The organism is Candidatus Manganitrophaceae bacterium (assembly GCA_016200325.1).
Lineage (GTDB): Bacteria > Nitrospirota > Nitrospiria > SBBL01 > Manganitrophaceae > Manganitrophus.
In genome coordinates this window covers 57,672-173,014 of record JACQEZ010000016.1, presented here as the reverse complement: position 1 = coordinate 173,014, position 115,343 = coordinate 57,672, and the positions used below count along the sequence as shown (strand labels likewise).

Below are 115,343 nucleotides of genomic sequence, written 5' to 3'. Positions count from 1 at the left end.
TTATGGCGTCTACGGCGTCCCGGAGACCTTCGTGATCGATCAGAACGGAGTAATCCGGCACAAACTGATCGGGCCGATTATGGGTGATAACTATACCTTCCTGATTGAGCAAATGGTCGAGCCTTTATTAAATGGAACGGCAACCGCATCATGATAAAGTATTGGATTCTCATTCCCGTTCTCCTTATTCTTTTCTCCTCGTTTTCAACGGCCCAAACGCTTACGGATGATCAACTCCAAGTTCGTGTAAAAGAGGTGGCGAAAACCCTTCGCTGTGCCGTCTGCCAGTCCGAGTCGGTCTGGGAGTCGAATGCGGAGCTGGCCATTCAGATGCGAGACATCATCCGGGAGCGGCTGGTCCAGGGGCAATCGCCCGATGAGATCCGCGCTTATTTTGTCAGCCGTTACGGCGATTTCATTCTGCTGCAGCCGAGGACGTTTGTCGGCATGAACTGGCTCCTCTGGGGCGGGCCGTTTCTGCTGTTGATCCTCGGTGGCACCTTCTTGTTCCGGACCTTGCGGAAGTGGGTGGCGCAAACTGCTCCTCCTCCGCCGGAGGATCTCTCCCCCCTCGATGAGCGCAGCAGAAAGCGTGTCGAGCAGGCGCTTCGCTCTTTCGAATCTGACAAATAACTTGAATTACTAAAGGAGTCGGTTATGTTTCCTTTTTCCGCCGGGTTGATGTTGATGGCGGTGACCTTGGTTCTGCTTTATCCGCTATGGCGCCGATCGCGAGCGGCATTAATCGTCGGTGACGAAGCGGCTTTGGATGAAGAACGGGTCGATCTCCAGATCGAGAAGGAGAGCCTTATGCATACCCTCTCGGATTTAGAAATTGATTTCGCCCGATCAAAAATGGCCGCGGCCGAGTATGGCCGTCTCAAGCTCGGGCATGAACACCGGCTGGCTCAGGTGCTCGATCGTCTCGATGCTTTATCGGGGATTGGTCTGGTCCCACCCAAATTAAAGAAGTCTAAACCGGTTTCGGGTGGCCCGGGGCCCCTCTGGATCGGTGTCCTGGGTGTGGCGGTGGTTGCAGGGGCGGTCGGCATGCATCAGCTCGTTCAGTGGAAATTGGAGCGCCAACAGGTGGCTGCCGCTGGAGAAGCGGCAGCCGGCATGCCTCCGGTCAATCCGGTTGAAATGGTGGCGCGGCTGGAAGAGCGTCTAAAGAAAAACCCAAACGATCTCCAGGGCCAATTGATGGCAGGTCGATCCTATATGGCGCTTGAGCGGTGGCCGGATGCGGAAAAAGCATGGCGCAAAGCGGTTGAATTGGATGAGCGAAGCCATGCCGCCCATTATGGGCTTGCCGAGGTTTTGATCCGGACGGCCGATCCGAACAATCGCGAGGTCTATCAAGAAGCATTGAGCCATCTCGATAAAGCATTGATCAATGTTCCACAAGATGCATCGATCCTCTGGGCAAAGGGGGTGGTGTTGGTTCACTTGGAGCGGTACCAAGAGGCGGATGAAGTATGGACCGAGGCATATAAATATATTCCTCCCGGAACGGAGAGCGCCGATTTCGTTAAACAGGCATTGCAGAGCCTCCGCTCAGGCCGGGCACCTTTATTCTAGTGGGATGCCTGTTCGGCGGAGCGGTGCCCTTTGATTCGATATAATAGAGGGGACGAGGCAAAAAGGGAACGCCCTCTTCAGGCCCGGAATAAGGACATTACATACGAATGATCGGTCCGATCAAGAGAGCGCTGGCGGTCTTCCTCTTTCTCTCCTTATCGATTGCCTGTTCGAGGAAGGAGGGCGGAGAGGGGAAGCGTCCCCTCGCGCTGGAAACCGGTGTCGATGTCGGACTGCTCGCCCCCGATTTTATGACGAAGAATCTCCGTGGAGGATCGGCCTCGCTCTCGCAGTACCGGGGCAAGGTCGTTCTGATTAACTTCTGGGCGACTTGGTGCGGTCCGTGCAAGATGGAGATGCCGTCGATGGAGGCGCTCTATCGAAGCTACCCCCGGAATGATTTTGAAATTTTGGCCGTGTCGATCGACACAATGGGTGAGCCGCCGGTCCGGCTCTTTGTGGAAGATTTCGGTTTTACATTTCCGGTATTAATGGACAATGAGTTTGAGATCAATGATCGATTTCAGGTCCGTGTTGTTCCGACCAGCATCCTCATCGACCGGAAGGGGGTTGTGGCGGATCGGTTCCTCGGCGCGAAAGATTGGAACAGTAAAGAGAGCCGGAGCGTGATCGAAAAGCTTATTCAGGTGAAGAGTTAGTTCTTATGAAGATCCACTGTTAAGGGTATAAAAATGCAGGGAGCGGAGAATATCTCACTCTTTATTGCCTTTTCGGCGGGGCTCCTCTCGTTTGTCTCCCCTTGTGTGTTGCCGGTGATTCCCTCCTACATTTCCTACATCACAGGGCTTTCCCTGGAGGAGCTGACCGCTTCGGAAGGGAAATCGCGGGCACGGGAAGTGGCGATCAAGAATTCCTTGATGTTCATCGGGGGGTTTTCTTTTATCTTCATCCTTCTCGGCGCTTCCGCGACACTCATCGGACGGTTTTTCCTGATCTATCAGTCGGCCATTCGACAGATCGGCGGTCTGCTGATTATTTTCTTCGGACTTTATATTATGGGGCTGATCAAACCGGCCCTTCTGATGCGGGATGCCCGGTTTCACTTCCAAAGCAAACCGGCCGGCTATCTCGGTTCTTTCTTAGTCGGAATGGCTTTCGGCGCCGGCTGGACCCCCTGCGTCGGTCCGATCCTTGGATCGATTCTTCTCTATGCGAGCGCCTCCGGCTCGGTTGCGACCGGGATTCTCTTACTGACGGCCTATTCATTCGGACTCGGTCTTCCGTTGTTTCTCTCTTCCCTCGGTGTTCAATCTTTTCTCGCTTATTTTAAGAAAACAGCCCGGTATATGCGGTGGATCTCCGCAACCAGCGGGGTCTTTCTGGTGGCCGTCGGCTTCCTTATCTTCACGAACTCCTTGACCCGCTTAACCTCATTTTTCTCCCAGATCGGCATCGGCTGGTCGATCGGACAGTAAACGCTCCTCTTTTTCTCTGGAAGGGTCGGTACATGTGGCGCTGTCTTTTTCTCATGTTTCTCTCCCTTTCTTCTTTCTTGGCCTTTTCAGTTTATGCAGAGGAGTCTCCGCGGAACTATACCTTTGCGGAGCTGGTTAAAACCGAGCGGGCGGCGATCGTCAGCATCCGATCGTCTCGTTTTGCGAAAGAAGGGGGGGGGCCGCTCAAAGACTTCTTCTCTCTTCCCGGCAACCGATTGAAGCCCGAGGTTCGAGAGGGAAGCCTCGGAACCGGTTTTCTCATCGATTCCTCAGGTCTCATTCTCACCAATTATCACGTCATTGCTCCTTCGAACCATTTGGCCGAAGGGATCCTGATCCGCACCGCCGATCAGCGCGAATTCCCGGTGCGAATTATCGGAAAAGATCCAAAGATCGATGTGGCGCTGCTTCAGATTGAGGGGAACGCTCCTTTCTTTTCGGTGACCCTGGGCAATTCCGATCAGATGGAAATCGGAGAGTGGGTGGTCGCCCTCGGAAATCCATTCGGTATCGAAGAGATGGTCACAGTCGGGGTGGTGAGCGGAGTCGGCCGCGCGCTCGGTACCGGCCCCTATGACAGCTTTATTCAGACCGACGCAGCAATCAATATCGGAAATTCTGGCGGCCCCCTCTTCAATATCCGGGGAGAGGTGATCGGGATCAACACGGCCTTGAATGCTTCGACACAGGGGATCGGCTTTGCCATTCCGATCAATATGGTCCGAAAAATTCTGCCCGCCCTGCAGAGTGAAGGAGCGGTTACCCGTGGCTGGCTGGGAGTGATGATTCAGCAGCTGACAACCGACCTTGCGAAAGCTTTTAGATTAAAAGATGATCAGGGCGCCTTGGTCTCGGAAGTGATGAAGCAGAGTCCTGCCGAGCAGGCCGGCGTCTTGCGGGGAGATGTCATTACCGAATACGACGGGAAAAAAGTGAGCCAGATGCATGATCTGCCGACCCTTGTTGCGGAAACTCCGGTCGGTAAGACGGTTGCTATGCGGGTGATCCGTGACGGCGCGGCGTTTCAGCTGCGGGTCAAGATTCAGCAGTTGAAAGATGAGTAATCGCTCCTCTTTCCGAGGCGATTTCTGGAGAAAACGCTTTGCAACATTACGATATCATCATCGTTGGTTCCGGTCCGGCCGGTTCCGCGGCTGCAGCTGCCTTGGCACGGTCGGGACGGTCAGTCTTGGTATTGGAGAAAGCAAAACATCCGCGGCACAAATCATGCGGCGGAGGACTCTCCGCACGACTTCTCCGCTATCTCGATGAAGATGTAAAAGAGGTCATTGAGCGAAACATTCTCCACCTCTCCTTCCGCTTCAAGAAAAAAGAAGCTGTCTTTTCATCGGCTACCCCTGTTGCCTACTTGGTGGCGCGTTCCCGGTTTGATGCTTACCTGGTCGACAAGGCGAGAGAGGCGGGGGCGGAAATCCGGGAGAGCTGTCCGATGGAGGATTGGCGCGAGACCCCCGAAGGAGTCGAGGTGCAAAGCCGCGCAGGCCGGGAGACCGCTTCATTTTTAGTCGCCGCCGACGGTGCAGGGAGCCGTGTGGCCCAGAAAGTCTATCCCGCTTGGATCCAACGCCGTGCCTTCTCCCTGGAAGCGGAAATTCCTCTCCGAACCAAAGAAGAGACGGTCTGGATTGATTTAACCGTCCCCAGGGGATATGGCTGGGTTTTTCCAAAAGAGTCGGGTGCGGCCGTGGGCGTTGCCGATTTCCGGGGGAAGGTTCAGAGACCGCATCGCCTCTACCTTGATTTTATTGAAAGGCAAGCACTCCTTTCGGAGGCACAGCAGACTTTCCCTAAAGGCTGCACGATCCCCATTCATCAGCAGCCGGTTCCTTCGCTGGTAAGAGGAAGGGTTCTCCTGGTTGGAGATGCCGCGGGGCTGGTCGATCCCCTCTTTGGAGAGGGCATTTTTTATGCGATCCGGAGTGGACAGATGGCTGCCAAAGCAATCAGTGCATCCTTCACGGGGAGTAAAAAAACCGAATCGTATGATGAAGAATTTCGGGAGGCCTTTTATCCTGATTTTAGGGTGGCCGGTTTTTTGGCGAAGTGGGTTTACACCTTTCCCGCTCTCTTTTTAGAAATGACGCGGCGCCATCCGGCCGCGATGGAACTCTATCTGGACGTCTTACGGGGCAAGCGGACTTATTGCGACTTTTGGAGGGAGGTGAAGTGGGCCTTTCTCCAAAAATGGATTCCGTTCAGGCGTACTGCTGTATAAACCATCCGACCATAAAGATCCCCATACCCAGCAAGGTAAACTTAAAAAGAAACCCCATGCTGCCGTTTTGGAGGGCAGAGACGATTAGGACATTTAAGATTAATAGAAGTCCGGTCGCCTGAATCAATCTTCCAAGATAATAAAAAAATTTTCCCATCGCAGACCTTTCAACCGGCCCGATGCTCGGGCATTCCGGAATCTAACATAGCCCCGCTGAAAAATCAATTTGGCCGCCTTATTCCTCCATTTTCTTGACAAATCATCGATGGCTGTTATAGTTGGCTCGACGTCTGGTTCCATCCTGGATAGGGATTATGCCGCAACCCCAACAAAAACGAAAGATGCTCGGAGAGATGTTGATCGCCGAGGGCCTTCTCTCATCGGAGCAGCTCAAGCGGGCGCTCGCCGAGCAGAAAGCGCACGGCGGCAGAATCGGCATGGTCTTAAAGACGCTCGGCTTGGTCACCGAGGATGACATCATCAAAGTCCTCGGAAGGCAGATGGGAATTCAGTATGTCGGTCTGGCCGGGATCATCATCGAACCCGGGGTGATTCAGCTGGTGCCCGAGATGATTGCCCGGCGTCATCAAGTGGTTCCTTTGCATAAGAAGGGATCGGTCCTCGTCCTTGCCATGTCCGATCCACTGAATGTCTTCGCAATCGATGATGTGAAGCGGATTACCGGTTGCGAAATCGAGCCGGTGATGAGTAAAGAATCGGAGGTGATGAAGGCGATTGAGCGGAACTATTCGGGAACTTCCTCTATGGAGGAAGCCGTCCGCGAAGCCGATCGCCAGGGGTTTGGCGTAGAGGACGGAGAGACTGTTTTGGAACTCTCCAAGCTGGCCGAAGATACGCCGGTTGTCAAATTCGTCAACACCATGATTATGCAGGCAGTAAAAGAAGGGGCAAGCGATATCCATATCGAGCCGGATGCGGATGCACTCCGGATCCGGTTCCGGCGGGACGGCCTGCTGCGGGAGGTGATGACGGCCCCTCGAAACTTGCAACTGGGTATTGCTTCCCGCATCAAGATCATGGCTGATGTTGATATTGCGGAGAAGCGGATTCCCCAAGACGGGCGATTTCAAATAAAGGTGGGAGATCATGACATTGATCTCCGTCTATCGACCCTCCCGACGCTCTTCGGCGAGAAGATCGTTATGCGGTTGCTCGACAAGTCCAATCTGGATCTTTCCCTCCTTGATCTTGGTTTTTCACCCGAAATCCTTCAGACATTCGAGAAGCTGATCCACCGACCATACGGTCTGGTACTGGTCACCGGCCCAACCGGAAGCGGTAAGACGACCACCATTTATTCGGCCTTAAAGCAGCTGAGCTCGGTGGAGAAAAATATCGTGACGATTGAAGATCCGGTGGAGTATCAGATCAAACTAGTGAATCAAATGCAGGTCAACAACAAAATCGGGGTTACTTTTGCAAATGGGCTTCGATCCATTTTAAGACAAGATCCAGACATTATCATGGTCGGTGAGATCCGCGACCGAGAGACGGCGATCATCGCCATTCAAGCGGCGCTTACAGGACACCTGGTTTTGTCGACACTTCATACCAACGACGCCTCCGGTGCCATCGCCCGGCTCATTGACATGGGTGTCGAGCCGTTCTTGGTTGCATCCTCGCTTCTTGGCGTCGTCGCTCAGCGGTTGATCCGCAAGGTCTGCAAACAGTGCAAGAGCGCTTACCCCGCCACCCCTGCCCTCATGGCCGACCTCGGTTTGGCCGATCTCATTAAAGAGAACGGTCCAATCACATTCATCAGGGGAGAAGGGTGCCTGGAGTGCCGGGGGACCGGTTATTCGGGCCGCATCGGTATTCATGAATTGCTGGTGGCCGACGAGGCAATCAGACAGCTAATCGTCAGCCGCGCTTCGTCAAGCGAGATCCGCCGCCATGCTGGAATGAAATTGAAATCACTTCGGAATGAAGGGCTTTTAAAAGCAATCCAAGGGATCACTACAATCGAAGAGGTCCTCCGCGTCACGCAGGAAGTTGACGGTGAACTTACCTGAGAATTCCAGCCTAGTATATCTCCAATGTTCCTCGATTACTCATACTCTCCAAGAGTCTTTCCTGACGAAAAATGGCCCGATATAAGGTGATCTTCTACACAAGAATATTTTTCTGAGGTATGTTTAGTCCAATGGTTCTGCTATAACCAGATGACTTTGCTGGGCTTTTCTCTATTCTCTTATATAATACCGTATAGGCATAAAGCTTGCAAAATTAAGGAGCGGAATATTGAGGGGTTTTGGAAAAATGCCGATTTATCGGTACAAGGCAAGAGATAAATATGGTGCGCTTCTGGACGGGATCTTTGAGTCGAACGGCAAAGAAGCCGTCGCAGGCCACCTCGATGGACTCGGCTATATACCCGTCTTAATCGAAGAAGAAAAAGCGGGTGGTATCAGTTCGGGGCTTTTTTCAAGATTCGAGAAGGTTACCCAGCAGGATTTGATTATTTTCTCCAGACAGTTGGCCACATTAGTGGGTGCCGGTATTCCATTTACTGCGAGCTTTAGTGCCCTGGCAGAGCAGACCGAGAATCCGAAACTGAGAGAGATCATCAATCAAGTGCGCCGAGATGTAGAGGGGGGAAGCGCCTTATCCGATGCTTTTGCGAAGCATCCGAAGATTTTCAGCTCCCTCTATATCGGAATGGTAAAGGCGGGTGAGACAGGGGGAGTTCTGGATGAGATCCTTAACCGGCTGGCGATCTTAGCTGAGCATGAAGCCGAGACGCGCGCCCAGATTAAAACCGCAACGCGCTATCCAAAAATCGTCATCATAACCTTAGCCGTCGCCTTCGGGGTGTTGATGACGTTCGTTGTTCCGAAATTCACCGGTCTTTATTCCAGTTTCAAAGTGGAATTGCCCTGGCCAACCCGACTGTTGCTTGGGATTAATAAGGTGGTTCAACAATATGGTTTCTTCCTATTGGCTCTGATCGCGGCGGCGGTCTTCGGCTTTAGGAAGTATATCAATACCGCGCCTGGAAGGTTTTGGTGGGATGGTCTAAAGCTGAAAATGCCGATCTTCGGGCCGATCTTTAAGAAAACAGCCCTCTCCCGTTTTGCCCGTGTCTTCGGGACGCTCCACCGGGCAGGCCTCCCTATTCTTCAGACGCTGGAGATTGTTTCGGAGACAGTTGGCAATGTCGTGATCGCGAGGGTTATCACTAGCGTCCGAGATTCAGCCCAGCAGGGGCGGGGGATTGTCCAGCCGATGCGGGTCAGCAAGGCCTTTCCTCCAATCGTCATACAGATGGTGGCGATTGGAGAGGAAACCGGCAAGATGGAAGAGATGATGATCAAGGTCTCGGAGTATTACGATCGGGATGTCAATTATGCGATCAAAAATCTCTCGGGTAGCCTAGAGCCGCTGCTTCTGGTAATCATCAGCGGCGCGGTCCTTCTCCTGGCATTGGCGATCTTTCTACCCTGGTGGAGCCTGATCGAGGTGGCCAAAGGGGGGAAATAAAGATAATCAGGGAATGACAATTACGAGATAGTAGATGCTCCCGGTGGGGAGGATCTCATCGAGACCCCGATGATGAAATTGGGTCGGCAAAAAGGCAAAGCAATGAATGGCACTTCATTCACAATAAAGGGAGGAGAGGGTTCATGAGAACGATAAAGAATGAAAAAGGTTTCACGTTGGTTGAGTTGGTCCTGGTGATCGTTGTCCTTGGTATTCTGGCGGCCTTTGCGGTTCCGAAATTCATCGATGTGGCAAAGAATGCCCGGATTGCCAGTATCAACGGGTTTGCGGGCGGGCTCCGCTCTGCGGTGGCCGTGGTGAAGACGCAGTATATGGTGGTCGGAACCAATACTACCCCTGTCACCATGGCGGATGGTTCAACCGTGGCCGTTGGAATTGCCGGTGCTGCGGCGGGTGTTCCGACTGGAGCAGCTGCCGGCATTGGAGCGGCCCTGAATGATACCTCCGGATTTACTGCGGCATTCGGATCCCCGACGACGTACCAACCAACGAACGGCGGGAGTGCAACCTGCCAGGTTTCCTATGATCCGGCAACAGGAGCGGTTACTACGACCACTGGAGGTTGTTAGTCTGATCGGCTGCAAGCGGAGCTAGGAAGTTAAGAAAGTATCGGAGAAGGAAAGGTACTGATAGCATAGGAAAATGATCATGGCTAGGCCAGAGGGAGAAGCGGGTTTCACGCTGGTAGAGGTGGTGATCGTCATCGTTCTGGTTATGATCCTTGCTGCCACGGCAATGACCCGTGCGGGGAACATGACCGGAACGAGGGCGGCCGCTTCCGCCCGCAAGCTCAGATCGGACGTCGCCTATGCACAGCAACTGGCGATGATTAGCAACCAGCGGTATCGGGTCTATTTCAATGCCGCGCCGGCGCCTGCGAGCGGCTACGCCGTGGTCAATGATGCCAACGGGAATGGCACCTGGGGAGAGGCGGGGGAGGTTGCGACCGACCCCGCCGACAGCGCTGGAACCCTCTCGATTACCTTGAACACAGGCAATTATGCCGGCATTACAATCTCCAGCATCGGTTTTGCCGGGTCGTATGTGGAATTTAATAGTCTCGGCGTTCCCTTCGAATCGGCCGGCGGGGCATCGACAACGGCATTGACGGCATCCAGGTCGGTAAGCATTACGGGAGGCGGAGTCACCCAGTCGGTAACGGTGCTGCCGGTAACAGGAAACGTTGGATAGCATCGATGAATGGGAAAGCAACATTGATTGAATGGCGTCTGATGTCGGAGCGGGGTTTCACACTCATTGAGGTCATTCTCTTTATTATTATCCTCGGTCTCGCTGCAGGTGTGCTGGTCCCCCTGACCATCAGTATTCAGGGAAGTCCGCAGCCGGCTACAGCTCAGAGAGGAATTTTCTTGGCACAGGCGGAACTCGAACAGGTGATTGCGCAAAAACGGACGAGCGGCTTTTCCGCCGTTGCGACGGGCACCTGCAGCGGGGCGATGCCGGCCGGGTATACTTGCAGCCGGACCGTCTGCTACGTCTCGGCGGCCAGTCTGAACAATACCGCTGCCTGTGGAACCGCTACCGATTATAAACGGGTCGAGGTGACGATTACGAATGCCTCCATCGGAAGTATTAAGGGCGTGACGCTTTTAACAAACTCTTAGAAATGGATTCGATTGTGTTGAATCGACAGAGCCGGGGAAGGAGCCAAGATAAACAGCAACTCAAGCAGGTCGAATGGAGCAGATCTAGTTTACAGCCGGCTGATCAGCGAGGTTTTACGCTGATTGAGTTCGTCTTGGCGATCACTTTGATTGGTATTGTCGGAGGGATGGGTTCCATGTTTTTTTCTCGGGGACTGAATGCATTCACTGCACAAGGAGCGCGCGCCGACATCTCGAATCAAGGACGTCTTGCTGTAGAGCGAATGGTGCGCGAGATCCGGATGGCTCGATCCAGGACGGTCACCGATCTCCCCGGATGCTGCAGCGCCGCGACGCTCAGCTTCGTCGATGTTACTGGGACTACCGTTACCTTCGCAAAGTCTGGAAACACGATCACTCGGAATGGGACGATCTTAGCGGCGGGCGACGCGATAGCCTTGTCCTTTTCGTATTATCAGACAGACGGGGTGACTGCTGCAACGACGGCGGCGGCAGTCTGGAGTATGGGTATCAGTCTAACAGTGACTAAACAGGGTGAATCGCAGCTATATCAAGTTCGTGTTCACCCGAGGAACTTCGTATGAGTGGGGCCCTCTTAAAGACGGAGAAAGGGATTGTACTCGTCGCCGCGATTTTTTTGATTGTCATTTTCGGTTTCCTCGGGATCACCGCCGTTTCTCTAATCGGCACGCAGGGATTCACCGCTGCGAATGAAGTGAGGTCAGATCAAGCCTTTTTCATTGCAGAAGGGGGGGGAGAGTACGGCCAATTGGAGATGATGAAGAACCTCGACTGGTATCGCAGTACGGTCGATCCAGTCTTAATTCCTGCCATGAATCTGGGGGCAGGCACATTCAATGTCAGTATTAACTTGCCGGCGACCATGCTCCGGACGCGAATTCCGACCGGTACGTCTACCACACCCATCCAGGTCTACACCGCTAGCCGTTTCCCAAGCACCGGATACTTGCAGGTTGATGACAGCATTACGACGGGTGAGTTTATTCAGTATACCGGAATCAGCGGCAATACATTTACAGGAATCACGCGTAATGTCTCTATCGGAGGGACCGGCGGGGCGGCGGGCGACCATGACCGGGGCAACCGGGTCTATCCAGTGACAACCCTGACGACAGCCCTTTCGAATGACTGTAACCCGTTATCGACCCTCTCGCTGGCGGCCCATCCAAAGTTTCTCAGTGCCGGAACGATCGATATCCAGGAAGAGGAGGTCTCCTACACCGGGTCGAGCACATCCGGTGGAACCCTCACCCTCACCGGTATCTCCCGCTGTCAGAATGGAACTACTTCCACTGCGCACGCATCGGGCGTGCCGGTCACACCGATGCTAATTGATGGCTTTGCGCCTGATTTCCAGTCGGAATTGGTTTCCACCGGGTCGGTCAGCCTTGTATCAGGGAGCGCGGCCCGGGTAGTGCTCAAAATGGTGGAGAGATGACGGAGAGAAAGATGAAGAGGGGTGGATTTTGGAAGCCTTCACATTCGTCTTCAGGTAAAGCGGGACATATCGTTCTCACATTTGCGATTGTCTCTCTTCTGATTATTTCTTCCACGCTGGTTTGGGCCCAATTTGGCGGAGGCGGCGGGGGGGGTAGCACGACCGGCTTCACGATTACCCAGATCAGCCCGTCTTTGGGAAGCGATGTGGCTATGGGGAACACTGCCACATTCGTTTTCCAGATTAAAAATACCTCATCGAGTAAGGTTATCAGCCAGGTTCGATTTCAATTGCCGTCGCCGGGGAGTACTTTTTCGTCCGGTACCGCGGCACCGGCCAACTGGTCCCGCACCTCGTTTAGCGCCTCTTCGGTAACGTTTCAGGCCAGCAACTCGTCAAATGGGATTGCACCGAATGCCACATTGAATTTTACCCTCCTCCTGGCCGTACGGTCCACCAGTCAGGATGTAACGGAGACACTTAGCAATGTGAAGGCTACCTATTCCGACTCGGGCTCGGGGCGCTGGCGCTGGTCCGGATCAAATAGTAGTAGTAGCACAATCTATACGCCGGGATCGTGGAAAATAAAGTCGCTACTGGCCTCCTTTCAGATCACCGATACGCTCGGCAATCCAATTACGGCGACCCGAGACGGCGTTCAATTCAGACTGATTATGACTGTTACAAATCGGTCGACTGTGACACAGTCCAGCATTGTTACCTTCCAGAATCCGCCGACTGTGACAGGCACCACACAAGCAGGTGCGAGCCTCAACTCGACCCAATATAATCCAAATCCACTGAATCTGACAGCGGGAGCCTCGGGAACAATTACATTTACTTATACGGGTACATTGGGAGGGACGTCGACGAGTGGAACAGTCACTTTCAGCGCTTATGCCAAAAATAGCAGTGGCAATGCGACGTCTTCGCCGGTTTCTTCGATTACATTTGGGGTGAGCCGCTTTTTTGCGAACCTGGCGGTCAGTCCAACCTGTGCCTATCTTGGACAAGATATTACGGTGACCATGGCGCTGACAAATACCTTCTCGGGGCCACCACCAACAAATAATATTACCAATGTCACGCCGACGCTGACATTGCCGGGAGCGCCAGCTACGCTAGTTTCTGGGCCGACACCGGCTGCGCCGAGTGGGCCGGTTGCCTCTGCGGGAGGAACGTTTGTCTTTAGCTGGACTTATCGTCCTTCCGGAGGAAATCTAGGGGACTCCGTTATCTTCTCCGGCTTTGCCACTGGGACGAAGGGCGGCGCCACAGTAACCACGCCAAACTCCCCAACTCCTTCTGTATCTTCAGTTTTCGGCGGCTATACCATCACGGTCGATCCGACCGATACAAATGCATCGAGCACGAATCAGGCGGTGAGCTGGACTTTCGTCAATCAGGGGTGTGCCGCGGTTAAAAGTGTCTCGATTTCCTATCCGGCCGGCTGGTCGTATGGAGGAGATGCCTACTCTCTCATCGAAAATAGCGCGGGGAATCTTATCGAGACTTGGACCGCGTCGGGCACAAACCCGGTGGTCTTTACGGCACCTTCCGTGGCCGAGCGGTTGATGATAGGAGGAGCCGGAGATTTTAGATTGGTCTTTACCGGCACCCCGGCGACGACTGGGGTTAGCTCTTTTACATCGATTATCACGGATGCAAATGATAGAGCGGATACGGATGTGATACCGATTACGGTGAATCCGTTTAATTCCGATTCGTTAAATGAGTCCGACATCAAAACATACCGCGAAGATTTTCGATGAGGGATAACCTGACAGCCTTTAAATAGGATTATCTTCAATTGAAACGTGGTGAGCAATTTTTGAATCGTCCATCTTTAGAGAAATAGATTTATTACTCACTTAAGTATAACGGTAAATGAAAACATCGGAAATTCTGCAACAGATCAATATCCCGCGACACAAGCTCTACTATCTGGAGCAGAAGGGATATGTCACACCACAGCGGATTCCAATGGGTGATCTGGAGACACGAGAATATAGTCGGGAAGATTTAACTAAGATCAAGTTCATCTGGAAATATTTAATGTTGGGGTTCAAGCATAAAGTGGCCTATGAAATGGCAATGAAAGAACTCGCCTCGATAAATGGGACGAATGGAAAAGGAGCTGCTTCCAACGGAGTGTTGGAGGCTTAGAAGAAGGAGAGGTCGCTTGAGCTGGGAGTGGTTACCGTTTCATAAGCCGTTTTGGGGAGTTGACATCGGGGCGAGCTCGGTGAAGGTGGTCCGGCTTTGCCGAACGCGCCGGAAGGTGAAATTACTTGACATCGGGATCAAGGAGTTACCTCCTGAGCAGGATTTCCGCCAGGAGAGCATCGCGGCGGCTCTCGAAGAGTTGATCAAAGAGAAGAAGCGACCAAAGGCAATCGTCAATTTTTCTGGTCCGGCTCCTTTAATCCGATATTTGACCCTTCCCGAGATGCCGAAAGAAGAGCTCGCGGAAGCGGTGAAGTGGGAGGCAAAAAAATTAATCTCATTCCCGATGGAGGAGATGATCCTTGATTATATCATCGCCGGAGGGCGGAAAGAACGAGAGACGAAGCGGTATGATTTAGTTCTTGTCATTACCGAGAAGAGTCTACTGAGGGGGCAATTGGATTTGATGCAGCGATTGGGTTTGGAGGTTGTGGCGATCGACGTCAACCCGCTCTCTTTATTAAATACGGTTCGACTTAATTATGGGAATGAACTGGCCGGCAATTTCATCTATATCGATATCGGCGCTGTAAAGACCGATATTACCGTCCTCAAAGACGGGGTTCTCCGGTTTACGCGGAGGATTGAAATGGGAGGAGCACAAGTGACTCGTCGGCTGGAGCAGGAACTGAGTCTCTCTAATGAAGAAGCGGAAAAATTAAAGCGGGAAAAAGGATTCGGTGCGGAAGAAGCGGCCCAAACCATCATCAAAAGCGAAATTGATCGTTTCATCGTGGAGATTCAACGGTCGATCGACTATTACCGTGCTCAGTTCCGAGAAGGGGTCTTCAAAAAAATGGTCCTGATGGGAGGGGGGGTGCTTCTGCCTGGGTTTTCCGATTACTTCGGAAGTTATTTCGAGGCCGATATGGAAATTGACGACCCTTTTGCGGAGATCGACAAATCTGAATCGGCCGGCGCTATACGGGCAATCGCGCCAAGGTTCTCAAGCGGAATCGGCTTAGCGCTTCGTTCCCACGCTTGATTAACCAGCATTTCACTCGGCCAGAGAGGTTTAATGAAAGAGCATATCAATCTATTCCAACCGAATCTTCTTGAAGGAAGGGTTCAATCGAAATCTTCTCGCCGCAGGGGGTGGATTGTCGCGTCGATGTCTCTTTCGATTCTTCTATTGATCGCCTTCTATGTTGACGATGAGAAGAAGCAGATATCTCTGAAAAGGGAAGTGGATGCCATTCTACAACAACGTGAGCAACTTCAGCAGAAAATCTCCTCACTCACTTCTTCACTCACTCCTATTGATAACATTCTGGAGGAAACAACCCTAAAAAAAAGTAGAGGGTTGGAGTCACTTTTAAAAGAGAACATCGTCTGGTCCAGGGTCTTGGTCGAAGTCAGCCGGATTGTGCCGGAGGGGGTCTGGGTTACTCAATTTGAGAACAATGCTGCCGAAGGGGTCCGTGTCGATGGATTTACCTTGTCCTATCAAAAGGTCACCGACCTGATCTCCTCAATGGAAGGCTCCCCCTTGTTTCAGGATGTGCTACTCGACTTTTCAAGGCAGAATCCGGCCGAGCGACGGGTTGATTTTTCAATTCATGCCAAATTTAGGAATATAACTTACGGGAAGCATCTGGAGAAAGAATGAGCGTACTGAGCCAGCTTCAATGGTCAAAACTATCCCGAAGAGAGCGGATCCTCTTCGTGACGACCGTCATGGTAGCCCTGTGCATGCTGATCATTTTTGTTCTTCAGCCTCGAGTCGTAGAACGCCGAAAGCTCGACAGTCAGAAAAAGACGCTCCAGCAGGAAATCTCGGCCCTCTCATCTGCTCTTCCCATCCTGCTTCAGAGAGCCGAAGCGGAAAAAGCAAACCCTCCTTCAAAGCCACGGCCCGAACTGGTGGAGGCTTCTCTCTCTTCTATCCTGGATGAGATTGGCCGAAAGGCTCGGATGCGAGAGGTGCAGGTCATCGAGCTCAAACCGAGTTTGCCAGAGACCAAGGAAGGGATTGAAGTGTTACCGATTCAAATGAAAACGCGCTCCCGATTTTTTAGCTTAGGAGATTATATCGCGGCATTGGAAGGGCTTCCGCGTCCGATTGCCATTACACGGCTCAAGATCGAATCAAGAACAGAGACGAGTCCGGAAGTGGCTGCCGAGATGACGCTTTATATTTATAAAAAGAGGGGGATATGAAAAAGAGTCTTCTCACTTTCTTTTTGGCCCCTTTTTTCATGATCTACTTAGTCCAGTTAATCTATGCCGCCGAAGGTGAGATGTCGCTGATTGATCTTAACCGTAATTTCTTGGAGGAAAGACGAGGCACCATTGAGTGGGGACGGGATCCGTTTATCCTTCCGGTGAAGCCGGCTTCAATCGCGCCGATAAATAATACGGAAAGCGACGATGGAAAAGCGCTGTCTCTCAGCGCGGTGATCTATCGCGAAGGGGAAGGGACAGCGATCATTAATCATCGGATCGTCCGTAAAGGCGATCATGTGGAGGGAATGATCGTTGATGAAATTCTTCCAGATCGGATTTTCCTAAAGTCAGGGTCCAAGGTAATTGAACTGAAGGTCGAGAATTTTGTATCAAAATAATTAGGTTTGCTCTGCGGAGGCTTCAATGAGGTTACATTTAGATATTCGATTGAAATCAATTGCACTCATAATCCTCATCTATCTCGTCTGCGGAGAAGCGCCCTCCTTTGGCGCCTCAGACCTAGGGTCTAAGGAAGAGGCCGGCCGGTCGGCGATCTCAGTAAAAAGAAATGCTTCCTCCTTTTCATTGGAGTTTCGAAATGCCGAACTGAAAGATGTTCTTCGTGCCCTCGGCCAGGAGAATCATCTGAATATTATCATCAGTGATGACGTCGATGGAAAGTTGACCCTCAGCTTCCGGGATGTAACATTCGAAGAAGCTTTGGAGGCGATTTTGAAAATTAACAATCTCACCTCTTTCCGTGAGGGAGATATCATCCGGGTAATGAAGTCTCCTTTCGGTGAAGGAGAGGCCGATCTTGCGACGCGGATTATCCCCATCCATTTTGCCAATGCCAAAGAAACCCAAGACAGCGTCAAAGGACTCTTGACCAAAAAAGGAAGCTTGACGGTTGATACCAGAACGAATGCCCTCGTGGTTCGAGATTATACCTGGAACATGGCCAAGATCATGGAAATTGTAAGACAATTGGATGGAAAGACCCCGCAGGTCATGATTGAAGCGCGAATCGTTGAGGTGAATTCCAATTTTACGAGGGAGTTGGGTGTCCAGTGGGGGGGTAAGGCTTATGACGCCGGGGCCTCGGGTTCTATGCGAGTGACAGGGGCCACTGGAAATCCAGTCGGAAGCGGAGGGACCCCGGGTATCCTGACGGGGGGAACCGGTCTTTCGGGAAATAGTCTGGCCGTAAACCTTCCAGCAGCAGTCGGTGTCGGATCGGGCGGTGCGCTCGGTTTTACCTTCGGCAATATCGGATCGACCCTTCAGCTTGATCTCCAACTGTCGGCGATGGAGGATACAGGAAAAGGGAAAATTCTCTCAAATCCTCGCATTTTAACACTGAATAATAAGGAGGCAAAGATTTCGAACGGAACCGAAATACTCATTCCGACCACATCGATTCTGTCGACCGCATCCTCTCCAGGCACGACCAGCGCCGGCGCAAGTGCCACTACAGGGGTGACCGTGATCAATGCGAAATTGGAACTCACCGTAACGCCGCATATCACGCCCGATAATCAAATCCTCATTCATGTAAAAACAGACAAAAAGGATCCCGATTTCAATCGACAGATCCAGAACATCCCTCCTCTGACTACCCGGACGGCAGAGACCGATCTGTTGGTAGGAGATAAGGAGACGGTGGTCATCGGCGGAATCTACACCCGAAATGAATCCCAAGGGGAGAAAGGGGTCCCGTGGCTCTCCAAAATTCCGATCTTGGGTTGGTTATTTAAAAAAGAAACGAAAACCGATATTCAAAATGAACTCTTGATTTTTCTGACGCCGACCGTCTATAAAGGAGAAGGTGAGAGTGTTTCGAAACAAGAGTTGTCGGCCGTTTCGGGCCGGGAATAAAAATATGGTTTTTAGCCGATTTCCTTTTAAGTCATCACTCTGGGTGAGATGGATGAAATAATGGTGCTGGTAACGACTTCTTCTAAAGAAGAAGGAGAGAAGATCGGACGTGCTCTTGTCGAGAGGCGGCTGGCCGCCTGTGCCAATATTGTTCCTTCAATCTCATCGATATTTTCTTGGGAAGGAAAAATAAACCGTGAGCAGGAATCGCTCATGATCCTAAAGAGTAAGAGGGGGTGTCTCGCACAGCTCATAGAGGAAGTGAAACGACAACATTCTTATTCCGTTCCCGAAATCATTGCCCTCCCCATTGTTGACGGCTCTCCTGAATATTTGAAGTGGATCCGAGAGAATACCGAGTCAACCTAACTCCTTCTTCACTTCTCGAGACGCCGTCATGGAGTTTCTTAATGTTCTCTATTTATTTTCAATTTTTTCTAAATTTCTGAATAGTGGAATGGGATTGTGCAAAAGTATGGCCAGGGATGCCGTTTGATCCTTAATAGGATTAATGCATTTTTGTCCTTGACAAGAGATAAAAAGTTGATAAATTAGGGGCAACAGAAGCAGAGGCCGATTGCCTATATTGAAATCGGGAATCATCCCAGTGAATCCTATGGTCGTTTGGTATCTCAAACTTGACAAAAGGGAAAATGCTGTGATACCATCCCGGCCAAATTTTTAGGAGAGACGTAATGGGAAACGATAACGACTCCTATACGATTGTAATTCTTCCAAGTCCCACCGCAGAGCCATATCGTTTTTCGTTGAGCAAAAAGACCTGCAAATACCTGATGGGATTCTCGTCCGTGTTGACGCTTGTCCTCACAGGGTTTTTTGTACAGTATGTCCTCATGCTCGGTCAAATGACCGAGCTAAAAGACCTCCGAAAAGAAGCCAAAACGCAAAAAATTCAGATTCAGAGCTTCCTCACGACGATTGATGATTTGAAGAAACAGATGAACCGCTTAATTGAATTAGATCAAAAATTACGCGTCATCACCGATATTGGACCACGTAAGGAAGTAGGCATTATAGGACAGGGAGGGCCTGAAGAAGTGGGCCCTGCTCATTCGGACGCCTCCCGGTTAATGGGATCGATTCAGTTGGACCTCGGCGATCTTCGAGCGAAAGCCGTTGCACAAGAAAAAAGTTTTCAAGAATTAACGGAAGCAGTTCAAAGCCGCCAATCTTTATGGGCTTCCACCCCCTCCATCTGGCCGACCACTGGATGGCTCACCTCCGGTTTTGGGAATCGTATTTCTCCTTTTACGGGAAGAGTCAGCATGCATAATGGTGTTGATATTGCCTCCCGCCAAGATACCCCTGTTATTGCGCCGGCCGCTGGGATCGTGAGTTACACCGGCTTTGACAGCGGACTTGGGAAGCTTGTCAAGCTCAATCATGGATATGGACTTGCAACCTATTACGGCCATCTCGCGAAGGCCGCAGTTAAAGTTGGACAGAAAGTGAAGCGGGGAGATGTCATCGCTTATGTTGGAAGCACCGGCCTCTCCACCGGACCCCACCTCCATTATGAAGTTTACGTGAATGAAGTGCCCGTCAATCCGATGAGATATATCTTGAATTAAGGAGATTCAGGAGAAGGGAGGTCTCCTTCTCTTTGAAAGGGGGGAGGGACTGCGCGGGTCTCTCTCTGAATTATCAACACCCCATCCTGATTTAGGCCGGACAGGCTGGTTAAGATGGGCAGGAGGAGGGTTCGAGGTCAGATGGCGGTGAAAGGGAAAGTGAAGTGGTTTAACGAGAAAAAGGGGTATGGGTTTATTGAACGGGAAGAGGGGGGAGATGTATTCGTCCACTTCTCGGCAATCAAGGGGGAGGGGTTCAAGACTTTAGCTGAGGGACAGACGGTTGAGTTTGAGATTATCCAAGGCGAGAAGGGTCCTCAAGCGGCCAACGTTAGCAAAGAATAGAATAAAGAATTCCCGACCCCGACAAGAACGACTTGTCGGGGTTTTTTTTTGAACGCGTAGTAACTGCAACCGTTCTATGTTATAATCAGAGCATTTTCAAACCGTTTATCTGGAATTAGGGATCAGAATGTTAGAACTAATAAGAAAAGTGATCGGCAGCAGGAATGATCGGGAACTCAAGCGGATGTGGCCGATCGTTGCAAAAGTCAATGCGCTTGAGCCGTCGATCATCCCTCTTTCGGATGAAGGCTTGCGGGAGAAGACCGTCGGTTTTCGGAGTTTTCTCGCGGAAGGCTCACCTTCGGATGAGGAATTATTAGCGCGGCTCAATACCATTTTGCCGGAGGCCTTCGCCGTGGTTCGGGAAGCCTCCAAACGGGTCCTGGGTATGCGCCATTTCGACGTCCAAATCTTGGGAGGAATCACCCTGCATGAGGGTAAAATCGCCGAGATGAAGACCGGAGAAGGGAAAACGTTGGTCGCCACCCTTCCGGTTTATCTCAATGCGCTCACCGGACGGGGGGTTCATGTCGTCACAGTGAACGACTATTTGGCAAAAAGAGACTCCCAATGGATGGGCGAGATCTATCGATTCCTCGGATTGTCGGTCGGGATCATTCAGCACGATTCAACCGATCAAGAACGGCAGAGCGCTTATGGATCCGATGTCACCTACGGAACCAACAATGAATTTGGATTTGACTATCTTCGCGACAATATGAAGTTCGATCCCCAAAGCTTTGTCCAGCGCGAGTTGAATTTTGCGATTGTCGATGAGGTCGATAGCATTTTAATCGATGAAGCAAGAACGCCGCTGATTATTTCAGGTCCTTCCGAGGAATCAACCGAGCTCTACTACCGGATCAACCAAATCATCCCTGCGCTGAAGCATGAAAAAGATTACACCATTGAAGAGAAAACGAAGACGGCGACCCTAACCGAAGAGGGAAACGCCAAGGTTGAACAGCTGCTTGGGGTAGACAACCTCTATGACATCACGAATATCTCTTTGGTTCATCATGTTCTTCAGGCGCTCAAGGCGCATACCCTCTTTAAGAGAGATGTCGATTATGTAGTCAATGACGGTGAGGTGATCATCGTCGATGAATTCACCGGCCGGCTGATGCCGGGGCGGCGTTGGAGCGACGGCCTCCATCAGGCGGTGGAGGCGAAAGAGGGGGTCAAGATCGCCAATGAAAACCAGACCCTCGCCACCATCACTTTTCAGAACTATTTTCGTCTTTACAAGAAGTTGGGGGGAATGACCGGGACTGCCGATACCGAAGCGGCGGAGTTTTCTAAAATTTACAACCTAGAGGTCTTGGTCATTCCGCCGAATCGTCCCATGGTCCGGAAAGACCTCTCCGATGTCATTTATCGAACCGAAAAGGAAAAGTTTGACGCGATCGTCGAAGAGATCATTGAGTTAAATAAAACGGGCCATCCCGTTCTGGTCGGAACGATCTCGATTGAGAAGTCGGAGCATCTGGCGACCTTCCTGAAGCGGAAGGGGATTCCGCATGCCGTTCTCAATGCAAAATATCATGAGAAAGAGGCGGAGATCGTCGCCCAGGCAGGGCGCAAAGGGGCGGTCACCATTGCCACCAACATGGCGGGCCGCGGCACCGATATCCTGTTGGGCGGGAATCCCGAATTTCTCTTCAAGCAATACCGCTTGCAACATCCCGACGCGGAGCCGGATGCCCTCGGCGCCGCAAAGGAAAAGATCAAGTCGACGTGCGAGAGCGAAAAGCAGGAGGTGATTGCCGTCGGGGGCCTGCATATCATTGGAACCGAGCGGCATGAATCCCGGCGTGTCGACAACCAGCTGCGCGGCCGGTCTGGCCGACAGGGCGACCCCGGCTCTTCTCGCTTTTATCTCTCCCTTGAAGACGATCTTCTTCGGATCTTCGGCTCGGAGCGGATCTCAAATCTGATGGGCCGCCTCGGGATGGAAGAGGGGGTGCCGATCGAGCATCGGATGGTGACCCGGGCGATCGAAAACGCGCAGAAGCGGGTCGAGGCGCACAACTTCGATATTCGAAAACAGCTGATTGAATATGACGACGTCATGAACAAGCAGCGGACCGTCATCTACAATCGCCGCCACGAGGTTTTCTCGGGGGGGAATATTCAAGAAGACACACAGGAGATGATTGTAGAGCAGGTCGATGACATTTTGGAGACCTACTGCTCGGAAGAGATCCATCCGGAAGAATGGGACGCGGACGGCCTGCTGGAGGCGCTCTCTCATCGGTTCTCCCTCTCCCTCTCTAAGGAAACGTTTGGCTTCCCTAACATCGGAAGAGAGGCTCTGAAAGAGGAGATCCTCAAACAGGTTCATGAAACCTACCGGAAGAAGGAAGCGGAAATCAGCGCCGAACTGCTCCGCCACCTCGAGCGGCAGATCTTCCTACGGATGATCGATACCCATTGGAAAGACCATCTCCTCGCGATGGATTCTCTAAAAGAGGGAATCGGTCTTCGCGGATACGGACAGAAGGACCCGCTCAGCGAATACAAACGCGAAGGGTTCGAGATGTTCTCGGAAATGATCGGTCGAATCAAGCGGGATACCGTCGAGCATCTCTTCCGCGTGCAGGTGATGCGGGAAGAAAGGATGCCGGTCGCCCCCGTCTTCCCTCAACCCCAGGAAATGCAGCTCAACCGGGGAGAGCCGGAGACGGCCCAAACCACCCAACGGTCCGGAAAAAAGATCGGAAGGAATGATCTCTGCAGCTGCGGAAGCGGAAAGAAATATAAGAAGTGCCACGGAAAATAGATGTAAAGAAAAGGAGCGATAAAAAACCGCCTTCCCCGCGCGGCTCGCTCCGCCCAACCCCTGAAGCTCAAAATCGTCTTCTGACCGAAGAGAACACCCGCCTTAAACGAGAGCTCCGTCAAAAAACACGGGAGTTGACCTACTTCATCAACGTCGGCAAGGCCCTTACCTCGACCCTTGAGCTGAATAAGGTGCTTCGCGTCATCATGGGAACGGCACAGAAAATGGTTCGCTGTGATGCCTGGTCGCTCCTCTTAAGCGATGGGGTGCGTAATGAGCTCTATTTCGAGCTGGCAAAAGGGATCAACCCGAAATCACTCAAAAGCGCTCGCTATAAACTCGGTGAAGGACCGATGGGATGGGTCGCTCAGCAAGAGAGCCCCCTGCTGATCGCCGATTTTACAAAGGAGGCGATGTTTCAGCGGAGTGAGTTTTATCCTCATACCCGGGTGAAATCGGTTCTCGCCGTTCCAATCGTCAGCAAAAGAAAGGTCATCGGGGTGATCCAGATGGTAAACCGCTCGGATCGGAAGCCATTCGATGAAACCGACCTTCACCTTTTGCTCAAGTTGGTCGATCAGGCGGCGCTGGCGATCGAGCGATCGTCACTCTATCAGCGGATGTCCGACCTGGCGATCACGGACGACCTGACGCAGCTCTACAACTTCCGGTTTCTTGATCAGACATTGGATATCGAGATTAAGCGGGGGCAGCGATACGGCTCTTCCATTTCGCTGATCTTTCTCGACATGGACCATTTCAAAATGGTGAACGATCACCATGGCCACTTGATGGGAAGCCAAGTGCTGGTGGAGGTCGCTCAGCTTCTGCGGAAGAGCCTCCGGGAGGTCGATATCATCGCGCGGTATGGAGGAGACGAATTCGTCGTCGTCCTGCCGGAAACGAACGTCGAGACCTGTTCCCGAATCGCCCACCGGGTGCGGAATGCCATCCGCTCGCATGAATTTCTCAAAAAAGCAGGACTGTCGATCCACCTCTCGGCCAGCTTCGGGATTGCCGGATTTCCCGAGCATGCTAAAAACAAGACCGACCTGATTCGCCTGGCCGACCAGGCGATGTACAAGGCGAAGGTGATGGGCCGCGATCGAATCTTCTTGGCTTAGATTCCCCGTTTCCAAATCCTCTCGAAGATTTCTACCGACGACTTAGAACGGAAACCCTCCTGCAACGTAATAATGGATCTTCTTCTCGGATTCAATGACGGGGCCGACCGGAATGGCGACATCCAGCCGGACAATTGTTGGATAAAAGCCGAGCGCATCGATATACCATCGAATCCCCATCCCGATATCTTTTTTATAGTCGGACGGTTGAAAGACGTTTCTGGAATCGGTGACCGTTCCGAGATCAGCGAAAAGCGCTCCCAGCAGGGTATGGGTGTGCGCCATCCCAATCAGGTTGATGTCGCTCTCATAAAATAGGGGAAAGCGATACTCCGCAGAGAGGAGAACGATATTGTCTCCTTCGTATCGCAGCGGGGTAAAACCGCGCATTCCCTGATCGCCTCCCAGGAAAAATCGGCTGTTTTGGAAAAGGTTCCCAAAAGATTGTCCAATCATCGCATGGGTGCCGATCTCATGATAATTCGCAAAGGAGAACGTCCGGTGCATATCGACCACGGCGGTGAAGAGATGTTCATATTTCCCCCCCGTGAACCGCTGATCGTATCCAAAACCGATGCTGAATCTGGGATATCGTCCGGTTAGCCGTTGAATCGAACTGACCAAAAGGGTGTTATTGGGATAACTCAGCGAGTAGCCGAGGTGAGCGACACCCGCCGGGTCTTCCTTCGGTTTGTCTTTGGGTGTCTGGGGACCTTGATAGGAGAGTCCGACGCTGATGGTATGGCTGTTCTTAAAGATATGGCTGAAATCGAGTTGGGTTCCGCTTCCGACATCCGAATGGGAGAAACCGAAACCGATCCGATTCTTATTATCATAGACCGGCTGAAAAAGCAGCCCCGCTTCGTAACTGAGGACATGGGTGTTGATGTTATAACTGCCGCCGAAGCGATTAAGAAGAATTTTCCAGAGTCGGGGAACGCGGTTGTTTAGACGGTTCGGATCGCTCGACTCGCGGTGGGGATCGAGCTCCACCACGTCAATAGGGGAGGGGGTGATTAAAACCTCTTGATGCACCCCTTGATCCCCTTCCCAGACCAGCGGAATTTTCGAACCGTTCTCCTGGGTGACCAAGATTTCAAGCGGTTCAATCCCCTCGCCATGTTTCTTGATCGTAAGGGTGGTTTTGTATCCCTCTTCGATGTGTTCTTTCTCGATCTTCTCGATTCCAAAGTCGAGAACCGGATTGGACATCAGCCACTGTTCGAAAAACCAGTCGAGTTTTTTCCCTGAGATCTGATAAAGCACTTCTCTAAAGGAGACCTTCTCCCCCGCTTCGATTTTTCTCCTGTAGTCTTCCACCGCCCTTTGAGTGGTCTCATGCCCCAGAAGATTTTCCAGCTTGGAAAAAATGGCTGTCCCCTCGGGCCGGGGGTGATTGAAGAGCTGGATATCTTCGTTGACGGCCTGGGTGACCCGCTCTCTAAAATAGATCTGCCGAAGCGGAATGTCTTTAGAATAAAGGATCTGATCGATTAATGGGATAAATGAGATCGGACTGAGCCACTTTTCAAGGCTGGGCGGACCCCCATATCTTGTCCGGACGAATTGACTGACCTCGAAGTCGGCCAACCCCTCAATGACCCAACTCTCTTCCCAGGGGAGCCGTTCGCGCCAGAGCAGGAGGAAAACACTCCTCGCGATGCTTCCCTCATGAAACCGCTTCAGCAGCGGAAAAACCTTATAGATTCGATGGCTGATATACAGAAGATTCGATCCGGAAGCGACCAAGTCTTGATATAGATACGATTCGACCATCTCTAAACGGGTCGGCGGAAGCGGTCCGACCCGTTTTAAAAAATGGGCGGTCGCCTCTTCGGCAATCTTGAAGACCTGTCTCGCATAGGCTTTGTCGTGATGGTGGAAATGATAAACCAGATCAACCGAGCCGACCTTTCTCTCTTTTTTGACCAGGTCTTTCCCAATGGCGAGGGAAACGGTGGCAAGGACATCCGATTGCAGCAGAAAAGTGACTTCGGACCCCTCCTCGTTTTCGCGCTCCGACGGTACCGGGGTAATTAGATCGAGGTGTTCGTTCAAGGTAAAATGAATGCGGTATCGGCTCGGGCGCGGCGGGAGGAGGAAGTTCCACTTTCCGTCAAAATAAGGAAGATAAGGATGCCATCCTCCTTGTAGGGTGACGAGGTTCCGATATTGGCCGAAGACACCATACTTTTCCGGAATCGTTGTGACAAAATGGACCAGAAAATCAAACTGAGCCTTTGGCTGGATTGGGATGGGAAGGCGGATTTTCATCAAGATCCGCTTCTTAAAAAGGTCGGGAAAGTAGGGAAGGTTCTGCCCCCTCATGTCTTGGATCGACGTGATGACCTGCTCTCCGGAGTTAAAATTGACTGGATAGGCCTGCTTATAAAAGGTCGGGTCGACGTCAGGGTCTTTTTCAAGATAGAGGTTCGGATAAAGAAAAAGGTAGAGCTCGGAGAGCGGCTCCGTTCCGTCGTTGGTAATCGTAATTTTTTCCGATCCATAGATCCGACGATCTTCTTCGGAGTAGGCCGCCACAATATCATATTGAGGTGGGGCGGCGTCGGCAGGGAGAATGTCGAAAAAAAACAAAAAAATCGGAAGGAGTAGGATAATCATTTTGGCTTAGCTCATTATAACACTTTTGCCGGTCCCGGATGAAATCATGAAATAAATGTAGAAACATTTCTGAGGTGAGAGGTGAATTTGATTCCTTTTATCGTTTCCGGTAAAGTGATGCCATGTCGAAACCGGAGCTGGTCGCCATCCTGCGCGAGGAGATCACAAAGAAAGGACCGATCCCTTTTGTACGCTTTATGGAAACGGCGCTCTATCATCCGGAATTCGGCTACTACACGTCGGCCGGAGAGAAGATCGGTCCCCGGGGCGATTTCTACACCAGCAGCTCCGTCCATCCGATTTTTGGGGAGCTCCTCGCAAAACAGTTTTTGCAAATGTCGCTCGCCTTGGGGGACGACGGAAGCGGTTTTACCTGGGTCGAAATCGGCGCCGGAAAAGGAACCCTTTGTGCCGACATCCTCACCGCGCTCCAGCAGGCGTCTCCTCTTTTTTTCAATCAGCTCCGCTATATCATTGTGGAAAAGAGTCCCGCGCTTCGCGAAAAACAGATCGAACGGCTGAGGCCGCGTTTCCCTGACCGGGTGGAGTGGGAGGAAGAAGTCCCGAGCAATCTGACCGGCATCGTCTTCTCGAATGAGCTGATCGATGCCATGCCGGTGCATCGTCTCCGAATCGAAGGGGCCGCAATTCAGGAGATCTACGTCGATTTCAAAGAAGGCCGCTTTGTCGAAACGCTCGGCCCTCCTTCCACTCAGAGACTCCTCGATTATTTGGGAAGGCTGGCTGTTGAGTTCGACCGGCCGACCGAAATCGAAATTAACCTGGATGGGCTTGACTGGATCGGTCGGATTGGTCGGGCAATCGATCGAGGGTTTTTGGTCACGATCGATTACGGCTACCCGGCGGAGGTGCTCTATACCCCCCGTCGGCCCCGAGGAACCTTCCTCTGCTACTACCGCCACCAAACGAATGAAGCACCCTATGATCATATCGGCGAGCAGGATATGACGGCACATGTCGATTTTACCTCGCTCGCCAAGGCGGGGGAGTCGGTCGGTCTCTCGGTGATCGGTTTCACCGACCAGACCCATTTTTTAATGGGACTGGGAATCGCGCAGCGGATGGAGCGGTATGCGGCGGAGATGGATCGGTCGGAAGAGGCGAAGAAAGAGTTCATCGCCATGAAGCAGCTGATGGCGCCGGAGCGGATGGGAGGGGTCTTCAAATTATTGATCCAAGGGAAAAATATCCCGCCGGGGATATCGTTGGAGGGACTCCAATTTAAACCTTTTTTTAAGCTCTTGACATTAATTTTTTTCTTCTTTATTATGTGAAACCTACTGTCTTTGTGGAGGTTTAGGAGACAACGGTGTCGACCGACCTTATCCCTGTCAATTACCTGCCAATCGTTGTATTTATCGCCATTGCATTCGGCTTCGGCGCGGTCACCATTTTAATCGGATACCTCGTTCGTCCCAGCAAGCCTTACAAAGAGAAGCTATATGCATATGAGAGCGGCATTCACCCCCTCACCGATGCGCGGCAGATGTTCCCCCTCCGCTATTATATGATTGCCATGCTCTTTGTGATCTTTGATATCGAAGTGGTCTTTCTTTACCCCTGGGCGGTGGCTTTCCAAAAGCTGGGTCTTTTTGCTCTGATTGAAATGATTGTTTTCTTGGCGATTCTTTTCGTCGGCTATTTCTATGCTTGGAAAAAAGGAGCCCTGGAATGGGATTGATGGATCGTCAGTTTGAGTCGAACATCGTCACCGCCTCACTCGACTCCTTGGTGAATTGGGCTCGGAAATCGGCCTTATGGCCGATGACATTCGGGCTTGCGTGTTGTGCGATCGAGATGATCGCCTCGGTTTCCTCCCGGTACGATATCGACCGGTTTGGAGCCGGCGTTTTCCGGGCCTCTCCACGGCAATCCGACCTGATGATCGTGGCCGGAACGGTCTGTCGCAAGATGGCCCCGGTGATCCGACGAATTTACGACCAGATGCCGGAACCGCGGTATGTGATTTCGATGGGCTCCTGCGCCACCTCGGGGAATATCTATAATAGCTACAGCGTGGTGCAGGGGGTCGATCGGTTCGTACCCGTCGATATCTACGTCCCAGGCTGCCCGCCCCGTCCTGAAGCCCTGTTCGCGGGGATCTTACGGCTTCAGGAAAAAATCATGGAACAAAAGGTTTTTACCAAATAAACCGGCTTCGCGGGGATGAGGCGTTTCCACCCTTGCCTCCATTAATTAAAGAATATGCATCCGATTGCCCAGAAAATTGAAGCGCAATTCCCGGAGGCCTTCGTGGAAGCGAAGGAGGCGCTCGGGGAGCTCTCCCTCTCAATCAAGCGGGAAAAAGTGGTCGAAGTCTGCCGGTTTCTCCATGACACGCCGGAGCTTTCTTTTGTCATGATCACCGATATCTGTTCGGTCGATTTTCCCAATGAAACGCCGCGGTTTGAGATGATTTATCAATTTTATTCCGTGAGCCGAAACCATCGGATCCGGATCAAAGCACGCGTTCCCGAGGAGGATTGCACAATCGATTCGGTCACCGGCATTTGGAAGGGGGCCGATTTTATGGAGCGCGAGGTCTACGATATGATGGGGATTGTCTTCAACAACCATCCCGATCTCCGCCGGATCTTGATGACCGAAGATTATGATGAAGGTTTCCCCCTTCGGAAAGATTTCCCGGTCGAGGGGAGAGGCTGGCGGGATACCTTTGAGTTTTTAGAGCAAGAATAACGTTTATCCAAGCGTTTATCTGAGATAGAACAATGGAAGAAACCCAGGAAAGTAAAAAAATCGAGGCGCTCCCCCAGATCGCCCCTTACAACGATGAGGATGAGTTCGATCAAGACCTCACCCCGGAGAAGGGGGTAAAGCGGATCGAGGACATGCTCCTCAACATGGGGCCGCAGCATCCCTCGACCCATGGGGTGCTCCGAATCGTCCTTGAGCTGGAAGGAGAGACGATCGTCAAGGCGACCCCTCATCTCGGCTACCTTCACCGGGGCGTCGAGAAGCTCGCGGAGAACTCGACCTATACCCAGATTATCCCCCTGACCGACCGGCTTGACTACGTCTGTGCGATGACGAACAACTATGCCTTCGTCCGGACGGTGGAGAAGCTCCTTCAGGTCCAGGTGCCGGAGCGGGCGGAATATATCCGGACCATTGTCGCGGAAGTCCAGCGGATCGCCGGCCATCTCTTTTGGCTCGGCACCCAGGCGCTCGACGTCGGCGCGATGACCGTCTTCTTCTACACCTTCCGAGAGCGGGAGGTGTTGCTTGATCTCTTTGAACTAATCTGCGGCGCGCGCCTCACGATGAGCTATTACCGCGTCGGCGGGGTCGATCGTGATTTCACCTCGGAGATCATCGACCGGCTTTACAAATTTTTGGAGACCTTTCCCGAAAAGGTAATTGAATATAACGCCCTCCTTGAAACCAATCGGATCTGGATCGCCCGAACCAAAGGAATCGCCCTGATTTCGGCGGAAGATGCGATCAACTTCAGCCTGACCGGACCCCCCTTGCGCGGGTCGGGGGTCAACTACGACATCCGGAAGGCCGAGCCGTATGGGGTCTACGACAAGGTCGAATGGGAGGTCCCGCTCGGGAAAAACGGCGACACCTACGACCGTTATTGGATCCGGGTCGAGGAGATGCGGCAGAGCGCAAAGATCGTCAAGCAGTGTCTGGACCGGCTGCCGCCGGGGCCGTTCATGGCCGATCTCCCGATGATCACCTATCCGCCGCGCGACAAGATCCTCACCGACATGGAGAGCCTGATCCATCACTTCATGATCGCCACCCGCGGCTTCGACGTGCCGGAGGGAGAGGTCTACTGCGGAACGGAAGCCCCGAAGGGGGAGCTCGGCTTTTATATCCGGAGCATGGGAGGAAACAAACCGTACCGGTTGCGGATCCGTCCCCCCTCTTTTATCCATATGGGGGCGTTCGATCACATGGCGCGGGGTTACATGATCGCCGACATCGTCACCATTTTCGGCACCTACGACATCGTGATGGGAGAATGTGACAGATAGGCGAGTGCGGATTGCGGAGTTTAAGAGAAAAATAGATGAGACTCAAAGTTCTTTCTGAAAAAGCCAAGGCCGCCATCGAGGCGGAGTTTCCCAAATATCCGGACAAGCGGTCGGTGCTGCTCGCGGCGCTTCGGGTCGCTCAGAACGAGGTCGGCTATCTCTCCGAGGCGGCCATGATCGATGTCGCCGAGCTGTTGGAACTCACCCCGGTCCAGGTCTATGATGTCGCGACCTTTTATACCCTCTTTAATTTAAAGCCGGTCGGGAAGCATCTGATCCAAGTCTGCAAAACCCTCTCCTGCGCGCTGGTCGGCGCCGGATCGGTCATCGAGCATCTTCAAGATCGACTCGGAATCAAGGTCGGAGAGACGACCCCCGACGGCGTTTTCAGCCTGCGGCTGGTCGAGTGTCTCGCCTCCTGCGGGACCGGGCCGATGATGCAGATCAACAACCGTTATTATGAGAATCTCACCTCCGAGAAGATCGACCGGATCTTGGACGATCTCCGACGGGAGGGGAAGAGCGCCTTGGCCACCGGGCCGTTTCAGCTGCCGGTGCTGGGAGGGAAGTCTTGATGCCGAAGTACGAACCGATTTTGCTGAAGAACATGTCCCAGCCCGGATACACCGGGACGCTCGATCAATACCGCCAGACCGGCGGCTATACCGCCTTCGAGAAGGTCCTCAAGGGGATTCCGCCGGCGGAGGTGATCGACATCGTCAAGAAGTCGGGCCTGCGCGGACGGGGCGGGGCCGGTTTCCCGACCGGAATGAAGTGGAGCTTTATCCCGAAAGACCATCCCGGGCCGAAGTACCTCTGCTGCAATGCCGACGAAAGCGAGCCGGGAACCTATAAAGACCGCCAGCTGATTGAGAACGATCCGCACCAAATGTTGGAAGGAATCGGGATCGCCTGTTATGCGATCGGCTCACACAATGCCTACATCTATATTCGAGGGGAGTTCGACCTCGGGGCGGAGATTATTCAACGGGCGATCGAAGAGTCCTATGCGGCAAAGCTCTTTGGGAAGAATCTCTTCGGAACCGGGTTCGATCTGGACGTCGTGCTCCATCGGGGCGCGGGCGCCTATATCTGCGGCGAGGAGACGGCGCTGTTGGAATCGGTTGAGGGAAAGCGGGGGAAGCCGAGAACCAAGCCCCCCTTTCCGGCGACCCATGGCCTTTACCAGAAGCCGACCGTGGTGAACAACGTCGAGACTCTGGCGAACATCCCTTACATCATCAACCGCGGCCCGGAATGGTACGCGGCGCTCGGCACGCAGAAGAGCACCGGGATGCGTGTTTTCTGCGTCAGCGGGCATGTGAAGCGGCCCGGCAATTATGAAGTTCCGATGGGAATTTCGCTTCGGGAGATGATCTATGAGCATGCCGGGGGAATCCGCGGCGACAAGCGGCTGAAGGCGATCATCCCCGGCGGTGCGTCGGCGCCGTTTTTGACCGAGGCCCATCTCGATACGAAGATGGATTTTGAATCGATCGCCCAGGCCGGCTCGATGCTCGGATCGGGGGCGGTGACGGTGATGGATCAAGACACCTGCATGGTCTGGGCGGCGATGAACCTGATGGAGTTCTTCAATCACGAGTCGTGCGGCAAATGCACCCCCTGTCGCGAGGGGAGCGGCTGGCTCTTGAATATCTTGCGCCGGATCGAGATCGGACAGGGCCGGATGGAAGACCTGGCCTTGCTGGTGAGCCTCTCCAAGCGGATCGAAGGGCGGACCGTCTGCGCCTTCGGCGACGCCGAAATCTCGCCGGTCCTCTCGACGCTGAAGCATTTTAGGGAAGAATACGAGGCGCACATTCAGGAGCGGCGCTGCCCGTTCCGTCCCAACGCCGCGCTCGTGATGGCGGGATCGCATTAGGCATTCGGTTAAACGTCGTTCCCGAAACGTTGAAGCGGGCGAGATGCTTCAGCAGGCAGTCATTCAGTAATTAAAGATAGAAAAAGTTTTAAGGCGCTCCTTATCTGGGATGGGTATTTAAGACATGAGCAAGGTCAAGATTAAATTTAATGGGGTCGAGATCGAGGTCGAGAAGGGGACCCTTCTGATCGAGGCGGCGAAGAAGGCGGGGATCGAGATCCCGCATTTCTGTTATCATCCGAAGCTCAAGCCCGATGCGAATTGCCGGATGTGCCTCGTCGAGATCGAGAAGATGCCGAAGCTGCAGACCTCCTGCAGCACCCCCGCCACCGAAGGAATGGTCGTCTTATCGAATTCTCCCCGTGTACAAGATGCCCAGTTCGGCGTGATGGAGTTCCTCCTCGGCAACCACCCGCTCGACTGTCCCGAATGTGATCAGGGGGGAGAGTGTCAGCTCCAAGACTTCGCCCACCAATATTCTCCGACCACGAGCCGTTTCACCGAAGAAAAACGCGTTTTTGAAAAGACCTACTTTGGACCGCTCGTCGAAAAAGAGATGAACCGCTGTGTTTCCTGTCTCCGCTGTGTTCGATATTGTGATGAAGTCATCGATTCGAACGCGCTCGGCTCGATCGACCGGAGCAGCCACCACCAGATCGGCGCCTTTGCGCAGCATGAGCTCGATTGTGAATTTTGCGGCGGCTGCATCCAGATCTGTCCGGTCGGCGCGCTCACCAGCCGGCTTGCGATGTACGACTATCGCCCCTGGCAGTTGAAGAAGACCGAAACGATCTGCAACTACTGCGGCGACGGCTGCCTGATGACGATCGAGGCGGTGAAAGACGACGTGAAGCGGGTCAGCTCGGAGCTGGGGACCGGCCGAAACGAGGGGGATCTCTGCGCCCGCGGCTTCTTCGGATATGGGACGATCAATCATCCCGATCGGCTCGCCCGCCCGACCGTCCGGCTTCAAGACCGGCTGCTGCAGACGACCTGGGAGGGGGCGACCGACAAGATCGTCGCCGGCCTCAAACAGATCAAAGCGCAATATGGTCCGCAGGCGATCGGCGGGGTAATCTCGGCCCACTGCACGAACGAGGAGATCTATCTTTTCCAAAAATTGATGCGGAAGGTGATCGGCACGCAAAATATAGACAGCGGCGCCCGCTATGGACATATCAACGCCGTCTCCGGCCTCAACGACGTTTTTGGGACGACCCGGCTCGCCCGCTATGAAGATATTATCGAAGCCGATGTCCTTCTCGTCTTTGCCGGCGAGATGACCGAGTCGAATCCGATCACCGGCCTCAAGGTCAAAGAAGCGATCAAAAAGCGGGGGGCGAAGCTGATTGCGGTCGACGCCTTCAACCGGCAGAGCGACGCCTATCGAAGCCACCTCCCGCGGCACGCAACCCATCACCTTCAGATCAAAATGGGGAGCGAGGCGACGGCGATCCTCGGCCTGACCAAAGCGCTGGTCGAAGGAGGCGCTCCCCTCTCCGCGTCGGCGGCCTTTGTCGAGAAGGTCAAACAGTCGGTCGCAGGGATCTCATTCGGGCAGATTGAAGCGGTCACCGGTGTCCCCGAGTCGATTTATAAGTCCGCGGCCGCCCTCTATGCCGGGGCAAAGCGCGGCGTGTTGATCTTCGGCCGGGCGATCATCCGAAGCGAGAACGGCTATCGGAATACGGTGGCGCTCGCGGAGCTGGCGATGTTGGCCGGTCAGGTCAACAAGCCGGGTTCGGGGATTCTCGCTTTGGCGAAGGAGAACAATGCGCAAGGGGCGATAGAGATGGGGGGGAGCACCGAATACCTCCCCGGATTGGCCGCAGCACCCGCCGGCGGACTCACCCTCTCGGAGATGATCGATGCCGCGGCGCGGGGAGAGATCAAAGCGCTCTACCTCGTCGGAGAAAATCTCCTCCGCTCGCTTCCGCAAAAAAAGGTCGAAGAGGCGCTCCGCAAAGTCGATCTGCTGATCTGCCAAGATCTCTTCCCGAACGAGACGACGGCGCTGGCCCACATCATTCTTCCGGCGACAAGCTATGCTGAGAAGGAAGGGCGGTTCACCAATCACGAAGGGGAGATCCAGAAGGTTCGGAAAGCGATCGAGCCGCTTGGCAATGCCAAGCCCGATTGGGAGATCTTCTCGCTGATTGGAAACAAGCTCGGAGAAGCCGAATCATTCAATTATAAAGATGCCGATGCGATCTGGAGAGAGATCGTCATGGCGCTGCCGGCCGGATGGCCCGCTTCCTCACCGGAGGGGCTCTCGGCCAAGATCGCCGCCTACGGTTCGTCGGCGAGAAGCCAGGGGACGGTCCCGGCGCCTGCGGCAACCAACGGACATTTCGACCTGCAGATCGGGCAAATCCTCTTCCACTCCGGAAAGACGTCGACCTACGCAAGCGGGCTGCTCGGCCTCTTCCCGAAGGAAGCGGTGTTGATGCACCCCGACGATGGGGAGCGGCTCGGCCTGGAAGAGGGGGAGGTGGTTGAGCTCTCCGCCGACGGCGGCGGGGCGGTTCAAGCTCCGGTGAAATTCAGCAAAAAACTGGCGACCGGCACCCTCCTCTTTCCGGAACATTTCGGGATGGAGATCAAACGGCTTCTGCCGGTGTCGACCGATCCGAAGAGCCGCGCCGTTTATACCGAGCGTGGAAAGGTGAGCCTCTCGAAGGTATCGGTCTCGGTCGGAAAATGAGCAGATAAGGGATCATCATGGATGCAACGTTAAAGTTAGTGGTCATTCTGATCGAGATCGGCGCAGTGATGGGGATTGTTCTCCTTCATGTCGCCTATTTGACCTATCTCGAGCGAAAAGTGCTAGGGGACATGCAAGACCGGATGGGCCCGATGGAGGTCGGCTTCCATGGACTGCTGCAGCCGATCGCCGACGGCCTGAAGCTCTTCTTCAAAGAAGACATCATCCCGGCCGGCGCGAACCGGTTTATCTTCTCGGCGGCGCCGATCTTGGTGCTCATCCCGGCGCTGATCGGGTTCGCCGTGGTGCCGTTCGGGCGGGATTCTCTCCAGATCGGACCGCTGGAGATCAAACCGGTGATCACCGACATCAACGTCGGCATTCTCTACATTCTCGCCTTCGCCTCGCTCGGCGCGTATGGCATTTTGCTCGGCGGATGGGCGTCGAACAGCAAATACTCGCTCCTCGGCGGATTGCGGTCGGCGGCGCAGGTGATCAGCTATGAGCTCTCGCTCGGATTGGCGCTGGTCGGCCCGATTCTCCTCTCCCAGTCGCTCTCGATGGTCAAGATCACTCAGGCTCAGGGGGGTGGATTCTGGAAGTGGTTCGTCGTCGTTCAGCCGATCGCCTTCGTGATCTACCTCATCTGCGCCATTGCGGAGACGAACCGGCTCCCGTTTGATCTACCGGAGGCGGAGAGCGAGCTGGTGGCGGGCTTTTTCACCGAATATTCGGGGATGCGGTTTGCCTTCTTCTTCCTGGCCGAATATGCTAACATGATCCTGGTGTCGTGCATTGCCACGGTCGCGTTCCTCGGCGGCTGGCACGCTCCGCTCTCCTTCCTGGAGTTCATTCCACCGATTGTTTGGTTCTTGATCAAGGTTTACTTCTTCCTGTTCTTCTATATTTGGCTTCGTGCAACCGTTCCTCGATTGCGGTTTGACCAGCTGATGGCATTTGGATGGAAGATCATGCTTCCCTTGTCGCTGGCGAATATTTTGATCACATCGACGGTTGTTTACCTTCTCAATCATTAGAGGTGATGTATGCCGACTTTAACCGATTTCGTTAAGAAGGTCTCCTTCGCGGAGATTGCAAAGGGGCTCGGCGTGACCTTCAAGCATCTGTTCGTCAAGCCGATCACCAATCAGTACCCACATCAAAAACGAAATCTGCCCGACGGCTACCGGGGGGTGATCGTCCACCTCCGCTACGACGACATGACCGAGAAGTGTGTCGGCTGCGCCCTCTGCGAGGCGGCCTGTCCTTCCCACTGCATCACTGTCAACAGCGCCGAGCGGGAAGACATGCCGCAGAAGCGTTTCGCCAAACAGTATATTCTCGATATGACCAAGTGCGTCTTTTGCGGATTTTGTGTCCAGGCCTGTCCGGTCGATGCATTGGCGAGCAGCAAAGAGTACGAGATGGCGACCGGCAACAAGCGAACCCTGATCATGGACAAAGAGATGATGCTGGCGCTGGGGGACAAATATTTCCCGAACCGCCAGAAGCGGCCGGAGTACACCGAAAACCGGCTCGGCTTCTTCAACAAGGTCAAGGAAGAAGGGTTCCCGGTCGCGAAGAAGGGAGCTGCCTAGGTTGATTCCTCAACTCTTTTTTTTCTTTTTTTCGGCGATGATCTTGGGGGGCGCGGTGGTCGCGATCACCTCGCCGAACCTAATTTACTCGGCGCTTGCGCTGTTGGTGACGTTGATCCATGTCGCCGGAATCTACGTTTTACTCAGCGCGGAGTTCGTCGCAGCGGTCCAGGTGATCGTTTATGCCGGTGCGATCCTGGTGCTTTATCTCTTTGTGCTGATGATCTTTTCCGAACACCAAGGCCAGCAGGCATTGCACGCCACCTATCCGGTCGGCGTTTTCTTGGGGGGACTTGCCCTGGTGGAGATGTTGGTCGTCTACTGGGGAACCGGAGCGGCCTCCGACGGAGGCGCCGTCGGTCCGCCGGTCTGGGCCGAAGTGGGAAATACGCAGGCGATCGGCGCACTGCTTTACACAAAATATCTCTTCCCTTTTGAAATTGCGTCGATCATCTTATTGGTGGCGATGGTCGGGGCGATCACCCTCGGCAAGCGAACGACCAGGGCAAAAGAGGTCCCAGCGGCGACGAATGGAAGCGCCAATGGACATGCGGCCCCGGTCCATGCAACGCCGGTTCCGCGGGTGGTCTTGGAGCAGCGCGAAGGGGAGCACGTCTAAATTTTGATCCGGACCGGGAGCGCTCCTCCCGGTTTTTAATGTGAGGGAACGTGGTTCCGCTTTCTTATTTCATCACACTCAGCTTTTTTCTCTTCTCGATCGGGGTGGTCGGGATCTTGATCCGTCGGAACATTTTGATGGTCTTAATGGCGATTGAGCTGATCTTAAATGCCGTCAACATCAACTTCGTCGCCTTCTCCCGCTTCCATCAGTCGCTCGACGGACAGATTTTCGTCTTCTTCGTGATGACGATCGCCGCGGCGGAGGTGGTGGTGGGGCTCGCGATCGTGATCGTCGCCTTCCGCCGGCGCGCCACGGTCAATGTGGATGATTTCAATTTAATGAAATGGTAGGAGTGCCGATCTGATGTCGCCGGTCCAGCTCTGGCTGATTCTTTTGTTGCCGTTGATTTCCGCAGCGGTGATCACCGTCTTCACCCGAAAATCGCCGAAGGTCAGCGCCGCCATCTCGGTCGGCGCGGTGGTCGGCTCTTTTCTCCTGACGCTGGGGCCGCTGCTCCACCGGTTGGCCGAGCCGGACGCGCCCGCCGTGGAGTCGTATTGGTATTGGATCAACCTCCCGACCCTTCAGATCAAGATGGGGGTGTTGATCGACAACCTCAGCGTCGTGATGCTCTTTGTCGTCACCGGGGTCGCCTCGCTGGTCCACATTTACTCCACCGAATACATGCATGGCGATTCGAGCTACTCCCGCTACTTCGCCTCGCTTTCGTTCTTCACCTTCTCGATGCTCGGGATCGTCCTCTCGAACAACCTGGTCCAGACCTACATCTTCTGGGAGCTGGTCGGATTGGCCTCGTTCAGCCTGATCGGCTTCTGGTTTGAGAAGCCGTCGGCGGCGGAGGCGTGCAAAAAGGCGTTTCTCACGACCCGCGTCGGCGACTTTGGTTTTGTCATCGGGATCGTGCTCCTCTATTTTACCGCCGGCTCGTTCAACTTCGCCGAGCTGCAGGCGACGCTGAAAACCGGGGGCCTCCCTGCGGGGTTGATCACCGCGTCGGCGATCTTGGTTTTCATGGGGGCGGTCGGAAAATCGGCCCAGTTCCCGCTCCATGTCTGGCTTCCCGACGCGATGGAAGGTCCGACGCCGGTCTCGGCGTTGATCCATGCGGCGACGATGGTGGCGGCCGGGGTCTATCTGGTCGCGCGTACCTTCTTCCTCTTTGCCGCTTCTCCGAGCGCGTTGGAATATGTCGCCTACACCGGGGGGATCACGGCGATCATGGCGGCGACGATTGCGATCGCGCAGAACGACATCAAGCGGATCATCGCCTATTCGACGTTGAGCCAGCTCGGTTTGATGATGATGGGGCTGGGGGTCGGCGGCTATACCGCCGGAATGTTCCACCTGACAACCCATGCCTTCTTCAAGGCGCTTCTCTTCCTCGGCGCAGGGAGTGTGATCCACGCCGTCCATACGCAAGATATCTGGGAGATGGGGGGGTTGTCAAAGTATCTAAAAATCACCGCGCCGACCTTTTTGATCGGGGCGCTGGCGAACGCCGGGGTCTTTCAGCTCGCCGGCTTCTGGAGCAAAGACGAGATCCTGGTGGCGACGGTCGAATCGCATCATTATTTTCTCTATATCGTGGCGCTGGCCACCTCTTTCTTTACCGCGCTCTATATGTTCCGGCTCTTCTTCGTCGTCTTCACCGGTCCTTCGCACAAAAAAGAAGAGGCCCATGCGCATGGACATGGCGCGCACGGGCATGACGGGCATGGCGCGGGGCATGGCGATCCGCACGAATCGCCGCCGATCATGACAGTGCCGCTGATGATTTTGGCTTTTTTCTCGATCTTCGTCGGATTTTGGGGGGCGCCGTTTATGGAGCATGGGTTTGCCTCGTTCATCCACTTCGGCGAGGGGCATCACGGCGTATTCCACCTCTCGATTGCCTTTGCCGGGACGGCGGTGGCGGTCGGCGGGATCGCGCTCGCCTGGGCCTTCTATTCGGCGCACCTCTTCTCGGCCGATGCGCTCGTTGCCCGCTTTCCCTTCATTCATCGGACGCTGCAAAATAAATATTATTTTGACGAGCTCTACTTCTGGATGATCAAGCATATCCAGGGGGGCATTGCGCTGATCTGTAATTGGGTCGAAGAGTGGGTTGTGATCAATTTCGTCGTTAATGGATTTGCCTCGCTCACCGCTTGGTTCGGCGCGACCCTTCGTCTCTCCGAGACCGGACGGCTTCAGACGTATCTGATGATTTTCATCACCGGCGTGATCTCGGTGATTCTACTTCTCTTGGCCATTTTCATCCCATCCCAGGTGATGGCGCTGAAGTAACCTTTAGAAAGGTCGATCGTGGCAGGATTTCCCTATTTGAGTGTGATCTTCCTCGCCCCGCTGTTGGGGGCGATTATAATACTGACCCTCTCCGAAGAGCGGAAAGAGGCGATCCGGTGGACTGCGGCGGCGACCACCTTGGTCTCCCTGCTCCTCTCGCTGGTGATTCTCTTCCAGTTCGATAAGACGGCCGGCGGGTTTCAATTCGAAGAAAAACTCGAATGGATCCCGGCGCTCGGGATCAACTGGCATCTGGCGGTCGATGGAATCAGCGTGGCGATGGTCCTCCTCACCTCCCTGATCATTTTCACCGGGGTCTTCGTCTCCTTTGCGGTTCAAAAGCGGGTGAAGGAGTTTTTCGTTCTCCTCCTTCTTCTCGTCTGCGGCGTCTATGGCGTCTTCATCAGCCTCGATCTCTTCTTCTTTTATTTCTTCTATGAGCTTGCCGTGATTCCGATGTATCTCCTCATCGGCATTTGGGGAAGCACCAACCGCGAATATGCGACGCTGAAGCTGACCCTCTATCTTACCTTCGGGGCGGTCATCGCATTGGTGCCGATTCTGACGATTTATGCCGTCTCCAACAAGGAGCTCGGCCACTACACATTCGACATGCTGGAGCTGGCGAAGATCCATTTCTCCGACCGCTTCCAAATCCTCTTCTTTCTTCCGCTTCTGATCGGCTTCGGAACGCTCGTCCCGATGTGGCCGTTTCACTCCTGGTCGCCGGGCGGCCACGCGGCGGCGCCGTCGGCGGTCAGCATGCTCCATGCCGGGGTGCTGATGAAGCTGGGAGCTTATGGCATTCTTCGGATGATGTACCTCTTCCCGGTCGGCGCCCATTACTGGATGCCGCTGGTGGCGGTCCTTTGCATGATGAACATCCTCTACGGCGGCTATGTGGCGATGTCGCGCCGCGACCTGAAGTTCATGGTCGGCTATTCGTCGAGCAGCCACATGGGGTATGTGTTGCTGGGGCTGGCGAGCCTCAACGTGATCGCTTTCAACGGCGCGGTTCTGCTGATGTTTGCGCACGGGATCATGACCGGACTGGCCTTCGGATTGATCGGCTTTCTTTATGACCAGACCCATACCCGGATGCTTCCCGAATGGGCGGGGGACTATGGATACGACTCCGCGAATGCGTTCGATCATTCCCAGAAAAAATATCCGGAGCTTTCGGGCCTCGCGAAGCAGCTTCCGTTCCTCGGCTTCTTCTTCATCGCGATGTCGATGGCCTCGTCGGGGCTGCCGGGCTTTGCCAACTTCGTTTCGGAGTTCATGATCATTATCGGAACGTTCAAGGCCTACCCGATCCAGACGGTCCTCGCCGCCTTCGGCGTCGTCATCACGACCGTCTACTACCTGCGGGCGATCCGGGCGGCGTTTTTCGGAGAGATCAATCCAAAATGGAAGACGCTGCGCGATCCGATGACCTGGACCGAACGGCTCCCTTTCGTTACTTTGTTATTGGTTCTGATGATTATCGGTTTTTATCCGTCGATCTTGATCAACACGATCCAGAGCGGATCGGCCGCCATCTTGGAGCGGATTCAGGGAGGCGCGGGATCTCAAACGGTCGCCTCGCTCGTCTCCTGGACGGCCGGTTGGCTGAGATAGTTTTTGGAGGGTTTACGTCGGCATGATTGAATCGTTGATGCGGGTCTTCCCGGAAATCCTGGTCGGTCTGTTGGGAATGACCGTGCTCGTCCTCTCCCCGTTTGCCAAGCGCGACCGGAGCGATCTGGCCTATGTCAGCATCGGCGGAATGGCGGTGATTCTTCTCCTGACGCTCCTCTTCGGAAGCCGGATGGAAGGGGTGGCGTTCGACCGGATGGTCATCATCGACTCCTACACCTCCTTTTTCCGGGTGATTTTTCTGCTGACAGCGATTTTGGTGATGACGATGTCGATCGACTATGCCAAGTACTTTCCGTCCCGCCAGGGGGAGTATTACACGCTGCTGATCTTCGCGACGATGGGGATGATGCTCCTGCCGGCCTCCGGCAACTTCATCACCCTCTTTCTTTCTCTGGAGCTTCTCTCGATCTCCTCGTACATCCTGGCCGCCTACATGAAGAACCATCCGAAATCGGTCGAAGCGGGGCTGAAGTATCTGATCGTCGGCGGACTCTCGACCGGAACGCTGCTCTACGGCATCAGCTTCATATATGGCCTGACCGGCACCACCGATTTTCAGGGGGTGACCGCCTGGATCACCACCCGCGGCCGGATCGATCCGGTCTTACTGGTCGCCGGCTTTTTGATCTTGGTCGGCCTCTTCTTCAAGATCGCCTCGGTTCCGTTCCATGTCTGGGTCCCCGATGTGTATGAGGGAGCACCGACGCCGGTGACGGCGTTCCTCTCGGTCGGCTCCAAAGGGGCCGGCTTTGCCGTATTGGTCCGGGTGCTGATGAACGTCCTGATTCCGCTGAAGCAAGAGTGGATTTTCCTGGTGGCCCTCTTTGCGGCGCTGACCCTTCTCTTCGGCAACCTCGCCGCGATTCCGCAGACGAACATCAAGCGGCTGTTGGGCTACTCCAGCATCGGTCAGGCGGGGTATCTGCTGGTCGGGCTCTCTTCGGCCAATCACCTCGGGGTCAGCGCGATTCTTTTTTACCTCCTCGCCTATCTTTTTTCGAATCTGGCCGCCTTCCTCGTCGTCGTCATCTTCTTCCGGACGACACAGAGCGATGAGATTAAGGACTACTCCGGTTTGAGCCGCCGCTCACCGCTCCTGGCATCGTCGCTCACGCTCGGGCTCCTCTCGCTCGCCGGCGTTCCGCCGCTTGCCGGGTTTTTCGGAAAGTTTATTCTGCTCGGCGCCGCCGTCCGGGAAGGGGAGTTGTGGCTCGTCTACATCGGCGCCCTCTGCATCGTCATCTCGCTTTATTATTATTTGATGGTGATCAAGCAGATGTATATGGGCGAAATCAAAGACCCCCGTCCCCTCCCGATCGCCCCCTCCGCCCGCTGGGCGCTCTATGCTTGTATCCTCGGCATCCTGATCATCGGAATTTACCCCTCTCCCTTCCTCAACATGGCGATGGCCGCCTCGAAGATTCTGTTCTAGAGAAAGTTTTCCTATCTCGTCCCGCATTGCGGAACGCTATACAGGTTATTTGAGTCAATGCATTTCTGTCCTGCATGCGTACCCTGCTGCGGATTGCGGGCATAAGGGGACTGACGGTCGAAGAAAAGAAAGACCCTGCCTGCTCAGATAAACAGCTTTCCTAATCGTTCAGAAAACGGTATTTCAGAAGGGTGTATACGGCGGTGACGCCGTCTCGAAGGAACAGGAGCTTCTTTCCCTCAACCCGGGTGCGGGGTTGGTAGGAGATCGAAACCTCTGTGATGGCATGGCCGCGCTTCAAGAGCTTGGCGGTAACTTCCGGACAGAACTCGAATCCGGTGCAGTGGAGCGCGATTTCTTTGAGGATCTCTGCCTTAAAGACCTTGTAGGCGGTTGCTTCGTCGGTGAGGTGCGCGCCATAGAGAACACGGGTGAGCGGCGTCAGAATCCGCTGCGCCAGCCGGCTTTTCCAGGGAATGCGGTTGGTCCCGCCCGAAAAGCGCGAGCCGTAGACCACCGAAGCGCGGCCGGAGAGGATCGGTTCGAGGAGCCGTCCGACCTCTTTCGGATCGAGCTCCAGATCGGCGTCTTGAATTAGGATGATCTCTCCGCTCGCATACTTCAACCCGATCCGAATCGCCATCCCCTTCCCAAAATTCCGGCGAGAAGAATAGACCGTCACGACATCGGCATTTTTTCTCTGCTCCTGTTTTAAGACGTCGGCCGTCCCGTCGGTGGAGCCATCGTCGATGACGATGATCTCCTTCTCGACGCCGGGGAGCTTGACCGATAAGAGCTGCTCGATCACTTCGCCAATCGTCGATTCTTCATTGTAGACCGGGATGAGGATGGAAAGCTTCATGACAGGGAGTATATCTAAGGGTTGTATAACGGTCAAACCGGAGGGAATCGCCTGATCGGGTTTGCGGTGTTTATAAAAAGACGTGATGGTTTAGTGTCGGTTATTGTTATTCATATCGGGATAATCTCGCCAACCCGACAAGGAGGTTGGCGAGATGGTAGGAAGATCCTACGTGATGAGCAATGGAGACGGCGGCGACTCCTAAAGCAGATCGACCATCTGCGGCTGTCTTATTTATGTCAGCTCCTAGATCTAAAAGTAGAGGTACAATCGCTAATCACCACTCCTGGATGCCCATACGCAAATGAGTTGCAGCCGATCCATCACCTCTCTTGCAGCGGACGCATCGAGCCCGACCTCGGGGACAACCCAAACGACCTGTACGATTCCCTTCAGTCCCACCCGGCGCTTATTACGTCATCGCCTATGATGATGGGCGACCAGTGCAGTAGTGGAGCGTGGCGAGCCGAATAATACCCTGGCGACCACTGCGACGTTAAATATCGGTCCTGATCTGATTCCAACTGCGGTGACGGCATCGAAGTCAGGTAGCACGCTGACCTTGACCGACTCGGTGAAAAACCAGGGGACCGCCTCCGGCGCCTTTACGGTCCGCTTCTATCTCTTCCTCGACAGTACCTATCCAGCCGGAACCGATATCTTCATCTGCAGCCGATCGGTGGCATCGCTGGCGGCGGGGGCTTCCAATCCAACCTCCGGGACCCAAACGACCACTTGCACTGTTCCTTCAGCTCCGGCGGGGAGCTACTTCATCATCGTCAACGATGATTCGGGAGGTGCTGTCTCGGAGAGCATAGAAAGCAATAATACGAAGGCCACAACAACCAAGGAACACTCCCTTAGCGAATGGACCGAATTGATGATTCAGAATCGGCCGTGCAAAGATCGCACGGCCGATTTCCTTTTAAAAAACCCCTTCATTCCGAAAAAGTCTAGACTTTCCTACTTGACACCGGTTCTTCTTTGATGTTAGATTTCCAAGTTATTTTGATTTGGATCGGCGCCATGGCAGAGGACGACAAAGATGCTCAGCGGCGCCAGGTAATCGTCTTGACCGCGATTCCAATGGTGTTGGTCGCCGGTCCGCTGGTTGGCTTTCTGATCGGCAACTATTTGGACGGAAAATTCGGAACCGGTCCCTGGCTGATGATCCTCTTCCTGATCTTGGGAGGGGCGGCCAGCGTCAAGCAGGTGAAACAGCTTCTGTCCAAAACCTCGGAGAAATAGGTGAGCAAGGCGTTCTTGAGAAGGTGGCTGATCGGAAGCGCCTCTCTTCTATTTTTGATGGTTTCTTATTCTATTTTGTTCGGTTATTCCTTTGTTGCATGGGGATTGGCGTCCGCGGGGGGGTGGAGCCTGCTGAACCTCTGGCTTTTAAGAGAGTTAATTCCGTGGATGCTTCAGACGGAGCGGAAGCCGTTGCTGACGATTCTCTTTTTGGTTTCCTTCAAATTGCTTCTCTATGGCGGCGGACTCGCCCTGCTATGGTCGTTCCCATTCTCGAAGGTCGGCGTATTCATCGGTTTTTCAGTTCCGCTTCTGTTCATCTCACTCCAGGCCCTCATACAAGCCGGCAAGATGACCGGCGGCGTTTTTAGATTCGGGGGAAGTCATGGCTGAACCGCATGAGGTGGTCACACACGGGGCGGCATCCCACGCGGCTGCAGAATCGGGGAGCCCGGAAGCAGCCAACGTTGTCTCGCTGATCCGAGAGGCGCTCGGCGAGGGGCCGGTTGCGGACTTCTTGCATCATTATGAGAATGTGATCTTCTCCGCGTTGATCATTCTCATTTTGGTTTTCCTCGCCCGGTTTGCAGCGCGCCGGCGGGAGCTGATTCCGGGTAAAGTCCAGAATCTCGGTGAGATGATTGTGGAGGGGCTCTCCAATTTTTACGGCGGCATCCTCGGCCCGCAGGGAAAAGCCTACATTCCCTTCCTTGGGACCCTCTTCCTTTATATCTTTTCTCTGAACCTCTTCGGTCTGATTCCGGGGATGAAATCGCCGACGTCGAGCATCAATACGACGCTGGCGCTTGGACTGACCGTCTTTGTGGTGGTCCAATATACCGGCATTCGAAAGCTGGGGTTGATGGGTTATCTCGACCATTTGATGGGTCGGCCCCGCGACGTGATCGGCTATTTCATGATCCCGATGATGCTGCCGCTGAATCTGATCCTCGAAGTCTTTCTTCCGCCGGTCAGCCTCTCGCTCCGTCTTTTCGGAAACGTCTTCGGGGAAGACACATTGATCTCGGCGTTCGTGATCATCGGCGCGGCGACTTTCTTTATCCCCTTTCAGCTTCCATTTTTATTTCTCTCGCTTTTGCTGGGGACGATTCAGGCACTGATTTTCAGCTTGTTGGCAACGATTTATATCTTTATGGTTTTCCCTCACGAGGAAGGCCATGAACATGGGTTGGTGACCACCGACCAAATTGGAGAGCATCACCACAAAAAATAAACTTCGAAAACAATCGGATCGGGTTTATTCACCTAACGAAAGGAGATGGATGTGAACACTGCGACTGCGTTGGCTTTTGCGTTGCCCTTGGCTGTGGGGATTGCGGCATTGGGGTCTGCAATCGGGTTGGGATTGGCGGTTCGGTCCGCGCTGGAGGCGATCGGGCGGCAGCCGGAGGCGTCGGGTAAAATTCAAACGGCCATGATCATCGGCGCCGCCTTTATCGAGGCGTTGACGATCTATGCCCTCCTCGTTGTCTTCCTTTTCATGGGACGGGTCGCCTAAATCGATTGAGGGAACCGGTTTGTCAGGGCGGGCGACGCTCGCTCCTCCGGCCTCATCATAGGGATTTCAGAGATGGATATTCAAATTCAGCAGATCATTACGCAGGTCATCGGTTTTCTGATCCTCCTTTGGGTCTTGAGGAAATTCGCCTGGGGTCCTCTCTCCTCCATCTTGGAGGAACGACGCTCAAAGATTATCGCCGAGCTGGAAGAGATCCGCGTCGGGAAAGCGTCGCTTGAGCAGATGCGGCGCGACTACGAGGTGAAGATGGCGGAGATCGAGAATCAGGCCCGGGCCCGCGTTCAGGAAGCGGTCGTCGAAGGGCAGCGGGCGGCGAAGGAGCTGGCCGACGAGTCTCGTGCAGAGGCGCGCCAGATCCTCGACAAGGCAAAGGAGAGCATCGAGCGTGAGATGCAGAAGGCGAAAGTCCAGCTTCGGGACGAAATCGCCACCATCGCCGTCGCCGCGGCCGAAAAGATCGTCCGTCAGGAGATGAACAGGCAGAAGAACAAAGAGCTGGTTCTGCAATATATGAATGAGCTGGAAGGGTTTAAATGAAAAGTGAGGTCGTGTCTGAGCGGTATGGCGAGGCCCTCTTGGAGGTGGCGGAGGGCCATGCCCTGGCAGAGACGGTGCTGGCGCAGATTGAACGCTTCCTTCAGGCATCTGCCCGTCTTCCCGACCTCCCCCGCTTTCTAGAAAACCCGCGCATTTCCGAAGAGAAAAAAGAGGCGCTGATCGGGCGGATTTTCGAGGGGGAGGCGCAGCCGATATTGATCCGATTCGTCCACCTTCTCCTCCGCAAAGGCCGTATCGGCTATCTCCGCGACATCTTTGCGCTCTACCCCAAGTTACACGACCGCAAGCGGGGGATTCTAAAGGGAACGCTGACCACCGCCTACCCGTTGGAGCCGGAGATCCTCTCCCAAGTAAAGTCGAAGCTCGAATCGCAAGTCCGCCATACGTTGGAGCTGACCCCGATTGAAGATCCGGATATCCTCGGCGGATTTATCTTCTCCACCGGAACCCTCTTGATTGACGCCAGCGTCCAGAAGCAGCTGGAAGACCTCGAAGAGAAATTAAAAGCGGTCTCGCTGATTTAGCGTCGGACGTCTCTTCCAGGCGGTGTCCCCTTTCTTTCTCATCGATAGAAACGACAGAAAAAGCAACGACAGAAAATGGATCAAAATAATGTATTCTTTTCGATTCGATAGGGATTGAAATGGAAGCGATGAAGAGTGTATTCTAACAAGAATAGAGACTTCACCCATCGGCGGGATTTTCGTCCAGAGGTATTCGAAAAAAGTGTCAGAGATGGATTCGGTTATGAAAAGCAATCGGAAAGTCCTCGTCGTAGACGATAACCGCGACACCGTCCGGATCATCCGCGATGCATTGGAAGGCGCCGGTTTTAATGTCGTCTCCGCCTATGACGGCAGAGAGGCGCTCGATCTCGTCCAGAGAGAGGCGCCCGATTTAATGATCCTCGACCTCATGATGCCGAAGATGAGCGGCTATGAAGTGTGCAATGAGATTCGAAAAGATCCGAAAACAAAAGAGCTGATCGTCCTGATGTTGACCGCCCGCTCCGACATCGATGCCAAGATCCAGGGGATCGAAGGGGGGGCGAACGATTATTTGGTAAAGCCGGTCGAGCCGCGCGAGGTCGTCTCTCGGGTCCGCCGGTTCCTTGCGACCGAAGGAGCCTATCAGGAAAAGGTTCTGCTGGAGCGGCTGGAGGCGATCGGACAGATCAGCCTGACTGTCCGGCACGAGATCAACAATCCGCTCGCCGTCATCTGCGGGCAGGCGCAGCTTCTGCTGCAGCGAAAAGATCTGACGGAAGAGCTCCGAAGCAAACTTAAGATCGTCTATGAAATGGGCCTTCGAATCAGCGACATCGTCAAGCAGCTCGATCAGGTCCAAGATAAGACCCGGGAGTATATTCGGGGCGAAAAGATGATCGATATCCGTCCGGCGAAGCGGCGTCCCACCGGCACCTAATCCTCCCAGATTGGAATGCGGCGGCGCTCCCAGCATCTGAAATCCAACGTGATTTCTCCTCAAAATCTTGACAATTGCGCGAGAAACAGTTTATAGTGAGCAGTCTTTTTGCCTTGACGTGAGAAGGTCCGTCTCAAGGCCGTTCAATTTTGTCGATGAATCGTTATTGTTGAAGGAGAGAGGCATGGCACTCAAGCCAGAAGAGGTGACCTCCATCATTAAGACGGAGCTCGAGCAGTACCAGACGGAGCTCCACCTCGAAAGTGTCGGAACGGTGTTGCAGGTCGGCGACGGCATCGCACGTGTCTACGGTCTCGACGACGTGATGGCGGGCGAGCTGGTTTCCTTTCCGGGAAACGTGATGGGGATGATCCTCAATCTCGAAGAGGACAATGTCGGCGCGATCCTCTTCGGCGCCACCAATCACATCAAAGAAGGGGATATCGTTAAGCGAACCGGCAAGATCGCCCAAATTCCGGTTGGGGATGCCATGGCCGGACGGGTCGTCGATGCCCTCGGCCGTCCGATCGACGGAAAGGGACCGATCGTCACCGATCGCACCCGTCCGCTGGAAGGGCGGGCGCCGAACGTCGTCGAGCGCCAACCGGTGAAGGAGCCGGTCCAGACCGGCCTGAAGGCGATTGATGGAATGATTCCGATCGGCCGCGGCCAGCGGGAGCTGATCATCGGCGACCGACAGACCGGAAAGACGGCGATCGCCCTCGACGCCATTATCAATCAAAAAGGGAGCGGGGTTCACTGCATCTATGTGGCGGTCGGCCAGAAGTCGTCGAACGTCGCGGCGGTGGTGAAGACGCTCGAGAAGTATGGCGCGATGGAGTATACGACGGTCGTCTCGGCGACGGCCAACGAAGCGGCTTCAATGCAATACATCGCCCCGTATGCCGGCTGCACCATCGGCGAAGAATTCATGTACACCAATCGGGCCGCGCTCGTCATTTATGACGATCTCTCGAAGCATGCCGCCGCCTACCGTCAGCTCTCGCTCCTGCTTCGTCGTCCTCCGGGACGCGAGGCCTATCCGGGCGATGTCTTCTATCTCCACTCCCGTCTGTTGGAACGGGCCGCCAAACTGAACGACAGTTTGGGCGCCGGCTCCTTGACCGCGCTGCCGATCATCGAAACGCAGGCGGGCGACGTCTCGGCCTATATCCCGACGAACGTCATCTCAATCACCGACGGACAGATCTATCTGGAGACCGATCTTTTCTATGCCGGGATTCGACCGGCGGTCAACGTCGGGTTGTCGGTCTCCCGCGTCGGCGGCAACGCTCAGACCAAGGCGATGAAAAAGGTGGCGGGACGGCTTCGGTTGGACTTGGCCCAATACCGCGAGCTCGCCGCCTTTGCGCAGTTCGGCTCCGATCTCGACAAGGCGACCCTGGCGCAGCTGCGTCGCGGCGAGCGGATGGTCGAGCTGCTCAAGCAGGAGCAGTATCAGCCCTATTCAATCTCCCATCAGGTGATGGCCCTGTACGCCGGGACGACCGGCCATCTCGACGACATCGAGGTGCCGAGCATCCGAAAGTTTGAAAAGGCCTATTTGAAGATGATGGATGAGCGTTATCCGGAAGTCGGCCTCGAGATCGAGAAGACCAAAGCGCTGACGGACGATCTGACCCGGAAGATGGACGAGGCGATCACCGCCTTCAAAAAGGACTGGCGGTCGGAGGAGGCACGATAAAATGCCGGTTTTGACCCTCCGGGAGATCCGCAAGCGGATCCGCGGCGCCCAGAAGACTCAACAGATCACCAAGACGATGCAGATGGTCGCCGCCTCGCGTCTGAAAAAGTCGGAAGAAAAGCTCCGGCAGTCGAGGCCTTATTTCGAGAAGATGGAGATGATCCTCCGGCATCTGCAACAGTCGGAGAGCGAGTTCAACCATCCCTTCTTCCAGCCGCGCGAGGTGAAATCGATCGGCCTGGTCGTTGTCACTTCCGACCGGGGGCTCGCCGGCGCCTACAATTCGAATGTCATCGCGCGCGCCGAGGAGTTCTTGCTCGAGCCCCGCTCTCAGACGGTGAAGCTGGCGCTCATTGGAAAGAAGGGATACGATCATTTCCGAAAGCGGGATTGGCCGATTCTTTTGAAGCAGGTCGATATCGCCGGCAAACCCGATTTTCAGAAGATCTCCGACATCATGCATCAAATCGTTCAATTCTATCGATCAGGCGAGGTTGATGCGGTTTATTTGATTTATACGAAATACTTTTCGGCGATGTCGATCAAGCCGACCGTGGTCAAATTTCTCAACCTCCAGCTGGAGGGAGATGCGAAACCGGTCCAAACCATCCTCGAGCCAAGCCTCGACGAGATTCTCGAGCAATTTCTGCCGCAATACATCGCCTCCAAGATGTTTATCTCGCTGGTGGAGGCGTTTACGGCGGAGAATTCGGCCCGGATGGTGGCGATGAAGACGGCGACCGACAATGCCAAGGAGATGATCGAGCGGCTGACGCTTCAGCGGAATAAAGCGCGGCAGGCGGCGATCACCAAAGAGATTTTGGAAATCGTTACAGCGGGCGAAGCGCTGAAAGCTTAAAAACAAGGAGTTTATTATGGCCACAGGTCAAGTCGTTCAGGTGATCGGTCCTACCGTCGATATCCGTTTTCCTGCGGAGCAGCTGCCGCCGATCCTCAACGCCATTCAGATCGAAGACGCGGCATTGGGAATCAAATTGATCGTCGAGGTGGCGCAGCATGTCGGCAACGACACCGTCCGCTGTATTGCAATGGGATCGACCGACGGGATGGTTCGGGGAATGAATGCCGATGATCTCGGGAAGCCGATCTCGGTGCCGGTCGGCGAGCAATCGCTCGGACGAATCTTCAGCGTCCTCGGCGATCCGATCGACGGAAAAGGCCCGGTGGCGCATCCCGACCACCGCTGGGCGATCCATCGGCCAAGCCCGAACTTTGAAAGCCAGGTGCCGGTGACATCGATTTTGGAGACCGGGATCAAGGTCGTTGATCTGCTCGCCCCGTATGCCAAGGGGGGAAAGGTCGGCCTCTTCGGCGGCGCCGGGGTCGGCAAAACCGTGATCATCCAGGAACTGATCCGAAATATCGCGACCGAGCATGGCGGTTACTCCGTCTTCGCCGGGGTCGGGGAGAGAACGCGCGAAGGAAATGAGCTTTATCTCGAAATGAGCGGGTCGGGGGTGATCGACAAGACGGTGCTCGTCTTCGGTCAGATGAACGAGCCGCCCGGCTCGCGGCTGCGGATCGGCCTCTCCGCCTTGACGATGGCCGAATATTTCCGGGATGAGAAGGGGCAGGATGTGCTCCTCTTTATCGACAACATCTTCCGGTTCGTTCAGGCCGGCTCCGAGGTGTCGGCGTTGCTCGGGAGAATGCCCTCCGCGGTCGGATACCAGCCGAGCCTCGGGACCGAGATGGGAGAGCTCCAGGAGCGGATCACCTCAACCACCAAGGGATCAATCACCTCAGTGCAGGCGATCTATGTTCCGGCCGACGACATCACCGATCCGGCGCCGGCGACGACCTTCACCCATCTCGATGCGACGACGGTGCTCTCCCGGCAAATTGCGGAGTTGGGGATCTATCCCGCCGTCGATCCGCTCGATTCGACCTCTCGTCTGATGGATCCCCGGATCATCGGCGATCAGCATTATCAGACCGCCCGCGCGGTGCAGCGGACGCTCCAGCGGTACAAAGACCTTCAAGATATCATCGCCATCTTGGGAATGGACGAGCTCTCCGAAGAAGATCGCGTGACGGTGCAGCGGGCCCGAAAAATCCAGCGGTTCCTCTCCCAGCCGTTCTTCGTGGCGGAGGCCTTCACCGGCTTACCCGGAAAGTATGTGAAACTCGCTGATTCGATCAAAAGCTTCCAGATGATCGTCGATGGAAAATATGATTCCTTGCCGGAGCAGGCTTTCTATATGGTCGGCACGATCGAAGAGGCCCAAGAGAAGGCGGAGAAGCTGAGAAAGTAACAGGGGAGCGAGATCTCCGACCGGTTATTTTAAACGGAGCCTCTCGCCCGTGTATCCCGTTTAACCCGCTGAGAAAATATGGCCGATAAAAGCTTTCATCTTACCGTCATTACCCCGGAACGGGTCTTCTTCGAGGGGGCGGTCCGCTCTCTGGTCGCTCCGGGAGGGGCCGGCAGCCTCGGCATTTTGGTCGACCATGCCCCCCTTATCACCACCCTTCAGTCGGGCCGGCTTGCAATTACCTCGCCCGACGGGAAGATGCAATCATTTCTGATCGGACCGGGATTCCTGGACGTTCTCAAAAATGAGGTTACCCTCCTGACCGAGTCGGTACAGGCTGACATTCCGACAAAATTGTCTTAAATTCCTTGACACATAAATAAAACCGATGCTATACTCGGCTCGTTTTTTTTGAAAAAAAATCGGTACGGGATAGCGCGTTTAAAGATAGTCATTATAGTTATCATTCTGCAAGAAAGGGGGTGACACGCTTAAGGCAACACTCAATTTTCAGTTCCTTTTTATTCCGTTCCTGTTCTAGCTCTATTTGTTCGCAGCAATGCGTTTTGCGGTACTTTGTTCAATTCGGAAAAGGAGGTTAGGATGAAGAAGTTATGGGTTGTGGCCTTAGCAAGCCTGGGTTTATTACAAACCGCGTCGCTTTATGCCGCGGCAGACATTAAGTTTGAGGGAGATTTCCGCGTTCGCGGCATCTATGCGGATAACCTAACGGATGCGAACAAAGATACCCCTGATGAGCAGGCCTTCGCAGACGGGCGCTTTCGTTTGAAAACCACCGCGACGGCAGGGATCGTCTCCGGTATCGTGACACTCGATTTCACCAGCTCTTTCATTGATCCCGGAACCAACGCCGGACTCGGCTGTAACGTGACCGGTTGTACGACCGGAAACTACCGGTTCGGGTCGGCGAACTTGGGCGGAAGCTACAACATCGTCGGCGTCCGCGAGGCCTATCTCAAGCTCGATCTCAATATGGTGAAACTTGCCTTCGGCCGAGGTCAGATCAAGCTGGGGCACAGCCTAATTTTAGATGATACCGCCGATGGAATCCTCGCCAAATTTGGCGCGGGCCCGGTCAATATAATGTTGGCCGATGCCAAGCTCCGTGAGAGCAATGCCGTCGGTCCTTCCACCACCGGTGTCGGAACGGGTGGGGATACCGATCTCTATATCGCAAAGTTTGGGTTCGCCCATGAAGAGATGCACAATCTCGGTCTCTTTGTGACCTATCTGAATGATCGGGGGCCTTCTTTTATCGCAGCATCGACGACCCCGGATAAAACCGATCTCTGGACCGCCGGCGTGACCGCCGATGCCAGACTCGGTATTGTTTCTCTGAGCGGCGAGTTTGATTACCTCACCGGCAGCCAGGACAACCTCAGCGGGACCACGCCAGGTTCGACCGACTTGAAAGGGTGGAACGTCCTTCTCGATGCCGGATTGAAGGTGGCGATGTTTGATGTCGATATTACCGGCCTCTACACCACCGGTGATAAAAGCGCGACAGATAATAAAACCAACATTAACGGGATCTCCGGAGACTTTGTCCTCGCCAATATCTTAGTGAACGACAATGTCAACAGCGACCGCGAGGGACAATGCGCCAGCATCGGCGGCGCCCGGATCGGTTCCGGAGGCGCCAGCTGCGTCGGCGGATTGGGAATTCGAGCGATTCGGGTCGGTGCCGGGTTTGAGCTCGGTATGTTGGGCAAGGGTTCTCATACCGAGGTGGCCGCGATCTGGGCCCAGACCGGAGAACGTCCAGCCGCAGTTGCAGGGGTCAGCGCTAAGAAAGACCTTGGGATTGAAATTGATCTCAATCACAGACAGAAATTGGATGAGAACGTTTCTGTCGGCGTGAACCTCGGTTATCTCTTCGCTGGCGACTTCTGGAAGACCGCCGGCGCGACCGCAGCAGGGGAAGGGCCGGCCGACAACATTGTTAAAGGAATCGTCTCTCTCAACTACATGTTCTAAGTTTTGGCTCGAATCACCGAAGCCCCCCGGTCTGACCGCCGGGGGGCTTTTTTATTAGCCAAGCGATCGCCGGGGGCGGCGGCGCTATCTCTGGGTAAAGAAGTTTGTTAAAATAAAGCGATTGTCCGCCGATTCAGCGGGATAATCAGCAAATCAGTCCGTTTTAAGGAACAGAAAAGGGATGGAATTAAAACATAAGATAGAAGCGCTTCCCCACAATCCCGGGGTTTACCTCATGAAGGGGAAACGGGGTGAAGTGCTTTATATTGGAAAAGCAAAAGATCTCTCCGACCGGGTCCGGAGCTACTTTCGGCAGAGTGCCGAGCTGAGCCCGAAGACCCGATCGATGGTCTCCCAGGTGGCTGATCTGGAATATATTGTCGCCGCGACCAACCTGGAGGCGCTGATCCTTGAGAGCAATCTCATCAAGAAGCACCGGCCGAAATACAACGTCGTTCTTCGGGACGATAAAAATTATCCGCTGCTGCGCCTCGACCCCCGGGAGGATTATCCCCGGCTGGAGATCGTCCGCCGCGTCAAAAAAGATGGCGCCCTCTACTTCGGCCCCTATGTTCCGACCGGCGGACTCTATGAAATGCTCCGGCTCTTGAGGAAGATCTTTCCCTTGCCGAACTGCACGATCGACATTGATGGAAAGGCCGACCGCGCCTGCATCGAATTCGAAATCAAGCGCTGTCTCGCCCCCTGTACCGGAAATCAGTCGAAAGAAGAGTACCGTCAGATGATCCAACAGGTCCGGCTTTTCTTGGAGGGAAAAGACAAGATCCTCCTCAAAGCGATGCGGGGACTGATGGAGCGAAAGGCGGGGGAGCTGAATTTCGAGGCGGCGGCGCGGCTGCGTGATCAGATCGCAAAAATAGAGCGGGCGCTCGAGCGGCAACGGGTGACCCTCACCCAGGTGGAGGACCACGATGTCATCGCGCTGGCGCGGGAGGGGGAGGCGGCCGACCTTCAGATCCTCTTTATTCGCGGCGGGATGATGGTCGGCCGGAAGGATTTTTTCTTCGAGAATGTCGGCGAGACGCTCGATGAAGAGCTAATCACCGCCTTTATTCAGCAGTTCTATAATAAAGAAGGATTGATCCCGCGGGAGATCCTCGTCCCGATCCCGCTCACCGAAGCGGCGGTGCTGGAAGAGTGGCTCTCGGAGCGGCGCGGCGGCCCGGTCCACCTCCTCTCGCCGTCGCGGGGCAAGGGGGCCCATCTCCTCGATTTTGCCGTCGAGAATGCGCGCGCCTCGTTGAGCGATCATGTCCATCGGCGAGAAGGGGGGGAGGAGACGCTGCGGCAGCTTCAGGAGCTCCTTCAGCTCTCCAAGCTGCCCCGACGGATCGAGGGATACGATATTTCGAACATCATGGGAACGGACGCCGTCGGCTCCATGGTGGTCTTTGAGGAGGCCAAGGCGAAGAAGTCGGATTATCGGCATTTTCGTATCAAGACGATTGAGGGGGCGAACGATTTCGGAATGATGGCGGAGGTTCTCACAAGGCGGGTCGCCGCGTTGAAGGAGAAGGGGGAAGCGCCGCCTGATCTCTTCTTAATCGACGGCGGCAAGGGGCAGCTCTCCGCGGTGCGGGAGGTGCTTGAAAAGGCGGATCTGGGCGGGGTCGATCTGATCGGCCTTGCGAAAGAGCGGGAAGACCGATTTGAGCGGGTCTATCTTCCGGATTTGTCCGATCCGATTGAACTGCCGGTCGGCTCCCCGGCGACCCACCTGCTGCAACAGGTCCGCGACGAGGCCCACCGCTTTGCAGTTTCATACCATCGAAAAATCCGCGACAAGCGGATGCTGGCCTCTCCGCTGCAGGAGATCGAGGGGATCGGAAAGACCCGACGGCTGGCGCTGCTGAGGCATTTCGGAAGTGTCTCCAAAATTCGAGCGGCGACGGTGGAGGAGTTGGCCACCGCCCCTTCGATGAACAAGAAAGCGGCGCAACAGCTTTTTGATACGCTCCATCCGGCCCATTTTTCTTGAAGCCGAACGATATTCTTCCTTTTATCATAAATATTGTCTTGATTTATCGGGTGCGTTAGGCGGGGCTTAGATCCGCAGTCGGCTTCTTTGTTTTCATCCCTAGAGTATTCAGGAATCGTCTGGTCTGTATGGCCTTGTGGGGTTTCACCCCACGATTTTAAAGGAGGCGATTTTAGGAAAGGAGAAGACGACTAGAATTGTTTCTTCTCAAGCTTTAATGGTATAGGATGAGGAACGTCCCCACTTAAGTGCGTCATCTCAAGGGGTCGCTTCGATTGGAGCGACAGATGAAAACGCCCCTCCCTGGTAATGAGGCCGATCGGTTGGAAACTCTTCGCCGGTATCGGATCCTTGACACCCCGCCCGAAGCCCTCTTTGACGACGTCACCTTGCTCGCTTCGCAAATCTGCAAGACCCCGATCGCCCTGATCACCTTTCTCGATTCAAGTCGCCAATGGATGAAAGCGAGCGTCGGCTTGACCGGCTCGGCGCTGCCGCGGGAGCAATCGTTTTGCGCGCATGCGATTTTAGGTTCCGACCCTTTCGTCGTTGAAGATGCGTCGGCCGATGCGCGGTTCGCCGGGAATCCGCTGGTAACGTCGTCCCCCTATATCCGATTTTATGCAGGGGTCCCGCTGGTGACCGGACGGGGATATGCCCTTGGGACCCTCTGCGTTGCAGATCATACCGCACGAAAACTCTACACCGATCAACGCCATGCCTTGCAACGCCTGGCCTGTCAGGTCCTCTCTCATTTGGAGCTGCGACGGGAGATCGGCGAATTGAAGCGAAGTCTGCTGAAGCGCAAAAAACTATACAGACAGCTTCATAAGACGCAGCAGCGGTTCGACCTCGTGACCCGCGCAACGAACGATGCGATTTGGGATCTGAATCTCAAGACCGATCAGATCTGGTGGAATGAAGGGGCCAAGGGCCTCTTCGGAGATGCACCGGATACTTCGGAACCGATCGGATCGGATGAAAACAGATGGTACGATCGAATCCACCCCGACGATCGGCTCCGGGTGACCTCCGGCATTCGAAGAGCAATCGAACGAAGAGAGCCGCTTTGGAGCGATGAGTACCGTCTCCGCCGCAACGAAGGGTATATCCATGTTTTCGGCCGTGCCTCTCTGATCTTCAACGGCGGCAATGAGCCGGTCCGGATGGTCGGCGCAATGATGGACATCAGCCGGCGAAAGAAGGCAGAGGCGGCGCTCCAGCAGAGCCAGCAGCGGTTTCGGGCAATCTTCGACCGGGCGCCGATTGGGGTGGTCTGCATCAGCATTGAGAGAAAGCTGATGGAAGGAAACCGGGTCTTTTATGGACTGCTCGGCTATAGCGCGGAAGAATTGGTGAACAAAGATTTCACCCTCTTAACCCACCCGGACGACATCGCGCCGGATAGAACCCTCTTTCATGAGTTGATCGAGGGGAGTCGGGAGGCCTACCAGATTGAAAAACGCTACATCCGAAAAGACGGCGCGACCGTCTGGGTCTGCAAAACGGTTTCTCTGGTCCGGGACATTCAGGGCGCGCCGCAATTCGCCATCGCGATGGTCGAAGATATTACGGAGCGGAAACGGATGGAGACGGAACTGCGCGAGACCTATGAAACCCTCAGCGCCGTGATTCAGGCTTCGCCCCTGGCGATCGCCATCGTCGACCTTCATGGAAAGGTGATGGGGTGGAACCCGGCGGCGGAGCGGATCTTCGGTTGGACTGAGGCGGAGGTGATCGGCCGGCCGCTTCCTTTTATTCCCGAAGAAAAGCGGGAGGAGTTCAAGGCGCTTGCCAAGCGTGTTTTGCGGGGCGAGGCCTTCTCCGGATTTGAGACGCTCCTTGAAACAAAAGAGAGCGTGCAGATCGAGGTGAGCATTTCAACCGGGTTGCTGCGCGATGCCCACGGGAAAGTCAGAGGGGTCTTGGCGCTGATCGAAGAGATCACCGAGCGGAAAGAGCGGGAGAAGGCGATCCGGCAGATGAATGAAGCGCTCCACCAGAAGAACAGCCAGGTCGAAGAGATCAGTCAGGCGAGGAATCGATTTTTTTCTTATATCTCCCATGAGCTCAAAACCCCTCTAAACTCGATTATCGGGTTCACCCATCTCATCCTCAATGGAAATTATGGGGAGGTGACCTCGACCCAGTCGCTTGGATTGACCCGTATCTTGGTGAATGCGGCCGAGTTGGTCCAGCTGATCAATAATATTTTAGACCTCGCGAAGATTGAGTCGGGGAAGCTCAAATGCAGCGTCATTGAAACCGATGTGGTCGATCTGGTGGAGCGGGTCTCCTTCAACTTCCGGCCTTTTATCGAAGAGAAAGATCTCTCCTTTCAGATCCGGGTCGCGCCGGCTTTCCCGCGGCTTCTTCTGATCGATCCGGCCCATCTTCGGTCGATCTTGTCGAACCTGTTGAGCAATGCGGTGAAATTCACGGAAGAGGGGGTGATCCAGGTGGAGCTCAGCGCACTACCGAAAACGAGAGGGTTTCATCTGGCGGTCTCCGATACCGGCATCGGCATCGATCCGGACGATCTGGAGCGGATCTTCGATGAGTTTGAGCAGTCGGGGCTAATCAAAGAGCGGCCGCAGGGATATGCCGGTGGGAGCGGTCTGGGGCTGGCGATTGTTAAGAAGTTGGTCTCATGTATGGGAGGGAGGGTCACCGCAGACAGCATCTTGGGAAAGGGAACCCGCTTTGTCGTCGAGATCTCTGAAGCCTCCCTCTGATTCCGAAGGGATCTTTTTGGGTCCCGGTCGGCTTTGTCCGGCTTTGCCCGGCTTTGCCAGGCTTTGATTGAGGCTGCGCTTTTCTCTCGAACTCCTCATTGACACTTTCTTCCAAATTGTGCTAAAAATATGGGGAATTTCTTATTTCTCGAAGTGGAGAGCGTATGTCGGGACATTCAAAATGGGCGACGACAAAGCATAAAAAAGCGGCGGCCGACTCGAAGCGGGGAAAGATCTTTACGAAGATCATTCGAGAGATCACCGTGGCGGCAAAGATCGGTGGAGGGGATCCCGAAGGGAACCCGCGTCTTCGAACGGCGATCCTCAAAGCGAAAGAGAACAACATGCCGGCCGACAACATCAAGAAGGCGGTTCAGAAGGGGACCGGCGAGCTCCCCGGGGTCTCCTACGAGGAGATGACCTACGAAGGGTATGGGCCGGGCGGGGTGGCAATCATCATCCAGCTCCTGTCGGACAACAAGAACCGCACGGTCTCGGAGATCCGGCACCTCCTCTCGAAGAGCGGCGGGAATATGGGAGAGTCGGGCTCGGTCTCCTGGATGTTTCAGAAGAAAGGCTATCTTTCCATCGAAAAGGCGAAGGCCGACGAGGAAAAGTTGATGTCGGCAGCGCTTGATGCGGGAGCGGAGGATATTCGCTCCGATGATCCGACCACCTTTGAGGTCATTACCGCCCCGGCCGATTTTGAAAAAGTAAAAAAAGCGATGACCGATGCCGCTCTAACCCCCTCTTTTTCGGAGGTGACCCTTCTTCCGCAAACCTATGTCCGGCTTGAGGGAAAAGAGGCGGAGCAGATGCTCCGGTTGATGGAAGCGCTCGAAGACCATGATGACGTACAGAATGTCTATGCCAATTTCGATATCCCGGACGAAGTGATGGCGAAGGTGGCGGGGTAGGCACCCCGTCCGCCGGAGCCGAGAGGGAGCGTGATCGCTTATCAATATTCATTTTGACCAATGTCGGGGCCGATTTTGAGGCCGATTTTAGGGATCGATCCGGGAATGGGTGTGACAGGATATGCGATCCTGGAAGAAGCGCCCGCCGGTCGGCTGATCTTAAAGGGATCCGGCGAGGTCCGGACGAACCCACGACACCCCTTTCCCAAGCGACTCAAGCAGATCCACGACGGTCTCCTCCAGGTGATTCAAGAAGCGCTTCCAGCAGCCCTCGCGATCGAAGATACTTTTCTTGCCAAGAATTTCAAGTCAGCGCTCAAGCTCGGCCAAGCCCGCGGCGTCGCCCTGCTCGCGGCGGAGTTCCATCAGCTCCCCGTTTTTGAATATGCCCCGACCGCGGTCAAAATGGGGGTCGTCGGTTACGGTGGAGCAACCAAAGAGCAGGTGCAGCAGATGGTCCGCCGCCTCCTTCAGCTTCCGGAGGTACTCACCTCCGAGCATGAGGCCGATGCGGCCGCCGTCGCCATCTGCCATATCCACTCCGCCCAATTCCACGAGAAGATCGCCGCGGCGGAGCGGGGAGTAAACAGAGAGAGCGCCCGGCCTCCCGTCAGGTAAAATCGGCATCCGCCGGTATATGCCGGTATATGAAGGTCGAGAGAGAATGATTGCATCGATCACCGGAACGATCATCGATAAAACACCCGCCTCTTTGATCGTCGAGGTGCATGGGATCGGCTATCAGCTTTTTGTTCCGCTCAGCACCTTTTATCGCCTGCCGGAGGTCAAGGAGACCGCCTCGCTTCATGTCCACACGCATGTCCGAGAGGATGCACTGCAGCTCTACGGCTTTCTGACCTTGATGGAGAAAGAGCTCTTCTTGCTCCTCCTCGGGATCAGCGGGGTCGGGCCGAAGCTTGCGCTGAATATCCTCTCCGGGATGGAGCTGACCGAGCTTGTTCAGGCGTTGCGCGAGGGGAGTGTCGATCGGCTCCGGGCGATTCCCGGCGTCGGCCCGAAGACGGCCGGACGGCTGGTGTTGGAGTTGAAGGAGAAGGTGAATGCGTTGAGCCTCTCGGGCCTCCAGATCCACGCGCCGGCCGCATCGGAGAAAGACAAGGTCAAAGACGACGCCCTCTCGGCGCTGGTCAATTTGGGATATGCTCGGCATGAGGCGAAGCGGGCGGTCGATCGCCTTTCGGAAGAGGGCGTCTCCCTTCCCGATTCGGTCGAGGAGTGGATCAAGCGGGCGCTCAAGACGCTCGCCAAAGGATAGCGGATATGATTGAACGAATTTTATCGACCCAAATGAATGAAGAAGAGCGCCGGATGGAGGCGAGCCTCCGACCGACCTCGCTCGATGAATATGTCGGCCAGACGCGGATCAAGGAGAATCTCCGGATCTACATCGAGGCGGCAAAGAAGCGGGGAGAAGCGCTCGACCACGTGATCTTCTACGGTCCTCCCGGATTGGGCAAGACGACCCTCGCCAATATCATCGCGCGCGAGCTTGGAGTGAGCCTCAAAGCGACCTCCGGTCCCGCGGTGGAGCACCCGGGCGACCTGGCGGCGATCTTGAGCAACCTTTCGGAAGGGGATGTTTTCTTTATCGACGAAATTCACCGGCTCCATCCGGCGGTCGAGGAGGTGCTCTATCCCGCGATGGAAGATTTTCAGCTCGATCTGATTATCGGTCAGGGGCCGTCGGCCCGAACCTTAAAATTGAATCTGCCGCGGTTTACGCTGATCGGGGCGACGACGCGCGCCGGACTGCTCACCTCGCCGCTGCGCGAGCGGTTCGGGGTGATCAGCCGCCTTGAATTCTACCGTCCGGAAGAGTTGGAGCAGATCGTCATCCGCTCCGCCCGGCTCCTGAACATCGCCATCGAGCCGGCCGCGGCTTATGAGATCGCCACCCGGACCCGCGGCACCCCCCGAATCGCCAACCGAATTTTGCGGCGGGTTCGAGATTTCGCCGAGGTGCGGGCCGATGGACGAATTCTCTTGGATGTGGCCAAGCAGGCGCTCTCGCAGATGGAAATCGACGCCGCCGGATTTGACGCCATGGACCGAAAGTACCTTCTCCTGATCATCGAGAAATTCGGCGGCGGGCCGGTCGGGGTCGACACCTTGGCGACCGCGTTGGGCGAAGAGCGGGAGACGTTGGAAGATGTCGTCGAGCCGTTTTTGATCCAGGGGGGCTATCTCGACCGGACGGCGCGCGGACGGATGGCGACCGACGCGGCCTATCAACACTTCGGATTAAAACGCTCCGAGGCGCCCCAGCCGCGCCTTTGGTAACGGGAGACGGTCGTCTCGGTTTTCTATCTATGATATAAACAGACGGGAAGAGGCCGACCGGCCTCCCTTCCGTCTCCACTCCACCCACATGAGGTTCTGATGTTCTCCGTCGGTATTTTAACGATCAGCGACAAGGGCGCGGCCGGCAAGCGGGACGATGCCAGCGGCTTGCTCCTTCACCAATTGGTCGATCAGCTTCCGGGCAAGGTGACGGTCTACCAGGTGGTTCCGGACGAGACAGAGGAGATCCGGGATCAGCTGATCTCCTTCTGCGAGCGATGGAAGGTCGATCTGGTGCTCACCACCGGCGGGACCGGCGTCTCCCCCCGCGACGTCACTCCGGAGGCGACGCTGGCGGTCATCGATCGGCTCGTCCCCGGCATGGGGGAGGTCATGCGGATGGAGGGATACCGAAAGAACCCCAAAGCAATTCTCTCGCGCGGCATCGCCGGCATTCGAAAGAAGACCCTCATCATTAATCTTCCCGGCAGCCCCCGAGCCGTCCGGGAAAACTTTGAAATTCTCCTCCCGGCCCTTCCTCACGCCATCGAGAAAATGATCGGCGAAGAGGGAGAGTGCGGCTCTCCCTAATTTCTTTTCGCTAGACGATTCTCGGAAGGTCCTGTCGCTTCCTCTCTTTGACGCTTATGGTATATTTTCCAGGGGGCGTCGACTACTGGCGTTCCAAGGAGGGTTCCGTAGAGTGAAAGAAGAAACCCTTTTCCGTTTGGTGTTTGAGCAGGTTACGGTCGGCATGGCGATCCTCGCCGTCGATCCGATCGGCCGGTATATCGCGGTGAATCCCGCCTTTTGCCGGATGACCGGATATTCGCGAGAAGAGTTGCTGTCGCGTGACTTTCAGAGCATCACGGCGGAAGAAGATGTCAACCGAAATATCGAAGAGATCCGCTCCCTCCTGGTTGAATCGGTCCCCTCGCTCCAGATTGAAAAGCGCTATCTTCGAAAAGGGGGCGACCTGTTTTGGGCCCGCCTGAAAGTTTCTCTGCTTCGGGATGATCGGGGAACGCCGACCTCGCTCCTCGTTCAAATTGAAGATATCGGAACGCAGAAAAAGACGGAAGAAGCGCTGCAGGAGACCGATCAGACGCTCCGTCCCCTCATCAAAGCCTCCCCCCTCGGAATCGTCACCCTCGACCTCGATCTCAATGTAAAGATGTGGAACCCGGCGGCCGAGCGGCTCTTCGGCTGGCGCGCGGAGGAGATCCTCGGCCGGCCCAATCCGGTCGTCCCCCCGGAGGAGGCGGCGGAGTTTCGCGGTTATGTCGCCCGGCTCTTAGAGGGGGGGCCAGCGTTTGTCGACACCCCCAAGCGGCGGCTCCGTAAAGATGGGGGTTTGATCGATGTCCGGGTTTCGACCGCGCTGCTGCGCGGCGCCGATGGAGGGGTCAGCGGCATCATGGGCATTTTTGCCGATGTCACCGAGCAGAAGCGGCTGGAGGTGGAGCTGCGCCATGCGCAGAAGCTTGAAGGGATCGGTCAATTGGCCGGCGGCGTCGCTCATGAGTTTAACAACATCCTCACCGCCATCATCGGAAATGTCGAGCTGATCCTGGAGGATGCCGATCCGGGATCGCGTCTGCAGGCAACCCTCGCCCGCGTCGAGCAGGCGGCGCACCGGGCGGCGGCCCTGACCCAACAGCTCCTCACCTTCAGTCGGCGGTCGCGGGTCGATTTAAAGCCGCTCGATCTTCGCGCGGTGGCGGAGGAGGTCGTCTGCCTGCTCGGCCAGACGTTCGACCGGCGCATTGCTTTCGCCCTCCGATCCTCCGAGGGGATCTGGCCGGTGCTTGCCGATGCGGGTCAGATGAACCAGGTCTTCATGAACCTCTGCGTAAATGCTCGCGATGCCCTCATGGAGCGATTGGAGAAGCCGGTCGTCGGGGAAAAAGAGATGGATTGGTCGCCTCGGATCGAGATCCAGGTCGAGAATATCTCTCCCGATCCCGCCTTTCTCCAGAGCCATCCCGAGGCGAAATCGGAACGGTATCTCCATCTGTTGGTCTTCGATAACGGGTGTGGAATGGATGAGGCGATTCGGCATCGGATCTTCGAGCCGTTTTTCACCACCAAGGCGACCGGCCGGGGAACCGGGCTCGGTCTCGCCGCCGTCTATGGAATTATTCAGCAGCATCAAGGGTGGATCGAGGTCCGTTCCGTGAAGAACGAGGGGACTTTTTTCCACATCTATCTTCCGGCGATAGAGGGGGTGGCGGTGCCGGAGGGGGGCAAAGGAGACGAAACGTCGGCTCCCGGCGGGAATGAAACCATTCTCTTTATCGATGACGAAGCGGAGATCCGTCGGTTGGCGAATACGGTGCTTAGCCAATACGGTTATCGCCTCCTTTTTGCCAAGGACGGCATTGAAGCGATCGAGCGTTTTAGAGTCGAGTCCGAACGGATCGACCTGATCATTCTTGATCTGACGATGCCGGGACGCTCGGGGGAAGAGGTATTCCGGGAGCTTCGGGCCCTTGCCCCGACGATGAAGATCCTTGTGTCGAGCGGACATTCCCCCGCCGGGCGCGACAAGGAAATACCGGCTGAAAAGACGATTGCATTTATCCTCAAACCGTATCGTCCCGACGCATTGGCGCGGGCAGTCAGGAGCCTGCTTGACCGGTGAGGTGATTGCGTGAGCCGATTTTCCCTCTCGACCCTTCGGACCCGCCTGCTTCTCCTGGCGCTTCTCGCCGGAATCCCGACGTTGAGCTTGGCCTTTTATACCGCCTCGGCGCAGCGACAGGCGGCCGTGGCCAAGGTGCAGGAAGATGCGCTGCGGATGGCGCGGCTCGCCGCGAGCAATCAAGAGCAGTGGTTCCAAGGGGCGCTGCAACTGCTGGTCGCCTTTTCCAGAATCCCGGAAGTTCGACGGAGCGACGCGGCCGCGTGCAGCCGCCTCTTCTCCGATCTGGTGAAGTCCTATCCTTATTACACCACCTTCGGCGTGGCCGATGTGAAGGGAGACCTCCGCTGCAGCTCCGTTCCGATTCAAGGTCGGCTCAACGTGGCCGATCGCGATTATATCCGACGGGTCCTTCTTACCCACACGCTGGCCGTCAGCGACTATCAGGTCGGACGGGTCACCGGAAAGCCGTCGATTAATCTCGGCTATCCTTTCTTCAACGACGCCGGAGAGGTGGAAGGGGTGGTTGTCGCAGGCCTCGATCTTCTAAAACTGAATGAGAAGGTGAAGGAAAGCGGGTTGCCTTCGACGGCAACGCTGACGATGCTCGACCGCAATGGGATTGTTTTGGTCCGCTATCCCGATTTTGAAAGATGGATCGGCCGGCGGGCGCCGGAATCGGAGCGGATTCAGGAGATCCTGTCGCAGGGAGGAGAGGGGGAAGCGCCAGGAGCGGGGGGCATTCCTTCTCTCTTCGGGATGACCCGCTTAAGCGGCGTCGGCGGAGAATTCTATCTCAGCGTCGCCATTCCGAAGGAGAAGGCCTTTGCAGACGCCGACCGGCTCCTTGCCCACAATCTCCTCTGGATGGGCACAGTCGGCTTGTTGGTGGTGATGGTGACCTGGGCCGGCGGTGACCGACTCATTCTGCGCCGGTTTGATGCGCTCGTTCAAACGACCGTTCGGCTGGCCGGCGGGGACCTCACCGCCCGGACCGGCCAATCGGAGGAGTCGGGCGAAATCGGCCAGTTGGCGCGGGCGTTCGATAAGATGGCCGAGACCCTTCAGGGGAGGGTGACCCAACTGCGTGAGGCGGAGGCCCGCTATCGCGCTCTGGTAGAGCATATTCCGGCCGGAACGTTTGTCTCCACATTGGATGACCAGGTCCTCTACATCAGCCCCCAGATCGAGCGGATGTTCGGCATTCCGGCGGCCGTTTGGATGTCGGAGCCGCGGTATTGGATCAAGCAGATCGATCCGGCCGATCGCGAACGGGTGCTCGCCGAGCTACAGCGCTTTATGACGGCCGGCGAGCCGTTCGTCTCCGACTATCGGATGCAGACCGCCGCCGGCGCGCTGCTCTGGGTCCATGCGGAGGCGGTCGTCGTGCAGGATGAAACCGGCCGGCCCTACGGCATCCAGGGCATTCTTCTTGATATTACCGATCGTAAAATGGAAGCGGCCCTCTTAGAGCACCAGGCGTTGCACGACGGATTGACCGATCTTCCCAACCGCATTCTCCTGCGGGATCGGCTGCAGCAGGCGCTCCTTGCCGGCCAGCGCGAGAAAAAGCCGATCGCCTTGCTGGTGATGGACCTCGACCGCTTCAAAGAGGTGAACGACACCCTCGGCCATCACTACGGCGATCTTTTGCTGAAGCAGCTCGGCCTGCGACTGACCGCCCTCCTTCGGGCGACGACCACCGTCGCGCGATTGGGAGGAGATGAGTTCGCCCTTCTCCTCCCCGGCGCGACCGCCGAAGGGGCGACGGTGGTGGTGCAGAAGGTGCTGAAGGCGCTCGAGACCCCCTTCTTGCTCGAAGGCCAGACGGTCCATATCGGGGCGAGCATCGGGATCGCCCTTTTCCCGGAACATGGCGCCGATGCCGATCTGTTGCTGCAGCGGGCCGATGTGGCGATGTATGCCGCCAAGCAATCGGGGAGCGGGTATGCGATGTATCTCTCCGAGCGCGATCCGCACAGCGCGCGTCGCCTGGCGGTCTCGGCTGGGTTGCGCCAGGCGATTCAAGAGGATCAACTCTTTCTTCTCTATCAGCCGAAGATCGATCTGAAAAGCAACCTCATGATTGGGGTGGAGGCGCTCGTCCGATGGCAACATCCGGAGCTGGGGATGATCCCGCCCGACCAGTTCATTCCGCTTGCGGAGCAGACCGGACTGATCAAGCCGCTGACCCTCTGGGTCCTTAACACCGCGTTGGCCCAATGCAGACGCTGGCGAGAGGGGGGGCGCGAGATCTGCGTGGCGGTGAATCTCTCGGCCCGCAACCTGCAAGATCCCGAGCTCTCCGATCAGGTCATCCGCGCTTTAGAGATCCACGGGGTACCTCCCCATGATCTGGAGTTGGAGATCACCGAGAGCATCTTGATGGTCGATCCCTCCCGGGCGATGGAGATTCTAAATCGGTTGACCGGTCACGGGGTGCGGTTCTCCATCGACGACTTCGGCGTCGGTTACTCCTCTCTGAGCTACCTTAAGCGGCTCCCGGTCTCGGCCATCAAAATCGACCGGTCGTTCGTGCGCGATATGGACGCCGATCCGGAAGCGGTGACGATCGTCCGCTCCACCATCGATCTGTCCCATAATTTGGGCCGGAAGGTGATCGCCGAAGGGGTTGAGACCGAAGCGGTCCGCGCCCAGCTCGCCTCCTTCGGCTGCGATGCGGCGCAAGGCTACTACTTCAGCAGACCGATCCCGGCCGCCGACCTCTTCCGCTGGTTGGACGAATTCCAGAGAGGATTGGTTTCAGAGAACCTTCACCGCGGCGGGAATTCTCCCGGTGCGTAATGTGTCCGACCGTTTTTACTCCGGTTCTAAATCCCACAAAGCGCTTGAAAAAACGACTTAAATAGGCTATACTCCTAAAATTTCTCAATGGAGGACGCCGCGTTTGTCCCAGACAGATCCCCTGGCCCCGCTTCGTCGAAAGATCGACGAAATCGATGAGCGGATTCTTGCGCTCTTAAACGATCGGGCCCGCATCGTTCAGGAAGTCGGAAAGATTAAAAAAAATCAGCAGGCCGATTTTTACGCCCCTTCCCGCGAGCAAGCGATCTATGATCGGCTGACTCAGCTCAACCCCGGACCGTTTCCGAACGAAGCGTTGAAAAGTGTCTTTCGCGAGATTATCTCGGCGTCGCTCTCCCTCGAAGGGCCGATGAAGGTCGCTTACTTGGGACCGCGGGCGACCTTCACCCACCTCGCCACGATGCATCGGTTCGGCTTCTCGGCGGCCGACCTTCCGGTCAACAGCATCAAGGAGGTCTTCGATGAAGTCGAGCGGGGACGAGCCGATTTCGGGGTGGTGCCGATTGAGAACTCAACCGAAGGGGTGGTCAATCATACGCTTGATCTCTTCGTCGACTCACCGCTGAAGATCTTCGGCGAGATCTTGCAGGAGGTGTCGCATCATCTGATGTCGAAGACCGGCAAGACGGAAGAGCTCCGCCGAATTTATTCCCATTCGCACGCGATCGCGCAGTGCAAGCATTTTTTGGAGACCCATCTTCCCCGGATTCAGGTGACGGAGGTCTCCAGCACCGCGCGGGCCGCCGAGCTGGCGCAGGAAGATCCGACGGCGGGGGCGATCGCCTCCGAGCTGGCGGCCCAGCTCTATGGGTTGACGATTATCAAGCGGCGGATCGAAGACAACATCAACAACTTCACCCGCTTTCTGGTCGTCTCGCAGAAGCCGGCGCCGCCGAGCGGTCGGGATAAGACCTCGATCATGTTTTCCACCAAAGACCGGGTCGGCGCCCTCTATGACATGCTCCGCCCCTTTGCCGACCAGCAGATCAATCTCACCAAGATCGAGTCGCGGCCGTCGAAGAAGAAGGCGTGGGAATATATTTTTTACATCGACATGGCCGGCCACATCGAAGATGAAAAGATCCGGACCGCAGTCGATCGGCTGAAAGGCGAGGCGGTCTTTCTCAAAGTTCTCGGCTCTTATCCGGTGGCGGAAGAGGCCAAGCGCTAAATCAGAGCCAAGCAAAGGGCATTCATGATCAAAGTCAGTCCCGATATCGCGGGGATCACCCCGTATCCTCCCGGCAAGCCGATGGAGGAGTTGGAGCGGGAGCTCGGGATCAGCGGATCGATTAAGCTCGCCTCCAATGAGAACCCGCTTGGGCCGTCATCCAAAGCGGTGTCGGCGATCAAGAAGGGGCTGGAGAGCGTCCAGCGCTACCCCGACGGCGCCGGCCATTATCTGCGGGAGGCGCTGGCCCGGAAGTGGAAGGTCGATCCGGGTCAGGTGATCATCGGAAACGGATCGAACGAAATTATCGAGCTGCTCATCCGGACCTTTATTCTGCCGGGGGATGAGGCGATCATGGCCGATCCGAGCTTCTCCCTCTACCGACTGGTGGTGACCTCGGGGCATGGCAAGCCGGTCCAGGTTCCGCTGAAAGAAGGACGGCATGACCTTCCGGAGATGGCGCGGGCGATCACGCCGAAGACCAAGCTGATTTTTATCTGCAACCCGAACAATCCGACCGGGACGATCGTCCGCAAAAGAGAGGTCGCCCGATTTTTATTGCGGGTGCCGAAGCGAATCTTGGTCGTCTTCGACGAGGCGTATGCCGAGTATGCGACCGATCCCGAGTTCCCCCAGACGATCGATCTGCTGCGGGCGGGGGCGTCGGCCCTTTTCCTCCGGACCTTTTCGAAGGTCTATGGCCTGGCAGGGCTTCGGATCGGCTACGGCGTCGGCCCCTCAGAGGTGATCGATTACATGAACCGGGTCCGCCAGCCGTTTAATACGAATCTGCCGGCGCAACAGGGGGCGCTGGCGGCCCTCACCGATGAGGCGCACCTCTCCAAATCGCTCCGGATCAATCGGGAGGGAAAAGAGTATCTCTTGCAAGCGTTCGGGGCGATGGGGATTTCTTCTCTTCCCTCCGAGACGAACTTCATCTATTTCGACCTCGGCGGAGATGACCCTTCGATCGGAAAGCGGGTCTATACCGCCCTGCTGCACAAGGGGGTGATCATCCGCCATCTGGCCGGAAGCCATCTTCGGATCACGATCGGTCTGCCGGGGGAAAATCGGCGATTCATTAAATCGCTGAGAGAAGTGTTAAAGGAGCAAAAATGATTATCGTGTTAAAACCGGCTGCCACCGAGCGGGAGATCGACCATATCGTCGCCAAGATCAAAGAGGCAGGGTTGAAATCGCACCTCAATAAGGGAGAAGAGCGGACGATCATCGGCGTCATCGGCGACGAGCGAAAGCTTCAGAGCCAACCGCTGCTCGCCTTTCCCGGCGTCGAGAGGGTGTTGCCGATCCTCGCCCCTTACAAACTGGTCAGCCGCGAGTTTAAAAAGGAAAATACGGTCATCGATGTCCAAGGGATTAAAATCGGCGGAAAGAAGCTGGTGATGATGGCCGGCCCCTGCTCGGTTGAAAAACAGGATCTCCTCTCCTCGATCGCCCAGGAGGTGAAGGAGGCGGGGGCGGTGATTTTACGCGGCGGGGCTTTTAAGCCGCGGACCTCTCCCTATGCCTTTCAGGGATTGGGGGAGGAGGGGCTTGAATATCTGACCGAGGCGAAGAAGAAGACCGGCCTGCTCATCATCACCGAGATCATGGACCCGCGCGACATGCCGATGATGCTCAAGCATGCCGACATCCTCCAGATCGGCGCGCGGAACATGCAGAACTTTCGGCTGTTGGCGGAGGTCGGCTCCTACAATAAGCCGGTCATGCTCAAGCGGGGGCTCTCCGCGACGATCAAAGAGTTTCTCCTCTCGGCGGAATATATCATGGCCGCCGGGAATCCGAACGTGATCCTCTGCGAGCGGGGGATTCGGACCTTTGAGACGGCGACGCGGAACACGCTCGATCTGTCCGCGGTGCCGGTCATCCGGGAGCTGTCGCATCTTCCGATCATCATCGATCCAAGCCACGCGGTCGGGAAGACCAGCCTCGTTCCGCCGATGTCGAAGGCGGCGGTGGCGGCGGGGGCCGACGGCCTGATCATCGAGGTCCACTCCAATCCCGAGGAGGCCTACTGCGACGGCGAGCAGGCGATGTTGCCGAAAGAATTTAAAATATTGATGGCTCAGCTGCGGAAGATCGCGGCGGCGGTCGATCGAGAATTATAGACGAGTGAGGCTCTTCGGGTATGTCGGTGTTATTTAAACAGATGACGATCATCGGCGTCGGCCTCATCGGGGGGTCGCTGGCCCTGATCTCAAAGCGAAAACAGCTGGTCGAGACCGTCGTCGGCTATGGAAGAAAGCGCGGGGGGCTTCAAAAAGCGGCGGCGATGGGGGTGATCGACCGCTATGTCCTCACCCTTCCGAAGGCGGTCGAAGAGGCCGACCTCATCGTCCTCGCAACGCCGGTCGGCACCTTTGAGCGGATCTGCAAGGCCATCGCACCGCATCTCAAGCCGGGGGCGATCGTCACTGATGTCGGAAGCGTGAAGGGGGCCTGGGTCGGCCGGATGGAGGCGCTTCTTCCCAAGCATGCCTTCTTTGTCGGGGGACATCCGATCGCCGGGCGGGAGAAGTCAGGGGTGGAGGCGGCGACGGCCGACCTCTTCCAGGGGAGCCGATGCATCTTGACACCGACCCCCGCCACCGATCGGAAGGCGCTCAAGAAGGTCGCCTCTCTCTGGGAGAAGGCCGGGGCGCGGGTCTCCGAGCTGGGACCGATGGAGCATGATCAGATCTTGGCGGCGGTCAGCCATCTGCCGCACCTCGTCGCTTACGCATTGATGGAGACGTTGGCTCATCCGAAGATCGCGAAGCGCAACCCGGTCGAGTACTCCGCCGGGGGATTGCGCGATTTCACTCGGATCGCCGGAAGCTCCGCCGAGATGTGGCGCGACATCTTCCTCCTCAACCGCGATGCGGTGGTGGAGATGGTCGATCTCTATCAAGAGACGATCGAGAAGATCAAAAAGCGGATTCTGGAAGAAGATGGTCCGGGGCTGATCGAAATCTTTGAGCGGGCGAAGGCCATTCGACAGAAAGCGATACAATAGACCCCCTCAGGGACGAGGCGGGCCTCGCCCAGATCGGCCCTCCTCACCGGCCAGGATGAAATAATCAAGAAAAGGCGACCCGCCGGGTCGCCGCGACGTATCGGATCGGATCGGAAAATGAGAACGGTGTTGAAAAAAGCGCCCCTCCGCGGGACGATTGCGGTACCCGGGGATAAATCGATTACCCACCGAGGGGTGATCTTCGCCGCGCTGGCGGAGGGGCCGAGCAAGGTGGTCGGCTATCTGCCCTCCGAGGATTGCGAGCGGACGATCGCCGCCTTTCAGGGGATGGGTGTTTCGATCACCGTCGAGACGGTCGACGGCGTTCCCTCGCTTCAGGTCGAGGGGAAAGGGCTCTGGGGATTGACCGAGCCGACCGGTGTGATCGACTGCGGAAACTCCGGCACGACCCTTCGGCTGCTGACCGGCCTCCTGGCCGGCCGGCCGTTCTTCTCGGTCCTCACCGGAGACGCCTCGCTTCGAAAGCGGCCGATGCGGCGGGTGATCGATCCCCTTCGGACGATGGGCGCGGAGATTTTCGGGCGCTCTGGGGGAACCCTCGCCCCGCTGGCGATCTCGGGAAAGAAGCTGACCGGCATCGAGACCCGCCTCTCGATCGCAAGCGCCCAGGTGAAATCGGCGATTCTCCTGGCCGGGCTCACGGCCGCGGGGGTGACGACCGTTTCGGAGCCGAGCCGGTCGCGCGACCACACCGAGCGGATGCTCCGCTCTCTCGGCGCCCGGTTCGAGGAGCGGGAGGGGCGGTTGTCGATTGTCGGCGGCGCCCCTTATTCCGGCAAGCGGATCGAGGTGCCGGGCGATCTCTCCTCGGCGGCGTTTTTCCTGGTCGCGGGAGCGATCGTCGACGGCTCCGAGATCACGATTCAAAAGGTCGGTGTCAATCCGACACGCACCGGCATTCTTGATGTGTTGAAGGCGATGGGGGCCGAGATCACGATCACCCCGCGCCCGCCGATGGGGGATGAGCCGGTCGCCGACCTCACCGTCCGGGCCGGTGCGTTGCGCGGAACGGTCATCCGAGGGGAGCTGATCCCCCGGACGATTGATGAATTTCCGATCCTCTGCATCGCCGCCGCGGCGGCGGAGGGGGAGACCGTGGTGCGGGATGCGGAGGAGCTGCGGGTGAAAGAGAGCGACCGGATTGCCGCGATGGCCAAAGGGCTTCGGGGGATGGGGATCACGGTGGAGGAGTTTCCCGACGGGATGCGGATTGAGGGGAGCCGACAGTGGAAGGGGACCTTCTGCGAGACGCACGGCGACCATCGGATCGCGATGGCGATGACGGTCGCAGGCCTGATGGCGGAGGGGGGAAATGAGATCGACGATGTCGCCTGCATCAACACCTCTTTCCCGGGGTTCCTCGGATTGTTATCGAAGCTGACCGCGTAGTGAAACGTAGGATGAGAGAGAGGGGATGAAAAGACTGATCATCGCGATCGACGGTCCGGCGGCGGCCGGAAAGAGCACCGCGGCGAAGGGATTGGCCCGGCGCCTCGGCTATCTTTATCTCGACTCGGGGGCGCTCTACCGGGCGCTTTCGTGGAAGGTGCTCCAGCAAAAGGTCAATCCTGAAATCGAGCGCGACGTCGAGGCGACTTGCCAGCCGGTCACGATCGTGCTTCGGCAAGAGGGAGAGCAGACGAAGGTTTGGGTCGACGAGGTCGAAGCGACCCCGCACCTGCGGCAGCCGGAGGTGACCCGGATCTCTTCGATTATTTCAACCTACACCGGGGTACGAAAGAAGCTCCTGTCGATTCAGCGGTCGATCGGCGCCGGCGGCGGGGTGGTGATGGAGGGGCGCGATATCGGCACGGTCGTCTTCCCGAACGCCGACGTCAAATTCTATCTCGACGCCACGACGCCGATCCGCGGGCTGCGGCGGCACAAGGAGCTGGAGCAAAAAGGGATTCCGTCCGATCTGGAGAAAACGACTCGGGAGATCGAAGAGCGCGATTTGAAAGACAGCCGACGGAACATCGCTCCGCTCCGAAAAAGCGAAGATGCCATCGTGATCGACTCCACCCCGTTGGACCTCGATGCGGTGATCGGCGAAATGCTCCGTGCAATCGAGATGCGGCTCCAGACCGATCGCGCGCAGGGGGCCGAGCGGCGAGAGCGGTCGAATTAAGCAGCGGATCCGATCGGTGGGATGACGATCGGGCCAGCGATGGGCAAATGGAATCGACGCGTGCGATGGTATCAGCGGATCTGGAGAGAGAACCCGGTTTTTGGGCGGGGGTCTTCTATCGAATCGCCCATATCGTGGTCTGGATGCTGGCGAGGCTCTTTTTCAGGCTGCAGGTCATCGGTGTTTCGGAGATCCCGCGCGAAGGGGGGGTCATTGTGGCGGCCAATCACAACAGCTACTTTGACATCCCGCTCCTCGGCTGCGCCCTCTTCCGCCGGGCCGACAACATTGCCAAGGCCGAGCTCTTTCAAAACCGGCTCGTCGGCGCGCTCTTTAGGATGTTCGGCGGGTTTCCGGTCCGGCGTGGGACCATCGACCGGCAGGCGCTGGCCGAAGCGGTCGGCCGGCTGAGGGCGGGACATCTTCTTGCGATGTACCCGGAGGGAACCCGAAGCAAGGATGGACGGCTCCAGCCGCCGAAGCCGGGAATCGGAATGATCGTCGCCCAGTCGGGGGCGAAGGTGGTCCCGGCGTTCATCCGGGGGACCGACCCGGTTCGCCCATTTAAGCCGGTGACGGTCGTTTTCGGAAAGCCGATCGATTTTAAGGCCGAGATCGAGTTGTTTCAGGCGGCCGAAAAAGAAGGTATGAATCCAAAAAAGCTTTATGCTACAATTTCACAGGAAATCATGACCCAAATCGCCGCCCTGGAGAAAGAGTTGTCGGAGAGGAATTGTTGAGGAGAGTGGATGGAAATTTATATCGCTGAGAATGCAGGTTTCTGTTTTGGGGTGAAGCGGGCGGTCAAGATGGCGTTCGACGCCGCCGAGAAATACCAGGGAGAGGTTCATAGCCTCGGTCCGTTGATCCACAACCCTCAGGTGGTGGAGCGGCTGGCGGAGAAAGGGGTGGAGAAGGTCGAGCGGCTCGATCAGGTCGAGAATGGAGTCGTCATCCTTCGTTCCCACGGCGTGTCCTCCCCCCAGGTCGTCAAAGAGGCGGAGGCGCGTGGGCTGGAGGTCATCGATGCGACCTGTCCCTTTGTCACCAATGCCCAACGCTACGCCAACCAGCTGGTGGAAGAGGGATACCAGGTGGTGATGGTCGGCGATCGGAACCATCCCGAAACCCAAAGCGTCCTCGGGCATGCCGGCGGAGAGATCTTGGTGACCGAGGATTTTGAAGAGATTAAGCAGATGCTCAACCGGTTTACCAAGAAGCGGCTTGGCATCATTTCTCAAACGACGCAAACTTATGGAAAATTTTCTGAGATTGTAGTAAAATCCCTCCAAATCTGCGAGGAGGTAAAAATCTTCAACACCATCTGTTACGCCACCGAGGATCGCCAGACCGAAGCACAGGTCCTTGCCGAGAAGGTGGACGTCATGGTGGTGGTCGGAGGAAAGAACTCCGCCAATACGACCCATCTCGCCGACATCTGCCGGGAGAAGGGGGTTCGGGTTTACCATGTTGAGACGGCTCAGGAACTGGAGCCGGGTTGGTTTACCGGGGTTGCGCGGACCGGGGTGACGGCGGGGGCTTCCACGCCCGATTGGATTATTCAAGGGGTTATCGACTATTTAAAAAAGCTTTAAGAGAATCAAAAGGTGCCTTGCGCCTTCAAATCGATCCAATGAGAGGAGATAAAAGATCTTTTATGTCAAAGTTGAGAAGAACAGCATTTGAAAACGATGAAATGATGGACAGCCAGAAAAGCCAGGAGCGGACGGAGCTGGAAGCGCTCTATGCCGAGACGTTCAAAAATCTTCAAGAGGGGAGCGTGGTCGAAGGAACAATCCTCTCGATTCAAGAAGACGGCATCATGGTCGACATCGGATACAAATCCGAAGGGATGGTCAACAAGCAGGAATTCTCGCCGGAGGAGCTCTCCAAGCTCCAGGCGGGCCAGACGATCCTCATCTATCTGGAGGAACGGGAAGATGCCGAGGGGAATATCATCCTCTCGAAGGAAAAAGCCGACCGGATGAAGATCTGGAAGGAGATTGAAGATGTCCACCAGAAGGATGCGGTCATCGAGGGAAAGGTCATCTCCCGAATCAAAGGGGGAATGATCGTCGACATCGGGGTCAAAGCCTTTTTGCCCGGCTCTCAGATCGACCTCCGTCCCGTCCGAGACCTCGACCAGCTGATCGGGAAAACCTTCCCGATGAAGATCATCAAGATGAATCATCGGCGGGGGAATATCGTCGTCTCCCGGCGGGTCTTGCTCGAGGAGTCGCGCGACAAGAAGCGGCAGACGACGCTCGCTGGACTGCAAGAGGGACAGGTGGTCGAAGGACAGGTGAAGAATATCACCGAATATGGCGCCTTCATCGACCTGGGCGGCATCGACGGTCTGCTCCACATTACCGACATGTCATGGGGCCGCGTCGGCCATCCCTCCGAGCTTTTCATGGTTGGAGACAAGGTCTCGGTCGTCGTCCTCAAGTACGACAAGGAGACCGGCCGGGTCTCGCTCGGCTACAAGCAGAAGATGCCCGATCCCTGGACCCATGTCGACGAGAAATATTCGGTCGGCACCCGGGTCAACGGCAAGGTCGTCAGCCTCACCGATTACGGCGCCTTTGTCGAATTGGAGCCGGGGGTCGAAGGCTTGGTCCACATCTCCGAGATGTCGTGGGCGCATGAGGCGAAACATCCGTCGAAGATCGTCTCGGTCGGAGACCGGGTCAATGCGGTCATCCTCAACGTCGACCGCAAGGGGAGAAAGATCTCGCTCGGCATGAAGCAGGTCGAGCCGAACCCGTGGGACCGCGCCGAGCAGCGCTATACCTCCGGCACCCGGATTACCGGGAAGGTTCGGAGCATCACCGACTTCGGCATCTTCGTCGGTCTGGAAGAGGGGATCGATGGTTTGATCCACATTTCGGACATCTCCTGGACCCGCCACGTGAAGCATCCCTCCGAAGTCTTCAAGAAGGGGCAGCAGATCGAGGCGGTGGTTTTGAAAGTCGACCGTGAGAAAGAGCGGATCTCGCTTGGCTTCAAGCAGCTCAGCTCCGATCCGTGGGAGACCGAGATTCCGCAGAAGTATCGGGTCGGCACCGGGGTCCGTGGAAAGGTCACCAAGATCACCGATTTCGGCGTCTTCGTCGAGCTGGAAGAGAATGTCGAGGGGCTGATTCATATCAGCGAGTCGGGGGTCGAAGCGCCGGCCCGGGTTGAAGATGTCTATCATATCGGCAACGAGGTCGATGCGAAGATCATTCGGATCGACTCCGCCGAGCGGAAGATTGCTCTCTCGGTGAGGGAGCATCGGCGCGAGACGGACAAAGAGGCGCTCGATCAATACCACAGCAGCCAAGGAAAGCTCGATCAGTCGCTCGGCGCGGTGGCGAGCAAAATCACCCGTCGGACCAAAAAGGGCGAAGAGGGAAAAGAGTCTTAAGCTCCGTGATTCCTTTCGGCCGGTCCCGTCGGGGCGGCCGAAAGGAATCGGGTCTGAGAAGAAGGTCCTTCGGACATTACGACTGAAAGCGATTTGTAAGGGGAGACGGTCCGGAGGATTATGCCGGCCCTTCCCCGATCGGATCGAGATTGCGAGATTGGGATGGCAGATCGGAAACCGTTTCTCGTCGGAGGGCTCTACTTCCTTCTCTTTGCGCTCCTCTTTTTTGTTTTTACCTTCTGGATGGCCCGGGCGATTCGAGGCGGAGAACGGGGAGGATGGCGCTCGGGGGAGCGGATTGCGCTCATCCGAATCGAAGGGGTCATCGCCGATTCGAAAGAGGTGGTGGAGGAGCTGCACCGCTACCGCGACGATGAGGGGATCAAAGCAATTCTCCTTCGGATCGACAGCCCCGGCGGCGCGGTGGTCCCCTCTCAAGAGATCTATGACGAGGTGAAGAAGATCCGCGAAGCGGGAAAGAAGAAGGTCGTCACCTCAATGGGGACGGTCGCTGCGTCGGGCGGCTACTATATCGCCGCGGCCTCGGATCGGATCATCGCCAATCCGGGGACGCTGACCGGCAGCATCGGGGTCATCATGGAGCTGGTCAATGTCGAGGGGCTGCTTCAAAAAATCGGGGTCGAGGGGGTGGTCATCAAGAGCGGCGAGAACAAGGATGTCGGCTCCCCCTTTCGGAAGATGACCGACAAAGAGCACGCGCTGCTGCAGCATGTGATGGATGACGTCCACGCCCAATTTATCGAGGCGGTGGCGGAGGGGCGATCGCTCAAAGTCGAGACGGTCCGCGCCTTCGCCGACGGCCGGATCTTCAGCGGCCGGCAGGCGAAGGAGATCGGTCTGGTGGACGAGTTGGGGACCCTTCAGGATGCGATTAAGCGGACGGGGCAGTTGGCCGGCATCCAGGGGGAGCCTCAGACGGTGGAGGCGCAGAAGCGATCACCTTTGTTTGACTTCCTCCGGAATCAATTTTTGGGAAAGTGGGAGGGCCCGCACTTTCCGTCGACGTCGGTTCGTCTGAACTATCTCCTCTCCTTTTGATGAGGAACCGGGAGCGGACCGCAGCGTTTTTTTTCGGGCCATAGGCGGACCCAACAGGGGAGCGTATGACCAAAGCAGAACTGATTGAAAAGGTCGCAGCGCAGTACACCGTTTTGACGAAACGCCAGACGGAGATCTTGGTGAACACCTTTTTCGACAGCATCAAGGAAGCGCTGGCGAAGGGGGACAAGATCGAGATCCGAGGCTTCGGCAGCTTCCGCATCCGACATCGGCGAATGCGCGAGGGGCGCAACCCGAAGACCGGCAGTCTGGTGACGGTCCCGGCGAAGCGGGTTCCTTTTTTCAAGGCCGGAAAAGAGCTGAAGGAATTGGTCGACCGGGGCTGATCTGCTCCGTACTTTTTGAAGCGGTCCGTTTTTAATCTATTCGTTTTTGATTCCAATCCGACTCCGGTTCATCTGTTCAAGTATGGCTGATACGAAACAAGATCCGTGGACGACCTGGGTGGCGCTCACGACCACGGCGCTGGCGGTCATGGCCGCCATCACGACCCTCTACTTGGGAAAGTTTTCCTCCCGCGCAATCCTCCTCCAAGGACAAGAGACCGACCAATGGGCCTTCTTTCAGGCGAAGAGCATCAAAGAGCACAGCTTCGAGCTGGAGAAGGTCCATCTGACGCTCGAGGCGGCGATGTTTCGGGCCAATATGCCGCAAGACGCCTCCGAGCAATATCAAAAAATCCTCGGTCAATACGAAGAGAAGATTAAAAAATACAGCGTCGAGAAAGATGAGATCAAAAAGAAGGCGGAAGAGCTGGAGAAAGAGAAGCTCGTTTCGCAGAGCCGCGGGGGAAACTTTGGCTTCGCGCTGATCTTTCTTCAGATTGCGATCATGCTCTCTTCTATATCGGTCATCACCAAGAAAAAACCGCTTTGGTATGTCGGCCTTTCCCTCTCGATCTTCGGTCTGTTCTTTTTCCTCGACGGCTTTTATCTCTTCTATTAATACCGATAGGACTTATACCGTCGAACCCTCTCACCTCGCTCCAAAACGTGTTCTCCCGGATGCAGGATCGGGCGCCTCTCCGTCCCCTGCGGGAGAGCCGAACCGGAACCGGCCTTTTCTCTCGCGCCACGCTCCGAATCAGGTTGTTTTCGGGTGTCCTTTTTTCTAACCGCAACGGGGGGAGGAGAGGGTTGCCCCGAGCGTGTCGATGGTCCCGCCATGGGGGGTGACGGCATCGGTCGGTGTCGGTGGAGCGTGGTCCCAGAGGTTGTTTCGGGCGAAGATCGCCCCGTCGGTCTGATTGATCAGGTCGCCCCCGTTGCAGCTCAGGATATTTTTTCCGTCGCTCCGTCCCCCGCCCCCCAGGTCGGGATGAGCGCCGCCTTCCACCGTCACGCCGCCGCCGGGGTTTCCGGTGATTTGGTTCTGCCGCAGTGCGGGGCCGGCGTCGGAGATCCGGACGCCGAGGGCGGCGCCGGCGGTGTTGTTTGAGAGAACGTTCTGGTCGATTTCGCTGGTATCGCCCGCCGTCGACTGAATGCCGGTTTCATTTCCGGTGATCGCACTGTTTGAAATGGACAGATGGCTTGCGATGAGGAAGAGGCCGATCTTGTTGGTGCTGAAAAGAGAATTGCTGATCGATCCGGTGACCCCCTCGGCGATCAGGCCGACCCCTCCCTGGCTCCGGATGGTCAACCGGGCGATCGATCCTCCCTCGGCGAGAATGACCGCCGCCTGAAGTGGGCCGGCGGTTGGGCTCGTGTAAACCCCGCTTCCCAAGATCACCGTCCCTGGGGCGTTGGCATTCGTCTGAAACGGCTCGCCGACGACCGAGACCCCTTCTTTGATAAGAATCGGAAAGGTCTCTCCGGGGTCGGTCGGAAGGTGGGTAGCGCTTCCGGGAGTGTAGGTGCCGGCTGCCACCTGGATGACATCTCTTGCCTGGGAGACCGAGAGGGCGTGTGTGATCGTGGCGAACGGCGCGTCGGCGGTGCCGGCATTGGAGTCGTTGCCGCCGGCCGAAGAGGGGACGACAAAATAGGTTTTCGGAGGATCGGTCGAGGGGCTTCCTCCCCCGCCCCCGCAGGAGAGGAGGGAGAAGAAAAGGAGGCTTAGGAAGAGGGGGCGGAAAGCTTTGTCACGATCGTTTCGGTGAGTGTCGATAGCGGGATCTCCTCTTGCACCTTGGTCGACATGTCTCGGAGGATCGCCTTGCCGCGGGCCATTTCATCTTCTCCGACGATCAGGACGTATGCCGCGCCGGCCCGGTCGGCCCGCTTCATCTGGTTCTTCAAGCCGAGGGTGTCGCTCCCCATTTCGCTCCGGATCTTTTTTTTACGGAGCGCCAGGAGGAGAGGAAAGAGAAATTGCCCCGCCTGCTTTCCGAGCGGCGCGATAAAGAGCTGCAGGCGCACCGCCGGGATTCGCGCCGGATCGATCAGCTGGATCACCCGCTCCATCCCGAGGGCGAATCCGATCGCCGGGGTCGGGGGACCGCCGAGCGCTTCGACGAGGCCGTCATAGCGGCCGCCGGCGGCGACCGCGTTCTGCGCCCCCAGTTTGTTCGTCGTCAGCTCGAAGGCGGTCTTCGTGTAATAGTCGAGTCCCCGGACGAGATGCGGCTGAAGCTGATACGGGATCTGGAGCTGCTCTAACCCTTCACGAACCGCTTTAAAGTGGTCTCGGCATTCGGCGCAGAGGTGGTCGATCGGGGAGGGGGCGTTCCGCGTAATCTCCTTACAGCCGTCTTTTTTACAATCCAAGATCCGGAGCGGGTTGGTCTTAAATCGCCGGTTGCAGTCCTCGCAGAGCTCCGGAAGATACTGCTCGAAGTAAGCCTGAAGCGCCGCGCGGTAGGCCGGCCGGCAGGCCGGACAGCCGAGCGAGTTGATCTCAAGCGTGAGGTCGCCGATCTGAAGCCGCTCGAAGAAGTGGGTCAACAGTGAGAGGAGCTCGACATCCTGGCGCGGATCGAGGTCGCCGATCACCTCCGCCCCGGTCTGATGAAATTGTCGGAGCCGTCCCGCCTGGGGCCGCTCGTGCCGGAACATCGGGCCGAGATAGTAGAGCTTGATCGGGCTGCCATAGTGGACCGCGAGGTTGTGTTCCAGATAGGCCCGCACCGTCGGGGCGGTCCCTTCCGGCCGAAGGCTCACCTTTTTTTCGTCCCAATCCTGAAAGGTATACATCTCTTTTTCGACGATGTCGGTCGCTTCGCCGATGCTCCGGGTGAAGAGCTCGGTCGCTTCGAGGATCGGGGTGCGGATCAGCGAGAAGCCGAAGGCGGAGAAGGTTTCATGCGCGATCGATTCGGTCCACTTCCAACGCTCGGCCTCTTCCGGGAGGAGGTCTTTGAAGCCTTTGAGTAACGTATATTTGGCCATATCGAATTCCAAAAATGATGGGAACACTATAGCGCCGAGGTCGCTTCGAAGTCAAGGCGGCGCGGTCGGTTTCTCGATCGCTCAATCGTCGTTCCCGCGGCGTCGGGGGTTCACGCGCCGCGGGCCCGGCAAGGGGCGAGCGTCTGGAGCCGACCGGATCGGGTTGATACTGCGTCTGAGGATAAAAAAGAGACGGGGAATACTGAAAAGGTAAAAAGTCACGGAATGTGCGGTGCTTTTGCACGTCGTTCCCGGATCGGATCGTTATTTCTCATTCTCACTTTAAAATCTTCTTGCCTCCTCTTTCAACGGCGGGATATACTGACGCTTGGCATTTGTCCTTCCCTATTTATCTTGAGCGAGCTTCTATGTTGGACGGGAAATACCTTCTCCTTCTTCAGGTCTCCTTTTTCGAGGATCTTTCGTTGGAGCAGTTGGAGCGGTTGGTCCCTCTGTTAAACGAGGGGACTTACCGAAAAAATGAGGTCCTCTTCCGGGCGAACGATCCGGGAAGCACCCTTTTCATCTTGGGGTCGGGGCGGGTCAAGGTGACGCTGACCGACCGGCAGGGGAAAGAGGTGATCCTCCGTCTGCTTCAAGCCGGCGAGATCTTCGGGGAGATGGCGCTGCTCGACGGCTATCCCCGGTCGGCGACCGTCACCGCGCTGGAGAAGAGCCATGTCTACATGCTCGAGCGGGAAGCGTTTCTCCGGTTCATTCAGGGGAATCCGCACTGGTCGTTGAAGATGCTCGCCACGATGAGCCGGCGGCTTCGAAAGGCGAACGAGCGGATCGGCGCGGCGATCTTCTCCGATGCCTACGGGAAGGTCAGCCGCGTCCTCCTCGATTTGATTCCGGAAGGGGAGTGGCGGCGGGCGGAGGGGGTGCAGCTTCATATGAAGCTGACCCGGCAGCAGCTGGCGGCGATGGCCGGCGTGACCCGCGAGACGTTTATCCGCATATTGAAGGAATTCGAGCGGGCCGGCGTGATCCGGACAGAAGGAAAGCAGATTATTATTTTGAAGCAGGCCGATCTCACTCGCGAGGCTTTGTGATATACTCCTAGATGGTATATAACTTTATGTTATCTAGGATGTCGTGCCGGTATTATCCCATTCTCGCCGTTTCTCTCTTCTCCCGTTTCTTCTGTTTCTCTTTCTTCCCCTGTTGGCCCAGTGCGCCGGAGGGGCTTCTTCTCCTCCCGCTCCTTTATCCGAGGTGACCCTGACCCCCGCGTCGCCTCCTTCCTCTTCGCAGACCGATTTGCCGCCCGGCGCGGAGCCGGTCCGCGCGCCGCAGCTTCGGCAGACGTTGGCGGGGGGAGAGGAAGGATGGCTCTCCTCTCCGGCCGTCGCCGACCTCGACGGCGATGGGAAAATGGAGATCATCGCGGCGCGCGACGGCCTTCTCTTTGTCTGGCATGCCGACGGCACCCTTTTCTGGAAAGCCACTCACGGTCTCGCGGCACAACCCTCGCCGACGCACGTCAGCGGCCGGATCTGGGGCCCGCCGGTGGTCGTCGATCTCGACGGCGACGGCCGGCCGGAAATTGCCGTCGGCAGCCATCAGGAGACCCTCACCGTCTGGAACGGGGACGGAACGTTGAAGGCCGGCTGGCCGAAGGTGCTCGGGAGCGATTCGGAATCGGGGAACCGGGAGATCCGGGCGCTGGCGGCCGGGCTTCTTGAAAACGGGAAGATGGGGCTGCTGGCGGCGCGGACCCGGCAGACCAAAGTGCCGGTCGCCTTTCTCTTTGATGCCAAAGGGGTGTTGTTTCCAGGCTGGCCGCAGCTGTCGGCCCTCGGAGGATGTCTTCTTCTTCCGGCCTTGAATGCCGACTGCTTTGAGGCGGGGACCTACAATCAGAATGTCGGGATCGCCGACCTCGACGGCGATGGGAAAAATGACCTCCTGATCAGTTACGACAATGCCTATATCGGCGCCTACCATGCCGACGGGGGCCCGCTCGGAACCTCTTTTTCCGCGCGGCCCTTCTTCCCGGGGGTGCCGGGCTTTCATGATCCGGCGTTGGCGGCGCAGGGGTGGGGGCCCGATGGGGCAGATCGCAGCGAGTTCACCGACTCCCCGCCGGTGGTCGCCGACCTCAACGGCGACGGCACCCGCGCGCTGATTCTGGTCGGAGATCATGAACGGGCCGGGATTACGACCATTTTGGGGAATTCGCTCTTTGTCTTCAAGAAAGATGCGACCCGCTTTCCCGGATTCGAGCGGCCGTTTGAGACCCGCCGCTATCATTCTCCGTTGATCACCGACGATCCGGCCGGGACGAACATCGTCGATGTCGAGCCGGCGCCGGCCGTCGCCGATCTCGACGGCGACGGAAAAAAGGAGATCGTCTTTCCGGCATACGACGGCGTCCTCTATGCAGTGCATCCCGACGGAACCCTCTTCTGGCAATATTCGTTCGCCGATGCCGGAACGCGCTTTGCCACCGAGCCGGTGATCGCCGACCTGAACCATGATGGGATTCCGGAGATCCTCTTTGCGACGTATGAAACGACGCCGGGAAAGGGGGCGCTGGTGGTGCTCAGTCATTCGGGGGCGGAGCTGGCCAAAGTCCCGCTGCCCGGCCGGGGGGCGATGGCGGCGCCGACCGTCGCCGACCTCGACGGCGATGGGGAGCTGGAGATTCTCATCAACCTGAAGGATACGACATCCGACGGCGGGCTCCAGATCTACACTGTTCCCGGATCGAAGACGAATCTCCTCCCATGGCCGACCGCCCGGGGCAACTTTCTCCGGAACGGCGACGCGACCCGTTAAAGGTTTCTCTTTACTTTTGGTGCGGAGATAGGCAAAATAGTCTCTTCAGCGGACTGTTTTCAATTTAAGTTCAATTTTTTTTTCATCGCCATTCCGGTGTAGGCGGAATCCAGTGACCTTCCTGTAGTTTTCCTGGATGCCCGCTTTGACGATGCTTCCCATCCAAAGGGTGGAGCGATCGTCACCAAGCGAAAGGGTTTTTCCATGCGTACGCGCCTCCAGCGCTTCGCGCGGCTTCGCCGGCAGACCGGACAGACGCCTACTTGACAGAAAACCAATAATATACAGTAGGCGGTAATACCTTGCCCGGCAGATCGTTCCACCTCCTGCTGAGGCGTTTTTCCAATCATACCCTAAAGCTGAAGTCAAGGCGTGCATCTCCCGGGGGACTATCCTTCGGGTGAAGACGCCATTAAAATGAGGGCTTTGTGTCCACACACCCAACCTTGGAGGTTTATTGATGTTTGCAATCAATCCGGTTCGAAGAGCATTTATCGGTCTGCTGTTTTCACTCAGTTTTTCCCTTTGGGGTTGTGCCGATGGTTCCTCTCCTTCCCCCGTGCAACAGGTTGCTTCCGGCGACGGCATCGTTCCTGCAGCGCAGACCGGCAATCAAACCCCTCCCATCAATGGTCAAGATCCCCTCTCTACCGAACCGGCCGCCCAGGGCGCCACACCTGCTTCCGTGGTCGCTCAAGCGGTCTCTCCCATTCTGGCGGTCCAAGCTCCCAAGCTCGTGAAGACATTGGTGGGAAGCGGATATGATGAAGGGTGGATGAGCTCCCCCGCGATCGCCGATCTCGACAAAGACGGCTACCCGGAGATTATCGCCGCCCGCGGACGCACCTTGTATGTATGGCATTCGGATGGGACCCTCTATTGGAAGGGGCTGGCCGCCACCACCGGACGGATCTGGGGTCCGCCGGTCGTCGCCGACCTCGATGCCGATGGACGGCTGGAGGTCGCCGTCGGCAGCCATCAAGAGCGGGTCTCCGTCTGGCAGTGGAACGGCGCCGTCAAGCCGGGCTTTCCCAAAGTGCTTGGCGGAAACACCGAGATCCGGGCGCTGGCCGCCGGCGTGATCAGCGCCGACGGGAAGATGGGGCTCCTCGCCGCGCGCACGCTCGTGAAGCCGATCGCATTTTTAATCAACTCCGCCGGCGCAATCATGTCCGGCTGGCCGCAGCTCTCCGCAACCACCGGCTGTAATCCCAAGGTGACCTGTTGGGAAGCGGGGGCGTACAATCAGAATGTCGGGATCGCCGACTTCGACGGCGACGGCAAAAACGACATGATCATCAGCTATGATACCGCCTATAACGGCGTCTTCAAGATGAACGGCGTTCCCTTTTCTACCGCGGCCTACTTCAAACGCCGCTATTTTTCAGGCGTTCCCAACTTTCATGACCCGAACTTGGCGATTCAGGGATGGGGTCCCGATGGCGCCGATCGGAGCGAGTTTACCGACTCTCCCCCGGTGGTCGCCGACCTCGATGGCGATGGAAAGAGAGAGCTGATTTTAGTGGGAGATCATGAGCAGGCCGGCAACACCACCAATCGGGGCAACGCGCTCTTTGTTTATCATTCGGACGCCAGCCGTGCCGCCGGTTTTCAATATCCGTTCACCACGGGGATGCCGCTCGTCTATGACGACCCCGGCGCCAATATTCTTGACGTGACCCCCTCCCCGGCGGTGGTCGATCTCGATGGGGATGGAAAGAAGGAGATTATTTTTCCGTCGTACGATGGAAATATGTACGCCGTCCATCCGAATGGAAAGCTCTTCTGGAAGTTCTCCTTTGCCAACAACGGCGCCCGGTTTGCTTCGGAGCCGGTGGTGGCCGACCTGAACAAAGACGGCCTTCCCGAAATTATCTTCTCGACATATGAAACGACCGCCGGAAAAGGGGCGTTGGTGGTTTTAAACCGGCTGGGGCAGAAGGTGGCGCAGACGCCGCTTCCCGGACGGGGGTCGATGTCGGCGCCGACCATCGCCGATGTCTACCGCAACGGCGAGTTGGAGGTGATCGTCAATTTGAAAGACAATGCGGTCACCGGGGGGGGAATTCAGATCTACAGCATCCCCGGCTCCAAGACCAATCAGATCCTCTGGCCGACCGGCCGCGGTAATTATCTGCGCAATGGAGATGCGACCCACTGATCAGGGAGAGGGGAGTGGGTTTTCCTGTCAATGGGAGACCCACTCCCTTTCGTAAGATTAGTAGGGGCGTTTGCGATGTGAAGGGAGGCATGGTTCTATTTTGCTCCTGCATTGAATCCACCTCCAATATTTGTTCGCTCACAGTTGACAGAACCCCCCGGTCTGCGATAAGATTTCCAACGTTTCGACCTTCCGTATGCGGGAATAGCTCAGCGGTAGAGCATCGCCTTGCCAAGGCGAGGGTCGCGGGTTCAAATCCCGTTTCCCGCTCCAGTTTTTCAAAGATTTAGAAAGTCGCCTCACCTTGAGAATCCTCGTGGAATGAACCCTAAAAACGAGACAATCCCATCATCACAAGTTAGCTCAAACAAGGCAGACGGCTTTGGGAAGTAAGCCGAAGGCCCCAGCGGTTAGGTATCCAGGAATAGATTCCGACTCCGCGTTCTCTTGCCCATCCTTTCATCGATGAACTCAAGATAGAGTGCCTCCCTCAACGGTATGCTCGTTTAATATATATCCATGCGATGTTTCCCCGATTTCAGCGATGTGCCGGCCGTCTTGACCGCTGCAGTGTGAAGCAGTCACCTCCTTCTCCATCGTCTAAAGGTATTGGTCTTCCGATTCCGATCATCATTCTGCCAATCTTTCCTTCACACAAAATAAAGGCACCGGTCCTGAAACAGGAACACCGGTGCCTTTATTGAAGATCGAGAAAAAAGGATCGTTTACATCATCCGTACCACCCCTCTCATCACCTGCCTGGCACAGAGGTAGAGACCGGGGTAAACGGTGCCTCGACCCTGCGGGCGGTAAAGTTGTCGAACCAGGTGGTGGCAGGTCCGGACGCAGAGGCGCGGATGCCTGAGAAATCTCCCTTTGGTAGAGAAGCGTCCACCGCTGTGAACAGGGGGGCACTCTCATCCTGGAAGAAAACCGCCAAGCCGGTGCCTTGGACCACCAGGCGAAGCCGATAATAGGTATTGAGCTGTAACGGCTGGCTGGCCACCCCGATGCGTGTGGTGACCCCATTGACCGTTTTGAAGAGGGCGATATTTTGCAGACCGGCATCGAGGCGCAGCCGGTAGAAGTTGCCGGCATCTGACCAGCGGGCCATGAGGCCGCAGGCGGTATCAGGGGCTGTCACTTTACACTGCACCGTGATATCTTGATCCGGCCCGAGGATTTGGTTAAAGACCGCCGCCTTATTTCCAGCATTGGTATTTCGAAGCTGATTGGAGAAGATCTCTAAACCCGACAGATATTCATTCCAATCGAGCCCCAGGTTGCTCGAGTTGGCGCGAGAGAAAGGATCAGAATAGGGGGTGACGACATCGAAATTATCAAACCAGACCGCGCCGGGTGAAGTGCTAAAAGACCGAATGCCTGTCAGATCTCCTGTCCGCAATGAGCCGTCCGTCACGGAAATTAAGGGATTACTTTCATGATTTAAGAAGACCGACAATACGGCGCCTTCTACCACCAAGCGCAGATGATAATAGGTATCGATCTGAAGCGGGCGCGTCGCAGCGCCGAGAGAGTTGGTGACGCCATTGACGGTTTTATAGAGGGCCACATTTCCTTGACCGACATCGATTCGGGCGCGGTAGAAATTGTTTCCGTCGGTCAATCGCGCCATCACGCCGCAGCTGTTTCCGGGAGCCATCACCTTACAGTCAACGGAGACGCTCTGGTCGGGCCCAAAGGCCCGCTTGTAGGTGGCCGACTCATTTCCGGCGGTGACATTGCGCAGTTGCTGATTGAAGATTTCGAAATCCGGCTGATATTCATTCCAGTTAACACCGAGCTGGGTGCCATTCGGTCGGTTAAAGACGTCGGTCAGGCCGAGATTCAATACTGAGAAGAAACCATCATTATGGCCGTTGACCGTATCAAAGGCACCGGGCGTGGTTGGGAAGTCGGTCGAACCGGTAATGCCGCTCAGGTAGATTTGTTCGGAGGCATTGATCGCAATGGCAAAAGAAGCATCTTCCGAACCGCTTCCCCCGAGGAAGGTGGCGTAGAGCAATGCGGAGCCGGCGGCATTGAGCTTTGTTAGAAAAATATCATATACGCCATTAATCGTTGTGTCGAGTGCCCCGGGTGTTGTCGGAAAGTCAGCCGAGCCTGTATAGCCTGTTACATACGCCTCTCCGGAAGAATTGACGGCAATGGCAGTCGCCACCTCTGGGTCTTTTCCACCTAGAAAGGTGGAGTAGACGAGGCTGGAACCATTTACATTGATCTTCGCTACAAACCCATCGGGGGCGGCGTCATTGTTGGTTGATCCACCCTGGAAGGTGGTCTGATAAGCGCCTGGCGTCGTTGGAAATCCGACTGAGCTGGTCTGACCCGTGATATAAACCTGCCCTGAGGCGTCTACTGCGATGGCGGTGCCAAAATCATTACCACTCCCGCCAAGAAAGGTGGAATAAAGGAGGCTTGAGCCACTGGCATTTAGCTTTGTCACGAATACATCGTAGAAGCCCCCCTGATAACTCGTCTGATAGGCCCCGGGGGTCGTCGGAAAGTCAGCGTGGCCAGTATATCCGGTCAAATAGGCATTCCCTCCCCCATCGACTGCAATCCCAGAGATGTTGCAGTAGACGCCAAGGAAAGTGGAATAGAGCAGGGCGGAACCGGTCGAATTCAGCTTTGTTACAAAATCACCTTTTGCAGTGGTATTAAATGCGCCTGGAGTCGTCGGAAAGTCGAACGAGGGGGTTTCTCCAACAATATAGGCATTTCCGGAGGCGTCGATGGCGATGCCATGGGCGGAGCCGTTAGTGCTATTTCTAGCTAAAAAGGTGGAATAGAGAAGATCTGATCCAGCGGCATTTAACTTGGTGACAAAAGGCTTTATCGAGCCCACAACTGTAGAATTCGAAAACGCCCCCGGGGTCGTTGGAAAGTTGGCTGACCGGGTCCAACCGGTCACATAGGCGTTTCCCGCAGCATCTACGGCAATGCCAGTTGCTCCATCGCTTTCATTTCCTCCCAGGTAGGTCGAATAGAGGACAGTCGAGCCGGTGGGATCCAGCTTTGACACAAAGGCATCGCAGCAGCCGCCATTGAATGTTCGATCATAGGCACCGGGTGTGGTCCGAAAGTCATTGGATTCGCTTGTGCCTGTGAGATAAACATATCCTGAAGCATCCACCGCAATGCCATTACCTTGGTTTCTGCCGCTTCCGCCTAAGAAGGTCGAATAGCTGAGAATTGGATCGATGATCAGTGCTTTTGATTGATCATAAGCGGCCACCTGAAAGCCGATCCGGTTTTTCCCTTTCTGCACATAGCGAGCCGGGATGACCTCCCGCACGCCACTTTTCTCTTGATAGACCAGCGGCCGGTGGAGGCGGACCTCCTCGCTGCCGACTTTTAGAATGAGATCTCCTTCAGAATTGATCTGTAACTTGTCTGAGCCTTCAAAGCGCAGTCCGATCTTCTTCGGGTCGGCTCCCGGCGCGACGACGAAATCATATTCCAACTGACGTTGATTGCCGTAGTAAACCAGATCAATGCCGGGATAGACATTCTCATAATGGACCTTCTCATAGGTGGTGACCCCCTTTGTCCATCGAGCGGGGTCTTGCCCAATCAGGTAGTTTACCTTCCCGGGCAGTCTTTCTTCTCCCGTGATCTTCGGGTGAGGAGCCGCCCCGATCAGCCGCATCTTCAAGGTGGCCGTCTCTGTTTTATTGGTTACCTTCTCTCTGGGGTCCTTGGGAGCTTCCGAGGCTTTCGTCAGTGTCAGGATAGCGTCGGTGTGAGTGAGGTAGAGGATATATCCTGCGCCTCTGGATAAAAACTGAACCGCCGGATCGCTCTGTCCGGTATTCGCCTCAAAACTCAGGGGTAGCTTGCCATATGAGGAGAGGAGCTGTTGTCGAACATCGGAGGGAGGTTGAGAAGAGGTTGAATCGAATTGGATTGCGGCATAGACCGGTGTGGCAACCATCAACATCAAAAGAATCTGCAGACGAATGGAAAGCTTCATCGATCATCCCCCTGGTATATTGCAATTAAGTTGCAAAAAGGTTCAAAGCGCGTCTAACTTAAAACCCGTTCCTCTATAGGTTTCGTAGCTTGATTCCGCGAGCGATTTATTCGGATCGGCACTAGGGGAGATGTTTAAAATGTGCTCCAATAGCGGCGGCGTTAATGCATAGAGATAGAAAGGCTTATTTCCAGTATGGAGTAAACCGCGAAAGGGATAAATAGGGAGAAGACGACGGTTTGGAATAGCTTCAACGCGAACGCATCTCATGAGGATTGCAATTAAGTTGCAAGCGAAGGTCAATACGGTGAAGGGAGATAAAACAGTCGACCAAAGGTTAGAGTAATGAAGAGAAGGAATGAAAACCAAATACTTCTGGGGGTTGGGGGCTTTCATGGAGGCTTGTCCCTGAAAGGGATTCTCAGCACAATTAAGAAAATATCCTAGATTAAAGCAAGAAAGATGCCTTCATATAACCTATGCATGGCGAACTCATATTTATGAAGCAATTGGCGTTTGGAATAGACCCGACAATGCGACCTCCATTGGTAAGAATCGAGTCGGGCAGCTCCAAGAGTACGATGCCCCGCCATCCCTATTTGCATCGCTCCCTTTAGTGACATGCTCGTCTGTCGGAGCGTTATCCAACGTACCCTCTTTTCTCTCTCGCCCTTGCAGGGGGTGAGAATGTTATAATCGACTCACCTACTAAACCTGGGTTGCTCCGATGAAACGACTCACGTGGGTCTTGCTTTCGATTTTCTTCGTTCTCTCTCCCGATCTCCCCGCCTCGGCGATCCCGCCCTGTCCGCCGAAGGGGGAGGGGGGAGATCCGGCGCTGAATCGGTTGAAGAACCGGATCGATGCGCCCGCCACCTATGAGATGATGACGGTGGCGCAGTTTTTAGAGACATTGACCCCGAACCTTCATGCCGCGAAGGATCGGAGCGATTTCTCTCTCGCACACCGGCTCTATGTCGATCGAAATGAGGCCCGCGGAATTACGCTCGAAGGGTATCTGCTGCATGCAAAGCAGGCCGGTCCGGAGGGGGTGAATTGCTATTCTAAAACGCGGCGGGATTTTCTCCTCTGGATCGGAGCCAAACATCCGATGACCCTCAAAGAAGCCGAGGCGATGCGACCGGAAGGGGTGCGCGTCGATGCCACCCCGGCCGGGCAGCATCAACACAAAAGCTGGCGTCTTCACACGCTGAAGCAATGGGCGAAAGAGGGGACCCGGATCCGGGTCTCGGGCTGGGCGCTGTATGATTCCGAACATCCGGGCGATGTCGGCAAAACCAGGGGATCGCTCTGGGAGGTGCATCCTGTGACGAAAATAGAAATCTGGGATGGAGAGACGTGGAAAGAGCTGTAGCCGGCGGCTGAATTTTTAAGATCAAAGCCGGGTTATTTATTGAAGCGGTCCCCGAGAAAAGCCCGCTGCATCCTCTTCGAATCAGCGTCATCGGCGCATTCGAAAAACGCGATAGCGAGAATCAGGAGCGAAGAAGCGGTGTCGATCGATCCTTACGGTCTTGAGCGAAGACATCAAAAGCTCGCCCCCTTGCCGGTCTTTCTAAGAAGAGTCGCGGTGAGTCTCTTGATTGCAGCGGCGTTGGCCTCTGTCGCGCTCTGTATCGGGATCGCCGGCTACCACTGGATCGCGGATCTTCCTTGGATTGACGCTCTGTTGAATGCCTCCATGATTCTCGGCGGGATGGGACCGGTCGACCCGCTGCTGTCCAAGAACGCCAAGCTTTTTGCAGCGGCCTATGCGCTGTTCAGCGGACTGATCTTTATCGGCGTGATGGGAATCGTCTCCGCGCCCCTCGCGCATCGGATGCTGCATCATTTCCATATTGATGAAAATGATTTGAAGAATCGCCGGGATAAGAAGTGAGGTTATCTCAATCCCATCTTCTGAAAGCGCGCGAGGAATACCAACAGAATCAGCGCGGAGGCCATAAAGAGAAAGGTCGGGGATAACGGAACGGGAGAGGGTGCGTCTAATTGAAAAGCCATGTCGATCACCGGCCGGCCTTCATTGTCCACGGCGGCCTGCCAGGGACCCTCGACCGGATCGATAAAGCTGCGCTGAATCCCATCCGTCGTGGCAGAGGATTCCCAGAGCCAGGCCTTTGGACCCCGGTCGTTAAAGATACTGATCCAATAGAGATCATTCTTTTGGATCGTGAGCGGCGTCGAAAGGGTCGTCGAATATCTGAACTCCGGGTTCAGTCCGAAGATCTCTTCTCCGGTGGAAATCTTGATGGCGCTGCCGCCGATCGAATAGCTCTGTAGGAGAGAACCCGGTTTCCCGGCGGTGTCGCTATAAAACCGGAGGGTGAAATTATCGGGACCCGAGGGATTGAAATATCCCCCCCACCAGGTCACCCGTCCAATCTGCGCCGATTGCTTGGACCCAAAATTGTCGGCCACCACAATGAGCGGCGACACGGAACCGGGCAGTGTAAATCCGGAGGTGGCGCCGCCTCTCTGATCGGGCAACTGTTGAAAAAGGATCTCCTCTGCATCGACCTTCTTAAAAGATGCAATCAACAAAATGAAGCCGATAAATAGGACCGCGCCTTTTTCGATCCACCCCATCAGATCTCCCTTGAGAATTGGTCGTTGGATGAATGTATCTTTACACATTGAAAACGAAACAGCTTCTCACACTTGGGAAAAGAACCGGGGGTAAATTATTAATCAGACCGTGAGATTAATATGTAATGAATTTAAATTGCAAGTGCAAAAACAATATGAAAGGGGTGAGGACTTCAACGCCAGATTGACGCATCTCCCTCTACAAAGCGGGTGCCGGTTTAATGCGGTCATGCAGCAGACCGTGGCCATCTTTGTATTGATTCCTGATTGTCCTGGGGATATGATCCGGGCGGCAAATCAGAAACAGTGTGAATTGTCATCATCGGACGATCATCTTATAAAGGGGACCTTTCATGAAGAGAATGATAATTTGGTTTGGGGGGGTCTTTCTCCTCTTCAATCTCCTCTTCCTCCGTCCTGCCGGCGCCGAAGGGGTGGCATTGGGCATCATTACCGGCGGGCAATATCTGAAAGACACGGAGAGTGACCGGATTGCCTATTTAATCGGGGTCATCGATGGAATTTCGATCGAGGCGTTCAAGGCCGCGAACAAAGCGCAGACACCCTGGCTGGCGACCTGTTTGGAGAATCTGGAAATCGCCGAAGTGAAAACCCTGTTTGAGAAGAGGCTCAATGCCGGAGCGGAGACCTTGCGCGCGCCCGCCGCATTGACCTTCCGCAATGTAATGGAGGCATTTTGCCAAAACCGAAATAAAGATTCAGCGAAATAAAAAGAGCGACCAGCCGCTTCTTGATCCTCCGATTCTGCGGCGCTTTCTTTTGACTTTTTCATGAAAGATGGACCCCGGTCGGCTTAAAGGGACCTCTCGCTGAGAGGTCCCTTTTTTTGTTGAACATCCGAAAAGAGGAATTGTAAGATATGGGCTCATCCCCAGCCGGATTATTCCTTCATTAAATCAGGAATGGTTCGTCAGCGGTCAACCCTTTGTTCTTGTTGATAGGAGTCCCTTGTGCCGACGCAAATTCTGATCGGGCCGATTGGAAATGAAGTAGCGCGCCCCCTGAATACGGATGTGGCGCTGCTGAGTTATTTTAGCCAGCGCGTTCATCAGATCGTTGATGCGGCCGCGAGCCAGACTGCGGGGGGAAGACTCGCCTCGGTCGACCGCTATTACCGGCAGGCCCTGATTTATCTACACGGCCTGGAATGGATGGTTTTATATGGTGAGATCGATCCGGAATTGAAAGAGGAGACGAAAGCCCAGATCGGGACCTTCATCAAAATGTTAGCCGAGATGCATTTGAGAGGAACGCTCAACAAACCGGAATTTGAATTACAATGAGGAAGAGATGAGCTTTTTAAAACATCAGGTTTTAGTCGGACTGGTGATGGTCCAAGCGATCGTCATCCTGTTTCTGGTTTTTAACGCAATCTTACTTCGGAACGATTTGATTTTTGCCGAAGGTCAGGTGAACTCTTATAAGAAAGCATTTACCCAAGAGTTGGAAAGCGCCGACCCGGAAGACCCCTTGCTTCGTGAACTGACCGATGAGAGAAATACGCTTTTGCGAGAGTATTCAGCAACCCATGAAGTCGCACGGACGTATGGGATCAAATCGGATCGTTCAAACTGAAAGTCCCGATCGTCCCGCGCCTCTGGCGTCAAAGCGACCGTCGGCGCGGTCGACCTCGGACCCAGAAATAGAAGAGGCTGTGCGGGCGGATGCAGCTGCATCCATCTCCATTTGACCGGCGCATTTTTCGAGGCGGCGGCACCCTCTTCCAAAGGGGGAATCGAATGATCAGGTCTGCTCCCCCGGCATTGCCGTCGGCGACGACCTGGGGGACTGGGCCGGTCCAATTTAACGCCGCCTATGCCTGCACGTACTTCACGTAAATCTCCGGCGAGCCGAACGATTTAATTTCGGCCTCAAGACGCGCCCGCTCTTCCTGTCCCTCCAGATCCGGCACCGATGCCGGAAGGAAGAAAGCGCGATCCTCAAAGATACCTTAACCCTTCTGGTGGTCGGAAAATGAGGCCGTGCGCTGCCAGCGGTGGCGCATGCCCCACCCGACCTTCTCCGGCGTCCTAAGAAAGACCCTTCTCCCGACCATCTTGATTCTCCTCAAGCGCAGGTGCTATCCTATAAAATAGTGGGTTAGATGTTTTCGGGCCTCCATGGCCCGACGTGGTTTTAAATTGATAGATTACTTCCTTTATGGGTTTTCCCGTTCTATCTATTCCCATGGTCATCACCTAAAATGAGCTCCGCTCTCGTACCGGAGTTGCTACTTATGGGGGAGAAAATCTCCCGTTCAAAAAGGATGGAAGGAGACCATGGATGGGACGTCGCATTCTTGTCGCGGATGACAATATAGATACCCGGCAGATCCTCAGGGCCCTCTTAACCCGCTCCGGCTACGATGTCTTCCTTGCGTGTGATGGGAGAGAGGCGCTCAACGAATTCGAGCGGGTCCACCCCGATCTGGCTTTGATCGACGTCATGATGCCGGAGCTGAGCGGCCTGGAAGTCTGTCGCGCCGTCAAAAGCATTCCCCACCTTCGCTCGGTTCCGGTCGTCATCATCACCGCGAAAACCGATGCCTCTCTCAAAGAAGAGAGCCGCTCCGCCGGGGCAGACGCGGTCTTGATCAAACCGTTTAATCCGAGGGAGATCGTCGGCACCATTCGAAAATACTTCCCCCCCGGTTCTGAAGAGAGGAACTGATTCAACCCAGCCGGAATTCAATCGCCCGGTCTTCTGAAACCCATTCGATGAAAATCGTCTGATGAAATGAACGTGAAGGAGTCCAGATGTCGGATCGAATTTTAATTGCGGATGATCATCAGGAGACGCGTTCGCGTCTGACGGCGCTTTTGACAGCCGCCGGGTATGAAGTGATTCTTGCGGCCGATGGGCGGCAGGCGGTGGAGAAGGCGAAAAAAGATCGGCCCGATTTGGTCCTGCTCGATTTGAAGTTACCTGAGAACGACAGCCTCGACGTCTGCGACACCCTCAAAAGCCTTCCAAAGTTTCAGTCGACCCCCATTTTGATCCTCACCGATCGGGCCGAGATCCCCTCCCAAGAAAAGAGCCTGAAGCAGGGGCCGGGCGAGTTGATCCCGGCGAAGTTTCATCCGACCGATCTGCTCGTCAAAGTACAGGGCTGTCTTCACAAAGAGCGGCCCCGCGTCTCCAACGCGTAGTTCCCCCTCGGACGGCATGAACATCCGTTAACGACAAGGGAGAAACACCGTTAGGGTCGATCCTTTCCCCACCTCGCTTTCCGCCCGGATGCTTCCCCGCAGCAGGGTGAGGAGCTGTTTGACGATCGTCAGGCCCAAGCCGACCCCGCCGAATTCGCGCGTGTTGCTTCCATTGGTCTGATAAAACGGCTCGAAGATCTTCCGGAGCGCCGCCTCCGAGATGCCGATGCCGGTATCCCGAATTGAGATTTCAGCCCCTCCTTTTTCAGGCACCGCCCGGGCGGTGACGCTGATCTCGCCGTTTTTCGTAAACTTGATGGCATTTGCGAGCAGATTGATAAAAATCTGACGGATCTTTCCCTCATCCGACTCAAGAGTAAGAAGGGCGGACGATACATTCAGCCGAAGGAAAATGGCTTTCTGCTCGATCAATGGCCGCAAGTCGGTGATCAATTCGCGAAGGAGCGGGACGAGGTCCACCGTCTCGGTCTGCACCTCTCGGTTTCCCGATTCGAGGCGGGCCAGGTTGAGAATGTTGTCGATCAGCCGAAGGAGGTCCGCAGCGTTTCGTTGCACCCCTTTCAGCGGCATTTGCGCCTCTTCCGTCATCCGTCCATAAATGCCGTCGATCAACAGATCGGTGTAACCGATGATGGCGTTCAGCGGCGTTCTCAGCTCATGGGAGACGGTGGAGAGGAATTGCGATTTCATCTCGTTTGCCTCCTCGGCAGCCGCCGTCTTCTGCTCCAGCACTTCATAGCGGCGAATGTTCTCCATCGCGATGGAAGCGCTGTCGGCCAACACCTGAAGCAGCGCCACCTCCTCGGGGGTTGCCCGGTGCCGCGCCGCCCAGTAATTGCCGATCGCGCCGATTGGCGCGGCGGTCCGGATCGGCATAGATATCTTCAATCACCGCCGGCTGCCGGTGGAGCATCGCCCAGCCGGAGATACAGCTCGCCATCGGAAAACGCTTTCCCTTCCAGAGAGGGCCGATCGCCGCTTCGTCGGCATAATAGCAGAGATCGCCGTCGCGCAGGATGAAGCTCACCCCGTCGGCGCCGGTCAACTCCCGCCCGGCATGACGGACGATCTCCATGACCTTCTCCAGATCCCGCGCCAGCGAGAGGGTTTGAACCACCCGGATCAACCGGTCTTTCACATCGACCCCGTCGGCTTTTTCCCCAGTCCCATCGCTTCTCTCGCCCGCGCCGCGGGGGGAAGTCGGCGGGACCTTCGGCAATTCGCTCATGCGGTTATCCTAATATGGACTCCATTCCATATCGCCCCGCCAAAAAAAACCATCGACACGATCTCTGGCGATATGAGAGCGGGGCCGCCGTCATCCGAATTTTCAGTAGGTCGTTTTTTTTACCGTTATTTCTGATTCGAAGAGATCGGGTGTTGCAGGTTGGTGCTAAGAAATGCAAAGAGCATTCCAGAAATGCGTATTATAAAATACCGGTTCATTATTGCTTTCTCCAGCATGCACGCGCTGCGAGCGTGGGCGGAGGGATGCAAATCGTTTCAAAAAAATGCAAGAGGTTGCCGACTCTAAAAGCCGGTTGCATCGCAATCAATTTGCTGAAGCATTTCCCGGGATGTTTCAGTCGGGCATTAGAATTGGACGTCGATTTTCTCCCCCTTCGACGTCTGGCATTCTCCAGTCCCCCCGCCGCTTAGCCCTTTGGGAGGGTTCTTCAGGTCAAAGCGACAGCGCATCGTATCCCCTGGATTGCCGAAGAGGGTGGCGACCACCCTGTTGGAGTAGTTGGTCCGAAAGGCGGTGAAGTCGGGTGCGTTGATCCAGGGGCCTCCGTACGGACCCCAGTCGGTCCAGTAGGGAGGCCAGCCGGCCCAGTAGGGGGAGACGGCCCTCTCCTCCGTCGTCGAGGTAATCTGGACATAGGTTCCGGAGAACGACTCCCCGTTGGGAAGGGTGGTCCAGAGCATTCCGCCGTGACCGCTGCGGTCCGACTTGAAATGCATGATGACCGCCGTGTTCGCCTGAGCGGGAGAGGTGAGCTGTCCGTGCAAATCGCCCTGATGGGCGCAGTCGACCAGCGCGGTTGCGAGAAAAAGCATCAATCCCAACGAACGGGCCATTCCACGCATCTCACATTCCTCCCCACTTTAAATCGGAACCCTTTCCGCCGCGCCCCGGCGGGGACCGGCGGGTCGGTTCTTCTTCTTAAAGTAACACCGATGCGGCGGGACGTTCGGTGAAGCGGCTTACAAGGCGAGCCGGACCGGTTGAACGTCAACCCCAGCCGTGTTCTTTCAATGGAGCTCCTTTTTCCGTAGAATAACAGAGGAGCCCAGCCGGGGATGCGCTGAGGAGCGGTTTTTTATTATCGATATAAAAAATAAGGAGGGGGTCGATTGAATATGAAAGTCATTGAGCTCGAACGATTCGGCGGCCCCGAGGTGCTCCGGGTCGGGGAGCGGCCCCGCCCGGCGCCGGGAGAGAAAGAGGTGCTGATCGAAGTGCACGCCGCCGGTATCAATCGTCCCGATTGCCTTCAGCGCCAAGGGGCCTATCCCCCGCCGCCGGGGGCCTCCGACCTTCTCGGCCTGGAGGTTTCCGGAGTCGTTGTCGCCCGCGGCGCGAAGGTCACCCGTTGGAAGGAAGGGGATCGGGTCTGCGCCCTTCTGTCGGGCGGGGGCTATGCCGAATCTGTCGCCGCACCCGAAGGGCAGTGCCTTCCGATTCCGTCGGGTTTTGATTTCATCCAGGCCGCTGTCCTGCCGGAGGCGGTATTCACCGTCTGGACCAATCTCTTCGACAGCGGCCGGCTTCAAAAAGGGGAGGCCATTCTCATTCAGGGCGGCTCGGGCGGAATCGGGACCACCGCAATTCAGATGGCGCATCTCTTCGGCGCCCGGGTTTTCACCACGGTTGGAAAACGAGAATCTGTCGCGGTCTGCGAGCGGCTCGGCGCGGAACGGGTGATTCTCTACAAAGAAGAAGATTTCGTCTCGGTGGTAAAGCAGCTCACCGAAGAGAGAGGGGTCGATGTCATCCTCGATATCGTCGGGGGGCCGTATTTCCTCCGCAATCTGGAGGCGCTTGCGATGAAGGGCCGACTGGTTCAAATCGCCACCCTCCAAGGGGCGGCGGTGACGCTCGACCTTCGAAAGATAATGCTTAAGCGGCTGGTCGTCACCGGGTCGACCTTAAGGCCCCGCTCGGTGGAAGAAAAGTCGGCCCTCGCCGCGGCGTTGGAGAGGGAGGTTTGGCCGCTGCTTGATCGGGGGAAGATGAAGCCGGTTATTTATAGGACCTTTCCTTTGGAGAAGGCGGGGGAGGCGCATGCGCTGATGGAGTCGGGGGAGCAGATCGGCAAAATTGTTTTGGTGGTGAAATAAGACTTTGAATAGAGTCAAAAGGTAAAAGGGAAATCCTTCTGAGGGTTGAATCTGTTTGGAAATGCCTGAGTAGAGCCGTGCAAAAGAGAATACCCCCAAACCATCCGTTTCCCGCTTCCAACCCGCGCAAATTTTTAAGGAATATCGCCACACAGGTATGGTATGATCCGGCGATAGAGGAGGACCATCCAATGATTCAAGTGACTGAAGTGGCTAGAAAGAAGATCGATGCGCTGATCAAGGATCACCAGGAACAGAAGAAAACCACCGTCGAGGGGCTTCGCCTGACGACGAAGGGGGGACCGACGAAGGTCGAATATAGCCTTGCCTTTGTTGAGGCGGGGAAGGAAAAGGAAGGGGACGTCGTCACGGAGGCCGAGGGGCTGAAGCTCTTCATGGAGCCGCGCGACGCTTCCTTTCTGGACGAGGTCAAAATCGACTATATTACCACGCTCGATCAGACCGGTTTTAAGGTCGACAATCCGAAGGGGGTGATGCCGGCGCCCGCTCCTACGGAGGTCCCCGCCGATTTAGACAACCCGGAGGCGAAAGCGATCAAACACCTCCTCGACACGGAGATCAATCCATCGGTCGCCAGCCACGGCGGCGTGATCACCCTGGTCGGGGTGCGCGACCATGTCGCCTACCTCCGTCTCGGCGGCGGCTGCCACGGCTGCGGAAGCGCCGAGGTGACGTTGAAGCAGGGGGTGATCGTCGCCATCAAGAAAGCGGTCCCTGAGATCGTCGACGTGTTGGATGTCACCGATCATGCCGGCGGGAAGAATCCCTACTTCGCGGCACACAGATAATCATTTTTTAGAAAAAACCATTCGTCCATCATCCATCCCTGTCGCCGGTCAATGCCCTTCACCGGCGGCAGGGGACCCGCCTGCGCCGAAACAGTCCGTTTTCAGAACCCCCCCGTCTCAACGTAAAACGCTTCCCCTGCTCTCATCAACAGAGCCTTTTTTCTCTGTCCACTTTCCGTTTTTCCTTCTTCAGTCCCTTCATCTCCGACTGGCCTACTCCAAACTGAGGAGCGGTTCCCTCCCATCCGCTTATTGCAGTCCGGAGGCGATAAGATTGAGAGGGAACCGACCTTTTAAACAAATTTATTCCAGGAGGGAGCCATGGCAGAAAAAGGGGAAGCGAAGGTGACGATCGATCCCGAGGAGATCCGCCGGTGGGCCGAGGTGCGCGGGGGAAAGCCGAAAGAAAATAGGGACAAGAAAATAGGGACAGGACAAGAAAATAGGGACAAAGAAAATAGCAAAAATATAAAAAATAAATATAAAAAATAGGGACAGACACTATTTATTGACAAATCATTTTGGATGTTGTAATGATCTTGCATGCCAAGAATTGCCCGAATCGTTGTGCCCGGCCACGCTTACCACGTTACCCAAAGAGGGAATTATCGCCAGAAGATTTTTCGGAATGACGAAGATCGTTTAAAATACTTATCGTGGATTGGCGAATACAGCCGTAAGTATCGTCTATCGATATGGGCCTATTGTTTGATGGATAATCACGTTCATTTTATCGTCCAGCCGCAAAAAGAGGACTCATTAGCGAAGGTATTCAGCGTGGCGCATATGCGATATTCCCAATATTTCAATAAGGAGGGGAGCGCTTCTGGGCACTTATGGCAGGGGCGGTTTTACTCCTGTCTGCTCGATGAGCCGTATTTGATGGCGGCGATGAGATATGTTGAGAGGAATCCGGTGCGTGCCAAGATCGTCAAAAAGCCTTGGGGGTGGAAGTGGTCCAGCGCGGCGGCTCACATCGGCGGAACAGAGGGTCAAGAGTATGTCGTCGATCTTAAAGATTCACTCGGCATTTCCGCGAAGTCATGGAGGAAATATATCGGCTCGGAGGAGAACGCGGCGGATGTGGAAGCGATTCGAAGGAAAACGATGGTAGGGCGACCGCTCGGAGAAGAAGGATTTATTCGGAGGTTAAGCCAGAAACTCGGCCGAGCGATAACCGTTTTACCGAGGGGAAGGCCCAAGAAAACACTAAAATAGTGTCTGTCCCTATTTTTTTTCTATTTTCTTTCTATTTTCTTTCCTATTTTCTTTCCTTAATAGTCTTGACTCTCGGTTCTGGGGTTTTGTCTCTTCAAACAAGATCAAAGGAAAAGTATCGATGATCTACTGGTCATGGGATTCGGGCCTCGGGTCTGTTCGGTGGGATCGGGTCGGATATCCCGTATCGTAAAAGTGGGCATTTAAAAAAGGATTTGAGCGCTTCAGGTTAATGTCCTTCGCTTGAACCCTCATCAGAAAGAGATCCCCCTTCAGCCTTAAAAAAAGTCAGCTCCCATCGGTCCGCAGGGAGATCATTCCGAAGAATGTAAATGTTCCGATCCTCTGCGCGGACCTTAAAGTAGCGGTGATCGCGGCCGAACCACCGGTCGAGCACCTCCACCACCGCGATCCGCTGCGCGCCGAGGAAGAAGGCCCGCGGGACCTCATCGCCATACTTATCGACCTCAGATTCTACCGACAATTCCATTCACATGCCGTTCCGCCCACTTGAGATCAGGCGGCCTTCGTCGTCGCCGTCAGCATCGACCGTGCCTGAGCGGAGAGGAGATCCCGTCCAAAGCCGGGGATATTGTGGATCTCTTCCACATTGATAAACGGTCCATGCTGATTGCGGTAATCGATGATCATCTGCGCCCGCCGTTCATCGATACCGGGCACCTGCATCAGCGCCTCTTTATCGGCGGAGTTGACATCGATCATACCCGCCCCGCTCTTCCGATTCCGGACCTTGTACCGCCATGACACACCTCCTTTAGTTTATATTAATAGAATTGATGACCTGCCGAGATCAATTTCAAATGGAATACCGCCCGGCGGCTCTTAATAAACTTCTTCTTTCATCGAGGCTCTCCGCTTGCCGTGCAAAAGAGAAGGCGGTGAGGAGCAACACAGATCCGACGCAAGCGGCATGAAAGGTTATCGGATCCTTTACGGTAAGCCCTGCGAGGGACCGAGAGGAAGATGCCGGCGCAGCCAATCAACAACAAGAAGGTAGACCCTGTCCGCCGCTTCGTCGAGACCATGCCGGGCTCCTTTGATAATCTGGAGCGCCTTCGTCTCTCCGGCGCGACGACAGGTGTCGATCGAGCAGAAGGGGGGAAGAACCTCGTCGTCGCTGCCATGAATGAAGAGAATCGGACGGGGGGCGAGGTCGCCGACCCGGTCGGTCCCATCACTTTGCGTGGAGAGGGCGATGACGGTCGCCACCTCCGGCGCGACCGCCCCCGCCGTGAGGACCACCGCGCCGCCGAAGGAGTGGCCGACGAGTCCGATCCGGGAGAGGCCTTGCTGCGCCAATAACCGAATCCCGGCGAGAAGATCGTGGACCGACTCTTCCAGCTCGGTCGGATAACGAAAGGCGACCCGAAGCGTACTCACCTTCTCTTTTATTAATGCTTCACCCAAGCGGGGATAAAGGCCTCGGGCCGGCGTATCGAAATCTCCCCCGACGCCGCCGACGAGGACCACCCCGGCCGTCGGATGCGCGGCGTCATAAAGACGCATCGGCACCGCTCCCCGGGGGGTCTTCACCAACCATTTTCGGTAGTGATCCTCTCGACCTAAATCATCGATCTCTTTTATCTCCGGTTGAATAATTCGAGCTGCCATGCCGACCTGATCTCCTCCGCGCCGAGTCCTCTGCTCGGCGAACCACCCTCGACAGGGGACCGGTCAAAAGAAAAAGCATCCCCAACACTTCAATCATTTTAGAAGGTTTCCCGAATCGCTCGCAAGGCGGTCTGAACACCCCCTTGCTTCGCGCCACCCCGGCCTGTAAATGTAAGGTTTATTACAGTCGGCGAAGCCGGAAAGGAGATAAAATATTCGATATCGATTTGGGGAGGGCGGGAAGAGGATGCTCGTTTTGAGGCCCAAGATGATATCGGAGACGATGAATGAAAACGCGACGGGATTTTTTGAAGCTGAGCGCCTCGGTCGCAGGCGCGGCGGCGGGGTTGGCCATGAATGAAGGGGGCGGGGAGCCGACCCTGGTTGCGCAGACGCCGGTGTTTCAAACCCCGAAGTCGGTTCGCAAAGGGGAGATGCTTTATCGGACCCTTGGCCGGACCGGCGAGCAGGTTTCCGTGATCGGGCTCGGCGGATATCACATCGGCGATCCTGATGAACAGGAGGGGATCGGGATCATCCGCAAGGCGATCGACCATGGCGTCACCTTTATGGACAACTCGTGGGACTACCATGACGGTGGGAGTGAGGTCCGGATGGGAAAAGCGCTGCGCGACGGCTATCGAGAGCGGGTCTTCTTGATGACGAAGATCGACGGCCGGACGAAAGAGGCTGCCGCCAAACAATTGGACGAATCGCTCCAGCGGCTCCAGACCGATCGGATCGACCTGGTGCAGCACCATGAAATCATCCGGCTGGAAGATCCCGACCGGATCTTTGCCGAAGGGGGGGCGCAGGAGGCGTTGCTCGAGGCGCGCAAAGCGGGGAAGCTCCGCTACATCGGGTTCACCGGACACAAAGACCCGCTCGTCCATTTAAGGATGCTCGAGGTCGCGGAGAAACACAACACCCGGTTTGACACCGTCCAGATGCCTTTGAATGTGATGGATGCGCACTTCCGCAGTTTTCAAAACCGGGTGCTTCCGGTCTTAATCAAAAATCAGATCGGGGTGCTCGGGATGAAGTCGATGGGGGGAAAGATCATTCTGGAGAGCAAAGTGGCCACGCCGATGGAGTGCCTCCATTATGCGATGAACCTCCCGACCTCGGTTGTCATCACTGGGATCGACGGCATGCAGATTCTCGATCAGGCGCTGGAGGCGGTCCGGACGTTTCAACCGATGGCGCCGGCCGCGGTGAAAGCGCTGCTGCAGCGGACCGCCGCGGCCGCCGCTGAAGGACGATATGAGAAGTTCAAGACCACCCCGGTTTTCGACGCCACCGCGCAATATCCAGAGTGGCTCGGCTAAAGGTACGATGAAGCGTCCACTGGCAAATAAAACGGAGAGCGCCGCGGAGATCGAGAAACGCCGGGCGCGAGAGAAGAAAGCGGCCGAGATCGTCGCCGCTCTAAAGAAGCTCTATCCTCAGGCGAAGACGATCCTTCGCCACGCCAATCCCTGGGAGCTCTATGTCGCCGTGGCCCTCTCGGCTCAGACGACCGATAAAAAGGTGAATGAGGTGACCGATCGGCTCTTTCAGAAATACAAGACGCTCGATGACTATGTGAAGGCCGATCCGGAGGAATTCGACCGGGAGATCAAGTCGGTCAACTTCCACCCGATTAAAGCCAAGAGCATCCTGAAGGCGGCGAAAATGGTGAAGGAGGTCTTCGGCGGGGAGGTCCCTCGGACGATGGAGGCGCTTCGAAGCATTCCCTTCGTCGGGCGGAAGACCGCCAATGTCATTCAATCGCAGGCCTTTGGGATCAGCGAGGGGATCGCGGTCGACACCCATGTGAAGCGACTCTCGCGGCGCTGGGGACTGACCGACGAGACCGATCCCGACAAGATCGAGCGGGACCTGATGGCGATTCTGCCGAAGGAAGAGTGGCCTCATTTCAACGTCCGCGTCATCAATTATGGAAGAGACTATTGCCCCGCACGGCCCCACCGCCACGAGGCCTGTCCGTTAAGCCGGTTTGGTTAAGCCGCTCGTGAGGTCCTCCGGGCCGAGTCCCTGCAGCGTCTGTTATCGCCTGTTCTATCCGTGACCCACGGGGCGCGTTTTCCGATTTGCTTCTGTTGATCGGGGAGCGGCTCCGTTTTGATCGCTTTGATTCCTAAGAATAAGGGTGACTCAACGACCTGATTGACAAGGGGTCCGATTTGAATTTAACTTGGAATTAAAAAGGCATCCATTGGTGAGGAGTTCTCCATGAGTGATTCTGTTCGTGTCGTCTGCCCGCACTGCACCGCCATCAACCGGGTTCCATCCGAGCGGCTCAGCCAGGGGCCGCGCTGCGGACAATGTCATCAGCCGCTCTTTAGTGGCCATCCGGTTGAGCTCGACGAAGCGGGCTTCGATCGGCAGATCGCCCAGAACGATCTCCCGGTGGTGGTCGACTTCTGGGCTCCTTGGTGCAGGCCTTGCCTCATGATGGCGCCCGAATTCGAAAAGGCGGCGGCGATGCTCGAGCCGAATGCGCGCCTCGTCAAGGTGAATACGGAAAAAGAACAACGCCTCGCGGCGCGCTTCAACATTCTCAGCATCCCGACCGTCGCCCTTTTTCAGGGCGGCCGGGAGGTCGCGCGCCAACCGGGCGCGATGAACGCAGCGACCCTGGTGAAGTGGGTTGGCACCCACACCGGCGGTCAACGTCGCGCGGCCTGAGTTTCTCGGGAGCGGTGGGAAGCGCGACACCCCTCGGGAGGATTCCGATTCGGATCACCCGGCCGGGTGCCCAACCGCTTTCCTCCGCTGCGTGCAACCGACCTTGCCGGGCTGAACGGACCGGTCCCCCGCTTTTTTCTTCTCTCATTTGACGAATCATCAATCCTTGCTATATTTACTAGGACGCGACAGATCCTTTTTGAGGATCATGAATCGAGAAGAGATCGGTTCAAAGCCGATTTGTTTCCCGTCTTTGTCGGATGATCCTTAATGAGAGAAGGACCCATGAGATTTAGGATCTATACCAGCCTCACCGTGATGATCGGTCTGTTGTGGATCGCTTCTTTCGCCGGTGCGCAGAACACCGAGATGAATCCGGCCGTTCAAGCGGAGTTGGAGAAGGAGAAGACGACGATTGCGTTCTGGGCGTCCAATCCGGTCATCATCAAGGAGGTCCAACAGCAGAATAAGAAAGGACCGATCTCCGGCCTCGATAATGCCAAATGGAAAAACACCCCCCCTTCCGATCCGCTCATCAAAACGTTTCAGGAGAACCCGGCTGCACGGTTTCTGAAGAGCAAAATCGAAGCGAAAGATTCGATCTTCACCGAGGCCTTTTTGAGCGGATCGAATGGGGAGAAGGTGGCCTTTGTGGAGAAGACAACCTATTACCTCCACAAGGGGATGCCGAAGTTTGAAGTCCCTTTTAGAAAAGGGTCGGCTTGGCAAGGAAAACCGGAATACGATGAATCGAGCCAAACTTATTCAATTCAGATCTCCACGCCGGTCTTTTCTGAAGGTGTGCCGATCGGTGTTTTAGTCGCCGGGGTCAGGTTGAGCGCGTTAGAGAAATCAACCAAAAAACCGTGAGCGGCCGAGACCGTTGCCGCTGAGAAGCGCCAGGCCGGCCTCTCTCATTCCTTTTTCTTCTCAGTCTAAACTTTGTCACCGCCTTCCGGTATTACGTTTTTAATGGGTGCCTGCGCAGCGTCAACGCACGTGCGGGTCGAGGGTCCCCGTCCGAATCACTCCCCATTCGTAATAAGTGCCTCCCTTTCGATCCATTCCTCTTTACAAAAAAGAAACTCTTTGTTAGACTTCGCAGCTGTTACCGATGGGACATCGCGCATGCGAACCTCTTGGGCACACGCAGCGTCAACTTTTAAGGGACGTCTCCTCCCGCCGATAGAAAGCCGCCTGTCTACATGCTGGTCGAACCGAATGAGATCCTAACAAAGAGAAGCCCCCGACAACGGACCCGGCCTTGGTTCGAGGTCCGCACCTCTCCGATCCATGGATCGGGGGCGTTTGCCGTCCGGCCGATTCCAAAGGGGACGCGCCTCATCGAATATACCGGGGAGCGGATCACCCATGAAGCGGCCGACGCCCGCTATAACGATTACGAGATGGAGCGCCACCACACCTTTCTCTTCAGCGTCGACGACCAGACCGTCATCGACGCCACCCATGAAGGGAACGATGCCCGCTACTTCAATCACGCCTGCGACCCAAACTGCGAGTCGGTGAATGAGGACGGTCGGATCTTTATCGACGCGATTCGCGACATCGCCGCCGGCGAAGAGCTTTTCTTCGACTACGCCTATGAGCGCGACGGAGAAGAAGATGCGGAAGATGAGCGGCGTTATGCCTGCCATTGCGGCGCGGCCACCTGCCGTAAAACCATCTTGGCCCCCCTCACCGAAGAGACCGAGTCTTAAGCGACCCTAAAATCCAAATCCCTTTTTCTGATGAAAGCGCTCACCCGACGGAAGCGACCCGCCGTCGGCGCACTTTCTCGCCTTCCTCCTTCTCTTTCCGGAACGCATCCCTTCGCCTGGTTTTGATCTCCAGAAGGTGAGGCGCTTCTTGCCGTCTGTTTTCCAGATCGTTCTCATCCGTTAAAACGGTTCTATCTTCTGTGACATTTCTAACGGTCGGATAGAGGACCGTTCCTATTCACTCAACCTTATCAAAAGAGGAGCGGGCAATAACTCATCCGAGTAAGTAGGGAATGTTACCTTCATGCAACCGGAAAAATATTTATAATGGTGAGGAAGCGAGCGGACCGAAATCCATTCGAAAAAAGGAGATCTCAGATGGCACAGAAAATGGAGCAGATGAGCGAAGAAATGGAGCAATGCATTCTCAATTGCCTCGATTGTTATCGCATTTGTCTGGAGATGATCAATTATTGCCTGGAGCAGGGAGGCCTGTTTGCGGCGCCGGGGCCGATCCGGCGGCTGCTCGACTGCGCGGAGATCTGCCAGACCTCGGCCGGTTTTCTGATCCGGCATTCCGATCTCCATCCGAGAATCTGCGGAGCATGCGCCGAGGTGTGTGAGGCGTGTGCGGCGGAATGTGCGCAGTTCAGCGATGATGATCAAATGGCTGCCTGTGCCGATATCTGCCGGCGCTGTGCCGCATCGTGCCGTAAGATGGCGGAGGGCCACAAGCGGGCGGCGGCCTAGGCCGGTAAGATGACCTCGTGGGTAAGTAAGGAATGCTGCTCTGCGTGCGCCCTGTCGCCGCTTTTCAGAACCTCCTTATTCATAAGAGACCTTCCTGATGAAATGGAAGCCCCCTCCGCGGAGGGGAGCAGACACCCCTCCGCACGAGGGTCCATTGACCGATCAGCCCTCGATTCTGATTTGACGTGGCTTCGCCTCAGCCTCCTTCGGCAAGGTGATTAAGAAGACGCCGTTCTCGCGGTGGGCCGTGACGCCTCCCGCGCTGATATAAGGCGGGAGCGCGACCGTTTAACTCCCTTGGAGTGTCTTGAGCGTTTGATGGATCTCCCGGGCATGATCGGTCGGCTCAACGGCGGGGAAGAGTTTTCGGATGATTCCTTTCGGATCGATGATTACGCTGCTTCGGCGGGCGATGTCGCTCCCCATAAATCGGGTGAGGGTGCCGTACTGCTGGGTCACCTTAAATTGGTCGTCGGCGAGGATCTGAAAATTCAGATGGTGTTTGTCGGAAAATTTCTTATGAGACGCCACCGAATCGACGCTGACCCCGAGGATCGTCGCATTGAGGTGTTGGATGGCGACGATGTTATCCCGGAAAGAGCAGGCCTCTTTGGTGCAGCCGGGGGTGTCGTCTTTCGGATAAAAATAAAGGACGACCCATTGGCCCCGGAACGACGAGAGAGTGACCGGCTTTCCGTCCTGATCGGGGAGGGTGAAGTCGGGCGCCGGCGCTCCTTCTTTGACGGAGAACCCTTCTGCCCGGACCGGAACGGTTTGAGTGAGGTCGATGCCGGCTCCGAGAACCAAGAGAAAAAAGAGGCCGAGAAGCTGCTTCATAGAAGGTTCCTCCATCCGTTGTCGATCCACTCAGTATAGCGAACGGTTTGAAGAGAATCAACGTGAATGAAGGGTCTCTCCGGCCTGCCGGGATTCCAATTTCTTCAGTCTTTCCTGGCTGCCGTCCACTGACCGATCCGGAAGATCACGAACTCCGCCGGTTTCAGCGGCGCCACGCCGATTAAGATGAGGAGGCGGCCGTGGTCGAGATCGTCTTGGGTCATCGTCGTTCGGTCGCACCGGACGAAGTAGGCTGTCTCCGGTTTGTCGCCGAGAAGCGCACCCGACCGCCACTCATTCAGCAAGAAATCTTCGATCGTCCGCCGCACCGTGGCCCAGAGCGGCTCTCCATTCGGCTCGAAGACGGTCCATTGCGTTCCTTTGTCGATCGACTGTTCCAGATAGGTGAGATAGCGGCGGAGGTTCACATACTTCCACTCCGGATCGGCGCCGGCCGTCCGGGCGCCCCAGAGGCGGATCCCCCGTCCCTCAAAGAGGCGGAAGCAGTTGATCCCTTCCGGATTCAGCATCTCTTGTTGACGTGGGTCGACCATCGTCTCCAGTCCCACCGCCAGGCGGACCGCTTCGTCGGCGGGGGGGTGCGCGACGCCGCGGCTCAGGTCGCTTCGGGTATAAATCCCCGCGACGAAGCCGCTCGGCGGCAGTTGGCTCTCTTGTTGCGAGATCGGATCGCGAACGGTGATCCAGGGATAGTAGAAGGCGGCATGGGTGGAGTTGATCCGCCCCCGCATGGCACGGACTTCGGAAATCGTTTGCCCGTTGCCGGAGTCGAGAATTGCAAATCGGTACCGCATCCGCTCCGCGTGCCCGATCAGCGACGCCATGGTCGCGGCGGCGCTCTCCCCATACCCCTTTTCATATCCATCGGTGGCGCCGGGCGCCGCCACGAGGGAAATTTCTTCGATCTCTTCAAAAGCTTTCAGCCCGGTTTTGAAAGGGGGGTTCGGCTTGTCGACCCCCTCGTACTCCTGTGGCGAGGGTCGCCGTCCGTCATTGCCGCCCGAGAGGAGAAGATCCACCGAGCGATCCGCTTCGGTTGAATTCGGATCCTCCAGCGCGCGGAGCAAATTGCCGTTCACACGGGACATCGCCTGAAGGAGGCCGAGTCCATTTTTGACGTCGGTTCCGATCTGGACGACGATTGGAACAGGACGCGTCTCTGCAGCATCGGACGGCTTTGGACCGAAGCGCTTCGAGAACGAATCAAAGCGGCCGGCTGTCTTGTGCGCGGGATCGAGGGGAAGCCCTTCCCAACGCTGCGCGGCGCCGGTCGGGGAGGTGACCGAGGCCCTGAGGGTCACGACGCGGACCAGGTCCGAGAGCGCCGGGTCGGGATCGGGCGAGAGGCCGTTCAGCGCGATCATCCTCGGCGGGATCGCCGTGGTGTCTTTGAACCGCCATGTCCTTTTTTTCGCATGCCGATCGTAATACGATTCTGCCAGATAGAGGGCCCCACCCGCCGGGTCGCCGGTCGCGCCGGCGGCTTGTTTCAGCCAGACGACGTCTTGATCGACCAAGCCGTCGGCGGACGGGTCAGCGGGGGTTCCTTTCAAGAGATTTTCTCCGCTGCACAATGTCAGGCGGATCGCGCTGTTCCCGGCGGCGCCAGGGAAGCGGGCCCGGATCTGGATGGCGCTTCTTCCCCCGACGGACGGGAGACTGGCACGTGCATGGCCGTCGTCATATCGGCCGTCGGTCCGGCGCGCCGTCTGCGCGGAGTGAAAACGCGCCGGGGGATAGCTCCCCTTGATCGGCCGAAACAGCCGCGAGATGTAGAGCCGCTTCCCCCCTTCTTCAAAAAAGACACGCGCGGCTTGCCAAAGGTAATGCGGCATGACGCCGTCGGCCTCGAAGTGGAGCGGCGCCCCGCCGCCGTAAAGACGCTCGAAATCGGCCAGGCTGGTCAGGACGGTCGGCGGGCCGGTGACCGGTCCATCACCGGTCGGGCCGATGAAGCCGGTCGTATTAGTCCCAACCCCTTCAATCGGCTTCGGTCGCAGCCCTGTCTCTTCGACATAAATCCCTGGCGCGGCATATTCCGGCATTGCTCTCCTCCATATATCCGCATGGGCAGATCTTCGGAAGACCGGCCCGCTGCGAGAGGTCCGATGGGGCAGAATCGCCGAAGAAACCTTTGATTTGATCGAGTGATGGAAGTTAAATTACCCGATTCGGTTTTCAAAATCCAGTCCCGATCTATTCATTTTCTTTGATGATGATGGAAGGCCTTTCTGTGGGGTTGGGTTTTGGGGGTAATCGGGGTCACATTTTATCGTCCAGGGGATAAAAGAGAAACAAGGCCGTTGGGTGGATGTTTTACGGATCGGCCTGAGGGTCGTGGGGTGAGGATAGAGGTTCAGATTTGATTTTGGTATTTTTATCGATTAGACTCTCAGCCATAAAGGCCGTCGAGGGACTTGCGTTTCAGGGTGAAGGTCCGTTGCATCGGGGTGCGCCAATGCCGTTTTCGATCGAGTGTAAAATATGCTGAGTGGGGCGCCCCAAGCCCTCTTTCATCTCTCCGGTTTTTTGCCGGGCGTTCTTCTCGCCGGTTTCTGGTATTTGTTTCTCCATCGCTCCCGCACGTCGATGTGGCGAATCGCGCTGCTGGCCCTTCCGGGGACCTTCGTCCATGAATTGATGCACTTCATCTTCGGACTTTTCTTATTGGCGAAGCCGGCCGGTTTCTCGGTCTGGCCGCGACATTCCGGGAAAGGGTGGACGCTCGGGTCTGTCTCGTTTCAAAGGATCGGTCTGCTTAACGGCGCGTTTGTTGCGCTTGCCCCGCTTCTTCTCTTCCCGCTCGCCTGGCTCTGCTTGATCCGCTTCGCCGTTCCCTTTTGGGTCCAACACCGATGGGGGTGGTGGTTGGTCGCCGGCTATGGGACCGCCACGATGTTATTCGCCGCCTTGCCTTCTTGTCAGGACATCAGGCTCGGCAGCCGCTCGCTCGTTTTCTACGGCGTGATCGGCGGGCTTGGATGGTGGGGGCTCTCGGCGTGGCGGGCCTGGTTGCACTGAAGGTCTCTGATCGCTGGAAAGGATGGGCGCAATCGACCGCCCGATGCGACGCGACCCGCCTATATTTCGCCGAGGCCCGTTCTTAGGAGCCGAGATGTTTTTTCAGAATTTCATTTTCGGCAATTTTGGGGTTCGTTCCCCCATACTGCTTTGCTTTCTTAAATTCCCCGGTCGCTTCCGGATGTTTTCCCATCCCATCATAGGCGAGTCCCAGGTTAAAATGGGCCTCCGCGAAATCGCCCTTGGCCGTGATGGCATCATTAAAATGCTTGGAAGCGACATCATAATGCCCCTGGAAGAGATGGTCGACCCCTTCATCGTTTTTGGCCAACGCCTCCTTGTTGCTCATGTCATAGGGGGAGTTCAGGGCCGGTATTTGGGCAACGGCGCTCCCTCCTTGTCCACTGGAGCAGGCTGTCAACACCACGATCATCGTCATCAACAAAAATCCTGTCATCTTCATCTGCGCTCTCCTTCGTGAAGCCCTTTTCGGAAAGATCTCATCCGTCGGAAAATCGATCATCGTTCGGTTCGGCCTTTATTGATTTGAAACTTGAAGCGGTGGAACGCGCTCTGGACCTCAGACCAAGCCTCTTCTGCGCCCCATTTAAAGATCTCCCACACGTCTGCGCCGACGATCTTCATCGCATGGAATGTTCCTGCTCGGGCGAGTGGAGTTTGAGGGTTGGATGCGCCCCAACCGGCTTGGCGTTTTTCTTCGCTCTCTTTTCGTTTCTCCATTTCGGAGACTCCTTTTAAAACGGGTCGGCTCCGCCTAATCGCGGTTGTCTCCCCCGACCAGCAACACGATGCCGCCGGCCAATGCAAGAACGCCCACCAGCGGCGGCAGGGGAAACGTTTTTTTCTTCTCGGTTGTCACTTGGATGGGGCCGATATCGGCCACCTTCTCTCGGGTCGTAAAGGTGAGGCCTTGATATGCAAAGGCGGCTACCCCAACCGTGATAAGAATGATTGCGAGCCCTTTCCGTGTTCCCATGTTTCTAGATCCTTATCTCATTCGATGGGGTGAAGGCGTTCCGCCGGTGACGGCCCCTCGGCGTGGCTTCCGGGGAGATCTTCCCTCTTCGAGGGGCGATTTAAGCCTTCGGGTATTGTGGATCGATCGCCGCGACGACCTTCTCGACCCGATCGGACGGTTCTTCTATTTTAATCACTGCAGGCGTTTTTGGTTTGGCGCCTCCCAGCATCGTTCCAATCTTCTGGTAGAGATATCGGACAGAGAGGAAGAGGAGAATCCAGACCGGCCAGAGGAGGAAAAGCAAGATTAAAAAATATTGAAAGAGCTCTTTTGTCGGCATGATCATCACGGACCTCCTGTTTGTGTGCCGGAAGATGAAGAAGGAGGGAATTATACTGAGGACGATCTGCCGGGGTCGATCAGTCTGAATTTGAAAAGGCAGCCTTCTGATCTGGCTTTTCACGCCGGCCGATTCCCCTTGCTACATTATGACGATGAAACCGATTCCGTTCCGGTCAAAATTGCTCAGTTTTTGAAAATAATGGTTTTTGCGTCCCGCCCACCTTTCAGGACCGTTCAGCCCCAGCCAGCGATGTTGTTATACAGAATTCAATAGGAAATGTCTTTAGGGTTGCGGTGGGAAAAAAATTCCAGTTGTTTCGTTCGAGTTTATAATTTAGAATGCACAGACTGAATAATTCGCCGAGTCGATTTCGCATTCATAATTAGGATGATCAAATAAGATGAATCTCCTGGAACGTATCGCCGAAGAATTGAGTGTCCGCACCCCGCAGGTCGAGGCGGCCGTCCGTTTGCTGGACGAAGGGTCGACCGTGCCGTTCATCGCCCGTTATCGAAAAGAGGTGACGGGGGGGTTGGACGACACCCAGCTGCGCACCCTCGAAGAGCGCCTGATCTACATGCGCGAGCTCGAAGAGCGGCGTGCAACGATCTTAAAGAGCATTGAGGAGCAGGGGAAGCTGACCCCCGAGCTAAACGGGGCGATTCTCGGCGCAGAGACCAAGACCCGGCTCGAAGATCTCTACGCTCCCTATATGCCGAAGCGCCGTACCAAGGCGCAGATCGCGCGGGAGGCGGGGCTGGAGCCGCTGGTCGATATATTGCTGAAAGATCCGACGGTCGACCCGGAGGCTGCGGCGGCCGGCCATGTCAACGCGGAAAAAGGGTTTGACGATGCGGCGGCGGTCTTAGAAGGGGCGCGCTCTATTTTTATGGAACGTGCCTCGGAAGAGGCCGATCTTGTCGGGGCGCTCCGCGACCTGATGTGGGAAAAGGGAATCTTGGTCTCGACCGTGGCTCCGGAGAAAGAGAAGGAAGGGGCGAAGTTCTCCGATTACTTCCAGTTTTCGGAGCCGATCAAACAGCTTCCTTCTCACCGAGCGCTGGCGCTTTTCCGCGGCCGCGCCGAGGGGATCTTGCGCCTCGTCCTTCAGCTCCCAGGCCAGGATGACCTGCAGGGCTCGACCGCCTTCGGCGTCTGTGATGCGATGATCGCCAAGCGATTCGCCGTTCATGATCAATCGCGTCCGGCCGACCGGTGGTTGATC

General features: G+C 56.0%; 116 protein-coding genes and 1 tRNA gene (2 of these 117 cut by a window edge). 98 read left to right on the top strand and 19 right to left on the bottom strand.

The genetic code is table 11. The features are described from left to right. The 7 genes from HY282_13735 to HY282_13705 all read left to right on the top strand — a co-directional run. Window positions 1–154: the 3' portion of a redoxin domain-containing protein gene (locus HY282_13735; protein MBI3804813.1), read on the top strand. Its footprint begins 428 nt before the window's first position; the window shows 154 of its 582 coding nt (coding positions 429–582); its start codon lies off the left edge, out of view; its stop codon occupies window positions 152–154. Then, entirely contained in the window at window positions 151–633 is a 483-nt protein-coding gene (locus HY282_13730) for a cytochrome c-type biogenesis protein CcmH (protein MBI3804812.1), read from the top strand. The genes HY282_13735 and HY282_13730 overlap by 4 nt, the downstream gene beginning before the upstream one ends. 24 nt (window positions 634–657) lie before the next feature. Continuing rightward, window positions 658–1,581 (top strand): tetratricopeptide repeat protein, encoded by a 924-nt coding sequence (locus tag HY282_13725; protein ID MBI3804811.1) that lies wholly within the window; start codon window positions 658–660, stop codon window positions 1,579–1,581. Between the two features lie 107 nt (window positions 1,582–1,688). Then, window positions 1,689–2,240: a TlpA family protein disulfide reductase gene (locus HY282_13720; GenBank protein MBI3804810.1), complete on the top strand. Its 552-nt coding sequence runs from the start codon at window positions 1,689–1,691 to the stop codon at window positions 2,238–2,240. Window positions 2,241–2,273: 33 nt separating this feature from the next. Continuing rightward, window positions 2,274–3,017 carry a cytochrome c biogenesis protein CcdA gene (locus HY282_13715; protein MBI3804809.1) on the top strand — a complete coding sequence of 248 codons (744 nt, stop codon included), beginning with the start codon at window positions 2,274–2,276 and terminating at the stop codon, window positions 3,015–3,017. Between the two features lie 32 nt (window positions 3,018–3,049). Beyond that, window positions 3,050–4,102 carry a trypsin-like peptidase domain-containing protein gene (locus tag HY282_13710; protein ID MBI3804808.1) on the top strand — a complete coding sequence of 351 codons (1,053 nt, stop codon included), beginning with the start codon at window positions 3,050–3,052 and terminating at the stop codon, window positions 4,100–4,102. Between the two features lie 38 nt (window positions 4,103–4,140). Continuing rightward, window positions 4,141–5,274 carry an NAD(P)/FAD-dependent oxidoreductase gene (locus tag HY282_13705; GenBank protein MBI3804807.1) on the top strand — a complete coding sequence of 378 codons (1,134 nt, stop codon included), beginning with the start codon at window positions 4,141–4,143 and terminating at the stop codon, window positions 5,272–5,274. Here HY282_13705 and HY282_13700 read toward each other — a convergent pair. Further along, on the bottom strand, window positions 5,255–5,431 hold the full coding sequence (locus HY282_13700) for a hypothetical protein (protein MBI3804806.1): 177 nt from the start codon (window positions 5,429–5,431) through the stop codon (window positions 5,255–5,257). The genes HY282_13705 and HY282_13700 overlap by 20 nt on opposite strands. A gap of 157 nt (window positions 5,432–5,588) precedes the next feature. On the opposite strand from HY282_13700, the gene gspE reads away from it, so the two are divergent. The 19 genes from gspE to HY282_13605 all read left to right on the top strand — a co-directional run bounded on the left by gspE (window position 5,589) and on the right by HY282_13605 (window position 23,993). Beyond that, a complete protein-coding gene (gene gspE, locus HY282_13695) occupies window positions 5,589–7,307 on the top strand; it encodes a type II secretion system ATPase GspE (GenBank protein ID MBI3804805.1) in 1,719 nt (572 codons plus the stop codon). Between the two features lie 247 nt (window positions 7,308–7,554). Beyond that, window positions 7,555–8,775 carry a type II secretion system F family protein gene (locus HY282_13690; GenBank protein ID MBI3804804.1) on the top strand — a complete coding sequence of 407 codons (1,221 nt, stop codon included), beginning with the start codon at window positions 7,555–7,557 and terminating at the stop codon, window positions 8,773–8,775. 152 nt (window positions 8,776–8,927) lie between these two features. Continuing rightward, on the top strand, window positions 8,928–9,365 hold the full coding sequence (locus tag HY282_13685; GenBank protein ID MBI3804803.1) for a prepilin-type N-terminal cleavage/methylation domain-containing protein: 438 nt from the start codon (window positions 8,928–8,930) through the stop codon (window positions 9,363–9,365). Window positions 9,366–9,444: 79 nt separating this feature from the next. Continuing rightward, window positions 9,445–9,987 (top strand): prepilin-type N-terminal cleavage/methylation domain-containing protein, encoded by a 543-nt coding sequence (locus tag HY282_13680; protein ID MBI3804802.1) that lies wholly within the window; start codon window positions 9,445–9,447, stop codon window positions 9,985–9,987. A gap of 5 nt (window positions 9,988–9,992) precedes the next feature. Continuing rightward, on the top strand, window positions 9,993–10,421 hold the full coding sequence (locus tag HY282_13675) for a hypothetical protein (protein ID MBI3804801.1): 429 nt from the start codon (window positions 9,993–9,995) through the stop codon (window positions 10,419–10,421). A gap of 17 nt (window positions 10,422–10,438) precedes the next feature. After that, a complete protein-coding gene (locus HY282_13670) occupies window positions 10,439–11,005 on the top strand; it encodes a prepilin-type N-terminal cleavage/methylation domain-containing protein (GenBank protein ID MBI3804800.1) in 567 nt (188 codons plus the stop codon). Next, window positions 11,002–11,880, top strand: a complete 879-nt coding sequence (locus tag HY282_13665) for a hypothetical protein (GenBank protein ID MBI3804799.1) — start codon at window positions 11,002–11,004, stop codon at window positions 11,878–11,880. Before HY282_13670 ends, HY282_13665 begins: the two co-directional genes overlap by 4 nt. Window positions 11,881–11,891: 11 nt before the next feature. Beyond that, window positions 11,892–13,652 carry a hypothetical protein gene (locus tag HY282_13660; GenBank protein MBI3804798.1) on the top strand — a complete coding sequence of 587 codons (1,761 nt, stop codon included), beginning with the start codon at window positions 11,892–11,894 and terminating at the stop codon, window positions 13,650–13,652. Between the two features lie 115 nt (window positions 13,653–13,767). Then, entirely contained in the window at window positions 13,768–14,046 is a 279-nt protein-coding gene (locus HY282_13655; GenBank protein MBI3804797.1) for a MerR family transcriptional regulator, read from the top strand. Between the two features lie 16 nt (window positions 14,047–14,062). After that, complete coding sequence (gene pilM / locus HY282_13650; GenBank protein MBI3804796.1) at window positions 14,063–15,091, top strand: type IV pilus assembly protein PilM; 1,029 nt, start codon at window positions 14,063–14,065, stop codon at window positions 15,089–15,091. Between the two features lie 147 nt (window positions 15,092–15,238). Beyond that, on the top strand, window positions 15,239–15,715 hold the full coding sequence (locus tag HY282_13645) for a PilN domain-containing protein (protein ID MBI3804795.1): 477 nt from the start codon (window positions 15,239–15,241) through the stop codon (window positions 15,713–15,715). Next, complete coding sequence (pilO, locus tag HY282_13640) at window positions 15,712–16,266, top strand: type 4a pilus biogenesis protein PilO (protein MBI3804794.1); 555 nt, start codon at window positions 15,712–15,714, stop codon at window positions 16,264–16,266. Before HY282_13645 ends, pilO begins: the two co-directional genes overlap by 4 nt. Window positions 16,267–16,346: 80 nt before the next feature. Beyond that, complete coding sequence (locus HY282_13635) at window positions 16,347–16,670, top strand: hypothetical protein (GenBank protein ID MBI3804793.1); 324 nt, start codon at window positions 16,347–16,349, stop codon at window positions 16,668–16,670. 25 nt (window positions 16,671–16,695) lie between these two features. Further along, window positions 16,696–18,150: a type IV pilus secretin PilQ gene (pilQ, locus tag HY282_13630; GenBank protein ID MBI3804792.1), complete on the top strand. Its 1,455-nt coding sequence runs from the start codon at window positions 16,696–16,698 to the stop codon at window positions 18,148–18,150. A gap of 48 nt (window positions 18,151–18,198) precedes the next feature. Further along, a complete protein-coding gene (locus tag HY282_13625) occupies window positions 18,199–18,519 on the top strand; it encodes a divalent-cation tolerance protein CutA (GenBank protein MBI3804791.1) in 321 nt (106 codons plus the stop codon). 326 nt (window positions 18,520–18,845) lie between these two features. Beyond that, window positions 18,846–19,742, top strand: a complete 897-nt coding sequence (locus HY282_13620; protein ID MBI3804790.1) for a M23 family metallopeptidase — start codon at window positions 18,846–18,848, stop codon at window positions 19,740–19,742. Window positions 19,743–19,883: 141 nt separating this feature from the next. Continuing rightward, a complete protein-coding gene (locus HY282_13615; protein ID MBI3804789.1) occupies window positions 19,884–20,087 on the top strand; it encodes a cold shock domain-containing protein in 204 nt (67 codons plus the stop codon). Window positions 20,088–20,214: 127 nt separating this feature from the next. After that, window positions 20,215–22,869, top strand: a complete 2,655-nt coding sequence (gene secA, locus HY282_13610; protein ID MBI3804788.1) for a preprotein translocase subunit SecA — start codon at window positions 20,215–20,217, stop codon at window positions 22,867–22,869. After that, window positions 22,854–23,993, top strand: a complete 1,140-nt coding sequence (locus tag HY282_13605) for a sensor domain-containing diguanylate cyclase (GenBank protein ID MBI3804787.1) — start codon at window positions 22,854–22,856, stop codon at window positions 23,991–23,993. The genes secA and HY282_13605 overlap by 16 nt, the downstream gene beginning before the upstream one ends. Before the next feature lie 42 nt (window positions 23,994–24,035). Here the strand turns inward: HY282_13605 and HY282_13600 are convergent, their stop codons facing one another. After that, window positions 24,036–26,615 carry a BamA/TamA family outer membrane protein gene (locus HY282_13600; protein ID MBI3804786.1) on the bottom strand — a complete coding sequence of 860 codons (2,580 nt, stop codon included), beginning with the start codon at window positions 26,613–26,615 and terminating at the stop codon, window positions 24,036–24,038. A 122-nt stretch (window positions 26,616–26,737) separates the two neighbouring features. On the opposite strand from HY282_13600, the gene HY282_13595 reads away from it, so the two are divergent. The 15 genes from HY282_13595 (at window position 26,738) to HY282_13525 (ending at window position 42,826) form a co-directional block, all read left to right on the top strand. Then, window positions 26,738–27,910: an SAM-dependent methyltransferase gene (locus HY282_13595; GenBank protein MBI3804785.1), complete on the top strand. Its 1,173-nt coding sequence runs from the start codon at window positions 26,738–26,740 to the stop codon at window positions 27,908–27,910. Between the two features lie 35 nt (window positions 27,911–27,945). Further along, window positions 27,946–28,317 (top strand): NADH-quinone oxidoreductase subunit A, encoded by a 372-nt coding sequence (ndhC, locus tag HY282_13590; protein ID MBI3804784.1) that lies wholly within the window; start codon window positions 27,946–27,948, stop codon window positions 28,315–28,317. Further along, window positions 28,308–28,787, top strand: a complete 480-nt coding sequence (locus HY282_13585; GenBank protein ID MBI3804783.1) for an NADH-quinone oxidoreductase subunit B — start codon at window positions 28,308–28,310, stop codon at window positions 28,785–28,787. The genes ndhC and HY282_13585 overlap by 10 nt, the downstream gene beginning before the upstream one ends. Window positions 28,788–28,841: 54 nt before the next feature. Next, entirely contained in the window at window positions 28,842–29,333 is a 492-nt protein-coding gene (locus tag HY282_13580; GenBank protein ID MBI3804782.1) for an NADH-quinone oxidoreductase subunit C, read from the top strand. A gap of 32 nt (window positions 29,334–29,365) precedes the next feature. Next, entirely contained in the window at window positions 29,366–30,640 is a 1,275-nt protein-coding gene (gene nuoD / locus HY282_13575; GenBank protein MBI3804781.1) for an NADH dehydrogenase (quinone) subunit D, read from the top strand. 35 nt (window positions 30,641–30,675) lie between these two features. Next, window positions 30,676–31,215, top strand: coding sequence for an NADH-quinone oxidoreductase subunit NuoE (gene nuoE / locus HY282_13570; protein ID MBI3804780.1), 540 nt, complete (start codon window positions 30,676–30,678; stop codon window positions 31,213–31,215). Beyond that, window positions 31,215–32,522: an NADH-quinone oxidoreductase subunit NuoF gene (gene nuoF / locus HY282_13565; GenBank protein MBI3804779.1), complete on the top strand. Its 1,308-nt coding sequence runs from the start codon at window positions 31,215–31,217 to the stop codon at window positions 32,520–32,522. Before nuoE ends, nuoF begins: the two co-directional genes overlap by 1 nt. Before the next feature lie 124 nt (window positions 32,523–32,646). Continuing rightward, window positions 32,647–35,226 carry an NADH-quinone oxidoreductase subunit NuoG gene (nuoG, locus tag HY282_13560; protein ID MBI3804778.1) on the top strand — a complete coding sequence of 860 codons (2,580 nt, stop codon included), beginning with the start codon at window positions 32,647–32,649 and terminating at the stop codon, window positions 35,224–35,226. Between the two features lie 17 nt (window positions 35,227–35,243). After that, window positions 35,244–36,263 carry an NADH-quinone oxidoreductase subunit NuoH gene (nuoH, locus tag HY282_13555; protein ID MBI3804777.1) on the top strand — a complete coding sequence of 340 codons (1,020 nt, stop codon included), beginning with the start codon at window positions 35,244–35,246 and terminating at the stop codon, window positions 36,261–36,263. A 9-nt stretch (window positions 36,264–36,272) separates the two neighbouring features. Next, window positions 36,273–36,824, top strand: a complete 552-nt coding sequence (gene nuoI, locus HY282_13550) for an NADH-quinone oxidoreductase subunit NuoI (protein MBI3804776.1) — start codon at window positions 36,273–36,275, stop codon at window positions 36,822–36,824. 37 nt (window positions 36,825–36,861) lie between these two features. Further along, window positions 36,862–37,443 carry an NADH-quinone oxidoreductase subunit J gene (locus tag HY282_13545; protein MBI3804775.1) on the top strand — a complete coding sequence of 194 codons (582 nt, stop codon included), beginning with the start codon at window positions 36,862–36,864 and terminating at the stop codon, window positions 37,441–37,443. Between the two features lie 50 nt (window positions 37,444–37,493). Further along, on the top strand, window positions 37,494–37,796 hold the full coding sequence (nuoK, locus tag HY282_13540; protein ID MBI3804774.1) for an NADH-quinone oxidoreductase subunit NuoK: 303 nt from the start codon (window positions 37,494–37,496) through the stop codon (window positions 37,794–37,796). A 13-nt stretch (window positions 37,797–37,809) separates the two neighbouring features. After that, window positions 37,810–39,753, top strand: coding sequence for an NADH-quinone oxidoreductase subunit L (gene nuoL, locus HY282_13535; protein ID MBI3804773.1), 1,944 nt, complete (start codon window positions 37,810–37,812; stop codon window positions 39,751–39,753). Between the two features lie 18 nt (window positions 39,754–39,771). Then, window positions 39,772–41,373 (top strand): NADH-quinone oxidoreductase subunit M, encoded by a 1,602-nt coding sequence (locus HY282_13530; GenBank protein MBI3804772.1) that lies wholly within the window; start codon window positions 39,772–39,774, stop codon window positions 41,371–41,373. Between the two features lie 22 nt (window positions 41,374–41,395). Next, window positions 41,396–42,826 carry an NADH-quinone oxidoreductase subunit N gene (locus tag HY282_13525; GenBank protein MBI3804771.1) on the top strand — a complete coding sequence of 477 codons (1,431 nt, stop codon included), beginning with the start codon at window positions 41,396–41,398 and terminating at the stop codon, window positions 42,824–42,826. 160 nt (window positions 42,827–42,986) lie between these two features. Here the strand turns inward: HY282_13525 and HY282_13520 are convergent, their stop codons facing one another. Beyond that, window positions 42,987–43,688: a glycosyltransferase family 2 protein gene (locus tag HY282_13520; GenBank protein ID MBI3804770.1), complete on the bottom strand. Its 702-nt coding sequence runs from the start codon at window positions 43,686–43,688 to the stop codon at window positions 42,987–42,989. Between the two features lie 451 nt (window positions 43,689–44,139). On the opposite strand from HY282_13520, the gene HY282_13515 reads away from it, so the two are divergent. The 34 genes from HY282_13515 (at window position 44,140) to HY282_13350 (ending at window position 79,630) form a co-directional block, all read left to right on the top strand. After that, window positions 44,140–44,676, top strand: a complete 537-nt coding sequence (locus tag HY282_13515; protein ID MBI3804769.1) for a hypothetical protein — start codon at window positions 44,140–44,142, stop codon at window positions 44,674–44,676. Window positions 44,677–44,714: 38 nt separating this feature from the next. After that, window positions 44,715–44,936, top strand: coding sequence for an AtpZ/AtpI family protein (locus HY282_13510; GenBank protein MBI3804768.1), 222 nt, complete (start codon window positions 44,715–44,717; stop codon window positions 44,934–44,936). Beyond that, a complete protein-coding gene (locus HY282_13505) occupies window positions 44,937–45,329 on the top strand; it encodes a hypothetical protein (GenBank protein MBI3804767.1) in 393 nt (130 codons plus the stop codon). Then, the gene (atpB, locus tag HY282_13500) at window positions 45,322–46,170 is read left to right on the top strand and encodes a F0F1 ATP synthase subunit A (protein ID MBI3804766.1); all 849 of its coding nucleotides are present in this window, start codon (window positions 45,322–45,324) and stop codon (window positions 46,168–46,170) included. Before HY282_13505 ends, atpB begins: the two co-directional genes overlap by 8 nt. A gap of 45 nt (window positions 46,171–46,215) precedes the next feature. Further along, complete coding sequence (atpE, locus tag HY282_13495) at window positions 46,216–46,455, top strand: ATP synthase F0 subunit C (protein MBI3804765.1); 240 nt, start codon at window positions 46,216–46,218, stop codon at window positions 46,453–46,455. A 72-nt stretch (window positions 46,456–46,527) separates the two neighbouring features. Beyond that, window positions 46,528–47,013, top strand: coding sequence for a F0F1 ATP synthase subunit B (atpF, locus tag HY282_13490; GenBank protein MBI3804764.1), 486 nt, complete (start codon window positions 46,528–46,530; stop codon window positions 47,011–47,013). Next, entirely contained in the window at window positions 47,010–47,558 is a 549-nt protein-coding gene (gene atpH, locus HY282_13485; GenBank protein MBI3804763.1) for an ATP synthase F1 subunit delta, read from the top strand. The genes atpF and atpH overlap by 4 nt, the downstream gene beginning before the upstream one ends. A gap of 223 nt (window positions 47,559–47,781) precedes the next feature. After that, complete coding sequence (locus HY282_13480; GenBank protein ID MBI3804762.1) at window positions 47,782–48,459, top strand: response regulator; 678 nt, start codon at window positions 47,782–47,784, stop codon at window positions 48,457–48,459. Between the two features lie 184 nt (window positions 48,460–48,643). Then, complete coding sequence (locus HY282_13475; protein MBI3804761.1) at window positions 48,644–50,164, top strand: F0F1 ATP synthase subunit alpha; 1,521 nt, start codon at window positions 48,644–48,646, stop codon at window positions 50,162–50,164. A gap of 1 nt (window position 50,165) precedes the next feature. Beyond that, complete coding sequence (gene atpG / locus HY282_13470; protein MBI3804760.1) at window positions 50,166–51,023, top strand: ATP synthase F1 subunit gamma; 858 nt, start codon at window positions 50,166–50,168, stop codon at window positions 51,021–51,023. 16 nt (window positions 51,024–51,039) lie between these two features. After that, on the top strand, window positions 51,040–52,440 hold the full coding sequence (gene atpD / locus HY282_13465; GenBank protein ID MBI3804759.1) for a F0F1 ATP synthase subunit beta: 1,401 nt from the start codon (window positions 51,040–51,042) through the stop codon (window positions 52,438–52,440). 78 nt (window positions 52,441–52,518) lie between these two features. After that, complete coding sequence (gene atpC, locus HY282_13460; protein MBI3804758.1) at window positions 52,519–52,803, top strand: ATP synthase F1 subunit epsilon; 285 nt, start codon at window positions 52,519–52,521, stop codon at window positions 52,801–52,803. A 240-nt stretch (window positions 52,804–53,043) separates the two neighbouring features. Next, window positions 53,044–54,438, top strand: coding sequence for a hypothetical protein (locus HY282_13455; protein ID MBI3804757.1), 1,395 nt, complete (start codon window positions 53,044–53,046; stop codon window positions 54,436–54,438). Window positions 54,439–54,619: 181 nt separating this feature from the next. Beyond that, window positions 54,620–56,437, top strand: coding sequence for an excinuclease ABC subunit UvrC (gene uvrC, locus HY282_13450; protein MBI3804756.1), 1,818 nt, complete (start codon window positions 54,620–54,622; stop codon window positions 56,435–56,437). 287 nt (window positions 56,438–56,724) lie between these two features. Then, window positions 56,725–59,172: a PAS domain S-box protein gene (locus tag HY282_13445; GenBank protein MBI3804755.1), complete on the top strand. Its 2,448-nt coding sequence runs from the start codon at window positions 56,725–56,727 to the stop codon at window positions 59,170–59,172. Window positions 59,173–59,336: 164 nt separating this feature from the next. Next, window positions 59,337–60,089, top strand: a complete 753-nt coding sequence (locus HY282_13440; GenBank protein MBI3804754.1) for a YebC/PmpR family DNA-binding transcriptional regulator — start codon at window positions 59,337–59,339, stop codon at window positions 60,087–60,089. Window positions 60,090–60,149: 60 nt separating this feature from the next. Beyond that, a complete protein-coding gene (ruvC, locus tag HY282_13435) occupies window positions 60,150–60,707 on the top strand; it encodes a crossover junction endodeoxyribonuclease RuvC (protein ID MBI3804753.1) in 558 nt (185 codons plus the stop codon). A 46-nt stretch (window positions 60,708–60,753) separates the two neighbouring features. Further along, a complete protein-coding gene (ruvA, locus tag HY282_13430; protein ID MBI3804752.1) occupies window positions 60,754–61,365 on the top strand; it encodes a Holliday junction branch migration protein RuvA in 612 nt (203 codons plus the stop codon). A gap of 5 nt (window positions 61,366–61,370) precedes the next feature. Then, window positions 61,371–62,390 carry a Holliday junction branch migration DNA helicase RuvB gene (gene ruvB / locus HY282_13425; GenBank protein MBI3804751.1) on the top strand — a complete coding sequence of 340 codons (1,020 nt, stop codon included), beginning with the start codon at window positions 61,371–61,373 and terminating at the stop codon, window positions 62,388–62,390. Window positions 62,391–62,489: 99 nt separating this feature from the next. Further along, window positions 62,490–62,981: a MogA/MoaB family molybdenum cofactor biosynthesis protein gene (locus HY282_13420; GenBank protein MBI3804750.1), complete on the top strand. Its 492-nt coding sequence runs from the start codon at window positions 62,490–62,492 to the stop codon at window positions 62,979–62,981. A gap of 112 nt (window positions 62,982–63,093) precedes the next feature. Next, window positions 63,094–65,034 (top strand): PAS domain S-box protein, encoded by a 1,941-nt coding sequence (locus HY282_13415; protein MBI3804749.1) that lies wholly within the window; start codon window positions 63,094–63,096, stop codon window positions 65,032–65,034. 9 nt (window positions 65,035–65,043) lie between these two features. After that, complete coding sequence (locus tag HY282_13410; protein ID MBI3804748.1) at window positions 65,044–67,839, top strand: EAL domain-containing protein; 2,796 nt, start codon at window positions 65,044–65,046, stop codon at window positions 67,837–67,839. 121 nt (window positions 67,840–67,960) lie between these two features. Then, window positions 67,961–69,031, top strand: coding sequence for a prephenate dehydratase (gene pheA, locus HY282_13405; protein MBI3804747.1), 1,071 nt, complete (start codon window positions 67,961–67,963; stop codon window positions 69,029–69,031). 24 nt (window positions 69,032–69,055) lie between these two features. Further along, a complete protein-coding gene (locus tag HY282_13400; GenBank protein ID MBI3804746.1) occupies window positions 69,056–70,150 on the top strand; it encodes a histidinol-phosphate transaminase in 1,095 nt (364 codons plus the stop codon). Next, window positions 70,147–71,160 (top strand): 3-deoxy-7-phosphoheptulonate synthase, encoded by a 1,014-nt coding sequence (gene aroF / locus HY282_13395; GenBank protein ID MBI3804745.1) that lies wholly within the window; start codon window positions 70,147–70,149, stop codon window positions 71,158–71,160. Before HY282_13400 ends, aroF begins: the two co-directional genes overlap by 4 nt. A gap of 20 nt (window positions 71,161–71,180) precedes the next feature. Further along, window positions 71,181–72,047 carry a prephenate dehydrogenase/arogenate dehydrogenase family protein gene (locus HY282_13390; protein MBI3804744.1) on the top strand — a complete coding sequence of 289 codons (867 nt, stop codon included), beginning with the start codon at window positions 71,181–71,183 and terminating at the stop codon, window positions 72,045–72,047. A 117-nt stretch (window positions 72,048–72,164) separates the two neighbouring features. Continuing rightward, complete coding sequence (aroA, locus tag HY282_13385) at window positions 72,165–73,457, top strand: 3-phosphoshikimate 1-carboxyvinyltransferase (GenBank protein MBI3804743.1); 1,293 nt, start codon at window positions 72,165–72,167, stop codon at window positions 73,455–73,457. Window positions 73,458–73,482: 25 nt separating this feature from the next. Then, window positions 73,483–74,196, top strand: a complete 714-nt coding sequence (locus tag HY282_13380; protein ID MBI3804742.1) for a (d)CMP kinase — start codon at window positions 73,483–73,485, stop codon at window positions 74,194–74,196. 47 nt (window positions 74,197–74,243) lie between these two features. Then, complete coding sequence (locus tag HY282_13375; GenBank protein ID MBI3804741.1) at window positions 74,244–74,936, top strand: 1-acyl-sn-glycerol-3-phosphate acyltransferase; 693 nt, start codon at window positions 74,244–74,246, stop codon at window positions 74,934–74,936. Window positions 74,937–74,945: 9 nt separating this feature from the next. Further along, window positions 74,946–75,791, top strand: coding sequence for a 4-hydroxy-3-methylbut-2-enyl diphosphate reductase (gene ispH, locus HY282_13370; protein MBI3804740.1), 846 nt, complete (start codon window positions 74,946–74,948; stop codon window positions 75,789–75,791). Window positions 75,792–75,829: 38 nt separating this feature from the next. Next, window positions 75,830–77,605, top strand: coding sequence for a 30S ribosomal protein S1 (locus HY282_13365; GenBank protein MBI3804739.1), 1,776 nt, complete (start codon window positions 75,830–75,832; stop codon window positions 77,603–77,605). Window positions 77,606–77,767: 162 nt separating this feature from the next. Then, the gene (gene sppA / locus HY282_13360) at window positions 77,768–78,664 is read left to right on the top strand and encodes a signal peptide peptidase SppA (protein MBI3804738.1); all 897 of its coding nucleotides are present in this window, start codon (window positions 77,768–77,770) and stop codon (window positions 78,662–78,664) included. A gap of 65 nt (window positions 78,665–78,729) precedes the next feature. Next, complete coding sequence (locus HY282_13355; GenBank protein MBI3804737.1) at window positions 78,730–79,011, top strand: integration host factor subunit beta; 282 nt, start codon at window positions 78,730–78,732, stop codon at window positions 79,009–79,011. 82 nt (window positions 79,012–79,093) lie between these two features. Then, window positions 79,094–79,630, top strand: a complete 537-nt coding sequence (locus HY282_13350) for a DUF4337 domain-containing protein (GenBank protein ID MBI3804736.1) — start codon at window positions 79,094–79,096, stop codon at window positions 79,628–79,630. Window positions 79,631–79,795: 165 nt separating this feature from the next. On the opposite strand, the gene HY282_13345 is transcribed toward HY282_13350, so the two are convergent. Together HY282_13345 and HY282_13340 are read right to left on the bottom strand one after the other, a co-directional pair. Continuing rightward, entirely contained in the window at window positions 79,796–80,794 is a 999-nt protein-coding gene (locus tag HY282_13345) for a DUF1565 domain-containing protein (protein MBI3804735.1), read from the bottom strand. Continuing rightward, a complete protein-coding gene (locus HY282_13340) occupies window positions 80,743–82,014 on the bottom strand; it encodes a histidine--tRNA ligase (protein MBI3804734.1) in 1,272 nt (423 codons plus the stop codon). The genes HY282_13345 and HY282_13340 overlap by 52 nt, the downstream gene beginning before the upstream one ends. A gap of 368 nt (window positions 82,015–82,382) precedes the next feature. Between HY282_13340 and HY282_13335 the strand changes: the two genes are divergently transcribed. Both HY282_13335 and HY282_13330 read left to right on the top strand, forming a co-directional pair. Then, entirely contained in the window at window positions 82,383–83,069 is a 687-nt protein-coding gene (locus HY282_13335; GenBank protein MBI3804733.1) for a Crp/Fnr family transcriptional regulator, read from the top strand. Window positions 83,070–83,112: 43 nt separating this feature from the next. Continuing rightward, on the top strand, window positions 83,113–84,798 hold the full coding sequence (locus HY282_13330; protein ID MBI3804732.1) for a VCBS repeat-containing protein: 1,686 nt from the start codon (window positions 83,113–83,115) through the stop codon (window positions 84,796–84,798). A gap of 45 nt (window positions 84,799–84,843) precedes the next feature. Here HY282_13330 and HY282_13325 read toward each other — a convergent pair whose 3' ends face one another. Then, a complete protein-coding gene (locus HY282_13325) occupies window positions 84,844–85,176 on the bottom strand; it encodes a hypothetical protein (protein MBI3804731.1) in 333 nt (110 codons plus the stop codon). Between the two features lie 82 nt (window positions 85,177–85,258). Here HY282_13325 and HY282_13320 point away from each other — a divergent pair, with 82 nt between their 5' ends. After that, complete coding sequence (locus HY282_13320) at window positions 85,259–86,959, top strand: VCBS repeat-containing protein (protein ID MBI3804730.1); 1,701 nt, start codon at window positions 85,259–85,261, stop codon at window positions 86,957–86,959. Between the two features lie 198 nt (window positions 86,960–87,157). Continuing rightward, a tRNA-Gly gene (locus HY282_13315) sits at window positions 87,158–87,232 on the top strand. A 478-nt stretch (window positions 87,233–87,710) separates the two neighbouring features. On the opposite strand, the gene HY282_13310 is transcribed toward HY282_13315, so the two are convergent. Next, window positions 87,711–90,956: an SBBP repeat-containing protein gene (locus HY282_13310; protein ID MBI3804729.1), complete on the bottom strand. Its 3,246-nt coding sequence runs from the start codon at window positions 90,954–90,956 to the stop codon at window positions 87,711–87,713. Window positions 90,957–91,683: 727 nt separating this feature from the next. Between HY282_13310 and HY282_13305 the strand changes: the two genes are divergently transcribed. Together HY282_13305 and HY282_13300 are read left to right on the top strand one after the other, a co-directional pair. Next, on the top strand, window positions 91,684–92,331 hold the full coding sequence (locus HY282_13305) for a hypothetical protein (protein ID MBI3804728.1): 648 nt from the start codon (window positions 91,684–91,686) through the stop codon (window positions 92,329–92,331). Between the two features lie 144 nt (window positions 92,332–92,475). Then, on the top strand, window positions 92,476–92,856 hold the full coding sequence (locus HY282_13300; protein ID MBI3804727.1) for a hypothetical protein: 381 nt from the start codon (window positions 92,476–92,478) through the stop codon (window positions 92,854–92,856). Window positions 92,857–92,858: 2 nt separating this feature from the next. Here the strand turns inward: HY282_13300 and HY282_13295 are convergent, their stop codons facing one another. Further along, window positions 92,859–93,563: a hypothetical protein gene (locus HY282_13295; protein ID MBI3804726.1), complete on the bottom strand. Its 705-nt coding sequence runs from the start codon at window positions 93,561–93,563 to the stop codon at window positions 92,859–92,861. A 353-nt stretch (window positions 93,564–93,916) separates the two neighbouring features. On the opposite strand from HY282_13295, the gene HY282_13290 reads away from it, so the two are divergent. The 5 genes from HY282_13290 to HY282_13270 all read left to right on the top strand — a co-directional run bounded on the left by HY282_13290 (window position 93,917) and on the right by HY282_13270 (window position 96,733). Beyond that, window positions 93,917–94,294, top strand: coding sequence for a hypothetical protein (locus HY282_13290; protein MBI3804725.1), 378 nt, complete (start codon window positions 93,917–93,919; stop codon window positions 94,292–94,294). Between the two features lie 240 nt (window positions 94,295–94,534). Then, window positions 94,535–94,867, top strand: coding sequence for a hypothetical protein (locus tag HY282_13285; GenBank protein ID MBI3804724.1), 333 nt, complete (start codon window positions 94,535–94,537; stop codon window positions 94,865–94,867). Between the two features lie 7 nt (window positions 94,868–94,874). Further along, window positions 94,875–95,159: a hypothetical protein gene (locus HY282_13280; GenBank protein ID MBI3804723.1), complete on the top strand. Its 285-nt coding sequence runs from the start codon at window positions 94,875–94,877 to the stop codon at window positions 95,157–95,159. Between the two features lie 708 nt (window positions 95,160–95,867). Beyond that, window positions 95,868–96,254 (top strand): response regulator, encoded by a 387-nt coding sequence (locus tag HY282_13275; GenBank protein ID MBI3804722.1) that lies wholly within the window; start codon window positions 95,868–95,870, stop codon window positions 96,252–96,254. A gap of 86 nt (window positions 96,255–96,340) precedes the next feature. Next, entirely contained in the window at window positions 96,341–96,733 is a 393-nt protein-coding gene (locus HY282_13270) for a response regulator (GenBank protein ID MBI3804721.1), read from the top strand. 27 nt (window positions 96,734–96,760) lie between these two features. Here HY282_13270 and HY282_13265 read toward each other — a convergent pair whose 3' ends face one another. Further along, on the bottom strand, window positions 96,761–97,630 hold the full coding sequence (locus HY282_13265; GenBank protein ID MBI3804720.1) for a HAMP domain-containing histidine kinase: 870 nt from the start codon (window positions 97,628–97,630) through the stop codon (window positions 96,761–96,763). Between the two features lie 717 nt (window positions 97,631–98,347). Beyond that, a complete protein-coding gene (locus HY282_13260) occupies window positions 98,348–98,845 on the bottom strand; it encodes a hypothetical protein (protein ID MBI3804719.1) in 498 nt (165 codons plus the stop codon). A gap of 273 nt (window positions 98,846–99,118) precedes the next feature. Between HY282_13260 and HY282_13255 the strand changes: the two genes are divergently transcribed. From HY282_13255 to HY282_13240, 4 genes are all read left to right on the top strand, one after another. Next, complete coding sequence (locus tag HY282_13255; GenBank protein MBI3804718.1) at window positions 99,119–100,099, top strand: NAD(P)H-quinone oxidoreductase; 981 nt, start codon at window positions 99,119–99,121, stop codon at window positions 100,097–100,099. Window positions 100,100–100,494: 395 nt separating this feature from the next. Beyond that, on the top strand, window positions 100,495–100,908 hold the full coding sequence (locus tag HY282_13250; protein MBI3804717.1) for a NifU family protein: 414 nt from the start codon (window positions 100,495–100,497) through the stop codon (window positions 100,906–100,908). A gap of 321 nt (window positions 100,909–101,229) precedes the next feature. Beyond that, window positions 101,230–101,400, top strand: coding sequence for a hypothetical protein (locus HY282_13245; GenBank protein ID MBI3804716.1), 171 nt, complete (start codon window positions 101,230–101,232; stop codon window positions 101,398–101,400). A 51-nt stretch (window positions 101,401–101,451) separates the two neighbouring features. Further along, on the top strand, window positions 101,452–102,126 hold the full coding sequence (locus tag HY282_13240) for a transposase (protein ID MBI3804715.1): 675 nt from the start codon (window positions 101,452–101,454) through the stop codon (window positions 102,124–102,126). A 229-nt stretch (window positions 102,127–102,355) separates the two neighbouring features. Here the strand turns inward: HY282_13240 and HY282_13235 are convergent, their stop codons facing one another. The 3 genes from HY282_13235 to HY282_13225 form a co-directional block, all read right to left on the bottom strand. Then, window positions 102,356–102,616, bottom strand: a complete 261-nt coding sequence (locus HY282_13235) for a hypothetical protein (GenBank protein ID MBI3804714.1) — start codon at window positions 102,614–102,616, stop codon at window positions 102,356–102,358. Between the two features lie 26 nt (window positions 102,617–102,642). Continuing rightward, a complete protein-coding gene (locus HY282_13230) occupies window positions 102,643–102,849 on the bottom strand; it encodes a helix-hairpin-helix domain-containing protein (GenBank protein ID MBI3804713.1) in 207 nt (68 codons plus the stop codon). A gap of 228 nt (window positions 102,850–103,077) precedes the next feature. Continuing rightward, entirely contained in the window at window positions 103,078–103,758 is a 681-nt protein-coding gene (locus HY282_13225; GenBank protein ID MBI3804712.1) for a dienelactone hydrolase family protein, read from the bottom strand. Between the two features lie 287 nt (window positions 103,759–104,045). On the opposite strand from HY282_13225, the gene HY282_13220 reads away from it, so the two are divergent. From HY282_13220 to HY282_13195, 6 genes are all read left to right on the top strand, one after another. After that, entirely contained in the window at window positions 104,046–105,086 is a 1,041-nt protein-coding gene (locus HY282_13220; GenBank protein MBI3804711.1) for an aldo/keto reductase, read from the top strand. A gap of 7 nt (window positions 105,087–105,093) precedes the next feature. Next, window positions 105,094–105,765, top strand: a complete 672-nt coding sequence (gene nth, locus HY282_13215) for an endonuclease III (GenBank protein ID MBI3804710.1) — start codon at window positions 105,094–105,096, stop codon at window positions 105,763–105,765. A gap of 228 nt (window positions 105,766–105,993) precedes the next feature. Further along, window positions 105,994–106,449: a thioredoxin TrxC gene (trxC, locus tag HY282_13210; GenBank protein ID MBI3804709.1), complete on the top strand. Its 456-nt coding sequence runs from the start codon at window positions 105,994–105,996 to the stop codon at window positions 106,447–106,449. A 285-nt stretch (window positions 106,450–106,734) separates the two neighbouring features. Then, window positions 106,735–107,319: a hypothetical protein gene (locus tag HY282_13205; GenBank protein MBI3804708.1), complete on the top strand. Its 585-nt coding sequence runs from the start codon at window positions 106,735–106,737 to the stop codon at window positions 107,317–107,319. Window positions 107,320–107,654: 335 nt separating this feature from the next. Next, the gene (locus tag HY282_13200) at window positions 107,655–108,167 is read left to right on the top strand and encodes an SET domain-containing protein-lysine N-methyltransferase (protein MBI3804707.1); all 513 of its coding nucleotides are present in this window, start codon (window positions 107,655–107,657) and stop codon (window positions 108,165–108,167) included. A gap of 378 nt (window positions 108,168–108,545) precedes the next feature. Continuing rightward, window positions 108,546–108,917, top strand: coding sequence for a four-helix bundle copper-binding protein (locus HY282_13195; GenBank protein MBI3804706.1), 372 nt, complete (start codon window positions 108,546–108,548; stop codon window positions 108,915–108,917). 288 nt (window positions 108,918–109,205) lie between these two features. Here HY282_13195 and HY282_13190 read toward each other — a convergent pair whose 3' ends face one another. Next, a complete protein-coding gene (locus HY282_13190) occupies window positions 109,206–109,754 on the bottom strand; it encodes a peroxiredoxin (protein ID MBI3804705.1) in 549 nt (182 codons plus the stop codon). Between the two features lie 104 nt (window positions 109,755–109,858). Beyond that, window positions 109,859–111,820 carry a phage tail sheath subtilisin-like domain-containing protein gene (locus HY282_13185; GenBank protein MBI3804704.1) on the bottom strand — a complete coding sequence of 654 codons (1,962 nt, stop codon included), beginning with the start codon at window positions 111,818–111,820 and terminating at the stop codon, window positions 109,859–109,861. 439 nt (window positions 111,821–112,259) lie between these two features. Between HY282_13185 and HY282_13180 the strand changes: the two genes are divergently transcribed. Next, window positions 112,260–112,796: a hypothetical protein gene (locus tag HY282_13180; GenBank protein MBI3804703.1), complete on the top strand. Its 537-nt coding sequence runs from the start codon at window positions 112,260–112,262 to the stop codon at window positions 112,794–112,796. Between the two features lie 82 nt (window positions 112,797–112,878). Here HY282_13180 and HY282_13175 read toward each other — a convergent pair whose 3' ends face one another. From HY282_13175 to HY282_13160, 4 genes are all read right to left on the bottom strand, one after another. Continuing rightward, on the bottom strand, window positions 112,879–113,259 hold the full coding sequence (locus tag HY282_13175) for a hypothetical protein (GenBank protein ID MBI3804702.1): 381 nt from the start codon (window positions 113,257–113,259) through the stop codon (window positions 112,879–112,881). A gap of 56 nt (window positions 113,260–113,315) precedes the next feature. Continuing rightward, entirely contained in the window at window positions 113,316–113,537 is a 222-nt protein-coding gene (locus HY282_13170) for a hypothetical protein (protein ID MBI3804701.1), read from the bottom strand. 34 nt (window positions 113,538–113,571) lie between these two features. Continuing rightward, complete coding sequence (locus HY282_13165) at window positions 113,572–113,793, bottom strand: DUF3185 domain-containing protein (GenBank protein ID MBI3804700.1); 222 nt, start codon at window positions 113,791–113,793, stop codon at window positions 113,572–113,574. A gap of 100 nt (window positions 113,794–113,893) precedes the next feature. Then, window positions 113,894–114,121, bottom strand: a complete 228-nt coding sequence (locus HY282_13160; protein MBI3804699.1) for a hypothetical protein — start codon at window positions 114,119–114,121, stop codon at window positions 113,894–113,896. Between the two features lie 397 nt (window positions 114,122–114,518). Between HY282_13160 and HY282_13155 the strand changes: the two genes are divergently transcribed. Further along, window positions 114,519–115,343 carry the beginning of an RNA-binding transcriptional accessory protein gene (locus HY282_13155; protein MBI3804698.1) on the top strand. Its footprint extends 1,500 nt past the window's final position, so only the first 825 of its 2,325 coding nucleotides appear in the window; the start codon lies at window positions 114,519–114,521; the stop codon falls past the right edge of the window.

Bases quoted from the DNA above. Each gene is read 5' to 3' on its own strand.
- HY282_13730 (MBI3804812.1), top strand. From the start codon at position 151: ATGATAAAGTATTGGATTCTCATTCCCGTTCTCCTTATTCTTTTCTCC.
- HY282_13725 (MBI3804811.1), top strand. From the start codon at position 658: ATGTTTCCTTTTTCCGCCGGGTTGATGTTGATGGCGGTGACCTTGGTT.
- HY282_13720 (MBI3804810.1), top strand. From the start codon at position 1,689: ATGATCGGTCCGATCAAGAGAGCGCTGGCGGTCTTCCTCTTTCTCTCC.
- HY282_13715 (MBI3804809.1), top strand. From the start codon at position 2,274: ATGCAGGGAGCGGAGAATATCTCACTCTTTATTGCCTTTTCGGCGGGG.
- HY282_13710 (MBI3804808.1), top strand. From the start codon at position 3,050: ATGTGGCGCTGTCTTTTTCTCATGTTTCTCTCCCTTTCTTCTTTCTTG.
- HY282_13700 (MBI3804806.1), bottom strand. From the start codon at position 5,431: ATGGGAAAATTTTTTTATTATCTTGGAAGATTGATTCAGGCGACCGGA.
- gspE (MBI3804805.1), top strand. From the start codon at position 5,589: ATGCCGCAACCCCAACAAAAACGAAAGATGCTCGGAGAGATGTTGATC.
- HY282_13690 (MBI3804804.1), top strand. From the start codon at position 7,555: ATGCCGATTTATCGGTACAAGGCAAGAGATAAATATGGTGCGCTTCTG.
- HY282_13680 (MBI3804802.1), top strand. From the start codon at position 9,445: ATGGCTAGGCCAGAGGGAGAAGCGGGTTTCACGCTGGTAGAGGTGGTG.
- HY282_13675 (MBI3804801.1), top strand. From the start codon at position 9,993: ATGAATGGGAAAGCAACATTGATTGAATGGCGTCTGATGTCGGAGCGG.
- HY282_13665 (MBI3804799.1), top strand. From the start codon at position 11,002: ATGAGTGGGGCCCTCTTAAAGACGGAGAAAGGGATTGTACTCGTCGCC.
- HY282_13660 (MBI3804798.1), top strand. From the start codon at position 11,892: ATGAAGAGGGGTGGATTTTGGAAGCCTTCACATTCGTCTTCAGGTAAA.
- HY282_13655 (MBI3804797.1), top strand. From the start codon at position 13,768: ATGAAAACATCGGAAATTCTGCAACAGATCAATATCCCGCGACACAAG.
- pilO (MBI3804794.1), top strand. From the start codon at position 15,712: ATGAGCGTACTGAGCCAGCTTCAATGGTCAAAACTATCCCGAAGAGAG.
- HY282_13635 (MBI3804793.1), top strand. From the start codon at position 16,347: ATGTCGCTGATTGATCTTAACCGTAATTTCTTGGAGGAAAGACGAGGC.
- pilQ (MBI3804792.1), top strand. From the start codon at position 16,696: ATGAGGTTACATTTAGATATTCGATTGAAATCAATTGCACTCATAATC.
- HY282_13625 (MBI3804791.1), top strand. From the start codon at position 18,199: ATGGATGAAATAATGGTGCTGGTAACGACTTCTTCTAAAGAAGAAGGA.
- HY282_13620 (MBI3804790.1), top strand. From the start codon at position 18,846: ATGGGAAACGATAACGACTCCTATACGATTGTAATTCTTCCAAGTCCC.
- HY282_13615 (MBI3804789.1), top strand. From the start codon at position 19,884: ATGGCGGTGAAAGGGAAAGTGAAGTGGTTTAACGAGAAAAAGGGGTAT.
- secA (MBI3804788.1), top strand. From the start codon at position 20,215: ATGTTAGAACTAATAAGAAAAGTGATCGGCAGCAGGAATGATCGGGAA.
- HY282_13600 (MBI3804786.1), bottom strand. From the start codon at position 26,615: ATGATTATCCTACTCCTTCCGATTTTTTTGTTTTTTTTCGACATTCTC.
- HY282_13595 (MBI3804785.1), top strand. From the start codon at position 26,738: ATGTCGAAACCGGAGCTGGTCGCCATCCTGCGCGAGGAGATCACAAAG.
- HY282_13585 (MBI3804783.1), top strand. From the start codon at position 28,308: ATGGGATTGATGGATCGTCAGTTTGAGTCGAACATCGTCACCGCCTCA.
- HY282_13580 (MBI3804782.1), top strand. From the start codon at position 28,842: ATGCATCCGATTGCCCAGAAAATTGAAGCGCAATTCCCGGAGGCCTTC.
- nuoD (MBI3804781.1), top strand. From the start codon at position 29,366: ATGGAAGAAACCCAGGAAAGTAAAAAAATCGAGGCGCTCCCCCAGATC.
- nuoE (MBI3804780.1), top strand. From the start codon at position 30,676: ATGAGACTCAAAGTTCTTTCTGAAAAAGCCAAGGCCGCCATCGAGGCG.
- nuoF (MBI3804779.1), top strand. From the start codon at position 31,215: ATGCCGAAGTACGAACCGATTTTGCTGAAGAACATGTCCCAGCCCGGA.
- nuoG (MBI3804778.1), top strand. From the start codon at position 32,647: ATGAGCAAGGTCAAGATTAAATTTAATGGGGTCGAGATCGAGGTCGAG.
- nuoH (MBI3804777.1), top strand. From the start codon at position 35,244: ATGGATGCAACGTTAAAGTTAGTGGTCATTCTGATCGAGATCGGCGCA.
- nuoI (MBI3804776.1), top strand. From the start codon at position 36,273: ATGCCGACTTTAACCGATTTCGTTAAGAAGGTCTCCTTCGCGGAGATT.
- HY282_13545 (MBI3804775.1), top strand. From the start codon at position 36,862: ATGATCTTGGGGGGCGCGGTGGTCGCGATCACCTCGCCGAACCTAATT.
- nuoL (MBI3804773.1), top strand. From the start codon at position 37,810: ATGTCGCCGGTCCAGCTCTGGCTGATTCTTTTGTTGCCGTTGATTTCC.
- HY282_13525 (MBI3804771.1), top strand. From the start codon at position 41,396: ATGATTGAATCGTTGATGCGGGTCTTCCCGGAAATCCTGGTCGGTCTG.
- HY282_13520 (MBI3804770.1), bottom strand. From the start codon at position 43,688: ATGAAGCTTTCCATCCTCATCCCGGTCTACAATGAAGAATCGACGATT.
- HY282_13510 (MBI3804768.1), top strand. From the start codon at position 44,715: ATGGCAGAGGACGACAAAGATGCTCAGCGGCGCCAGGTAATCGTCTTG.
- atpB (MBI3804766.1), top strand. From the start codon at position 45,322: ATGGCTGAACCGCATGAGGTGGTCACACACGGGGCGGCATCCCACGCG.
- atpE (MBI3804765.1), top strand. From the start codon at position 46,216: ATGGATGTGAACACTGCGACTGCGTTGGCTTTTGCGTTGCCCTTGGCT.
- atpF (MBI3804764.1), top strand. From the start codon at position 46,528: ATGGATATTCAAATTCAGCAGATCATTACGCAGGTCATCGGTTTTCTG.
- atpH (MBI3804763.1), top strand. From the start codon at position 47,010: ATGAAAAGTGAGGTCGTGTCTGAGCGGTATGGCGAGGCCCTCTTGGAG.
- HY282_13480 (MBI3804762.1), top strand. From the start codon at position 47,782: ATGAAAAGCAATCGGAAAGTCCTCGTCGTAGACGATAACCGCGACACC.
- HY282_13475 (MBI3804761.1), top strand. From the start codon at position 48,644: ATGGCACTCAAGCCAGAAGAGGTGACCTCCATCATTAAGACGGAGCTC.
- atpG (MBI3804760.1), top strand. From the start codon at position 50,166: ATGCCGGTTTTGACCCTCCGGGAGATCCGCAAGCGGATCCGCGGCGCC.
- atpD (MBI3804759.1), top strand. From the start codon at position 51,040: ATGGCCACAGGTCAAGTCGTTCAGGTGATCGGTCCTACCGTCGATATC.
- atpC (MBI3804758.1), top strand. From the start codon at position 52,519: ATGGCCGATAAAAGCTTTCATCTTACCGTCATTACCCCGGAACGGGTC.
- HY282_13455 (MBI3804757.1), top strand. From the start codon at position 53,044: ATGAAGAAGTTATGGGTTGTGGCCTTAGCAAGCCTGGGTTTATTACAA.
- uvrC (MBI3804756.1), top strand. From the start codon at position 54,620: ATGGAATTAAAACATAAGATAGAAGCGCTTCCCCACAATCCCGGGGTT.
- HY282_13445 (MBI3804755.1), top strand. From the start codon at position 56,725: ATGAAAACGCCCCTCCCTGGTAATGAGGCCGATCGGTTGGAAACTCTT.
- HY282_13440 (MBI3804754.1), top strand. From the start codon at position 59,337: ATGTCGGGACATTCAAAATGGGCGACGACAAAGCATAAAAAAGCGGCG.
- ruvC (MBI3804753.1), top strand. From the start codon at position 60,150: ATGTCGGGGCCGATTTTGAGGCCGATTTTAGGGATCGATCCGGGAATG.
- ruvA (MBI3804752.1), top strand. From the start codon at position 60,754: ATGATTGCATCGATCACCGGAACGATCATCGATAAAACACCCGCCTCT.
- ruvB (MBI3804751.1), top strand. From the start codon at position 61,371: ATGATTGAACGAATTTTATCGACCCAAATGAATGAAGAAGAGCGCCGG.
- HY282_13420 (MBI3804750.1), top strand. From the start codon at position 62,490: ATGTTCTCCGTCGGTATTTTAACGATCAGCGACAAGGGCGCGGCCGGC.
- HY282_13400 (MBI3804746.1), top strand. From the start codon at position 69,056: ATGATCAAAGTCAGTCCCGATATCGCGGGGATCACCCCGTATCCTCCC.
- aroF (MBI3804745.1), top strand. From the start codon at position 70,147: ATGATTATCGTGTTAAAACCGGCTGCCACCGAGCGGGAGATCGACCAT.
- HY282_13390 (MBI3804744.1), top strand. From the start codon at position 71,181: ATGTCGGTGTTATTTAAACAGATGACGATCATCGGCGTCGGCCTCATC.
- aroA (MBI3804743.1), top strand. From the start codon at position 72,165: ATGAGAACGGTGTTGAAAAAAGCGCCCCTCCGCGGGACGATTGCGGTA.
- HY282_13380 (MBI3804742.1), top strand. From the start codon at position 73,483: ATGAAAAGACTGATCATCGCGATCGACGGTCCGGCGGCGGCCGGAAAG.
- HY282_13375 (MBI3804741.1), top strand. From the start codon at position 74,244: ATGGAATCGACGCGTGCGATGGTATCAGCGGATCTGGAGAGAGAACCC.
- ispH (MBI3804740.1), top strand. From the start codon at position 74,946: ATGGAAATTTATATCGCTGAGAATGCAGGTTTCTGTTTTGGGGTGAAG.
- HY282_13365 (MBI3804739.1), top strand. From the start codon at position 75,830: ATGAGAGGAGATAAAAGATCTTTTATGTCAAAGTTGAGAAGAACAGCA.
- sppA (MBI3804738.1), top strand. From the start codon at position 77,768: ATGGCAGATCGGAAACCGTTTCTCGTCGGAGGGCTCTACTTCCTTCTC.
- HY282_13355 (MBI3804737.1), top strand. From the start codon at position 78,730: ATGACCAAAGCAGAACTGATTGAAAAGGTCGCAGCGCAGTACACCGTT.
- HY282_13350 (MBI3804736.1), top strand. From the start codon at position 79,094: ATGGCTGATACGAAACAAGATCCGTGGACGACCTGGGTGGCGCTCACG.
- HY282_13340 (MBI3804734.1), bottom strand. From the start codon at position 82,014: ATGGCCAAATATACGTTACTCAAAGGCTTCAAAGACCTCCTCCCGGAA.
- HY282_13335 (MBI3804733.1), top strand. From the start codon at position 82,383: ATGTTGGACGGGAAATACCTTCTCCTTCTTCAGGTCTCCTTTTTCGAG.
- HY282_13325 (MBI3804731.1), bottom strand. From the start codon at position 85,176: ATGCACGCCTTGACTTCAGCTTTAGGGTATGATTGGAAAAACGCCTCA.
- HY282_13320 (MBI3804730.1), top strand. From the start codon at position 85,259: ATGTTTGCAATCAATCCGGTTCGAAGAGCATTTATCGGTCTGCTGTTT.
- HY282_13310 (MBI3804729.1), bottom strand. From the start codon at position 90,956: ATGAAGCTTTCCATTCGTCTGCAGATTCTTTTGATGTTGATGGTTGCC.
- HY282_13305 (MBI3804728.1), top strand. From the start codon at position 91,684: ATGAAACGACTCACGTGGGTCTTGCTTTCGATTTTCTTCGTTCTCTCT.
- HY282_13295 (MBI3804726.1), bottom strand. From the start codon at position 93,563: ATGGGGTGGATCGAAAAAGGCGCGGTCCTATTTATCGGCTTCATTTTG.
- HY282_13290 (MBI3804725.1), top strand. From the start codon at position 93,917: ATGAAGAGAATGATAATTTGGTTTGGGGGGGTCTTTCTCCTCTTCAAT.
- HY282_13280 (MBI3804723.1), top strand. From the start codon at position 94,875: ATGAGCTTTTTAAAACATCAGGTTTTAGTCGGACTGGTGATGGTCCAA.
- HY282_13275 (MBI3804722.1), top strand. From the start codon at position 95,868: ATGGGACGTCGCATTCTTGTCGCGGATGACAATATAGATACCCGGCAG.
- HY282_13270 (MBI3804721.1), top strand. From the start codon at position 96,341: ATGTCGGATCGAATTTTAATTGCGGATGATCATCAGGAGACGCGTTCG.
- HY282_13265 (MBI3804720.1), bottom strand. From the start codon at position 97,630: ATGCCGATCCGGACCGCCGCGCCAATCGGCGCGATCGGCAATTACTGG.
- HY282_13260 (MBI3804719.1), bottom strand. From the start codon at position 98,845: ATGCGTGGAATGGCCCGTTCGTTGGGATTGATGCTTTTTCTCGCAACC.
- HY282_13255 (MBI3804718.1), top strand. From the start codon at position 99,119: ATGAAAGTCATTGAGCTCGAACGATTCGGCGGCCCCGAGGTGCTCCGG.
- HY282_13250 (MBI3804717.1), top strand. From the start codon at position 100,495: ATGGAGCCGCGCGACGCTTCCTTTCTGGACGAGGTCAAAATCGACTAT.
- HY282_13245 (MBI3804716.1), top strand. From the start codon at position 101,230: ATGGCAGAAAAAGGGGAAGCGAAGGTGACGATCGATCCCGAGGAGATC.
- HY282_13240 (MBI3804715.1), top strand. From the start codon at position 101,452: ATGCCAAGAATTGCCCGAATCGTTGTGCCCGGCCACGCTTACCACGTT.
- HY282_13235 (MBI3804714.1), bottom strand. From the start codon at position 102,616: ATGGAATTGTCGGTAGAATCTGAGGTCGATAAGTATGGCGATGAGGTC.
- HY282_13230 (MBI3804713.1), bottom strand. From the start codon at position 102,849: ATGATCGATGTCAACTCCGCCGATAAAGAGGCGCTGATGCAGGTGCCC.
- HY282_13225 (MBI3804712.1), bottom strand. From the start codon at position 103,758: ATGGCAGCTCGAATTATTCAACCGGAGATAAAAGAGATCGATGATTTA.
- HY282_13220 (MBI3804711.1), top strand. From the start codon at position 104,046: ATGAAAACGCGACGGGATTTTTTGAAGCTGAGCGCCTCGGTCGCAGGC.
- nth (MBI3804710.1), top strand. From the start codon at position 105,094: ATGAAGCGTCCACTGGCAAATAAAACGGAGAGCGCCGCGGAGATCGAG.
- trxC (MBI3804709.1), top strand. From the start codon at position 105,994: ATGAGTGATTCTGTTCGTGTCGTCTGCCCGCACTGCACCGCCATCAAC.
- HY282_13205 (MBI3804708.1), top strand. From the start codon at position 106,735: ATGAGATTTAGGATCTATACCAGCCTCACCGTGATGATCGGTCTGTTG.
- HY282_13200 (MBI3804707.1), top strand. From the start codon at position 107,655: ATGCTGGTCGAACCGAATGAGATCCTAACAAAGAGAAGCCCCCGACAA.
- HY282_13195 (MBI3804706.1), top strand. From the start codon at position 108,546: ATGGCACAGAAAATGGAGCAGATGAGCGAAGAAATGGAGCAATGCATT.
- HY282_13190 (MBI3804705.1), bottom strand. From the start codon at position 109,754: ATGAAGCAGCTTCTCGGCCTCTTTTTTCTCTTGGTTCTCGGAGCCGGC.
- HY282_13185 (MBI3804704.1), bottom strand. From the start codon at position 111,820: ATGCCGGAATATGCCGCGCCAGGGATTTATGTCGAAGAGACAGGGCTG.
- HY282_13180 (MBI3804703.1), top strand. From the start codon at position 112,260: ATGCTGAGTGGGGCGCCCCAAGCCCTCTTTCATCTCTCCGGTTTTTTG.
- HY282_13175 (MBI3804702.1), bottom strand. From the start codon at position 113,259: ATGAAGATGACAGGATTTTTGTTGATGACGATGATCGTGGTGTTGACA.
- HY282_13170 (MBI3804701.1), bottom strand. From the start codon at position 113,537: ATGGAGAAACGAAAAGAGAGCGAAGAAAAACGCCAAGCCGGTTGGGGC.
- HY282_13165 (MBI3804700.1), bottom strand. From the start codon at position 113,793: ATGGGAACACGGAAAGGGCTCGCAATCATTCTTATCACGGTTGGGGTA.
- HY282_13160 (MBI3804699.1), bottom strand. From the start codon at position 114,121: ATGATCATGCCGACAAAAGAGCTCTTTCAATATTTTTTAATCTTGCTT.